The 113,761-nt window shown below is 60.1% G+C and carries 101 protein-coding genes, 3 tRNA genes and 5 pseudogenes (2 of these 109 running past the window's edge); 63 read left to right on the top strand and 46 right to left on the bottom strand.

Annotation, left to right across the window (positions count from 1 at the left end; translation table 11 throughout):
• From uvrC to queF, 7 genes are all read left to right on the top strand, one after another.
• Positions 1–1,333, top strand: the 3' portion of a protein-coding gene (gene uvrC, locus BN1079_RS06125) for an excinuclease ABC subunit UvrC (RefSeq protein WP_074436828.1). It extends 488 nt beyond the left edge of the window; the window shows 1,333 of its 1,821 coding nt (coding positions 489–1,821); the start codon falls outside the window, past its left edge; it ends in the stop codon at positions 1,331–1,333.
• Between the two features lie 33 nt (positions 1,334–1,366).
• The gene (pgsA, locus tag BN1079_RS06120) at positions 1,367–1,924 is read left to right on the top strand and encodes a CDP-diacylglycerol--glycerol-3-phosphate 3-phosphatidyltransferase (protein WP_037023052.1); all 558 of its coding nucleotides are present in this window, start codon (positions 1,367–1,369) and stop codon (positions 1,922–1,924) included.
• 68 nt (positions 1,925–1,992) lie between these two features.
• Positions 1,993–2,068 (top strand) — tRNA-Gly (locus tag BN1079_RS06115).
• 246 nt (positions 2,069–2,314) lie between these two features.
• On the top strand, positions 2,315–2,722 hold the full coding sequence (locus tag BN1079_RS06110; protein WP_037023050.1) for a PA2817 family protein: 408 nt from the start codon (positions 2,315–2,317) through the stop codon (positions 2,720–2,722).
• 301 nt (positions 2,723–3,023) lie between these two features.
• Positions 3,024–3,953: an ABC transporter ATP-binding protein gene (locus BN1079_RS06105; RefSeq protein ID WP_037023048.1), complete on the top strand. Its 930-nt coding sequence runs from the start codon at positions 3,024–3,026 to the stop codon at positions 3,951–3,953.
• Entirely contained in the window at positions 3,950–4,729 is a 780-nt protein-coding gene (locus BN1079_RS06100) for an ABC transporter permease (protein WP_037023046.1), read from the top strand. Before BN1079_RS06105 ends, BN1079_RS06100 begins: the two co-directional genes overlap by 4 nt.
• Positions 4,730–4,854: 125 nt before the next feature.
• A complete protein-coding gene (queF, locus tag BN1079_RS06095) occupies positions 4,855–5,685 on the top strand; it encodes an NADPH-dependent 7-cyano-7-deazaguanine reductase QueF (protein WP_037023045.1) in 831 nt (276 codons plus the stop codon).
• A gap of 59 nt (positions 5,686–5,744) precedes the next feature.
• On the opposite strand, the gene BN1079_RS06090 is transcribed toward queF, so the two are convergent.
• Complete coding sequence (locus BN1079_RS06090) at positions 5,745–6,011, bottom strand: DUF4404 family protein (RefSeq protein ID WP_037023044.1); 267 nt, start codon at positions 6,009–6,011, stop codon at positions 5,745–5,747.
• A 177-nt stretch (positions 6,012–6,188) separates the two neighbouring features.
• Here BN1079_RS06090 and BN1079_RS06085 point away from each other — a divergent pair, with 177 nt between their 5' ends.
• Complete coding sequence (locus tag BN1079_RS06085) at positions 6,189–6,890, top strand: MlaA family lipoprotein (protein ID WP_037023043.1); 702 nt, start codon at positions 6,189–6,191, stop codon at positions 6,888–6,890.
• A gap of 18 nt (positions 6,891–6,908) precedes the next feature.
• Here the strand turns inward: BN1079_RS06085 and BN1079_RS06080 are convergent, their stop codons facing one another.
• Positions 6,909–7,208 (bottom strand): PilZ domain-containing protein, encoded by a 300-nt coding sequence (locus tag BN1079_RS06080; protein ID WP_037023042.1) that lies wholly within the window; start codon positions 7,206–7,208, stop codon positions 6,909–6,911.
• A gap of 206 nt (positions 7,209–7,414) precedes the next feature.
• Between BN1079_RS06080 and rssB the strand changes: the two genes are divergently transcribed.
• Both rssB and rssC read left to right on the top strand, forming a co-directional pair.
• The gene (gene rssB, locus BN1079_RS06075) at positions 7,415–8,599 is read left to right on the top strand and encodes a two-component system response regulator RssB (RefSeq protein WP_037023041.1); all 1,185 of its coding nucleotides are present in this window, start codon (positions 7,415–7,417) and stop codon (positions 8,597–8,599) included.
• Entirely contained in the window at positions 8,596–9,078 is a 483-nt protein-coding gene (gene rssC / locus BN1079_RS06070) for an anti-sigma factor antagonist RssC (RefSeq protein ID WP_037023039.1), read from the top strand. Before rssB ends, rssC begins: the two co-directional genes overlap by 4 nt.
• Before the next feature lie 70 nt (positions 9,079–9,148).
• Here rssC and tal read toward each other — a convergent pair whose 3' ends face one another.
• Together tal and dusA are read right to left on the bottom strand one after the other, a co-directional pair.
• Positions 9,149–10,075, bottom strand: coding sequence for a transaldolase (gene tal, locus BN1079_RS06065; RefSeq protein ID WP_037023037.1), 927 nt, complete (start codon positions 10,073–10,075; stop codon positions 9,149–9,151).
• Positions 10,076–10,219: 144 nt separating this feature from the next.
• Positions 10,220–11,230: a tRNA dihydrouridine(20/20a) synthase DusA gene (dusA, locus tag BN1079_RS06060; RefSeq protein ID WP_074436827.1), complete on the bottom strand. Its 1,011-nt coding sequence runs from the start codon at positions 11,228–11,230 to the stop codon at positions 10,220–10,222.
• A 603-nt stretch (positions 11,231–11,833) separates the two neighbouring features.
• Between dusA and nhaA the strand changes: the two genes are divergently transcribed.
• From nhaA to rpsA, 8 genes are all read left to right on the top strand, one after another.
• The gene (gene nhaA, locus BN1079_RS06055; RefSeq protein WP_037023035.1) at positions 11,834–13,204 is read left to right on the top strand and encodes a Na+/H+ antiporter NhaA; all 1,371 of its coding nucleotides are present in this window, start codon (positions 11,834–11,836) and stop codon (positions 13,202–13,204) included.
• Between the two features lie 457 nt (positions 13,205–13,661).
• The gene (gyrA, locus tag BN1079_RS06050; RefSeq protein ID WP_037023034.1) at positions 13,662–16,466 is read left to right on the top strand and encodes a DNA gyrase subunit A; all 2,805 of its coding nucleotides are present in this window, start codon (positions 13,662–13,664) and stop codon (positions 16,464–16,466) included.
• Positions 16,467–16,592: 126 nt separating this feature from the next.
• Positions 16,593–17,678 (top strand): 3-phosphoserine/phosphohydroxythreonine transaminase, encoded by a 1,086-nt coding sequence (gene serC, locus BN1079_RS06045; protein ID WP_037023032.1) that lies wholly within the window; start codon positions 16,593–16,595, stop codon positions 17,676–17,678.
• On the top strand, positions 17,678–18,775 hold the full coding sequence (pheA, locus tag BN1079_RS06040; RefSeq protein WP_037023031.1) for a prephenate dehydratase: 1,098 nt from the start codon (positions 17,678–17,680) through the stop codon (positions 18,773–18,775). The genes serC and pheA overlap by 1 nt, the downstream gene beginning before the upstream one ends.
• A 72-nt stretch (positions 18,776–18,847) precedes the next feature.
• Positions 18,848–19,957, top strand: a complete 1,110-nt coding sequence (gene hisC, locus BN1079_RS06035; protein WP_037023028.1) for a histidinol-phosphate transaminase — start codon at positions 18,848–18,850, stop codon at positions 19,955–19,957.
• 14 nt (positions 19,958–19,971) lie between these two features.
• Entirely contained in the window at positions 19,972–22,194 is a 2,223-nt protein-coding gene (locus BN1079_RS06030) for a bifunctional prephenate dehydrogenase/3-phosphoshikimate 1-carboxyvinyltransferase (protein ID WP_037023027.1), read from the top strand.
• Positions 22,191–22,877 carry a (d)CMP kinase gene (gene cmk / locus BN1079_RS06025; RefSeq protein ID WP_037023026.1) on the top strand — a complete coding sequence of 229 codons (687 nt, stop codon included), beginning with the start codon at positions 22,191–22,193 and terminating at the stop codon, positions 22,875–22,877. Before BN1079_RS06030 ends, cmk begins: the two co-directional genes overlap by 4 nt.
• 165 nt (positions 22,878–23,042) lie before the next feature.
• Complete coding sequence (gene rpsA / locus BN1079_RS06020; RefSeq protein WP_037023025.1) at positions 23,043–24,728, top strand: 30S ribosomal protein S1; 1,686 nt, start codon at positions 23,043–23,045, stop codon at positions 24,726–24,728.
• Positions 24,729–24,797: 69 nt separating this feature from the next.
• Here rpsA and BN1079_RS06015 read toward each other — a convergent pair whose 3' ends face one another.
• Positions 24,798–25,259: a MarR family winged helix-turn-helix transcriptional regulator gene (locus BN1079_RS06015; RefSeq protein WP_037023023.1), complete on the bottom strand. Its 462-nt coding sequence runs from the start codon at positions 25,257–25,259 to the stop codon at positions 24,798–24,800.
• Positions 25,260–25,391: 132 nt separating this feature from the next.
• Between BN1079_RS06015 and BN1079_RS06010 the strand changes: the two genes are divergently transcribed.
• Complete coding sequence (locus BN1079_RS06010; RefSeq protein ID WP_037023021.1) at positions 25,392–25,994, top strand: glutathione S-transferase family protein; 603 nt, start codon at positions 25,392–25,394, stop codon at positions 25,992–25,994.
• 99 nt (positions 25,995–26,093) lie between these two features.
• Here the strand turns inward: BN1079_RS06010 and folE are convergent, their stop codons facing one another.
• The 4 genes from folE to BN1079_RS05990 form a co-directional block, all read right to left on the bottom strand.
• Positions 26,094–26,639 (bottom strand): GTP cyclohydrolase I FolE, encoded by a 546-nt coding sequence (gene folE / locus BN1079_RS06005; protein WP_037023019.1) that lies wholly within the window; start codon positions 26,637–26,639, stop codon positions 26,094–26,096.
• 120 nt (positions 26,640–26,759) lie between these two features.
• Positions 26,760–27,317 (bottom strand): Smr/MutS family protein, encoded by a 558-nt coding sequence (locus BN1079_RS06000; protein ID WP_037023017.1) that lies wholly within the window; start codon positions 27,315–27,317, stop codon positions 26,760–26,762.
• A gap of 103 nt (positions 27,318–27,420) precedes the next feature.
• Positions 27,421–27,735: a hypothetical protein gene (locus BN1079_RS05995; protein WP_037023016.1), complete on the bottom strand. Its 315-nt coding sequence runs from the start codon at positions 27,733–27,735 to the stop codon at positions 27,421–27,423.
• An 84-nt stretch (positions 27,736–27,819) separates the two neighbouring features.
• Entirely contained in the window at positions 27,820–28,413 is a 594-nt protein-coding gene (locus BN1079_RS05990) for a cysteine hydrolase family protein (RefSeq protein ID WP_037023015.1), read from the bottom strand.
• A gap of 189 nt (positions 28,414–28,602) precedes the next feature.
• Here BN1079_RS05990 and prmB point away from each other — a divergent pair, with 189 nt between their 5' ends.
• A complete protein-coding gene (gene prmB, locus BN1079_RS05985; protein ID WP_037023013.1) occupies positions 28,603–29,541 on the top strand; it encodes a 50S ribosomal protein L3 N(5)-glutamine methyltransferase in 939 nt (312 codons plus the stop codon).
• Between the two features lie 6 nt (positions 29,542–29,547).
• Here the strand turns inward: prmB and BN1079_RS05980 are convergent, their stop codons facing one another.
• Positions 29,548–30,336, bottom strand: a complete 789-nt coding sequence (locus tag BN1079_RS05980) for a hypothetical protein (protein WP_037023012.1) — start codon at positions 30,334–30,336, stop codon at positions 29,548–29,550.
• A gap of 178 nt (positions 30,337–30,514) precedes the next feature.
• Here BN1079_RS05980 and aroC point away from each other — a divergent pair, with 178 nt between their 5' ends.
• From aroC to BN1079_RS05945, 7 genes are all read left to right on the top strand, one after another.
• Positions 30,515–31,606: a chorismate synthase gene (aroC, locus tag BN1079_RS05975; protein ID WP_037023011.1), complete on the top strand. Its 1,092-nt coding sequence runs from the start codon at positions 30,515–30,517 to the stop codon at positions 31,604–31,606.
• A gap of 73 nt (positions 31,607–31,679) precedes the next feature.
• Entirely contained in the window at positions 31,680–32,831 is a 1,152-nt protein-coding gene (locus tag BN1079_RS05970; protein WP_037023010.1) for an MFS transporter, read from the top strand.
• A gap of 75 nt (positions 32,832–32,906) precedes the next feature.
• Positions 32,907–33,452, top strand: coding sequence for a 1,2-dihydroxy-3-keto-5-methylthiopentene dioxygenase (locus tag BN1079_RS05965; RefSeq protein WP_037023009.1), 546 nt, complete (start codon positions 32,907–32,909; stop codon positions 33,450–33,452).
• Between the two features lie 121 nt (positions 33,453–33,573).
• Complete coding sequence (locus BN1079_RS05960; protein ID WP_037023008.1) at positions 33,574–33,783, top strand: PLDc N-terminal domain-containing protein; 210 nt, start codon at positions 33,574–33,576, stop codon at positions 33,781–33,783.
• Between the two features lie 3 nt (positions 33,784–33,786).
• The gene (locus BN1079_RS05955) at positions 33,787–33,978 is read left to right on the top strand and encodes a PLDc N-terminal domain-containing protein (RefSeq protein ID WP_037023007.1); all 192 of its coding nucleotides are present in this window, start codon (positions 33,787–33,789) and stop codon (positions 33,976–33,978) included.
• Between the two features lie 120 nt (positions 33,979–34,098).
• Positions 34,099–34,953 carry a polyamine aminopropyltransferase gene (gene speE, locus BN1079_RS05950; protein WP_037023006.1) on the top strand — a complete coding sequence of 285 codons (855 nt, stop codon included), beginning with the start codon at positions 34,099–34,101 and terminating at the stop codon, positions 34,951–34,953.
• A gap of 342 nt (positions 34,954–35,295) precedes the next feature.
• Entirely contained in the window at positions 35,296–35,637 is a 342-nt protein-coding gene (locus BN1079_RS05945) for a ribonuclease E inhibitor RraB (RefSeq protein ID WP_037023005.1), read from the top strand.
• Between the two features lie 30 nt (positions 35,638–35,667).
• On the opposite strand, the gene BN1079_RS05940 is transcribed toward BN1079_RS05945, so the two are convergent.
• On the bottom strand, positions 35,668–36,624 hold the full coding sequence (locus BN1079_RS05940; RefSeq protein WP_037023004.1) for a LysR family transcriptional regulator: 957 nt from the start codon (positions 36,622–36,624) through the stop codon (positions 35,668–35,670).
• Positions 36,625–36,730: 106 nt separating this feature from the next.
• Here BN1079_RS05940 and BN1079_RS05935 point away from each other — a divergent pair, with 106 nt between their 5' ends.
• Positions 36,731–37,486: a sulfite exporter TauE/SafE family protein gene (locus BN1079_RS05935; protein WP_037023003.1), complete on the top strand. Its 756-nt coding sequence runs from the start codon at positions 36,731–36,733 to the stop codon at positions 37,484–37,486.
• On the opposite strand, the gene BN1079_RS05930 is transcribed toward BN1079_RS05935, so the two are convergent.
• Positions 37,437–38,855 carry an MATE family efflux transporter gene (locus BN1079_RS05930; RefSeq protein ID WP_052114435.1) on the bottom strand — a complete coding sequence of 473 codons (1,419 nt, stop codon included), beginning with the start codon at positions 38,853–38,855 and terminating at the stop codon, positions 37,437–37,439. The genes BN1079_RS05935 and BN1079_RS05930 overlap by 50 nt on opposite strands.
• 110 nt (positions 38,856–38,965) lie before the next feature.
• Here BN1079_RS05930 and pdxB point away from each other — a divergent pair, with 110 nt between their 5' ends.
• From pdxB to BN1079_RS05890, 8 genes are all read left to right on the top strand, one after another.
• Positions 38,966–40,108, top strand: a complete 1,143-nt coding sequence (gene pdxB / locus BN1079_RS05925; RefSeq protein WP_037023002.1) for a 4-phosphoerythronate dehydrogenase PdxB — start codon at positions 38,966–38,968, stop codon at positions 40,106–40,108.
• Positions 40,109–40,191: 83 nt separating this feature from the next.
• On the top strand, positions 40,192–42,198 hold the full coding sequence (gene dnaX / locus BN1079_RS05920; RefSeq protein ID WP_037023001.1) for a DNA polymerase III subunit gamma/tau: 2,007 nt from the start codon (positions 40,192–40,194) through the stop codon (positions 42,196–42,198).
• 19 nt (positions 42,199–42,217) lie between these two features.
• The gene (locus BN1079_RS05915) at positions 42,218–42,544 is read left to right on the top strand and encodes a YbaB/EbfC family nucleoid-associated protein (protein ID WP_014853116.1); all 327 of its coding nucleotides are present in this window, start codon (positions 42,218–42,220) and stop codon (positions 42,542–42,544) included.
• Between the two features lie 289 nt (positions 42,545–42,833).
• A complete protein-coding gene (gene recR, locus BN1079_RS05910; RefSeq protein WP_037022999.1) occupies positions 42,834–43,433 on the top strand; it encodes a recombination mediator RecR in 600 nt (199 codons plus the stop codon).
• A 169-nt stretch (positions 43,434–43,602) separates the two neighbouring features.
• Positions 43,603–44,592: an ABC transporter substrate-binding protein gene (locus tag BN1079_RS05905; RefSeq protein ID WP_037022998.1), complete on the top strand. Its 990-nt coding sequence runs from the start codon at positions 43,603–43,605 to the stop codon at positions 44,590–44,592.
• A 203-nt stretch (positions 44,593–44,795) separates the two neighbouring features.
• Complete coding sequence (locus tag BN1079_RS05900) at positions 44,796–45,542, top strand: ABC transporter ATP-binding protein (RefSeq protein WP_037022997.1); 747 nt, start codon at positions 44,796–44,798, stop codon at positions 45,540–45,542.
• Positions 45,539–46,312, top strand: coding sequence for an ABC transporter permease (locus BN1079_RS05895; protein WP_037022996.1), 774 nt, complete (start codon positions 45,539–45,541; stop codon positions 46,310–46,312). The genes BN1079_RS05900 and BN1079_RS05895 overlap by 4 nt, the downstream gene beginning before the upstream one ends.
• A 10-nt stretch (positions 46,313–46,322) precedes the next feature.
• On the top strand, positions 46,323–47,015 hold the full coding sequence (locus tag BN1079_RS05890; protein ID WP_037022995.1) for a type 2 periplasmic-binding domain-containing protein: 693 nt from the start codon (positions 46,323–46,325) through the stop codon (positions 47,013–47,015).
• Between the two features lie 53 nt (positions 47,016–47,068).
• Here the strand turns inward: BN1079_RS05890 and BN1079_RS05885 are convergent, their stop codons facing one another.
• The 4 genes from BN1079_RS05885 to BN1079_RS05870 form a co-directional block, all read right to left on the bottom strand.
• Positions 47,069–47,584: an acyloxyacyl hydrolase gene (locus tag BN1079_RS05885; protein ID WP_037022993.1), complete on the bottom strand. Its 516-nt coding sequence runs from the start codon at positions 47,582–47,584 to the stop codon at positions 47,069–47,071.
• Between the two features lie 69 nt (positions 47,585–47,653).
• Complete coding sequence (adeC, locus tag BN1079_RS05880; protein WP_037022992.1) at positions 47,654–49,084, bottom strand: AdeC/AdeK/OprM family multidrug efflux complex outer membrane factor; 1,431 nt, start codon at positions 49,082–49,084, stop codon at positions 47,654–47,656.
• A complete protein-coding gene (locus BN1079_RS05875) occupies positions 49,081–52,221 on the bottom strand; it encodes an efflux RND transporter permease subunit (protein WP_037022991.1) in 3,141 nt (1,046 codons plus the stop codon). Before BN1079_RS05875 ends, adeC begins: the two co-directional genes overlap by 4 nt.
• 14 nt (positions 52,222–52,235) lie before the next feature.
• Entirely contained in the window at positions 52,236–53,372 is a 1,137-nt protein-coding gene (locus tag BN1079_RS05870; RefSeq protein ID WP_037026647.1) for an efflux RND transporter periplasmic adaptor subunit, read from the bottom strand.
• A gap of 239 nt (positions 53,373–53,611) precedes the next feature.
• Between BN1079_RS05870 and BN1079_RS05865 the strand changes: the two genes are divergently transcribed.
• Positions 53,612–54,394, top strand: a complete 783-nt coding sequence (locus tag BN1079_RS05865) for an IclR family transcriptional regulator (protein ID WP_037026646.1) — start codon at positions 53,612–53,614, stop codon at positions 54,392–54,394.
• A 2-nt stretch (positions 54,395–54,396) separates the two neighbouring features.
• Here BN1079_RS05865 and BN1079_RS05860 read toward each other — a convergent pair whose 3' ends face one another.
• The 4 genes from BN1079_RS05860 to hemN form a co-directional block, all read right to left on the bottom strand.
• Positions 54,397–55,011, bottom strand: a complete 615-nt coding sequence (locus tag BN1079_RS05860) for an SCO family protein (protein ID WP_037026645.1) — start codon at positions 55,009–55,011, stop codon at positions 54,397–54,399.
• A gap of 78 nt (positions 55,012–55,089) precedes the next feature.
• Complete coding sequence (locus BN1079_RS05855) at positions 55,090–55,638, bottom strand: adenine phosphoribosyltransferase (protein ID WP_037022989.1); 549 nt, start codon at positions 55,636–55,638, stop codon at positions 55,090–55,092.
• A gap of 10 nt (positions 55,639–55,648) precedes the next feature.
• Positions 55,649–56,383 (bottom strand): fumarate/nitrate reduction transcriptional regulator Fnr, encoded by a 735-nt coding sequence (fnr, locus tag BN1079_RS05850; RefSeq protein ID WP_037022987.1) that lies wholly within the window; start codon positions 56,381–56,383, stop codon positions 55,649–55,651.
• Positions 56,384–56,478: 95 nt separating this feature from the next.
• Positions 56,479–57,864 (bottom strand): oxygen-independent coproporphyrinogen III oxidase, encoded by a 1,386-nt coding sequence (gene hemN / locus BN1079_RS05845; RefSeq protein WP_037022986.1) that lies wholly within the window; start codon positions 57,862–57,864, stop codon positions 56,479–56,481.
• 200 nt (positions 57,865–58,064) lie between these two features.
• On the opposite strand from hemN, the gene nadE reads away from it, so the two are divergent.
• On the top strand, positions 58,065–58,898 hold the full coding sequence (gene nadE, locus BN1079_RS05840; RefSeq protein ID WP_037022985.1) for an ammonia-dependent NAD(+) synthetase: 834 nt from the start codon (positions 58,065–58,067) through the stop codon (positions 58,896–58,898).
• A 42-nt stretch (positions 58,899–58,940) separates the two neighbouring features.
• On the opposite strand, the gene BN1079_RS05835 is transcribed toward nadE, so the two are convergent.
• The 12 genes from BN1079_RS05835 to ccoN (BN1079_RS05780) form a co-directional block, all read right to left on the bottom strand.
• Positions 58,941–59,624 carry a sulfite exporter TauE/SafE family protein gene (locus BN1079_RS05835; protein ID WP_037022984.1) on the bottom strand — a complete coding sequence of 228 codons (684 nt, stop codon included), beginning with the start codon at positions 59,622–59,624 and terminating at the stop codon, positions 58,941–58,943.
• Positions 59,617–59,823, bottom strand: coding sequence for a cbb3-type cytochrome oxidase assembly protein CcoS (gene ccoS / locus BN1079_RS05830; protein WP_037022983.1), 207 nt, complete (start codon positions 59,821–59,823; stop codon positions 59,617–59,619). Before ccoS ends, BN1079_RS05835 begins: the two co-directional genes overlap by 8 nt.
• Positions 59,824–59,880: 57 nt before the next feature.
• Complete coding sequence (locus BN1079_RS05825) at positions 59,881–62,316, bottom strand: heavy metal translocating P-type ATPase (RefSeq protein ID WP_037022982.1); 2,436 nt, start codon at positions 62,314–62,316, stop codon at positions 59,881–59,883.
• 8 nt (positions 62,317–62,324) lie between these two features.
• Positions 62,325–62,828, bottom strand: coding sequence for a FixH family protein (locus tag BN1079_RS05820; RefSeq protein ID WP_037022981.1), 504 nt, complete (start codon positions 62,826–62,828; stop codon positions 62,325–62,327).
• Between the two features lie 11 nt (positions 62,829–62,839).
• Positions 62,840–64,252, bottom strand: coding sequence for a cytochrome c oxidase accessory protein CcoG (ccoG, locus tag BN1079_RS05815; protein ID WP_037022979.1), 1,413 nt, complete (start codon positions 64,250–64,252; stop codon positions 62,840–62,842).
• A gap of 137 nt (positions 64,253–64,389) precedes the next feature.
• Positions 64,390–65,307 (bottom strand): cytochrome-c oxidase, cbb3-type subunit III, encoded by a 918-nt coding sequence (gene ccoP / locus BN1079_RS05810; RefSeq protein WP_037022977.1) that lies wholly within the window; start codon positions 65,305–65,307, stop codon positions 64,390–64,392.
• On the bottom strand, positions 65,308–65,490 hold the full coding sequence (locus BN1079_RS05805) for a CcoQ/FixQ family Cbb3-type cytochrome c oxidase assembly chaperone (protein WP_037022976.1): 183 nt from the start codon (positions 65,488–65,490) through the stop codon (positions 65,308–65,310).
• A 6-nt stretch (positions 65,491–65,496) separates the two neighbouring features.
• Positions 65,497–66,108, bottom strand: coding sequence for a cytochrome-c oxidase, cbb3-type subunit II (gene ccoO / locus BN1079_RS05800; protein ID WP_037022975.1), 612 nt, complete (start codon positions 66,106–66,108; stop codon positions 65,497–65,499).
• A gap of 11 nt (positions 66,109–66,119) precedes the next feature.
• Positions 66,120–67,547, bottom strand: a complete 1,428-nt coding sequence (gene ccoN, locus BN1079_RS05795; protein WP_037022974.1) for a cytochrome-c oxidase, cbb3-type subunit I — start codon at positions 67,545–67,547, stop codon at positions 66,120–66,122.
• A 388-nt stretch (positions 67,548–67,935) separates the two neighbouring features.
• Positions 67,936–68,871, bottom strand: a complete 936-nt coding sequence (gene ccoP, locus BN1079_RS05790) for a cytochrome-c oxidase, cbb3-type subunit III (protein WP_037022973.1) — start codon at positions 68,869–68,871, stop codon at positions 67,936–67,938.
• A gap of 100 nt (positions 68,872–68,971) precedes the next feature.
• On the bottom strand, positions 68,972–69,583 hold the full coding sequence (ccoO, locus tag BN1079_RS05785; RefSeq protein WP_037022972.1) for a cytochrome-c oxidase, cbb3-type subunit II: 612 nt from the start codon (positions 69,581–69,583) through the stop codon (positions 68,972–68,974).
• A gap of 11 nt (positions 69,584–69,594) precedes the next feature.
• Positions 69,595–71,019: a cytochrome-c oxidase, cbb3-type subunit I gene (ccoN, locus tag BN1079_RS05780; RefSeq protein ID WP_037022971.1), complete on the bottom strand. Its 1,425-nt coding sequence runs from the start codon at positions 71,017–71,019 to the stop codon at positions 69,595–69,597.
• A gap of 80 nt (positions 71,020–71,099) precedes the next feature.
• Between ccoN (BN1079_RS05780) and BN1079_RS05775 the strand changes: the two genes are divergently transcribed.
• A complete protein-coding gene (locus BN1079_RS05775; protein WP_037022970.1) occupies positions 71,100–71,783 on the top strand; it encodes an alpha/beta family hydrolase in 684 nt (227 codons plus the stop codon).
• Between the two features lies 1 nt (position 71,784).
• Here BN1079_RS05775 and BN1079_RS05770 read toward each other — a convergent pair whose 3' ends face one another.
• From BN1079_RS05770 to acnA, 3 genes and pseudogenes are all read right to left on the bottom strand, one after another.
• Positions 71,785–73,011 (bottom strand): methyl-accepting chemotaxis protein, encoded by a 1,227-nt coding sequence (locus BN1079_RS05770; RefSeq protein WP_414860257.1) that lies wholly within the window; start codon positions 73,009–73,011, stop codon positions 71,785–71,787.
• A gap of 9 nt (positions 73,012–73,020) precedes the next feature.
• A pseudogene (locus BN1079_RS17950) lies at positions 73,021–73,353 on the bottom strand (PAS domain-containing protein); the annotation flags it as partial.
• 178 nt (positions 73,354–73,531) lie between these two features.
• Positions 73,532–76,207 carry an aconitate hydratase AcnA gene (gene acnA / locus BN1079_RS05765; RefSeq protein WP_037022966.1) on the bottom strand — a complete coding sequence of 892 codons (2,676 nt, stop codon included), beginning with the start codon at positions 76,205–76,207 and terminating at the stop codon, positions 73,532–73,534.
• A 223-nt stretch (positions 76,208–76,430) separates the two neighbouring features.
• Here acnA and tusA point away from each other — a divergent pair, with 223 nt between their 5' ends.
• Entirely contained in the window at positions 76,431–76,682 is a 252-nt protein-coding gene (gene tusA, locus BN1079_RS05760; RefSeq protein ID WP_037022965.1) for a sulfurtransferase TusA, read from the top strand.
• A gap of 92 nt (positions 76,683–76,774) precedes the next feature.
• Here tusA and BN1079_RS05755 read toward each other — a convergent pair whose 3' ends face one another.
• From BN1079_RS05755 to coxB, 4 genes are read right to left on the bottom strand one after another with little or no spacing between them, the layout of a single operon-like run.
• The gene (locus BN1079_RS05755) at positions 76,775–77,611 is read right to left on the bottom strand and encodes a cytochrome c oxidase assembly protein (protein ID WP_231850800.1); all 837 of its coding nucleotides are present in this window, start codon (positions 77,609–77,611) and stop codon (positions 76,775–76,777) included.
• A complete protein-coding gene (locus tag BN1079_RS05750; RefSeq protein WP_037022963.1) occupies positions 77,608–77,970 on the bottom strand; it encodes a hypothetical protein in 363 nt (120 codons plus the stop codon). The genes BN1079_RS05755 and BN1079_RS05750 overlap by 4 nt, the downstream gene beginning before the upstream one ends.
• The gene (ctaD, locus tag BN1079_RS05745; protein WP_037022962.1) at positions 77,970–80,501 is read right to left on the bottom strand and encodes a cytochrome c oxidase subunit I; all 2,532 of its coding nucleotides are present in this window, start codon (positions 80,499–80,501) and stop codon (positions 77,970–77,972) included. Before ctaD ends, BN1079_RS05750 begins: the two co-directional genes overlap by 1 nt.
• Positions 80,498–81,391: a cytochrome c oxidase subunit II gene (gene coxB, locus BN1079_RS05740; RefSeq protein ID WP_037022961.1), complete on the bottom strand. Its 894-nt coding sequence runs from the start codon at positions 81,389–81,391 to the stop codon at positions 80,498–80,500. The genes ctaD and coxB overlap by 4 nt, the downstream gene beginning before the upstream one ends.
• 192 nt (positions 81,392–81,583) lie before the next feature.
• Here coxB and BN1079_RS05735 point away from each other — a divergent pair, with 192 nt between their 5' ends.
• The gene (locus tag BN1079_RS05735; protein WP_037022960.1) at positions 81,584–82,048 is read left to right on the top strand and encodes a DUF2231 domain-containing protein; all 465 of its coding nucleotides are present in this window, start codon (positions 81,584–81,586) and stop codon (positions 82,046–82,048) included.
• Between the two features lie 40 nt (positions 82,049–82,088).
• On the opposite strand, the gene BN1079_RS05730 is transcribed toward BN1079_RS05735, so the two are convergent.
• The gene (locus tag BN1079_RS05730; RefSeq protein ID WP_037022958.1) at positions 82,089–82,502 is read right to left on the bottom strand and encodes a CopD family protein; all 414 of its coding nucleotides are present in this window, start codon (positions 82,500–82,502) and stop codon (positions 82,089–82,091) included.
• A gap of 221 nt (positions 82,503–82,723) precedes the next feature.
• On the opposite strand from BN1079_RS05730, the gene moaA reads away from it, so the two are divergent.
• The 4 genes from moaA to ligA all read left to right on the top strand — a co-directional run bounded on the left by moaA (position 82,724) and on the right by ligA (position 92,065).
• Positions 82,724–83,719: a GTP 3',8-cyclase MoaA gene (moaA, locus tag BN1079_RS05725; RefSeq protein WP_037026643.1), complete on the top strand. Its 996-nt coding sequence runs from the start codon at positions 82,724–82,726 to the stop codon at positions 83,717–83,719.
• A 297-nt stretch (positions 83,720–84,016) separates the two neighbouring features.
• On the top strand, positions 84,017–87,502 hold the full coding sequence (gene smc, locus BN1079_RS05720) for a chromosome segregation protein SMC (protein WP_037022956.1): 3,486 nt from the start codon (positions 84,017–84,019) through the stop codon (positions 87,500–87,502).
• A 181-nt stretch (positions 87,503–87,683) separates the two neighbouring features.
• Positions 87,684–88,502, top strand: a complete 819-nt coding sequence (gene zipA, locus BN1079_RS05715) for a cell division protein ZipA (protein ID WP_037022955.1) — start codon at positions 87,684–87,686, stop codon at positions 88,500–88,502.
• A 1,184-nt stretch (positions 88,503–89,686) separates the two neighbouring features.
• A complete protein-coding gene (ligA, locus tag BN1079_RS05710; protein WP_037022954.1) occupies positions 89,687–92,065 on the top strand; it encodes an NAD-dependent DNA ligase LigA in 2,379 nt (792 codons plus the stop codon).
• 399 nt (positions 92,066–92,464) lie between these two features.
• On the opposite strand, the gene BN1079_RS17570 is transcribed toward ligA, so the two are convergent.
• Positions 92,465–92,632, bottom strand: a complete 168-nt coding sequence (locus BN1079_RS17570; protein ID WP_139053052.1) for a YhfG family protein — start codon at positions 92,630–92,632, stop codon at positions 92,465–92,467.
• A 136-nt stretch (positions 92,633–92,768) separates the two neighbouring features.
• Between BN1079_RS17570 and BN1079_RS05705 the strand changes: the two are divergent.
• The 16 genes and pseudogenes from BN1079_RS05705 to BN1079_RS05630 form a co-directional block, all read left to right on the top strand.
• Positions 92,769–93,262 (top strand): annotated as a pseudogene (locus tag BN1079_RS05705) (helix-hairpin-helix domain-containing protein); the annotation flags it as partial.
• A 358-nt stretch (positions 93,263–93,620) separates the two neighbouring features.
• Positions 93,621–93,926: pseudogene (locus BN1079_RS05700) on the top strand (flagellar hook-associated protein FlgL); the annotation flags it as partial.
• 231 nt (positions 93,927–94,157) lie between these two features.
• On the top strand, positions 94,158–95,273 hold the full coding sequence (locus BN1079_RS05695) for a DegT/DnrJ/EryC1/StrS family aminotransferase (protein WP_037022950.1): 1,116 nt from the start codon (positions 94,158–94,160) through the stop codon (positions 95,271–95,273).
• Entirely contained in the window at positions 95,266–96,270 is a 1,005-nt protein-coding gene (locus BN1079_RS05690) for an ATP-grasp domain-containing protein (protein WP_052114434.1), read from the top strand. The genes BN1079_RS05695 and BN1079_RS05690 overlap by 8 nt, the downstream gene beginning before the upstream one ends.
• A gap of 1 nt (position 96,271) precedes the next feature.
• Positions 96,272–96,982: a class I SAM-dependent methyltransferase gene (locus BN1079_RS05685; protein ID WP_037022949.1), complete on the top strand. Its 711-nt coding sequence runs from the start codon at positions 96,272–96,274 to the stop codon at positions 96,980–96,982.
• Positions 96,983–97,004: 22 nt separating this feature from the next.
• Positions 97,005–98,375 carry an oleate hydratase gene (locus BN1079_RS05680; protein WP_037022948.1) on the top strand — a complete coding sequence of 457 codons (1,371 nt, stop codon included), beginning with the start codon at positions 97,005–97,007 and terminating at the stop codon, positions 98,373–98,375.
• 107 nt (positions 98,376–98,482) lie between these two features.
• Complete coding sequence (locus BN1079_RS05675) at positions 98,483–102,850, top strand: glycosyltransferase (protein ID WP_081950811.1); 4,368 nt, start codon at positions 98,483–98,485, stop codon at positions 102,848–102,850.
• Positions 102,851–103,097: 247 nt separating this feature from the next.
• On the top strand, positions 103,098–104,585 hold the full coding sequence (locus BN1079_RS05670) for a flagellin (RefSeq protein WP_037022947.1): 1,488 nt from the start codon (positions 103,098–103,100) through the stop codon (positions 104,583–104,585).
• 72 nt (positions 104,586–104,657) lie between these two features.
• On the top strand, positions 104,658–105,032 hold the full coding sequence (locus BN1079_RS05665; protein ID WP_037022945.1) for a flagellar protein FlaG: 375 nt from the start codon (positions 104,658–104,660) through the stop codon (positions 105,030–105,032).
• 80 nt (positions 105,033–105,112) lie between these two features.
• A complete protein-coding gene (gene fliD, locus BN1079_RS05660; protein ID WP_037022944.1) occupies positions 105,113–106,579 on the top strand; it encodes a flagellar filament capping protein FliD in 1,467 nt (488 codons plus the stop codon).
• A gap of 3 nt (positions 106,580–106,582) precedes the next feature.
• A complete protein-coding gene (fliS, locus tag BN1079_RS05655) occupies positions 106,583–106,978 on the top strand; it encodes a flagellar export chaperone FliS (RefSeq protein ID WP_037022943.1) in 396 nt (131 codons plus the stop codon).
• A 114-nt stretch (positions 106,979–107,092) separates the two neighbouring features.
• The gene (fliS, locus tag BN1079_RS05650) at positions 107,093–107,476 is read left to right on the top strand and encodes a flagellar export chaperone FliS (RefSeq protein ID WP_037022942.1); all 384 of its coding nucleotides are present in this window, start codon (positions 107,093–107,095) and stop codon (positions 107,474–107,476) included.
• Between the two features lie 116 nt (positions 107,477–107,592).
• Positions 107,593–107,880 carry a flagellar protein FliT gene (locus BN1079_RS05645; RefSeq protein ID WP_052114433.1) on the top strand — a complete coding sequence of 96 codons (288 nt, stop codon included), beginning with the start codon at positions 107,593–107,595 and terminating at the stop codon, positions 107,878–107,880.
• A gap of 212 nt (positions 107,881–108,092) precedes the next feature.
• Complete coding sequence (locus tag BN1079_RS17875; protein WP_269450516.1) at positions 108,093–108,221, top strand: hypothetical protein; 129 nt, start codon at positions 108,093–108,095, stop codon at positions 108,219–108,221.
• Between the two features lie 94 nt (positions 108,222–108,315).
• Positions 108,316–108,594 carry a type II toxin-antitoxin system RelE/ParE family toxin gene (locus BN1079_RS05635; protein ID WP_037022941.1) on the top strand — a complete coding sequence of 93 codons (279 nt, stop codon included), beginning with the start codon at positions 108,316–108,318 and terminating at the stop codon, positions 108,592–108,594.
• Positions 108,595–108,610: 16 nt separating this feature from the next.
• Positions 108,611–108,898 carry a HigA family addiction module antitoxin gene (locus tag BN1079_RS05630; RefSeq protein ID WP_037022939.1) on the top strand — a complete coding sequence of 96 codons (288 nt, stop codon included), beginning with the start codon at positions 108,611–108,613 and terminating at the stop codon, positions 108,896–108,898.
• Between the two features lie 283 nt (positions 108,899–109,181).
• On the opposite strand, the pseudogene BN1079_RS05625 reads toward BN1079_RS05630, so the two are convergent.
• The 3 genes and pseudogenes from BN1079_RS05625 to BN1079_RS05615 all read right to left on the bottom strand — a co-directional run bounded on the left by BN1079_RS05625 (position 109,182) and on the right by BN1079_RS05615 (position 110,561).
• Positions 109,182–110,134: pseudogene (locus BN1079_RS05625) on the bottom strand (IS1595 family transposase).
• Between the two features lie 111 nt (positions 110,135–110,245).
• Positions 110,246–110,322 (bottom strand) — tRNA-Met (locus tag BN1079_RS05620).
• A gap of 162 nt (positions 110,323–110,484) precedes the next feature.
• Positions 110,485–110,561: transfer RNA gene (locus BN1079_RS05615), tRNA-Met, on the bottom strand.
• 206 nt (positions 110,562–110,767) lie between these two features.
• Between BN1079_RS05615 and BN1079_RS05610 the strand changes: the two genes are divergently transcribed.
• Both BN1079_RS05610 and BN1079_RS05605 read left to right on the top strand, forming a co-directional pair.
• Positions 110,768–111,058 carry a hypothetical protein gene (locus BN1079_RS05610; protein ID WP_052114432.1) on the top strand — a complete coding sequence of 97 codons (291 nt, stop codon included), beginning with the start codon at positions 110,768–110,770 and terminating at the stop codon, positions 111,056–111,058.
• Positions 111,059–111,136: 78 nt separating this feature from the next.
• A pseudogene (locus BN1079_RS05605) lies at positions 111,137–112,069 on the top strand (tRNA dihydrouridine synthase); the annotation flags it as partial.
• 98 nt (positions 112,070–112,167) lie between these two features.
• Here the strand turns inward: BN1079_RS05605 and BN1079_RS05600 are convergent.
• Together BN1079_RS05600 and BN1079_RS05595 are read right to left on the bottom strand one after the other, a co-directional pair.
• Complete coding sequence (locus BN1079_RS05600) at positions 112,168–112,914, bottom strand: SDR family oxidoreductase (RefSeq protein ID WP_037022938.1); 747 nt, start codon at positions 112,912–112,914, stop codon at positions 112,168–112,170.
• A gap of 75 nt (positions 112,915–112,989) precedes the next feature.
• Positions 112,990–113,761, bottom strand: the end of a protein-coding gene (locus BN1079_RS05595; protein WP_081950810.1) for a sensor domain-containing protein. The gene runs 2,117 nt beyond the window's last position; 772 of the gene's 2,889 nt are visible here — the last part of the coding sequence; its start codon lies beyond the right edge, outside the window; it ends in the stop codon at positions 112,990–112,992.

Below are 113,761 nucleotides of genomic sequence, written 5' to 3'. Positions count from 1 at the left end.
GCCCTGCCTGCAGTATCAGATCAAGCGCTGCAAGGCGCCATGTGTGGGGCTGGTGGATGCGGAGGAATATGCCCAGGACGTACGCCATTCGGTGATGTTTCTCGAAGGCCGCAGCAATGCACTGGCTGAAGAGCTTTCCAGCAGCATGGAAGCCGCCGCGATGGCGCTGGATTTCGAGCGCGCCGCCGAAATTCGTGACCAGATCGCGCTGCTGCGCCGTGTTCAGGATCAACAGAGCATGGAAGGAGGCAGCGGCAATGTGGATATTGTTGCGGCGGTGGTCAGCCCCGGTGGCGCCTGCGTCCATCTGATCAGCGTGCGTGGTGGCCGGGTGCTGGGGAGCAAGAACTTCTTTCCTCAGGTAGCCATCGAGGAAAGTGTCAGCGATGTACTGCAGGCCTTCCTTGAACAGTATTACCTGGGCTCCATGGAGCGGGAACTGCCGGCCGAGCTGATCGTCAATAGCAGCCATGAAGGCTTCGCCACGCTGATCAGCGCCCTTATCGAGCTGCGTGGCGAAGAGCTTGTCATCAGCCATCGTGTGCGCGGCACGCGTGCGCGCTGGCAGCAGTTGGCACTGACCAACGCAGAACAGGCGCTAGGTGCTCGACTGGCGAGCCGGCAGCATCTGGCCGCACGCTTTCAGGCGCTGGCCGAATCGCTGCAGCTGGATGAGCCGCCAACGCGCTTGGAGTGTTTCGATATCAGTCATTCCAGCGGCGAGGCCACTGTCGCGTCTTGCGTGGTATTCGGACCGGAAGGGCCGCTGAAGTCGGATTACCGCCGCTACAACATTGAGGGCGTTACGGCTGGCGATGACTACGCTGCAATGCACCAGGCCTTGTCGCGGCGTTTCAAGAAAGCGGCTGAAGGGGTAGGTAAGCTGCCTGATGTCTTGCTTGTCGATGGCGGCAAAGGGCAGCTCAACATGGCGCGTGAGGTGTTGCAGGAGCTTGCCGTGCCCGATTTGATCCTGCTGGGCGTGGCCAAGGGCGTTACCCGTAAGCCAGGGTTGGAAACGCTCTACCTCAACGATGCCGAACACGAATTTACTCTGCCGGGAGACTCGCCGGCGCTGCATCTGATTCAGCAGGTGCGTGATGAAGCGCACCGCTTTGCGATTACCGGCCACCGCGCCCGACGGGGCAAGGCACGCACCACCTCAACGCTGGAGGATGTGCCGGGTATCGGGCCGAAGCGGCGGCGTGAGTTGCTCAAGCATTTTGGCGGGCTGCAGGAATTGAACCGCGCTAGCTTGCCGGAGATCGCCAAAGCGCCCGGTATCAGTAAAAAGCTTGCCGAGTTGATTTATGCCACGTTGCACAGTGAGTAGAATCCCCTTCAAATTTGCGGACTATTGGTATCAATGAACATTCCAAACATTCTCACCGTGTTGCGTGTGCTGCTGATACCGATCATCATCCTGCTCTTCTATCTTCCCTTCAAGTGGAGCTATCTGGCCGCCAGCGCAGTGTTCACGATTGCCGCGGTAACTGATTGGCTGGATGGATACCTGGCGCGACGCTTGAAACAGAGCACCCCCTTCGGTGCATTTCTCGATCCGGTCGCCGACAAGCTGATGGTTGCGGTGGCGCTGGTACTGCTTGTCGAAGAGCATGCCAACCTCTGGCTGACGTTGCCCGCAGCGATCATCATCGGTCGCGAGATCGTCATCTCCGCCTTGCGCGAGTGGATGGCCGAGTTGGGCGCGAGGGCACATGTCGCGGTGTCCAACCTGGGCAAATGGAAAACTACCGCACAAATGGTGGCGTTGATCATTCTGTTGGCCAACCCGCCGTTAATGACAGTGTGGGTCAGCATCGGTTATGCCTTGCTGATCATTGCTGCTGCCTTGACGCTATGGTCGATGGTCCATTATCTGATGGCGGCGTGGCCCCACCTCAGCCCGGCAGAAAAAAAATAAAACTTTCTTAATCAAAGGCTTGACGGGAGATACGGAAACTATAGAATGGCGCCCGTCACCAAGACAACGCGGGAATAGCTCAGTTGGTAGAGCACGACCTTGCCAAGGTCGGGGTCGCGAGTTCGAGTCTCGTTTCCCGCTCCAAATGCAGATTCTGAAGATGCCAATTCTTTTGAATCATTGAAAAAAGGGACCTTCGGGTCCCTTTTTTCGTTTCCCTGTTTCAGGCGCCAGACGTCTGATATCCACGCTTTTAATGCTGATCGGCGATTTCTCGTGGATCAGGGCGCGCGTCGGCGAACCCAGGCCATGTCCATGAGTCAACCAGACAAGTCCCACTCGCCGGCACGCGCATCTATAATCGCGTGCCCACATCAAGACAGGTGAAGCATGGCCAACGCATATCACGATCATAACCTGGCACTCCTGGCCCATCTGCGCGGCATTCTGCTCGCTATGGGGGAGACCGGGCAGGTTTCTGAAGAGAGTCACGCGCTATTCCTCGAACGTTTTGATGAACTGGTGGTGAATCTTCGGAACATTCCGGAAGAGCGGCATCTGGGGCAGGACCTGATCTGCCAGGTCTTCCATCGTTATCCTCAGATCGCACACCTGGTTCCGCGCGACCTTCTGTGGTTCTTTGGCGGCGACTGCCTGCATTTCATGCCGGATGAAGAGATCGAGATCTTCCAGCAGCTGGAGGAGCGCCGCTACGAGGCTGAAAGCAACGGTGAGCCGTTTGACTGGAATATGGAGCGACAGCTTCTTACCATGCCTGATCAGGGTGCGAGGCACTGACAGGCTGTTCTAAAGGGCGGTGACGGGCAGTAGGTGAGTCAGGCCCCGCCGGGGCATTGATGTAGGGTGTAGGCGCAATCTCTGGGGGCTTGGCCGTCAGTAACCTGCGTCCTGTTTCGCCAGGGTGATTTAACGGGCCAGTTCCGGCTGACGCGGCCCGCTTCCGGCTGGTCAAGACCGGCGCGGGCGCCCTGGTTGAAAAAGCTTGGGCGCGCCCTTATCTATTTCTTCCCCCGATTCGCCTAGATGGCGAACAAATCGGCCGCTTCAGGCCTTCATATTCCGCGTTGTGTGCATCTCTATGAGTAATGCTCTGTCCATTCGGCAGCTGACCAAAACCTACGGCAACGGCTTTCAGGCCCTCAAGGGCATCGACCTGGATGTGGCCGAGGGAGATTTCTATGCGCTGCTGGGACCTAACGGTGCCGGTAAATCCACCACCATCGGCATCCTGTCGACACTGGTAAACAAGACTGGCGGCACGGTGAGTGTCTTCGGTCACGATCTGGATCGAGATCCTGCGGGGCTCAAGCGCTGCCTCGGCGTAGTGCCGCAGGAATTCAACTTCAACCAGTTCGAGAAAGCCTTCGATATCCTCGTTACCCAGGCCGGTTACTACGGCATCCCGGCGAAGATCGCCAAGGAGCGGGCCGAGCGTTATCTCAATCAGCTCGGGCTCTGGGACAAGCGTGACGTCTCCTCGCGGATGCTCTCGGGCGGCATGAAGCGACGCCTGATGATCGCTCGAGCGCTGATCCATCAGCCGCGTCTGCTGATTCTCGATGAGCCCACTGCTGGCGTCGATATCGAGTTGCGCCGCTCCATGTGGTCTTTTCTGACCGAGCTGAATCGTGAGGGAATCACCATCATTCTCACCACGCACTATCTGGAAGAGGCCGAGCAGCTGTGCCGCAATATCGGCATCATCGACCACGGCCAGATCGTCAAGAACACCAGCATGCGTGAGCTGCTCAAGCAGCTGCATGTGGAAACCTTCCTGCTCGACCTGAAGGAATCGCTGCTGGTGCCGCCGGAGCTTGGCGGGTATCCGGCCAAGCTGGTGGATCACCATACTCTCGAGGTGCAGGTGGACAAGAGTCAGGGCGTCACTGACCTGTTTCGCCTGTTGTCGGCGCAGGGCATCGAGGTGGTAAGCCTGCGCAACAAAACCAACCGGCTGGAGGAACTGTTCGTTTCGATGGTTGAGAGCAATCTGAAGGAGGCCAAATGAGTACGGAATTTCGGGCCAACCTGGTTGCGCTGCAGACCATCGTGCGCCGGGAGGTCCGCCGCTACATGCGGATCTGGCCGCAGACCCTGCTGCCGCCGGCGATCACCATGGTTCTGTACTTCGTCATCTTCGGCAATCTGATCGGCACACGAATAGGCGAGATGGATGGTTTCAGCTACATCGACTACATCGTGCCGGGTTTGATCATGATGTCGGTGATTACCAACTCCTACAGCAACGTGGTTTCCAGCTTCTTCAGCAGCAAGTTCCAGCGATCTATCGAGGAGCTGCTGGTGTCGCCGGTTTCGCCCCATGTGATCCTGATTGGCTTCGCGTTGGGCGGCATCACCCGTGGCTTGGCGGTGGCGTTGATCGTCACCTTGTTGTCGTTGTTCTTCACCAATCTGCAGGTGCATCACCTGGGGGTCACGCTGCTGGTGATAACTCTGACGTCGGCGATCTTCGCTTTCGGCGGTTTTTTGAATGCGATCTTTGCACGCAACTTCGACGATATTTCCATCATTCCGACCTTCGTGCTCACGCCTCTGACATATCTGGGAGGGGTGTTCTATTCGATCAACCTGCTGTCGCCGTTCTGGCAGACGTTGTCGCTGGCCAACCCGGTGTTGCATATGGTCAACGCGTTCCGTTACGGCATCCTCGGGGTTTCGGATATCAGCATCGGCATTGCAATCGCGTTTATGGCGGCTGCAGCAGTAGTGCTGTACCTGTGGTGCATTCGCCTGTTGATAAGCGGTCGCGGCATGCGTCAGTAAGCCAGGTGCGCTCCGGCCGCCTCGGCAATCGAGGCGGCGAGGCTCCCGGCTGGCTGGCGCAGATAGTTTTTCAGTGCGCTGTTAGACTGCGCAGCGTTTCACTTTCAAGCTCTTTAGGTTTTTCCATGCAGCATCCTGCCGAACTTTCACCGCTGGGCAAGTCCAGCGCCTATGTCGCGACGTACAGTCCCGAGCAGCTGTTTCCGATACCGCGCGCACCCAAATGGGCCGAGCTGGGTTTGACGGCCGAAACGTTGCCCTATCAGGGCGTCGATATCTGGAATTGCTACGAGTTGTCCTGGCTGCTGCCATCAGGCAAGCCGGTGGTGGCCATCGGAGAGTTCAGAATTCCTGCCGACTCGCCGAACATCATCGAGTCCAAGTCCTTCAAGCTCTATCTCAACTCGCTGAACCAATCGGTCTTCGACAGTCATGAGGCGCTGCAGGCTGTGATGGTGAAGGACCTGTCGGCAGCAGCCGGCAAGGAGGTCGAGGTACGGCTGCGTACGCTGGATGAGGTGGCAGCAGAAGGCGTGGCGCCCTTGCCGGGTCGCTGCATCGATGATCTTGAGGTAACCATCAAGGACTACGATGCGCCCCAGACCGATCTGTTGCGGTGCGATGCCGGGCGCCAGGTAGAGGACTGTGTTCACAGTCATTTGCTCAGGTCCAACTGTCCGGTGACTGGGCAGCCGGATTGGGGTTCGCTGGTGGTCGACTACCGCGGGGCTGCGCTGGACTCGGCTAGCCTGCTGGCGTATCTGGTGAGCTTTCGTCAGCATGCCGACTTCCACGAGCAGTGCGTGGAACGAATCTTTCTGGATCTTCAGCGCCTTCTCAAGCCGGAGCGGCTGACTGTCTATGCGCGCTATTTGCGTCGTGGCGGATTGGATATCAATCCTTATCGCAGCACCGAGCCCTTGGTGGCAGACAACCGGCGCCTCGTCAGGCAGTGAGTGCAATAAGCAGGCTGGAGGCGCGTTTCGGCCTCCAGCTGCTTCTGGCAACTTTGCTTTCAAATACCCATGTTGGCCAGCGTCTGCATGATGTTTCGCAGCGTCATGGCGGTGTTCGGATGGCTGACCTCAAAGCGTTCCACCGCCAAATGGACCCCATCAACCAGCGAGTCGTTCTGATCGACTATGCCCTGGTTGGCCAGGCGCAATTCGATATCCTGCGCGATGGTATGCAGTGCGGCGCGTTCTTCTTCACTCAGCGGTGCGTCCTGGGCCAGTTGGCTACGCAGCTCCGCAAGCTGTGACTGCAAGTCATGTTCCGGCATGATGCTTCCTCGTGTGGCCTGGTGGATATCGACAGGATATGCCTGTGATATGGGCTTGTCTGTCCCTTTGACATCGAGAGCCCGCGTCATATCCGCTGGCTGCTGTAAGCGGCGGAAAGGATTTATACTGCTTGTCTCTAACTGGCGGTTACGTCATCGGAAGCGAGGAAGCTCAGCATGCAAGTGATTGGCAAGGACTGGTTCGGACACTGCAAGGTTGCGCTGCTTGCTGCGCTTACCGTTCTTGGCGCCTCATCTGTGCAGGCCGCCGAAGAAGACCCCTGGGAAGGTGTCAATCGCGTGGTGTTTCGTTTCAACGACACCCTTGATGCTTACACCCTCAAGCCACTTGCCAAGGGCTACCAGAAAGTCACCCCGGACTTCCTCGAAGATGGCATCGGCAATATGTTCAGCAACCTGGGCGACTTTGTCGTGCTGACCAACGACCTGCTGCAGGGCAAGGTTCGCGATGCCGGCATCGATACCAGCCGTATTCTGTTCAACAGCACCTTTGGGTTGCTGGGTTTCTTCGATGTGGCCACGCGCATGGGGTTGCACAAGAACGACGAAGATTTCGGCCAGACACTGGGTGCTTGGGGCCTAGGCAGCGGCCCTTACGTCGTGTTGCCGCTGCTTGGGCCGAGTACGGTGCGTGACGCCGCTGGGCGTGTGCCGGATGCCTTTCTACAGCCCTATCCTTATATGGATCACGTGCCGACCCGTAACGTGACGCGGGGCGCCAGCCTGGTCGATATGCGTGCCGGCCTGCTTTCGGCTGAGCGGATGATCACCGGCGACAAGTACATCTTCGTGCGCAACGCCTATCTGCAGAATCGCGAATTCCGCACCATGGACGGGCAGGTCGAAGACGACTTCTAGTCGGCAGTAAATTTCTGATTAGCTCATGGCCAGGATGGCCAGTCCGAGTGTCTGGCGGCCATCCTCGTGCGTACCGACCCGCACGACTTCGGTCGTAGCATCCAGCCCCTGCAGTTCGCTGTGTGAAGACGGGATATGGATCTGAACCTTGTCACCCAGTTGTAGGGAAGTATCCGCCAGGACCTGCATGCCGGTGCTGGAAAGGTCCAGGCAGACGCCGCTGCAAGTCTGTCCACCATGGGTGAGGCTCACAACCGTTTCAACCTGCATGCGGATGAAGTCGCGTTTTTCGCTGTAGTAGCGGTCACTCTGGGTCATATATCCATCCTTTGAAATGAGGTGTGCTAGGCCGTTATAGCCCCCGTCATTCGGGCCTGTAAAGCCTAAGCGGGGGTGTTGCGCCCTGCTTGAAACGCATGTCGTATGGGAGTACCGTCTGCGCCTTGATAAAAGATCCCTTTTGCCTAGCGTTTGAGCTGGGCCGATGCGGTCGCCGGAAGTCGGCGATATAGCCTGGTAGGAACATGCAAAACCCAAGCACGACGCTACTGATCATAGATGACGACGACGTAGTACGGGCCAGCCTGGCTGCCTACCTGGATGACAGCGGTTTCAAGGTCTTGCAGGCGCAGAACGGACCGCAAGGATTGGAGCTGTTTGACGCCGAGCAGCCCGACCTGGTGATTTGCGACCTGCGTATGCCGCAAATGGACGGCCTGGAGCTGATCCGGCTGATCAGCGAGCGTCAGGCCGATCTTCCGGTTATCGTCGTGTCAGGCGCCGGTGTCATGAGTGATGCGGTTGAGGCGCTGCGCCTGGGTGCTGCTGATTACCTGATAAAACCCCTTGAAGATCTGGCAATGCTCGAACATGCGGTTCGACGAGCGCTGGACCGTTCCCGATTGCGTCTGGAAAACCGTCGCTATCGAGAGCAGCTGGAAACCGCCAATCGTGACCTTCAGGCCAGCTTGCATCTGCTGCAGGAAGATCAGGATGCTGGCCGCCAGGTGCAGATGAACATGCTGCCGGCCACGCCTTGCACACTGGACGAATATCATTTCGACCATCAGATCATTCCTTCCCTGTACCTCTCCGGGGACTTTGTCGACTACTTTCGAATCGACGATCACCGCATCGGCTTTTACCTGGCCGACGTCTCCGGCCATGGTGCCTCGTCGGCTTTCGTCACGGTGCTGCTGAAGTTCATGACCACACGGCTGCTGTACGAATCGCGCCGTGGCGGCATGTTGCGCGAGTTTAAACCCTCGGAAGTGCTCGACCACATCAATCGCGGGCTGATCAACTGCAAGCTGGGCAAGCACGTCACCATGCTCGGTGGGATCATCGATCAGAAGCGCAACCAGCTGCACTACAGCATTGGCGGGCACCTGCCGTTGCCGGTGCTCTATACAGGCGGTTCGGCTCGATACCTTGAGGGGCGAGGGCTGCCAGTGGGGCTCTTTGTCGAGGCCACCTACGATAACCATGAAATTGACCTGCCTGAGTCCTTCAGTCTGACGCTCCTGTCGGATGGCATTCTGGACCTTTTGCCAGGGGATACCCTCAAAGATAAAGAGACGCGGTTGCCCCAGCTGGTTTCTGAGGCGGGCGGTACTCTTGATGGCCTCCGTCGGGCATTCGGTCTGGCCGAGCTGGGCGATATGCCTGATGACATCGCATTACTGGTATTGAGCAGGAATCTGGCATGAGCACCGGTAAAATCCAGTTCGCCGAGCAGGACGGCACCTTCGTCCTCAAGTTCGTCGGCGAAATTCGTCTGACGCTGTGTTCAGCACTGGATGCGACCATCGATCAGATCTTCTCATCGCTGAATTTCTCCTCGATCGTCATCGACCTGACGGAGAGCTGCAGCATCGACAGCACCACCCTTGGTCTGCTGGCCAAGCTTTCAATCCTCTCCAGGCAGAAGGTCGGCCTGCTGCCAACCCTGGTCACCACGCATCCGGATATCACCCGTCTGCTGCATTCGATGGGCTTCGATCAGGTATTCAATATTGTCGACCAGCCACTGCAAACACCCGAGCAGCTGGCAGATTTGCCGAACCAGGATCAATCCGAGGAAGTGGTAAAGGCCAAGGTACTTGAGGCTCACCGCATTCTGATGAGCCTCAATGATTCCAACCGCGAAGCCTTTCGGGATCTGGTGATGGCATTGGAGCGTTCCTGACCTACCAGGCCGCCAAACAATCCTCTATGTTGGCAATGGATTGCAGTAACGGCCTCGTCTTGCCTTTTTGTCAGCGCTTGGCATGAAGCAGGGCCTCAAGCTTTTCCTGATCCCGGGCGAACTGACGAATGCCCTCGGCCAGTTTTTCGGTCGCCATGGCATCTTCATTCAGACCCCAGCGGAACGTTTTTTCGTCCATTGACTGACGTGGCTCGGATGCACGGCCCGGCTGCAGCTGGCGCGGTAGCGCGCCTTCAGCCTGGGCCAGTTGACCGAGGAGTTCGGGGCTGATGGTCAGGCGGTCGCAGCCGGCCAGCGCTTCGATTTGCCCGATATTGCGGAAGCTCGCCCCCATTACCACCGTTTTGTAGTCATGGGCCTTGTAGTAGTCATAGATGCGGCTGGCCGACTGCACGCCAGGGTCTTCAGCGCCGGTGTAATCGCGGCCTTCGTGTTTCTTGTACCAGTCGTAGATGCGCCCTACGAACGGCGAGATCAGGAACACGCCGGCCTCGGCGCAGGCGACGGCCTGGGTGAAGGAGAACAGCAGGGTGAGGTTGGTCTGGATCCCGGCCTTTTCCAGTTGTTCGGCTGCGCGAATGCCTTCCCAGGTAGACGCCAGCTTGATCAGCACGCGCTCGCGGGCAATGCCAGCCTGTTCGTAGAGTTCGATCAGGCGTTCGCCGCGCTGCACCATCGCCTGGCTATCAAAGGAAAGCCGGGCATCGACTTCCGTCGAGATGCGTCCAGGGATCAGCTTGAGTATCTCGCCGCCGACCGCGACCGCGAACAGGTCACAGCCCAGCCCGATATCCCCGCCGCAGCGTGACATGGCTGTCTGCAGATGGTCGGCGTAGCGAGGCAAGGCGGCCGCCTTGAGCAGCAGCGACGGGTTGGTGGTAGCGTCGACCGGTTGCAGGTTGGCGATTGCGTCGATGTCGCCAGTATCGGCGACGACTGTGGTGAACTGCTTGAGTTGTTCCAGCTTGGATGTCATGTGGGCGCTCTGTCTTCTGAGTGGCATAACCTGGTCGAGGCGCAAACGGCGGGCCAGGAGGGCTTCAATTGGATCGGAAAGGGTCCCGCGTGTTCCTTTTTACAACGGTGCATGTTTCAGCGGTACAACTTTATAGGCGCCAGTTCAGCGGCCTTCCAGCAGGCTGCCTGCCTGATCCAACAGCGCCAGTGGGTCTTCGCACTTGTGGATATCCACCGAGAGCAGCTGGCGAAAGCGTCGGGCACCCGGAAAGCCCTGGCCCAATCCGAGCATATGTCTGGTGATATGGTGCATCGCACCGCCTTCCTGCAGGTGTCGCTGAATGTACGGCCGCATCCGTGCCAGTGCGTCGGCGCGGCTGATGGCTGGCTCGGTTTCGCCGAACAGGCGGGCGTCCACCTGCGCCAGCAGATAGGGGTTGTGGTAGGCCTCACGTCCGAGCATCACACCATCGAAGCGTTGCAGATGAGCTTCGCATTCGTCCAGAGTCTTGATGCCTCCGTTGAGGACGATTTCCAGTTCGGGGAAGTCCGTCTTCAACTGCTCCGCGACGTCGTAGCGCAGTGGTGGGATCTCACGATTCTCTTTAGGCGAGAGGCCTTCGAGAATGGCGATTCGCGCGTGTACGGTAAAGCTGCGGCAGCCGGCGTCAGCTACCTGGCCGACAAAATCACGCAGCTCGGCATAGCTGTCGCGACCGTTGATGCCGATTCGATGCTTTACCGTCACATCGATTTCAACTGCATCACGCATGGCTTTTACGCAATCGGCTACCAGCGTCGGATGAGCCATCAGGCAGGCGCCGATCATGTTGTTCTGCACTCGGTCGCTGGGGCAACCAACGTTCAGGTTGACCTCGTCGTAACCATGGTGCTCGGCCATCTTGGCGCAGGTTGCGAGATCACCCGGCACGCTGCCGCCGAGCTGCAGCGCCAGCGGATGCTCCACTTCGTCATGGCCCAGATAGCGTGTGGCATCGCCATGAATCAACGCGCCGGTGGTGACCATCTCGGTGTAAAGCAGGGCATTGCGGGAAAGTTGACGCAGGAAGTACCGGCAATGCCTATCAGTCCAATCCATCATAGGCGCCACGCTGAAGAGGCGAGACGGGCTGGTGCGGCTGGCTTCTGGCTTTGAGGCTGTGTTCTCTAGCATTGGGTCTGGACTTGCTCAATTTCGCGCGTTTCATCCCGGCTCCGCGGGCGTGCTGCCGGGAGGCCCTGAACGGCCCATGTAGCACAAAGTGAGGGGATAACGGCGTGGCTGCGTAACGAGGCGAATTTTATCCGCGCAGATCTGCATCAGGCGCGAAGGTGGCAGTTTATCAGGAAGCTCGGTGATCCGATCGCTATCTGTTAAACGGTACAGCTAGAGGGACTCGCGGCGAGTTCGTTCGTCGTCCCAGTAGGGCTCGACAAACATACTTTGTATTTGCAACGCTTTTCGTACTGCATTTGGATGAAGAAATACAAGTTTGTTGAGACTTTGGAGACGCACGAGCCAGAGCGGCTATTGATCAACTTGGATGGGCTGGTTCGCACTTTCTGAGTTGGTTTCGCCTTAATTTTTTCTACCAAGATCTCAGCTGAATTGTTAAGGCAACGCAGAACATACTTTCTGTCTTTTAATACTTAAGTCCAGCATGGCTGGCCTCCTATATGTTATCTGGCTATATTCGATGCCAAGGTGTGTCGCCGTGATGTTACGGGAGAGGACAGGTTTTGCGTGGGTCGGGCCGCCCACGCGGGAGATGCCATTATGACCCGCCCGTCTTCTGTACAAGACTTGCCTCGAGTCCAGCTTCTTACCCAGCGCGCTCTCGCCACCGTCGAGCGTTTTATGCACATTCAGGCCGCCAGCGGCATTGTTCTGCTGGTAGCTGCATGTATCGCCATGATCTGGGCCAATACGGCGTTCGCGCCTTCCTACCACGCGCTGTGGCATATGCCGCTGTCCATTGGCTTGGGTGAGCTGAGCTTTACGCAGCCGCTGCATTTCTGGATCAACGATGTGCTGATGACGGTGTTCTTTCTTGTCGTCGGCATGGAGGTGAGGCGCGAAATCCATGAGGGCTCGCTGAGCAACCCGCGTCAGGCCATGCTGCCGATCGCCGCCGCGGCAGGCGGTGTGATGGCGCCAGCCATCATCTATATGGCAATGAATCTGGGAAGTCCGGGGCAGAACGGCTGGGCTATTCCCACCGCAACGGATATTGCTTTCGCAGTAGGTCTCCTGGCCCTTCTGGGGCGCTCGGTGCCCAGCAATGTGCGGATTTTCCTGCTCGCCTTGGCGATCATTGACGATGTTGTCGCCATTCTGATTATTGCCCTGTTCTATTCCGATGGGCTGAACATGGGTGGCTTTCTGGTTGCAGGCGTCGGGGTTCTCATGGTGCTGGCGCTACAGCAAATGGGGATCGGGACCGCTTTTGCATATGTCATTCCCGGCGTGGTGCTCTGGCTGGGGCTGTTGATGACAGGGGCTCACCCAACCCTGGCTGGAGTGGTGCTGGGAATGATGACGCCTGTGGTGCCGGTGCGCCTGCGCGAACGGCCCATGGATATGCTGTTGCGTATTGTCGCTGATCTCACCGGGCGCGGTTCGAGCGTTTGCAGTGATACGGATCAGATGTGCGCGCGGTTGCGCGAGCTGCGTCTTGCCCAGCGCGAGCTGATGCCGCCCGTGGTTCGCGTGCAGACGGCTCTTCATCCCTGGGTTGCGTTCGGCATCATGCCGATCTTCGCATTGGCTAACGCAGGGATCACGCTGGATGGCATTGAACTCGATGTGGATGGTGCCCAGTGGGTCGCCATCGGCGTGATCGCCGGCCTGGTAATGGGTAAGCCGCTAGGCATTGTGGGCGCAACCTGGCTAATGGTGCGACTGGGGCTGTGTACTATGCCGGCTGGCGTTAGCTGGGCGGGCATCTGGCTGCTTGGCCTGTTTGCGGGCGTGGGTTTCACTATGTCGATCTTTATCGGAATGCTCGCTTTCAATGACCCCAATCTTCTAGGCGCTGCCAAACTGGGTGTGCTACTGGGCTCTGTCGCTGCGGCTGTACTGGGGCTGATATTCGGGATGATTCTGGTGCGCAGAAATAAGCAAATTATACAACCCACCCCGGTTTGACCGGGGTGCTAAGGCATCAGGCCTAATATTTCCCATTAGTTGCGAGCAACTAACTTTTTAAGTTCTTAGGAGCTGTGTGGCGGGGCTTCTCACAACTTAAAAAGCACCACCGCTTTTTACAGTGGGCTTTTATCCTTCAGGATGTTTAAAAAAGGTCTTGGTTTTAACTGCGTGTAAAAGAGTTGGTGGGCTCACCCTTTGCGTAGATTCGGCCCGCACTAGCCTGTTCGGCCCAGTAAAGAAGGGCGGGGCTGATTTATAAGCCGATGTCCGGTCGAGGAGGGGGGGAGGCGCACTGGTTTCGCAGGTAAAGAAGCTAATTTCGACTAGCGCCTGACGTCATGCCGTTGCTGCCTGGTGCCTGTAACGCAGTCGCTACCTCCAGCGAGCGGCCGCCTTGTGGTACCATCTCGCTCTTAATCGCAGGACCCTGCTGACTACAAGGAACCAGGCTTCCATGGGCGAACTGGCCAAAGAAATCCTCCCGGTCAATATCGAAGACGAACTCAAGCAGTCCTACCTCGATTACGCCATGAGCGTAATCGTCGGGCGGGCGCTGCCGGATGCACGAGACGGCTTGAAGCCGGTGCACCGTCGTGTGCTTTTTGCCATGAGTGAGCTCGGCAACGACTGGAACAAGCCGTACAAGAAATCGGCCCGTGTGGTCGGTGATGTGATCGGTAAATACCACCCTCACGGCGATTCGGCGGTGTACGACACCATCGTCCGGATGGCGCAGCCGTTCTCGTTGCGCTATCTGCTGGTCGATGGCCAGGGCAACTTCGGTTCGGTAGACGGCGACAGTGCCGCGGCCATGCGATATACCGAAGTGCGCATGGCCAAGCTGGCCCATGAGCTGCTGGCTGACCTGCACAAGGAAACCGTGGACTGGGTGCCCAACTACGATGGCACCGAGCAGATTCCGGCGGTCATGCCGACCAAGGTCCCGAACCTGCTGGTCAACGGTTCCAGCGGTATTGCAGTGGGCATGGCCACCAACATTCCGCCGCACAACCTGGGCGAAGTCATCGACGGCTGCCTGGCGCTGATTGCCAACCCGGATATCACCGTCGACGAGCTGATGACCTATATCCCGGGTCCGGATTTCCCCACTGCAGGCATCATCAATGGTCGTGCCGGTATCGTTGAGGCCTACCGCACCGGGCGTGGCCGCATTTATATGCGCGCTCGTTCAACCATTGAGGACATCGACAAGGTCGGTGGCCGCCAGCAGATTGTTATCACCGAGCTGCCGTACCAGCTGAACAAGGCGCGGCTGATCGAGAAGATCGCCGAGTTGGTTAAAGAGAAGAAGCTCGAAGGCATTACCGAGCTGCGTGACGAGTCCGACAAGGACGGCATGCGTGTCGTCATCGAGCTGCGCCGTGGCGAAGTGCCGGAGGTCATCCTCAATAATCTGTATGCCCAAACCCAGCTGCAGAGCGTGTTCGGCATCAACGTCGTGGCACTGGTCGATGGCCAGCCACGCACGCTGAACCTCAAGGAGCTGCTGGAAGCCTTCGTGCGCCACCGCCGTGAAGTGGTTACCCGGCGCACTGTGTTTGAGCTGCGCAAGGCGCGCGAGCGTGGTCATATCCTCGAAGGTCAGGCGGTTGCGCTGTCCAATATCGATCCGGTCATCGCGCTGATCAAGGCTTCGCCGACGCCGGCGGAAGCCAAGGAGGCCCTGATCTCCACCGCTTGGGAATCCAGCGCGGTAGAGGGAATGGTCGAGCGTGCCGGCGCCGATGCGTGCCGCCCGGAAGACCTTGACCCGCAATACGGATTGCGTGATGGGCGTTACTACCTGTCGCCGGAACAGGCACAGGCCATCCTTGATCTGCGTCTGCACCGCCTGACCGGTCTTGAGCATGAAAAGCTGCTGGCCGAGTATCAGGAAATCCTGACCCAGATTGGTGAGCTGATCCGCATCCTGACCAGCCCCGAGCGCCTGATGGAAGTCATTTGCGAGGAGCTGGAAGGCGTCAAGGCCGAATTCGGCGATGCCCGTCGCACCGAGATTCTTGAAGCACGTCTGGACCTGACCCTGGCCGACTTGATCACCGAAGAAGAGCGCGTGGTAACCATCTCCCATGGTGGCTATGCCAAGTCGCAGCCGCTGGCGGCCTATCAGGCGCAGCGTCGGGGTGGTCGCGGCAAAGCCGCCACTGGCGTCAAGGAAGAGGATTACGTCGAACACCTGCTGGTTGCCAATAGCCACGCCACGCTGCTGTTGTTCTCCAGCAAGGGCAAGGTGTACTGGCTTAAAACCTACGAAATTCCCGAGGCATCGCGTACCTCGCGTGGACGCCCGCTGGTGAACCTGCTGCCGCTGGATGACGGTGAGCACATCACCGCGATGCTGCAGATCGACCTCGAGGCTGCGCGTCAGCAGTCGCATGAGGAGGATGACGTCGAAGACGCGGAAATCGTCAGCGAAAACGATGAGGCGGAAGAGTCCCTTGATGGCGAAGAGGCCGACGAGTCGGCAGACGAGCCGACCGGCACCTACATCTTTATGGCAACTGCCAAGGGCACAGTGAAGAAAACCCCGTTGTCGCAGTTCAGCCGTCCACGTAGCGTCGGTCTGATTGCGCTTAGCCTGGAAGAAGGGGACACCCTGATCGCCGCTGCGATTACCGACGGTGCTCGCGAAGTCATGCTGTTCTCCGATGGCGGCAAGGTTATCCGCTTCAAGGAAAAGCACGTGCGTACCATGGGTCGTACTGCCCGTGGCGTGCGCGGCATGCGTCTGCCGGAAGGCCAGCGCCTGATTTCCATGTTGATTCCCGAGCCCAACGCGCAGATCCTCACCGCCAGCCTCAACGGCTATGGCAAGCGCACCGTGATCGACGAGTTCCCACGCCGTGGACGTGGTGGCCAGGGCGTGATCGCCATGGTCACCAACGAGCGCAACGGGCCGCTGGTCGGTGCGGTTCAGGTGCAGTCTGGCGAGGAGATCATGCTGATCTCCGATCAGGGTACGCTGGTGCGTACTCGCGTCGACGAGGTGTCGTCACTGGGCCGTAATACCCAGGGCGTGACCTTGATCAAGTTGGCCAAGAATGAGCATCTGGTCAGTCTCGAACGTGTCCAGGAGCCTTCCGAAGAGGATGTGCTGGAAGACATTGAGGCCAGCCTGGATGGCGAGGCGCTGGAGAAGGAAATGCCCGTGATAAGCACCGAGCCTTCTGAAGACGAGCTGCTTGGCGGGGCTGGTGACGTGTCACCGGATGTCGTGCCAACTGACGACGAGAACTGATCCAACCAGTATGCGAGGCCCTTATGGGCCTCGCTTTGCGCTCTACACCGAAAACTGAAAACGCAGGCCTCGAGTAGCGGATGAGGGCCGGCGAACATGGTATCGACCGTTTTTGAGAGAACGAAGATGAGCAAACGCGCCTTTAACTTCTGCGCCGGCCCGGCCGCGCTGCCCGAAGCGGTGCTGCAACGCGCCCAGGCTGAGCTGCTGGACTGGCAGGGTCGTGGCCTTTCAGTAATGGAAATGAGTCATCGCAGTGATGCCTACGTGGCGATAGCCGAGAAGGCCGAACAGGACCTGCGCGATCTGCTGGCGATTCCATCGAACTACAAGGTGCTGTTCCTGCAGGGTGGGGCCAGCCAGCAATTTGCCCAGATTCCGCTGAATCTGCTGCCCGAGGATGGCGTCGCCGATTACGTCGATACCGGCATCTGGTCGCGCAAGAGCATTGAAGAGGCCCGTCGCTTCGGCAATATCAATGTCGCCGCAAGCGCCAAATCTTACGATTACTTTGCCATTCCCGGGCAGAACGAGTGGCAGCTGAGCGATAACGCCGCCTATCTGCATTACGCCAGTAACGAAACCATTGGCGGACTGGAATTTGACTGGGTGCCAAGCCTGGGCGAAACCCCCTTGGTGGTGGACATGTCGTCAGACATTCTCTCGCGGCCCATTGATGTCTCGCAGTTCGGCCTGATCTACGCCGGTGCTCAGAAGAACATCGGTCCGTCCGGCCTGGTGGTGGTGATTGTGCGCGAAGACCTGATTGGCAATGCGCGTTCAAGCTGCCCGACCATGCTCGATTACAAGATCGCGGCGGATAACGGCTCCATGTACAACACGCCAGCGACCTTCTCCTGGTACCTCTCGGGGCTGGTCTTCGAGTGGCTGAAGGAGCAGGGCGGCGTCGAGGCCATGGAGCAGCGTAACCGGGCGAAGAAGGAGCTGCTCTACGGCTTTATCGATGCCAGCGATTTCTACTCCAACCCGGTTTCGGAGAATGCGCGTTCCTGGATGAATGTGCCTTTCCGTCTGGCCGACGAGCGTCTGGATAAGGCCTTCCTGGCCGGCGCCGATGCCCGAGGTCTGCTCAACCTGAAAGGGCATCGCTCGGTCGGCGGCATGCGTGCCTCCATCTACAACGCGGTGGGCCTGGATGCTGTCGAGGCGCTCGTGGCCTACATGGGCGAGTTCGAGAAGGAGCACGGTTGATGAGTGACGCCGACCAGCTCAAGGCCCTGCGGCTGCGCATCGACAGCCTGGATGAGCGAATCCTCGAAATGATCAGCGAGCGCGCCCGCTGTGCCCAGGATGTGGCGCGGGTCAAGATGGCTTCGCTGGCCGAGGGTGAAGAGGCGATTTTCTATCGCCCCGAGCGCGAGGCGCAGGTGCTCAAGCGCATCATGGAGCTGAACAAAGGGCCGCTGGACAACGAGGAAATGGCGCGTTTGTTCCGCGAAATCATGTCCTCCTGCCTGGCTCTTGAGCAGCCGCTACGGGTCGCCTATCTCGGCCCTGAGGGCACCTTCTCGCAAGCTGCTGCGCTCAAGCATTTTGGTCATTCGGTGATCAGTAAGCCCATGGCGGCAATTGATGAGGTGTTCCGTGAAGTGGTCGCCGGTGCGGTGAACTTTGGCGTAGTACCGGTGGAGAACTCCACCGAAGGTGCGGTCAACCACACACTGGACAGCTTCCTCGAGCATGACATCGTCATCTGCGGTGAGGTCGAATTGCGTATTCACCATCACCTGCTGGTAGGCGAGACGACCAAGACCGACCGCATCACCCGCATCTATTCCCATGCCCAGTCCCTGGCCCAGTGCCGCAAGTGGCTGGACGCTCACTACCCGAACGTAGAGCGCGTGGCCGTATCAAGCAACGCCGACGCCGCCAAGCGTGTGAAGAGCGAGTGGAATTCGGCTGCCATCGCCGGCGACATGGCGGCGCAGCTGTATGGGTTGAGCAAGCTGGCAGAGAAGATCGAGGACCGCCCTGACAACTCTACGCGCTTTCTCATCATCGGCAGCCAGGAAGTGCCGCCGACTGGCGATGACAAGACCTCGATCATCGTTTCCATGCGCAACAAGCCGGGCGCCCTGCATGAGCTGCTGATGCCGTTCCATGCCAACGGCATCGACCTGACCCGCATCGAAACGCGGCCGTCGCGCAGTGGCAAGTGGACCTATGTGTTCTTCATCGACTGCATCGGCCACCACCAGGATCCGCTGATCAAGGACGTGCTGGAAAAGATCGGCAACGAAGCCGTGGCGCTGAAAGTGCTGGGCTCGTATCCCAAGGCGGTACTTTAAAAGCAGCCGCAAGCTGCGAGCCTCAAGTGGTGAGGTTTTTTGCTTGCGGCTTGAAGCTTGAGGCTTGTAGCTATGTCCTGTGATTTCCTCGCCCTGGCTGTACCAGGCGTGCAGAAACTGTCTCCCTACGTCACCGGAAAACCGATTGATGAATTGGCCCGCGAGTTGGGTATCGACCCGGCGCGGATCGTCAAGCTTGCCAGCAACGAGAATCCGCTGGGCCCCAATCCCCGCGTGCTTGAAGCGATTGCTGCCGAGCTGCCCGAGTTGAGCCGCTACCCCGATGGCAGCGGTTTTCAGCTCAAGGCCAAGCTGGCCGAGCGTTTCGGTCTCCGGCCGGAGCAGATCACTTTGGGTAACGGCTCCAACGACATCATCGATCTGGTTGCACGGTGCTGGCTGGCGCCGGGCCGCAATGCGGTCTTCAGCGCCCATGCCTTCGCGGCCTATCCGATTTGTACCCAGGCGGTAGGTGCGGAAAGCCGCGTGGTGCCCGCCATCGATTACGGTTACGACCTCAACGGCATGCTCGAAGCCATCGACGAGCAGACTGGCGTGGTCTTTATCGCCAACCCGAACAACCCGACCGGTACCTGGATTGGCCCCCAGGCGTTGGAGAACTTCCTCGAGCGTGTCCCGGCGCACGTGCTGGTGGTACTGGACGAGGCTTATATCGAATTTGCCGAAGACGGCGAGCTGCCCAATGGCCTCGACTATCTGGACCGCTACCCGAACCTGCTGGTCTCGCGCACGCTGTGCAAGGCGTATGGGCTGGCCGGCCTGCGGGTTGGTTATGCCGCTTCGTCGCCGCGTATCGCCGATGTATTGAACCGCGTGCGGCAGCCCTTCAACGTCAACAGCCTGGCGTTGACGGCTGCATGTGTAGCGCTGGATGACGAGGCCTACCTGGCTGAAGGGCGTCGGGTAAACCGCGCCGGGATGGCGCAGCTGGAGAAGGGCCTGAGCGAGCTAGGGCTCAAGTGGATCCCGTCGCGGGGCAACTTCCTTGCCGTGGATCTGGGCCGTGATGCGACCGAGATCAATGCCGGACTGCTGCGTGAGGGGGTTATCGTTCGACCCATCGCCGGCTATGACATGCCGACATTCCTGCGGGTCTCCATCGGTACTGAAGCGGAAAACGCCCGGTTTCTCGATGCTCTGCGCGTAGTGCTCGACCAGTGACGCAAGGCGAGCGCGTGCAGCAGAAACCCGTCATTGACCGGCTTGTGGTTGTCGGCCTTGGCCTGATCGGTGGTTCTTTTGCCAAGGGGCTGCGTGGGCTGGGGCTGTGCAATGAGGTGGTCGGCTACGATCCGAATCCCGAAAGCCGACGTTTGGCCGTCGAGCTGGGCGTGGTTGATCGCTGCGCCGAGACCTTGGAAGAGGCCTGTCGGGGCGCCAACGTGATTCAGCTCGCCGCGCCGATCCTGGCGATGGAGAGGCTGCTGGAACAGTTGTCGCAACTGGAGCTGGGCGATGCGGTTTTGACCGATGTCGGCAGCGCCAAGGGCAATCTGGTGCGCTGCGCTACACGGGTATTTGGAGCCATGCCGGCGCGCTTTGTGCCTGGCCATCCCATTGCCGGCTCCGAGCGCAGCGGCGTGACGGCAGCTGACGGCACTCTGTTCCAGCGCCACAAGGTGATCCTGACACCTGTGGCGGGAACCGACACACAGGCATTGGCACTGGTCAACCGCTTGTGGACGGCCCTTGGCGCCGACGTAGAACATATGGATGTCGCCCATCACGATGAAGTATTGGCGGCGACGAGCCATCTGCCGCACCTGCTCGCGTTCGGGCTGGTGGATTCGTTGGCCAAACGTCATGAGAATCTGGAGATCTTTCGTTATGCTGCTGGCGGTTTTCGCGACTTCACCCGCATAGCAGGCAGTGATCCGGTGATGTGGCACGACATCTTCCTGGCCAATCGCGAAGCAGTGCTGGCCACCCTGGACGATTTTCGCAGCGACCTAGACGCCTTGCGCACTGCGGTCGATGAAGGAGACGGGCACACCCTGCTGGGCGTATTCACGCGCGCCAGAGCTGCCCGGGAACATTTCAGCAAAATACTGGCTCGCAGAGCCTATGTGGACGTTATGCATTCCAATGACCTGATCTTCCTCGCCAACCCCGGCGGCAGCCTGACTGGCCAGTTGCGTGTGCCAGGCGACAAATCCATTTCCCACCGTTCGATCATGCTCGGCTCGCTGGCCGAGGGAACCACAGAGGTCGAAGGCTTTCTCGAGGGCGAAGACGCGCTGGCTACCATCCAGGCGTTCCGTGATATGGGCGTGGTCATCGAAGGCCCGAATCAGGGGCGCGTGACCGTACATGGTGTGGGGCTGCATGGTCTGCAAGCGCCGCCCGGCCCGATCTACCTAGGCAACTCGGGTACCTCGATGCGGCTGCTGGCCGGCCTGTTGGCGGCCCAGCCTTTCGATAGCACGCTGAGTGGCGACGCCTCGCTCACCAAGCGCCCGATGAATCGTGTTGCCAACCCGCTGCGGGAAATGGGCGCGGTGATCGAGACCGCTGCCGAGGGGCGTCCGCCAATGACCATTCGTGGCGGCCAGAAACTGACCGGCATGCACTACGACATGCCGATGGCCAGCGCTCAGGTCAAATCCTGCCTGCTGCTCGCCGGCCTCTATGCCGAAGGCAAGACCTCGGTAACCGAGCCGGCGCCCACGCGTGACCATACCGAGCGCATGCTGCAGGGCTTCGGCTATCCGGTTCAGGTGCAGGGCAGCACGGCAGCGGTCGAGTCGGGGCATAAGCTGAGCGCCGCTCACATCGAAGTCCCGGCCGATATTTCATCGGCAGCCTTCTTCATGGTTGCTGCCAGCATCGCGGAAGGCTCGGATGTCACCCTGGAACACGTTGGCATCAACCCGACGCGTACAGGTGTGATCGATATTCTCAGGCTGATGGGCGCAGATATCGAGCTGTTCAACCAGCGTGAAGTCGGCGGCGAGCCGGTGGCCGACATTCGTGTGCGTGCCGCGCAGCTCAAGGGCATCGAGATTCCCGAAGCGCTGGTGCCGTTGGCCATCGATGAGTTTCCGGTGCTGTTCATCGCTGCCGCTTGCGCCGAAGGACGCACTGTCCTGCGCGGTGCCGAGGAGTTGCGGGTCAAGGAATCGGATCGGATCCAGGTCATGGCTGACGGGCTGCAGACCCTGGGCGTCAAGGCTGAGCCGACGCCGGATGGCATCGTTATTGAAGGCGGCCCCATGGGTGGCGGTGAGGTCTGGGCGCATGGCGACCATCGCATTGCCATGTCCTTCAGTGTGGCGGCGCTGCGTGCCACCGCGCCGATCCGCATCCACGATTGCGCCAACGTCGCGACCTCGTTCCCCAATTTCCTCGCGCTGGCCGAGCGTGCTGGTATGCGGGTCGCGGTAGAGGAGGCTTCATGATTAATCCGATTCCGGTCATTACCATCGACGGCCCGAGCGGCTCGGGCAAGGGCACGGTCGCGGCTCTGCTTGCCGGCAAGCTGGGTTGGAATTTTCTCGATTCCGGCGCGCTATATCGTTTGCTGGCCTTCGCTGCTCGCAACCATGGTGTGGACCTGACCAACGAGGAAGGCCTCAAGGCGCTGGCCGCTCATCTGGATGTGCAGTTCGGCGCGGCTGAGGCTGGGCACGGCATGCGCATCGTGCTGGAAGGCGAAGAAGTCACCGAGGCCATTCGCAATGAGGTTGTCGGTGCCGGTGCTTCTCAGGTTGCAGCCTTGCCAGCAGTGCGTGAAGCCCTGCTGCAAAGGCAGAAGGCCTTCCGCGAGGCACCCGGATTGGTTGCCGATGGTCGGGACATGGGAACAGTGGTTTTCCCCGATGCTACGCTAAAGATATTCCTCACCGCCAGCGCCGAGGAAAGGGCGCGTCGGCGCTTCCTGCAGTTGAAGGCCAAGGGCGATGATGTTAACCTCGCGAGTCTTCTCGACGAGATACGGGCGCGCGATGAGCGTGATACCCAACGTGCGGTGGCGCCACTGAAGCCGGCAGACGATGCCATCCAGCTGGACTCCACTGCATTGACCATCGAGCAGGTGTTGGGACAGATTCTGAGCGAAGTCGACAAACGCGATTTCGCCTGATGAGTGGGTGCCGAAAGGTGCCCAGCAGCCGTTAAAGGCTGTCTACAAGGAGGCATGTGGGAGACCAGATCCAGTCCCACACGCCTTTTTTTATATGAATGAACCCACATCTATCTGGGGTGTGGAGATTGGGCGGATCCTCGCCCAAAAACAGCAGGAATAAACATGAGCGAAAGCTTTGCAGAACTTTTTGAAGAAAGCCTGAAATCCCTCGACATGCAGCCGGGTGCCATCATTACCGGCATCGTGGTCGACATCGACGGTGACTGGGTCACTGTCCATGCGGGGCTGAAGTCCGAGGGCGTCATCCCGGTCGAGCAGTTCTACAACGAGCAGGGCGAGCTGACCATCAGCGTGGGTGACGAAGTTCACGTTGCGCTGGACGCGGTTGAAGATGGCTTCGGTGAGACCAAGCTGTCCCGCGAAAAAGCCAAGCGTGCTGAGTGCTGGATTGTTCTGGAAGCGGCTTTCGCAGCAGAGGAAGTGGTCAAGGGCGTTATCAACGGTAAGGTTAAGGGCGGCTTCACTGTCGACGTTAACGGCATCCGTGCGTTCCTGCCAGGTTCCCTGGTCGATGTCCGTCCGGTGCGTGATACCACTCACCTGGAAGGCAAAGAACTGGAATTCAAGGTCATCAAGCTCGACCAGAAGCGCAACAACGTTGTCGTTTCCCGTCGTAGCGTCCTGGAAGCCGAGAACAGTGCCGAGCGTGAAGCTCTGCTGGAATCGCTGCAGGAAGGCCAGCAGGTCAAGGGTATCGTCAAGAACCTCACCGACTACGGCGCGTTTGTCGACCTGGGCGGCGTAGACGGCCTGCTGCACATCACCGACATGGCTTGGAAGCGCATCAAGCATCCTTCCGAAATCGTCAATGTCGGCGACGAGATCGACGTCAAGGTGCTGAAGTTCGACCGCGAGCGCAACCGCGTTTCCCTGGGTCTGAAGCAGCTGGGCGAAGATCCGTGGGTTGCCATCAAGGCTCGTTACCCGGAAAACACCCGCGTAATGGCCAAGGTTACCAACCTCACCGACTACGGCTGCTTCGCCGAGCTGGAAGAGGGCGTGGAAGGCCTGGTACACGTTTCCGAAATGGACTGGACCAACAAGAACATCCACCCGTCGAAGGTCGTACAGGTCGGCGACGAAGTGGAAGTCATGGTTTTGGACATCGACGAAGAGCGTCGTCGTATCTCCTTGGGCATCAAGCAGTGCAAGTCCAACCCATGGGAAGACTTCTCTGGCCAGTTCAACAAGGGCGACCGCATCTCCGGCACCATCAAGTCGATCACCGATTTCGGTATCTTCATTGGTCTGGACGGCGGCATCGACGGTCTGGTTCACCTGTCCGACATTTCTTGGAACGAAGCCGGTGAAGAAGCCGTACGTCGCTTCAAGAAGGGCGACGAGCTGGATACCGTCATCCTGTCGGTCGATCCGGAGCGCGAGCGCATCTCCCTGGGCATCAAGCAGCTGGAAGACGATCCGTTCTCCAACTACGCGTCCATCAATGACAAGGGCAGCATCGTTCGTGGCACCGTGAAAGAAGTTGACGCCAAAGGCGCCATCATCGATCTGGGCAACGACATCGAAGCCACTCTGAAGGCGTCGGAAATCAGCCGTGACCGCGTTGAAGACGCGCGCAACGTGCTGAAGGAAGGCGACGAAGTCGAAGCCAAGATCATCAGCATCGACCGTAAGAGCCGCGTCATCAGCCTGTCCATCAAGTCGAAAGACGTTGAGGACGAGAAAGACGCTATGAAGGAACTGCGTACCAAGCAGGACGTAGAACCTTCCGCCGGTCCGACCACCATTGGTGATCTGATCCGTGCACAGATGGAAAACCAGAACTAAGTTCTGACTCCATCTAAAAAAGGGCGACTTCGGTCGCCCTTTTTTGTGCCTGCGGTTTGGTGTTACACGCTACGCCTGTTCCGTTTGTGGCGTGCGGTGGGCTGTTGCCGCCAACGCTTGGTTGACCTTCAGCCAGCCTCGCACGGCATCCTCGCCGACCTCATCGAAAACCCGTTCGATCAAGCGAATCTGCTCCCGGCGCAAGGCCTGCTCCAGCTTCGCGCCTTCACTGGTGAAACGCAGCAGGCGCTTGCGCTTGTCGTCCTCGGCAGGTTGGCTTTCCACCAGATGCATCTCGATCAATTGGCGCAGCGGCGTGTTCAGGGCCTGCTTGCTGACGCCCAGGTAGCCAAGCAGCTGTTTGACGCTAAGCTCGGGGTAGGCCGCTATAAAGAACAGGATGCGGTGATGGACGCGGGAAAGACCGCGACGCGCGAGCATCTCGTCAGGCTTTGCGGTGAATGCCTGATAGCCGAGAAAAAAGCGCTCCATGATCAGGCGCTGGTTAGTGCTGTTTTTTAGGTCAGGCATATTGACGTATTTATCTGTGGAGGCGTAGTTTAGGTCAAGCAGTTTGACTTGTTTTACGGGCTTCCGCATCTGCTGCGTTTATGGAACGAGAGTGCCGGAAGGGCGAGCGTGTCATCAGAGAGGGCGAGCGGGATGTACAAGGTTTACGGGGATTATCGTTCCGGCAATTGCTACAAGGTCAAGCTCATGCTGCATCTGCTTGAGCTGCCTTACGAGTGGGTGCCGGTGAATATCTTGCGTGGTGAAACACGAGAAGAGTGGTTTCTCAAGCTCAACCCTAACGGCAAGATTCCGGTTTTGCAGCTGGACGACGGCTCCTGTCTTTGGGAGTCGAACGCCATCCTCAATCTGCTCGCAGAGGGTAGCGAGTTCCTGCCCAGTGATCCGCGGTTACGGACCCAGGTTCTGCAGTGGCAATTTTTTGAGCAATACAGCCATGAGCCGTTTTTGGCCGTTGCCCGATATATCAAGGTGCACCTCGGGATGCCGGAAGAGCGCCGCGAGGAGTACGAAGCAAAGCGCTACGATGGCTATCACGCCCTGAACGTGATGGAGCAACAACTGGTGCGCACCCCCTATCTGGTGGGAGAGCACTATTCCATCGCGGACGTGGCGCTGTATGCCTATACCCATGTTGCCGAGGAGGGTGGTTTCGATCTGGAAGGCTACCCGGCGATCCGGGCTTGGCTACAACGGGTATCGAGCCATCCGCGGCATGTCGGGATGTTCGATTGAGATTCAGGAAGCTTGGAGGCGTCTTGAGGCTTGAGGAGTCGGGCGCAACTCGTAAACAAATTGAAGGCTGGAAGGTGCGATCTTCCAGCCTTCTTTGTGCTATTTGACCAAGCCGAGAAACTCGCTGCGAGTGGCAGGATTCTCGCGGAACTGGCCAAGCATCACCGAGGTGACCATCGAGGAGTTCTGCTTCTCAACTCCGCGCATCATCATGCACATGTGTTGTGCTTCGATTACCACTGCGACACCCCAGGCGCCGGTCACCTGCTGGATGGCTTCGGCTATTTCGCGGGTGAGATTTTCCTGGATCTGCAGGCGACGAGCATACATGTCGACGATCCGCGCCACCTTGGACAGGCCAAGTACCTTGCCGTTGGGCAGGTAGGCGACATGGGCTTTGCCAATGAACGGCAGCATGTGGTGTTCACATAGCGAATACAGCTCGATGTTCTTGACCAGCACCATCTCGCTGTTGTCGGAGCTGAACAGCGCGTTATTGGTGACTTCCTCCAGCGTCTGCTGGTAGCCCTTGCATAGATACTGCATGGCTTTGGCGGCGCGCTTGGGCGTATCGAGCAGTCCCTCGCGGTTGACGTCCTCGCCGAGCTGGCCAAGGATCGCGGTGTAATGTTGTTCCAGTGACATTGAGCTACCTGTGGGCTTCTTGTGAGCGCAAGCGCGAAGGGTAGGGCGCACCCGTCGCTCTGGCAAGGGCAAGCTACAAGTTTCAGTCCGCGAGGGGAGTGAGGTGACGGCCTTTTGCCGCTACTCGTCCCGTCCTTCGAGCATGGTCCGTTTGAGCAGAAGGTAAATTGCCCCTGTTCCACCATGGCGGGGCAGGCACGAGGTGAATCCGAGTACCTGAGGGTGCTGACGCAGCCAGGTGTTCACGTGGCTTTTGATCAGAGGCTTTCGGCCATCGGTGCGTGCAGCTTTGCCATGTGTGACGCGCACGCAGCGAATTTCGAGCTTGCAGGCTTCGGCAAGGAAATCCCAGAGTAGCTCGCGAGCTTTTTCCACGCTCAGCCCATGCAGGTCGAGACTGCCCTCGAACGGGATCTGTCCGGCCTTGAGCTTGCGCATCTGCCCTTCCTGCACGCCGTCGTGGACCCAGTAGAGCTGATCCTCTGCAGCCACATCAATGATGAACTGATCCGATAGGCCATCGATGCGGATTTCATCGTTGCTGATACTGGCGTTGGCTCGGCGAGTGGCGATTTGCGCCTTGTTGCTACGCGGTTTGCCGGTGTCGGCTCGATCGTGTGCGATGGGCTTGACGCCGCAGACCGCTGACCGAAAAAGGGAAAAATCGTCGTCTTGCATGCTGCCTCCGCATTTACCGGCAATTTTATCCCAGTGGCTGGCTCTATAGTGCTTGCGATTCGGGTTGTTATGAGCGTTTATCAGGCTTCTGAAAAGCTGCCTGCTAGCGTTTTTTGCCGAGGCGGGGCGACAGGCTGATACCGGAGGGTCCGTAGAGGCGCCGGCGTATCCCGCGCCTAATAAACAGGCCGATCCAGAGCAGAAAAAGGCCCAGTAGCAGTGAGGCGATGGCCATTTCTGCCTCAAGCATCATGCCGTCAAACTGCTTGATGCCAAGCAGGGATGCAGCACCGGCGAGCGTCAGCAGGGCGCCAAAAATGATCAGCAGCAGAGCGAGGAGCATGCCGAAGCGTGAGCGCCATCTTCTTGGTTCACGAGGCCGGAGGCGGCGTGCATCGAAGTTGTCGGTCAGTTTCATTCCGCTCGCCTCTCAGGGTCAGGGCTGTGACCGAGCAAGCTCGGCCAGGTTCATTTGCCTGCAAGGTACGTTCAGCGATTCGGCTCAGGCCAGCGCCTCGGCATTGTCCACGCAGACGGCGAAGTTGTCGGCAAGAATGGTCATCTCCATGCGGTGCACCTGTTCTGCATCGATTGAGCCGTCGCCCATAGGCAGATCGCGAGTGGCACAGGCCTTGTCGACCAGTGTGCAGCGGTAGCCGTAATCCTTAGCGGCCCGGACAGTGGTGCTCACGCTGGAGTGGGTCATGAAACCGCACACCACCAGATCGAGGCGGCCATGCTGTTGCAGCAGGTCATGCAGCTGCGTGCCGGCAAAGGCGTTGGGCAGCGTTTTGCCTATTACTGTCTCGCCGGGCAGGGGGGTCGCTTCCGGCATGATCTGGCCACGCAGGCCCTGGGGGTCGAACAAGCCGCCCATGATGCCCAGATGGTGGACGTGCACGATAGGTGAGCCGGCTGCACGTGCAAGCGCCAGCAGGCGAGTAATCTCCTCAAGTGCCGGGGCCAGGTTCGGCAGCGCCATCGCACCGCTGCGATATTCTTCCTGGACGTCGATGACCAGGAGCGTCGCGTTGGCCAGAGTCGCCGGTGCATAACTGCGGCCACTGAGCTGAAGCAAGGTCTGTGGCTTGGACATGACTGACTCCTTGTTGTGTGAGGGGGCCTGATTGTGGCCTCAGATGACGGATATGTGAACCGTCGAAGCCCATGATTCGCTCGCCGAACAAGTAAAATCTGGCATTAAGCCATCATTGATCGTCGCAGAAGCTGAGAAACCTTGCCTACTATCGGCTAAACTTTCGCCTTTTTTACCGGAGATGCCGACGTGACCGCTTCGCCTTCCCGATTGCGTACGCTGCGCGATTATATTCGCTGGGCTGTCAGCCAGTTTCATGCCGGGCAGCTGTTTCACGGCCATGGTACCGACAACGCCTGGGACGAGGCGCGGCAGCTGGTGCTGGGTGCATTGCACCTGCCTTGGGAAATCGCCGATAGCTACCTCGATTGCCGCCTGGAGGACGATGAGCGCGAACATCTTCAGGAGCTGCTGCGTCGTCGTATTGTGGACCGCGTACCCACCGCTTACCTGCTTGGGCAAACCTGGTTCTGCGGTCTGCCATTCATCGTCGATGAGCGTGTACTGATTCCCCGTTCTCCCATCGGTGAGCTTATCGAGCGGCGCTTCGAGCCCTGGCTGGCGAAGAAGCCGGCGCGGATTCTGGATATGTGTACCGGCTCGGGTTGCATCGGTATTGCCTGCGCCTATGAGTTTCTGGACGCCGAGGTGGTGCTGGCGGATATCTCCTTCGATGCGCTCGAAGTGGCCAATTGCAATATCGAGCATCATGGTCTCGATGACCGTGTCTATACCGTACAAAGCGATGGTTTCGATGAGCTGCCCGGTCAGCGTTTCGATCTGATCGTCTCGAATCCGCCCTATGTGGATGCCGAGGACTTCGCCGATATGCCCGATGAATATCACCATGAGCCGGCGTTAGGGTTGGCTTGCGGTAATGACGGCCTGGATCTGGTGCGGCGGTTGCTGGCCGAGGCGGCGGATCACCTGACCGACAGTGGCAGCCTGATCGTCGAGGTTGGTAACAGCCAGGAGCATGTCAAGGCGCTTTATCCCGAAGTGGATTTCACCTGGCTGGAATTCGTCGAGGGCGGCCACGGGGTGTTTTTGCTGGCGGCCAGCCAGTGCCGTGAGTACCAGGCGTTGTTCCGTGAGCGCCTCAAGGCTGGCGGTGCCGAATCCGTCTAGCAGGCTTCAGCGGGTCGCGATCCAGATCAGTAGGCCCGCTTGGAACAGTGAAAAGGCGATCAGACAGGCGATGGTGAAACGCAGGGTGCCGTCTTCTCGACGAAGCCGGTTGAGCCGGTCCTGAATGTCGCGAATCTTGATTTCCTGCTCGAGCAAGTTGCGGTCGGCCTGTTCGAGCATGGCCGCCGCATCGCGCAGTTCGATGATCTGGACTTTCTCGGCATTCCAGTCTGGGCGTAGCGTACTGACGCGCGGCACGTTGTACAGTGCCTTGAGCTGCTGGGAGTCAGGGTAGATGACCTCGAACCCCTGGCTTTGCAAGCAGCGATCACGCCGTAGGCGCACGTCCTCGCTGGTTATATCGCCGGCCGGTAGTACTCCTTCCTTTACCAGGTAGTGCGGCCAGCGCTTCTGTGCCCAAAGAGCCGCTTGCGCCAGCAGAAAGCGGCCGAGGCCCCGATTGACCGGTTCCAGATGCAACCCCGTCTCCGGGCCGAATTGCAGTTCCTTGGCTTCGTGGTCTACCCAGATTTCCAGCATGTTGTACTTGGCCGTCAACACCTGCCCGGGAAGCCGAATGCTGAGTTTCAGCAAGCTCTGCTGATGCGAATGTCGTTCAACCTGGCCCAGTTCGACGAAGCGCAGTGGCCGGGCACCGCTCTCGCTGTCGGTCGTCAGCGGTGCCAGGCGCAGCAGCCGAAAGCGCTCCGGTGCCAGCTCTGCCCAGGGATGCGGGGAGGGCGAATCGGACACTTGTGCGTCGCTGTCGGTCGGTGCGGGTGTCTTGTCGGTCATGTGGTGTCCGTGGGCCTTGCGGTGATTCAGTTATATCGGCAGCTGCTCGTCGATCTGGAGGGTGGCCTTATGCTATGTGCTGATACAGGCAAGCGTCGCAGTAGTGGATGCGGCGAAACCGGCAGCGGCTCGGGTATACTTTGCGCCCTTTGTTCAGGTCGATTGCGGAGCACCCTGCATGTCCGGCAACACATACGGCAAGCTGTTCACCGTCACCACTGCTGGTGAGAGCCATGGACCGGCGCTGGTCGCCATCGTTGACGGCTGCCCTCCAGGGCTGCCGCTGTCACTGGAAGACCTGCAGCGTGACCTCGATCGGCGCAAGCCCGGTACCAGTCGCCACACTACCCAGCGCCAGGAAGCCGACGAGGTGGAAATCCTCTCTGGAGTTTTCGAAGGGCGTACCACGGGCTGCCCGATTGGCCTGCTGATTCGCAATACCGATCAGAAGTCAAAGGATTACTCTGCGATCAAGGATCAGTTCCGACCGGCCCACGCCGACTACAGCTATCACCACAAGTACGGTGTTCGCGATTACCGTGGCGGTGGCCGCAGCTCTGCGCGCGAGACCGCCATGCGTGTGGCTGCCGGTGCCATTGCCAAGAAATACCTGGCCACGCTGGGCATTCAGGTGCGTGGCTATATGAGCCAGTTGGGTCCCATCGAAATCCCCTTCAAAACCTGGGATTCGGTAGAACAGAACGCCTTCTTCAGTCCTGATCCCGACAAGGTTCCCGAGCTTGAGGCCTATATGGACCAGCTGCGCCGCGATCAGGATTCGGTCGGCGCGAAGATCACCGTGGTGGCCGAGGGTGTGCCGCCGGGGCTGGGCGAGCCGATATTCGACCGTCTGGACGCCGAGCTGGCCCATGCGTTGATGAGCATCAATGCAGTCAAAGGCGTGGAGATCGGCGCCGGTTTCGCCAGCGTCGCCCAGCGTGGCACCGAGCATCGTGATGAACTGACCGTGGATGGTTTTCTCTCCAATCACTCCGGCGGCATCCTGGGTGGCATTTCGTCCGGTCAGCCGATCGTTGCCCACCTGGCGCTCAAGCCCACCTCAAGCATCACTACGCCGGGTCGGTCCATCGACATCCATGGCAATCCGGTAGAGGTCATCACCAAAGGGCGCCATGACCCCTGTGTCGGGATCCGCGCCACTCCCATTGCCGAGGCGATGATGGCCATCGTGCTGCTGGATCATCTCCTGCGTCATCGCGGCCAGAATGCGGATGTGCAGGTAACGACGCCGGTACTGGGTCAGCTTTGATCTGCAAGCCTCGGGCTTCAAGCTGCATGTGGACGGCACTTTGTCTCTGCTCGTGGCTTGAAGCTTGCTGCTTATGAGTGTTTCTCTTCCCTACTGGCGCCTTTCCGGCTTCTATTTCTTTTACTTCGCGCTGCTTGGTGCGACGGCGCCGTTTTTCGGCTTGTATTTCGCCCACCTGGGCTTTTCCGCAGAGCGCATCGGCGAGCTGGTGGCGATTCCCATGCTGATGCGCTGCCTGGCTCCGAATCTGTGGGGCTGGTTGGGCGACGCGACCGGACAGCGTCTGGCCATCGTACGTATCGGCGCGCTTTGCACACTGCTGTCGTTCGGCCTGATCTTCTTCGATAAAAGTTACGCCTGGCTGGTATTGGTGATGGCTCTGCATGCGTTCTTCTGGCATGCGGTACTGCCGCAATTCGAGGTGATCACTCTGGCGCATCTGCGCGAAGAGGCCGCGCACTATAGCCAGATTCGTCTGTGGGGCAGCATTGGCTTTATCGTAACGGTGGTGGGGCTGGGCGCGCTGTTCGAACGAGTCAGTCTGGATGTTTATCCTGTAGCGATCATGATGGTTATGGCGGGTATCGTCCTCAGCAGCATCTGGGTGCCCAATGCCCAGCCTGAGCAGCGCCCTGAAACGGCCGGGCAGGGTGGTTTCCTGCGACAGCTGTGCCGCCCTGGGGTACTGGCCTTTTATGTCTGTGTCGGCCTGATGCAGGTGAGTCACGGTCCTTACTACACCTTTTTCAGCATCCATCTGGAAGCGCTCGGTTACGAGCGGGGCATCATCGGCCTGCTCTGGGCGCTGGGGGTCGTTGCCGAGGTGCTGCTGTTTCTGGTGATGGCGGCGCTGCTCAAGCGTTTCTCCTTGCGCCTGGTGCTGGTAACAAGCTTTCTGTTGGCGGCGCTGCGCTGGATATTGCTGGGAACGCTGGCCGATCATCTTCTGGTGCTGCTGCTTGCACAGCTGATGCATGCGGCCACCTTCGGCAGCTTCCATGCCGCTGCCGTGCATTTCGTACAGCGAAGCTTCGGCCATCGACAGCAAGGGCAGGGGCAGGCCCTGTATGCGACGCTGGCCGGTATCGGTGGCGCGTTGGGGGCGCTGTACTCAGGGTACGGCTGGACCAGCCTTGGGCCTACCTGGGTGTTTGCTATCGCCAGTCTAGCAGCACTGGCTGCTGCCGCTATCATGGTCATCCCTTTGCACAAGCGTCGGACATGACCGCAAGCGCCTGCTCTGCCGACGAATCATTGATCAGTGCCGGGAAGTCAACGCCCGGCCTCGGAGACTGTGACCATGAGCATTCTCAGCGTCTATCACCATGAGACCCCCGAACAACCCTTCAAGGTGCTCACGCATCACGATGACGTGGCCGCCACTCTGGCCGAGGTCGGGGTGCATCTGGAGCGCTGGCAGGCCGGCACGGCTATCGCTGCGAATGCCGACGACGGTGACTTGCTTGCTGCTCACCGGGCGCAGATCGACCGCCTGAAGAGTGAGCGCGGCTATGCCGAGGTGGAGGTGCTCAGGCTGACCGGGGATCAGTCAAAACAGGCTGCAAGCCGGGTTCAGGAACTTGAGGAGTATGTTCAGGCCGAGGACGAGGCGCGCTTCTTTGTCGCCGGCCGTGGGCTGTTCAATCTGCATATCGAAGACCGGATTTTTGCCCTGCTGTGCGAAAAAGGTGACCTGCTCGTGATACCGGCGGGTGTCCGTCACTGGTTCGACAAGGGGGAAAACCCTTATCTGATTGCCATCTGTCTATTCAAAACCACCGAGGGGCGCATCCCGCAATTCACCGGCGAAGATATCGCCAGCCGCTTTCCACGCCTGGATGATTGAGTCGAGGCGCTGTCCTTCTGGTGCTCATCCGGGCTGAAGCCGTCAACTCCGCCTGACGCCCATGAACCCTCAGGCTTGTCAGGCATCCAAACTGCGAACCCATCGCAATGAGGAGCTACCCATGACCGATGCCTTTGGCGGTATTTTCGGCCTGATCATCCTGCTGCTGGATATCTGGGCCATTGTCAGTGTGGTGCGAAGCGATGCCGCCACAGGGAAGAAGGTGCTCTGGGTTCTGTTGATCCTGATCCTGCCGGTGCTGGGCCTCATTCTCTGGGGCATCATGGGGCCGCGTGGTAATCGTCCCGATGACATGAACCTGAGGCGCTGATCGATGGATGACCTGGCGCCGCTGCTGGCCGTTCTGGTGCTGATCGCGGACCTGCTGGCGATCCTGCATGTCTGGTCCAGACGCATCGAGTTCGGCCGCAAGATCATCTGGAGCCTGGTAATCGCGTTGTTGCCGGTGGTTGGCTTGATCATGTGGGGCATCGCTGCCGGGCGCTTCGCCAAGGTCAGGCTGTAACGGCGGCGCGTTTCGGGTTTCAGCTGTATTGGACTAAAGTCGCATGCGATGCTTTCCTGAAGGCGAAGGCACGTGCAGCTATGCGCCTTGCCTCAAAGCTATCCAATACGGGGGACACCCATGACTGATTATCAGGAAGCCCTCTACGAGGGATACGGCCAGCGCTTCACCATAGATCGGATGCTGCATGAAGATCATGCCGGTTCACGGCGTCTGGCGATCTTCGAGAATGCCCGTATGGGCCGGGTGATGACGCTTGATGGTGTGGTACAGAACACCGAGGCGGATGAATTCATTCAGCATGAAATGCTCAGCCATATTCCGATCCTGGCTCATGGGCTGGCACGTCGTGTACTGATCATTGGCGGTGCCGATGGGGCAATTCTGCGCGAGGTTGCCCGCCACCGTGATGTCGAGCAGATCACCCTGGTCGAGGCCGATGCCGCCATGCTGGAGGCGTGCAAGACCTTCCTGCCGGAGCGCTCACGGGGCGCTTTCAATGACGCACGCCTGAATCTGCGGATCGATGACGCCCAGCACTTTCTCAACACCTGCGGCGAAATGTTCGATGTGATCATCTGTGCCCATATCGGCCGTGTTGCTGCGCACGAGGAGGAAGGAAGTTTGTTCCAGGCTTGCCGCCGCTGCCTGAACGATGGCGGCATTCTGGTTGCCCGTATCGGAACGCCCTTTATGCAGCTGGTGCAGGTGCAGACTGCCGCCAAACAGATGAACGGCCTGTTTGCCGATTGGCATTTCTATCAGGCCTCCGTGCCTACTTCTTGCGGCGGTGCGATGTCCTTCGCTTGGGGCGCCTGTGATCCGGCCAGTCGCCGGTTATCGCTGGAGACCCTTTCTCAGCGTTTCGCCGGCAGCGGAGTGGTGACGCGCTATTACAATCCGCATGTCCATTTGGCTGCCTTTGCGCTGCCTCAGTACGTTTTGCAAGCCATTGGCAAGGCCAGCAATAGCTGATTTCACGGCGCAGACAGGGACGTTTGCTCGATAAGCCAAGCGGCGTGCCCATTGCGGCCCAGATCCAGATGCCCTATGTTCGAGGCCATCAGTGCCGCCAACGGGCAGTGCTGATAGATATTCATGACACCCGATTCATCTCTTCCCCATCTGCAACGAGGCTCGACAATAGGCTTTTTTGATCTCGAAAGCCGTTCATCCAGAGAGGGTCACAAACAAGATCAGGCAGGTCCAAGTCATTGGAAAGGCGGAGCCAGTACATCAGCGCTTCGTGGTCGATTCGCCTCTGTATGGTCCAGTGCGACAGTTTGTAAGCACCCACTAATGAGAGGAGGTTGAAAGATGAGTACCACCTTCCATGAGGATGTCAGCAGCAACGTGCTCCTAAGAATGAAAGAGGGCGGTTTCGATTTCGCCCGTGTTCATCCGATCGATTTCTATGCAGTGTTTCCCGAGCGTGAGCAAGCTCGCGCAGCCGCCAGTAATTTCCGTGGCGAATGCGTCAATACGCAGATATTTCCCCGCGCCGACGGTGCCTGGAACCTTCAGGTGAGCAAGGTCATGTATGCCACCTTCGATGGCATCGGTGACTTTGAGCAGGATCTGGAGAATCTTGTCGAGCCTTTGGGCGGTGTGACTGACGGCTGGGGCGTGACCCAGGAAGTGTCCAACTGCAGTGCCTGACAGTCAGGGTCGCTGACGACCCAGACTCATTCAACCGAAACCCGATTCGCTTAGTAGTGCCTGGTCCCAAGGAGGGACCGGGCCAAAGCGGTTTTTCAGAAACTCCAGCAGCAAACGACTGCGTGAATCAGCTTCGCGGGTCAGCCGCAGGGCATAGATGCCACTGGGTTCGGGTTGCGGCAATCCGTTTTCGCAGAACAATGGCAGCAAGTCGCCGCGTAACAGATGGTCGCCGACCAGCCAGGTTGGCAAATGGGCGATGCCCAACCCTGCGAGCGTGCCGCTGAGCAAGGCTTCGGCATTATTCGCGACCATCCGCATGCGGCGGGGCCGCAGCAATTGCACTTTCCCATGGTGCTCGAAACGCCAGGCGTAGGGGGGCGCCAGCGCGTCCCAGTCCAGCCCGTCGTGCGCCGGCAATTCACCGACGTCCAGAGGCGCGCCACGTCGGGCCAGATACTCAGGACTTGCGCAGAGAATGCGCACCATTGGTGCCAGAGGCGTGGCTACCAGGCGAGTATCCGCCAGTGGACCGATGCGCAGCACCAGATCGACCTCACCCAAATGTTCGCCACGTAGATCGACAAAGCTGTCGATCAGGCGCAGTTGGATGTCCACGTCAGGGTAGATGGAAAGAAATTCCGCAAGGGCCGGAGCCAGGTGCCGGCGGCCAAAGGGGGCCGGTGCGTCTATGCGGATGCGGCCGCGGGGTGCGTTTTGCAGTGACGTGACCTCGGCACGGGCCAGCTGCAGTTCCTGCACGATACGTCTGGCCCGCTCGGCGAACACCAGGCCGGCAGTGGTGGGCTTGATGGCATGGGTGCTGCGGCTGAACACCTGACAGCCCAGCGTGCTTTCCAAGGCATCGATACGCCGGGCCACGGTGGAGGGTGTCAGGTCGTGCAGGCGTCCGGCTGCAGAGAAACTGCCTGTATCGAGGATGTCGAGAAACAGCCTGAACTGTTCTGAAAGTGGGTCGTCGGCCATTGATTAAGTCGGCTTTGCAAAAGTTGCACAGCTATTGTGCATGGCTATGCGTAGCGGAGAAAGTCTGTGGGCGATAGCATCACGCTTTTGTGCCGGAACAGAATTGATGGATTTGCTCGACGCTGCATTCAACATCGTACTGGGCCTGATACTGGGAACCCTGGGCGGGCTGTTCGGCATTGGCGGCGGGCTGATCGCGATTCCGGTACTGGGCGTACTGTTCGGCCTGGATCAGCAGCTGGCACAGGGCACGGCGCTGGTCATGGTGGTACCCAACGTGCTGCTGGCGATCCGGCGCTATCACCAGCGCAACCGCATCAATTTCCATCATGCAGCGGCGCTCGGGATTTCCAGTTTCTGCTTCGCAATTGCCGGTGCGGCAGTGGCGGTTTCCTTGGACGCAGGGCGCATGCGCATCGCTTTCGTCGGATTTCTGCTGGCTCTGGCGGCTTACACTTTGTTGCGTGTTCTTCTTCGGCCGCAGGTGGGCTCCACCGAGCTGCGCTATCCCTGGCCCTGGCTGGGCGCGCTGGGCGCCGGTGCGGGTGCTCTGGGCGGGTTATTCGGAGTGGGCGGCGCGGTGCTGGCCACGCCGGTTCTTACTTCGGTATTCGGCACCTCGCAAGTCATCGCGCAGGGCTTGTCATTGTCGCTGGCCGCACCCAGCACCGGCGTGACGCTGGTGACTTATGCACTTCACGACCAGGTTGACTGGGCACTGGGAGTGCCATTGGCCATCGGCGGGCTGCTCAGTATCAGCCTCGGCGTGAAGTTGGCGCACGCGCTGCCGGAGCGCTTGCTGCGCCTGATGTTCAGCGGCTTTCTGGTTCTGAGCGCGGCATTGTTGGCGTTTGAGGTTTAGCCTGGCGGCGTATTTCCTTGCGAGCGCTTCGCGCCAGGCGAATGCTCAGCAGCAGCGCCGCGCAGCTCAGGCCGGCGATCAGACCCTGCCACAGCCCGACTGGGCCGCTGGCGGCGCCGAACATATCGGTCAGCCCCAGCACATAACCCAGTGGCAGGCCGATGCCCCAGTACGCAAACAGGGTAAAGACCATCGTCATGCGGGTGTCCTGATAACCCCGCAAAGCGCCGGCTGCCGTGACTTGGACGACATCGGAGAACTGGAATATCGCTGCATAGAAGAACAGACCCGCTGCGACCTGGATAACCGCCGGGTCGGTGGTGTAGATGCGCGCGATCTGTTCGCTGAAAAGCAGCATGGCCATGGCTGAGAAACAGGCGAAGCACAGCCCGGTGACGATCCCCAGTCCCGCAACGAAACGCGCATCACGCGGCGCGTTGCGACCCAGTGCCTGGCCGATGCGGACGGTGATTGCCATGCCCAGCGACAGCGGGATCATGAAGACCAGTGAGGTGAAGTTGAGGGCGATCTGGTGCCCGGCGACCACGGTCGCACCGAGCGCGCCAATCAGTAGGGCGATCACCGAAAAGATGCTGGCCTCGGCAAATACCGCGATGCCGATCGGAACGCCGACTGCCAACAGGTGGCTAAGCTCCGGCCAGGACGGTCTGTCGAAGCGCTCGAAGAGTCGACTTGGCTGGTAACACTCGGCGCGACGAACCCAGAACAGCATGGCCAATGCCATAAACAGCATCACCACGGCGGTCGCCCAGCCGCAGCCGACACCGCCCATCGCCGGCACGCCCAGCTTGCCGAAGATAAAGATGTAGTTAAGCGGAATATTCAGCGTCAGACCGAGCAGGCCAATCACCATGCTGGGCCGGCTATGACCGAGGCCATCGCTATAGCTGCGCAGTACGAGATACACCGCCATGGCCGGGAAGCCGCAGGCTACCGCGCGCAGATAGCCCATGCTGGGTTCGATCAGGTTGGTTTCAACCTTCAGCAGATGCAGCAGCGGCTCGGCATTCCACATGAGGATGGCGGACAGAGTGCCAATACCCAGACCCATCCATAACGCTTGGCGCACCACTGGTCCGATCCGTTCGTGCTCGCCGGCGCCGAAGCGTTTGGCGACGCTTGGTGTGGTTGCGAGAATCACGCCGCTGGTCAGCAGCAACATCGGTACCCACACCGAGTTGCCCAGGGCAACGGCTGCCAGATCTCGAGGGCCGACGCGTCCGGCCATCATGGTGTCGACAAATCCCATGGCGGTATTGGCCAGTTGCCCGATCATCATCGGCAAGGCAATGGCAAAGAGGGCGCGCAGCTCTCCGCGCACCCGTCTAAGTCTTGGCTCAGCAGGCATTTCCAGGGCAGTCCGGGTTGTATACAAGAAGCGGCATAGTCTACGCCCAGGGAAGCACCCCCGGAAGGCTGGCGCGGTCTAGAATAGGCGGGTCACTGATGGAGCACTGTATGCGCATTCTTGCCGACGAAAACATTCCACTGGTCGAAGCGTTTTTTGCCGAACACGCGGAGATCCGACGTATGCCCGGGCGGAAGATCAACAGGGCAGCACTTGAGGGAGTAGATGTGTTGCTGGTGCGCTCGGTCACGCGGGTTGATCGTGAGCTTTTGCAGGACAGCAAGGTACGTTTCGTTGGCACCTGCACCATCGGTACCGACCATCTGGATCTGGATTATTTCTCGGAAGCAGGTATCGCCTGGGCCAGCGCGCCTGGCTGCAATGCGCGTGGCGTGGTTGATTATGTGCTGGGCTGTTTGTTGGCCCTGGCTGACGGCGAGGGCGTCGAGCTGGCTGGCCGACGTTATGGCGTGGTTGGCGCCGGCGAAGTTGGCGGGCGGCTGGTGGATGTTCTGCGTGGCCTGGGTTGGGAGGTGCGGGTCTGTGATCCGCTGCGTCAGGCGCGCGAGGTTGGCGACTTCGTGAGCCTAGACGAAATCGTGGAAACCTGCGATGTGATCAGCCTGCACACGCCGCTGACACTGGATGGCGAACATGCCACCTTCCATCTCTTCGACCAGACCCGCCTGGAGCAACTGCGCCCAGGCAGTTGGCTGATCAACGCCAGTCGCGGTGCTGTGGTGGACAACGCCGCGCTGCGTGAACAGCTGGCGCGACGTCCCGATATCCAGGCTGTGCTGGACGTGTGGGAAGGCGAGCCGCAGGTCGATGTCGCGCTGGCCGAACTGTGCTGGGTTGCAACACCGCATATCGCCGGTTACAGCCTGGACGGCAAGCTGCGTGGTACTGCGCAGATCTATCAGGCGTTCTGTGCAGGTCAGGGGCTGGAGCCGACGGTGGAGCTGGCCGACCTGATGCCGGTTGCGCCCTTGCGCAGTCTTTCGTTCGCGGACACCGCTACCCCGGAGGACGTGCTCACCACCCTCTGCCGAGCGGTATACGACCCCCGGCGTGACGATGCAGCCTTCCGTCGGAGCTTGGGCGGAGACGAAGAGCAGCGCCGTTCCGGTTTCGATCAGCTGCGTAAACACTATCCGCCGCGCCGGGAAGTCGACGGGCTGGAAGTGGATGTGGCCGGGCAGGCATCGCTGGAGCAGGTCGCGCGCGCGCTGGGTTGCCAGCTCAAGAGCTGATGCGCCGGATGTGACAGGCCGGATGCAATTTGCGGCCTGCTCCGCTAGCATTACCCGTCCTCTGCTTTCCCCGCGATGGTGTTATGAGTTATCAGGTTCTGGCCCGTAAATGGCGTCCCCGCTCGTTCGGCGAAATGGTCGGGCAGACGCATGTGCTCAAGGCCCTGATCAATGCGCTGGATAGCCAGCGCCTGCATCACGCCTATTTATTTACCGGCACGCGTGGGGTGGGCAAGACCACCATTGCGCGGATTATCGCCAAGTGTCTGAACTGCGAAACCGGCGTCAGCTCCACACCCTGCGGGCAATGTTCGGTGTGCCGCGAGATCGACGAAGGGCGCTTCGTCGACCTGATCGAAGTTGATGCCGCGAGCCGGACCAAGGTCGAAGACACGCGCGAGCTGCTGGATAACGTGCAGTACGCACCCAGCCGGGGTCGCTTCAAGGTCTACCTGATCGACGAAGTGCACATGCTCTCGTCGCATTCCTTCAACGCGCTGCTTAAGACCCTTGAAGAGCCGCCGCCGCACGTCAAATTCCTGCTGGCCACCACTGATCCGCAGAAACTGCCTGTCACCATTCTCTCGCGCTGCCTGCAGTTCTCGCTGAAGAACATGCCGCCGGAGCGGGTGGTCGAGCACCTGACCCATGTGCTGAGTGTGGAAAACGTCCCCTTCGAGGAGGATGCCCTCTGGCTGCTGGGTCGCGCTGCCGACGGCTCGATGCGCGATGCCATGAGCCTGACCGACCAGGCGATCGCCTTCGGCGAAGGCAAGGTGCTGGCCGAAGATGTGCGCAGCATGCTCGGCACGCTGGACCATGGTCAGGTGTATGGCGTGCTGCAGGCGCTATTGGAAGGCGATGCCCGAGCACTGCTGGAGGCGGTTCGTCATCTTGCCGAGCAAGGCCCTGACTGGGGTGGCGTGCTCGCTGAAATACTCAATGTGCTGCACCGGGTAGCCATTGCCCAGGCATTGCCCGAGGCGGTGGACAATGGCCAGGGTGACCGCGACCGGGTGCTGGCCCTGGCCCAGGCGTTGCCCGCCGAGGACGTGCAGTTCTATTACCAGGTGGGTCTGATCGGCCGTCGCGATCTGCCCCTGGCGCCGGACCCGCGTAGCGGTTTCGAGATGGTTCTGCTGCGTATGCTGGCGTTTCGCCCGGCCGGTAGTGAAAACACGCCGCGAACACCCTTAAAGATTGAGGGGATCAGCCCGGCCACGACTGATCCCCAGGCGGCGCCGGTGGCCGCCACGAAGGTTGCGGCTGCGCCTGTAGCACCCGCCGCTGTTGCCGAGCCAGCCAGTATCGCCGCCGAGCCTGAGGTTTCGCCGCAGCCTGTTGTCGAGGCGATCAGTGAGCCTGCTCCTATTGAGCCTGCAGCACCTGCACAGGCGCCCGTCGTCGAGAAGCCTGCGGACCAGCCCGCGTCTGCAGCGGTGCCAGTTGATCTGCCTTGGGAAGAGCGACCGGACCCACCTGTCAGTGAGCCGCTCGCCGAGTCCGCGCCGACTGAAGTCGCTAGCGAGCCGGTCGCCGTAGTGGCTCCGGTCGAGGACGTGGATGACGACGAGCCGCCGTTGAGCGATGAAGATTACTTCGAGGTGGAAACCCAGGCAGAAGCCTATCTGCATACGCTCGATGCGCTGGAGCCCGCTCCGGCAGAAGTCGAGCCGGCACTTGCCATGGCGCCGGCCACGGGGCTGGCAGCCGAGTGGCAGAGCATTTACTTAAAGCTTGGCCTGTCCGGACTGACCGGAAGCATCGCATCCAACTGCACGCTGGTTTCGGTTGAAGATGACTGCTGGGTAATGCACCTGGACCCGGCGCAGAGTGCGCTGTTTAACGCCACCCAGCAGCGACGGCTGAACGAGGCGCTCGATCAGTATCACGGTCGTCCCCTGAAGCTGGTGATCGAGCTGCAGAAACCCGAGCAGGAAACCCCGGCTCAGGCGGCTGCTCGGTATCGTGCGCAACGTCAGCAGGCAGCCGAACAATCGATCCAGTCCGATCCGCTGGTTCAGCAATTGATGCAGCAATTCGCGGCAGTGATCCGAGAAGGCACCATCGAACCCCTGGAACAACCCTGACCGACCCGAGGACACAGACATGATGAAAGGTGGCATGGCCGGCCTGATGAAGCAGGCGCAGCAGATGCAGGAAAAAATGCAGAAGATGCAGGAAGAGTTGGCGAACGCCGAAGTAACCGGTCAGTCCGGTGCCGGGCTGGTCAGCGTGGTTATGAATGGTCGTCATGACGTCAAGCGTGTCAGCCTGGATGACAGCCTGATGCAGGAAGACAAGGACATTCTCGAAGACCTGATCGCTGCCGCGGTGAACGATGCGGTACGCAAGATCGAGGCGAACAGCCAGGAAAAGATGGCCGGCATGACCGCCGGAATGCAGTTGCCGCCAGGCTTCAAGATGCCGTTCTAAAACGGCTTTACCAAATCGCTGTTGCAAACATTGAGGTGTGAGGAGGCTTCTGCGGGCCTCTGCCATATTCGTAGCGATGGCGCGCCTCCCACGGTGCGGTGCTTGCCATGACTTTGTGGGGGCGCCACCCCCGTAGTCGTCCTTACAGATGAAGCCTCGCACCTCAGGTGGCCAACAGAAGCCCGCAAGCTGCAGATAAATCGCTCCACATAGCACCTGCGGGTGCGATGAAAAAGCTCATCCTGATCGCTTGCGGCTTGGTTCTTCCCGTTTTTTTGTCGAGATCTCCATGAGTTTCAGCCCCCTGATCCGTCAACTCATCGATGCGTTGCGTGTTCTCCCCGGTGTCGGGCAGAAGACCGCACAACGCATGGCCCTGCAGATGCTCGAGCGTGATCGCAGTGGTGGTCTGCGCCTGGCCCAGGCACTGACCCAGGCGATGGAAAATGTCGCCTACTGTCGGCAGTGCCGCACCCTCAGCGAGGAAGAGTTGTGCGCACAATGCGCCGACCCGCGGCGCGACGATAGCCTGCTGTGCATCGTGCAGAGCCCAGTCGATGTCTTCGCGGTCGAGCAGACCGGTTTTCGCGGACGCTATTTTGTGCTCAAGGGCCACCTGTCACCCCTCGATGGCCTGGGGCCGGAGGCTATCGGCATTCCCGAGTTGCTGGCGCGCGTTGCGGCGGGCAGTTTCAGTGAAGTGATCCTGGCCACCAACCCGACCGTGGAAGGCGAGGCGACTGCCCATTACATTGCCCAGCTGTTGATTCCCAAAGGTCTGACATTAAGCCGCATCGCCCATGGCGTGCCCCTGGGGGGCGAGCTGGATCTGGTGGACGGCGGCACCCTTGCCCATGCCTTGGCCGGACGCAAGACCATCAGTCTATAGCGATCTGTCAGTCTCCTTATAACCCTTGGATGGATGCATATGGCCATCTAGAGGGTGCGAGGTGCCCAGTAATTCGTGTAAAGTTCTAAGCCAAGAACGGTAAATAACCAAAAGGAATAAACCCCTTTCTTTTGGTTATATATCTCACATGCACTGCGTGAGGTTGAAGATGAAGGCAAGGTACTGGCTAATTCCCGCCCTGTTGCTGGTGAGCGCGTTTGCGCAGGCCCAGGAAAAATTCAAGGTTGGCTACATTCGCGTTATGGACGATGCCCAGGCGATGGTTGCCTACGAGGCCAAACTCTATGAAAAGCATGGGCTGGACGTTGAGCTGATCGAATTCAGCTCCGGTACCGACCTGATCAAGGCTATCGTCGGCGGGCAGCTGGACACCGGTGTGCTGGGCTTTACCAACGCCGTGGCATGGGCTTCCAAAGGCGCTGACCTTAAGGTAGTAGGCGGTGCGCAACAGGGTTATCACTCGATTCTGGTCCGCAACGAAACCGGTATTGAAGACGTTGCCGGCCTCAAGGGCCACAGCCTGGCTTCCCAGCGCGAGGGCAGTACCGCCGATTCGGTGCTGCGCGGCGTAACGCTGAAGGCGGCGGGACTCACTCCCAATGACCTGAACATCATGGGCGTCAGCCCGGCGGTTGCCGTGCAGTCGCTGGTATCCGGACGTGTCGATGCAGCCTTCCTCTTCGAGCCTTATGACCGCATCGCCCAACTGGTAGCGCCGGTCAAGCAGATCTATGAGATCGGTGAAGTATGGCCGTTCCCCTGCATGGTGGTAATCACTTCCGGCGAGACTCTGGCCAAGCGCAAGGATGCTGTCTGGAAGTCCCTTGACGCCCAGCGTGACGCCATCGAGCTGCTGGAAAATCAGCCGGCCGAAGCGGCCAAGCTGATCGCCGACTACTTCATCGCCGAGCCGACGCTCAAGACGCTGGAGCGTGGCGAACTGCCCCGTGAAGTGGTGATCGAAGAAGCCATCGCAACCCAAGACTTCACCGCCAAGCTGGACGAGGGCGATCTGGCGCGCATCCAGGAGCTGGCCGATATCCTGCAGGAACTGGGTTCGCTAAAAACCCGTGACGGCAAGCCGTTCGATACCAGCGCGATCCTGGATCTGAGCTGGCAGGAAGCACGCGAGCTTTAAGCTAAAACTGGTCGCGTCGGCGGATAGCCTGCTGGGCAGCCACCGGCTTTACCTCGCTGCGTTTCTCGCCTGAGGCGCCTTTTCTCGGGGCGCCGCCAAGCTTTCAGCGATCTGCCAAAAAACAAAGTTGTTCATTGCCCGGCTTGGTGCCGGGCAGTTTTCATTCCGCCGGCTGATGCCGGCGAAGTATTTTCAGGTTTTTCATGCAGCTCAGATTTGAAGAAGTAGACAAACAGTTCGGGCAACTTGAGGTCATCAAGGGCTTCAATGCCGAGTTTTCCCAAGGCGAATTGGTGGCATTGGTCGGGCCCTCGGGCTGCGGAAAATCGACCTTGCTGCATCTGGTGGCTGGATTGGAAAACCCTACCGCCGGCCGTGTGCTTGCAGATGGCGAGAAGATTCCAGGGCCGAGTCCAAGGCGCACGCTGGTGTTCCAGGAGCACGCGCTTTATCCCTGGTTGAGCCTGCAGGCCAACGTCGCCATGGCGCTGGAGCTTCAAGGCGTGGCCAAGGCCAGCGCGTTCGAACAGGCTAAGACCTGGCTGGCTCGGGTCAGTCTGGATGGTTTCGAGCATTACTATCCGCACCAGGTGTCCGGTGGCATGCGCCAGCGTACGGCCCTTGCCCGTGCGTTCATCGCCAGCCCCGAAGTCCTTCTGCTCGACGAGCCTTTCGGCGCCTTGGACGCCTTGACTCGCATGGCGCTGCAGGATGTGCTTTTGGATCTGATCAAGGAACATCAGCCCACTGTGCTGCTGGTAACCCATGACGTGGATGAGGCGCTGTATCTGGCCGATCATGTATTGGTATTCAGCGCGCGTCCGGCTCGGGTACTAAAAACCTTCAACTTCACCCATTGTGAGAAAAGCCACGACCTCACCGCGTTCGCTGCAGAGCGCACCGAGATCCTGCGCTTGCTGGGAATCAAGACGGAGGTCGGCCAGCCATGAGTCAGCCACGTCGTTTGACCGGTCCGAAAAAATACCTCGCCGTGTTCCTGGCGGTCCTGTTTATCCTGCTGATCTGGCAAGTCGCGGCCTGGAGCCTGCCGTCGTTTCTGATGCCGGGTATTCCCACCGTGGTCGAGCGGTTGTTCGCCACAGTTCAGGAGCCGGCTTTCCTTGATGGCCTGTCCGGTAGCATGAGTCGTCTGGGTACTGCCTACAGTTTCGCCTTGCTGTTCGGCATCGGTTTCGGCCTGGTCGGCGGGGTGCTGTTCTTCTTCCGCGAGATCCTGCGTTCGGCCATCGTCATTCTGCAATCGATTCCCTCGATTGCCTGGGTGCCGCTGTTTCTGATCGTTATGGGTTTCGGCAACCTGCCGATCATCGTGGTAGTGGCGCTGTCCGCATTCTTCCCCATGGCGCTGTCGGTGATGAATGCCACCGAAAGTGTGCAGCCTGTGCATGTCTCGGCGGCGCGGGTCATGGGTGCGTCACGCTGGCAGCTGCTGCGACGGGTATACCTGCCGGCCGTCATGCCAGAGCTGATTACTGGCGCCCAGCTGGCGTTTGGCAACGCCTGGCGTGCTTTGATCTCTGCGGAAATGCTGATCGGCTTCGGTCAGGGTCTCGGTCGCTCGCTGGCTTACTCCGGTGAGATCGCCGACATGACCGGCGTGATGATGAATATCCTGGTGATTGCCATCCTTGCCACCCTGATCGATCAGGTGATTCTGGAAAAATTCAAGCAACGGATGCTGCGTTACCAATACGTCTGAGGTCGCTGCCGTGCGTGCATTGTCGCTTCTGGTCTTGTTGCCGGCCCTGTTGGGGCCGGGCCTGGTAGCCGCTCAATCGCTCCAGGCGGCGCTGCCCGACTACCGCTTGCTGTCGAGCACTGAAACGGCAAGTTTCGAGCGTGCATTGCTGGAGGCCTTGGCCGAGGCGCTGGAGCAGCCGGTTGCCGTTACGCAGCAGCCTGGCAGCGCCGACCTGCGCCTGGGGCCGGCAGAAGTAGGTGCGCTCTACTACCAGGCCATACCGGCAGCACTGACGGCGAACGAGGGTGGTGTCTCTGAATGGCGGCATCTGCGTAATCAGCCGGTCTGTCTTGCAGCTGCCAGTCCTTATGCACCGCTGATGCAGCGCTTCGGCGCGCAACCGCGCGAGTATCCCAGTACCGCCCATGCCCTGATCGGCCTCAAACTGGGCGAGTGCCGCGCGGTTGTTGATGACCAGCGCCTGCTGACCGAAATGGCGGAGTTGCCCGAGTGGCGCCGGTACAACAGCTTGCTTGAAGCCTTGCCGGAAGGTGAGCAAAGGCTGCGCATCAGCACGTCGGATGCCGCGTTACAGGCAAAGCTCGACGAGCTACTGGCGCAGTGGCATGAAACGGGGAAGCTGGAGGAGTTGATCGCTTACTGGATCAACGAGGTGGCCTTTGAGGCCTATGTGCTGGCCGACACTCTGGATTGCCACTGAAACAGGCCTTGAGTTGTTGGCGAGCCTTGCGCATCGCCAACAACTGGCGACACTCAGAACTGGCGGCTGTAGAACAGTGAGTAGGACTCGATGCCGTCATTAGGCTGCTTGATGCCGGCATTGGAGTAATGCATGGCGCGGATGCCGACTTTCTGTTCGTGCGGCAGCTTCAGACCGGCGCCGATGCGGTTCTCGAAGTTGAACGAGGAGCCAAGCTGCTGCTCACCGACATCGGTTTTGGAGAAGAAGGCCACACCGACACCCCCTTCAACGAAGGGCGTGTATTTGAAGCCGTTGAACTCGTAGACGAAGACCGGAGCGAAGGACAATGAGTGCGCACCGGCATAGTCGTCACCTTCCCAATAGGTATAGGCGGCATCCCAATAGCCGCTCAGGTGGCCGTTGTCGCTGTTGAGCCAGGTCTTGTCCCAGTCGAACGCCAAACCGGCGCGGTAGTTCATGTCGCCCTGGCCCGTCACGCCCAGCGCACCGGAGAACTCGGCGGCTGTAGCAGAGGCGGTGCCGGCCAGAAGGGCAATTGCCAATGGCAGTGCAAAGCGATTTTTCATGATTCTCTCCTTTTTCTAGAACAATCTGAACGGCTGTTGCAGGGCCGGCTGAAAAGCCGGCCCGCCGTTTTATTGCGACGTTTCGTTACCCAGCGCGACGTTCTCCGACCAGCCACCGCCTAGCGCCTTGAACAGCTGCACCTCGCTCTGGAGTTGCAGCAGCCGATCACTTAGCAGCTGCTGCTGGGCAGAGAACAGCTCGCGTTGCGCATCGAGAACGGCCAGGTAGTTGTCCACGCCTTCCTGGTAGCGTTGCTGCGCCAGTTCCAGGTATTCCTGGGTGGTCTTGGTCAGGTCGGCCTGAGCCTGCAGCTGCTCTTCGAAGGTGCCGCGTGCGGCCAGGCCATCGGCGACTTCGCGGAATGCGGTTTGAATGGACTGTTCGTACTGCGCGATGTTGATGTCCTTTTGCACCTCGGCGTAGTCGAGGTTGGCCTTGAGTCGGCCGGCAGTGAAGATGGGGATGTTGATCTGCGGCATAAAGCTCCAAGTCCCCGAACCACCTTCGAACAGCCCATCGAGCTCACTGCTCAGAGTGCCAGCCGCAGCCGTCAGGCGAATGCTCGGGAAGAACGCTGCACGTGCCGCACCGATGTTGGCATTGGCCGCCTGCAGCCGGTATTCGGCGGCGCGGATGTCCGGCCGGCGCAGCAGCAGATCTGCCGGCATGCCTACCGGCAGCTCGGCAAACACACTGTTGAAGCCAAAGCCTTCGGACAGATCGGCAGGCAGTTCGGTACCGAGCAACAGGCGCAGCAGGTTGGCATCCTGGGCGACCAGGCGCGAATAGCGGGCGAACTGCACACGCGCCTGTTCCACCAGGCTGCGTGCCTGGCGCACGTCCAGTGCCGATGCGGTGCCCACATCGTGGGCGGCCTGCACCAGGCTCAGGCTCTTGCCGTAGCTGTAGAGCGTGCCGCGGGTCAGCTCCAGCAAGCCCTGATCGGTGCGCCAGGTCAGGTAGGCCATGGCGACGTCACTGACCAACCCGATCTGCACGCTGCGTTGTGCTTCCTCGGTGGCCAGATAGCGCGCCAGTGCACCTTCCTCCAGGCTGCGCAGGCGGCCGAAGAGGTCCAGCTCGTAGGCGCTGACGCCAAGGGTTACGCCGTACTGGCTGGCGATTCCGGCTTCACCGGTGTTTGACAGATCCGCCGGCAGACGCTGGCGCTGGCCGCTGCCCTCCACGCCGATGCTGGGGAATAGATCAGAACGGCTGATTCGGTACTGCGCTCGGTAGGCCTCGACGTTAAGCGCCGCCTGGCGCAGGTCGCGGTTATTTTCCAGTGAAAGGCTGATCAGACGCTGCAGAGTCGGGTCGACGAAGAACTGTCGCCAACCCAGTTCCGTGGCGTTGGTACTCGCCGACACGCCTTGATCATAGGCAGCGCCTTCCGGCCACTGTGCCTGTATCGGCATGTCCGGGCGCTGGTAGTCGGGAATCAGGCTACAGCCGGACAGCGCCAGCGTTACCGCGACGGTCAGATGCTTGAGTCTCATACGGATTCTCCTTGACCATCGGCCTGGGCCTTCTTGCGTCCTTCAAACAGCTTGACCACGACCACGTAGAACAGCGGCACGAAGAACACGGCGAGCATGGTGGCGGTGATCATCCCGCCGACTACGCCGGTTGCGACCGAGTGCTGGCTGCCAGCACCGGCGCCACTGGCCAGCGCCATCGGCATGACGCCGAAGGTGAACGCCAGGGACGTCATGACGATTGGCCGCAGCCGGAGCCTGGCCGCATGTACGGCGGCGTCGATCAGGGGCATGCCTTCCTTCTCGTACAGATCCTTGGCGAACTCGACGATAAGGATGGCGTTCTTCGCCGACAGGCCAACCGTGGTCATCAGGCCGATCTGGAAGTAAACGTCGGCGGTGAGGTCGCGGAACAGCGTGGCGAGCACCGCACCGAGGATGCCCAGCGGTACTACCAGCATCACCGAGGCCGGCACCGACCAGCTCTCATAGAGAGCGGCCAGACAGAGGAACACGATCAGCACGGTCAGCGCATAGAGCATGGGCGCCTGGTCACCGGTCTGGATTTCCTCATAGGACAGGCCGGTATAGCTCAGACCGATGCCCGGTGGCAGTTCCTGCATGATCGCTGCGATGGCGACCATGGCGTCGCCGGTGCTGTAGCCGGGCGCCGGCTCGCCGAGGATTTCCACCGCGGAGATGCCGCCGTAGCGCTCCAGCTTGGGCGAGCCGAAGGTCCACTCGCCGGTGGCGAAGGCCGAGAACGGCACCATCTCGCCCAGGGCGTTACGCACGTACCACTGGTCAAAGTCTTCGGGCGAGATGCGCGAATCGTCCTGACCCTGAATATAGACGCGCTTGACCCGACCGCGATCGATGAAGTCGTTGACGTACATCGAGCCCCAGGCGGCGCTCATGGTTTCGTTGATCGAGGCGATGCTGACCTGCAGCGCGCGAGCCTTCTCATCGTCAATGATGACCTGATATTGCGGCTCGTCATCCTTGCCGTTGGGGCGTACCGCACGCAGTTTCGGGTGCTCGTTGGCCAGTTGCAGGAACTCGTCCCGCGCCTCCATCAGTGCTTCATGACCCAGCCCCGCATTGTCCTGCAGGAAGAGGTTGAAGCCCATGGCGTTACCCATTTCCAGAATTGCCGGGGGCACGAACGCCATCACCGAGGCATCTTTGATCGTTGCGAAGTGGGCGTTGGCGCGTTCGGCAATGCTAAACACGTCCTGGCCGTCCTCGGAGCGATGCTCCCAGCCCTTGAGCATGACCAGGCCAAGGCCGGAGTTCTGTCCGCGACCGGCAAAGTTGAAGCCGTTGACCGTCAGCACGTGCTCGATCAGCTCGCCTTCCTGGCTCCTCAGGTAGTCCTGCACTTGGGTAAGAACTGCTTCGGTGCGTTCGGAGGAGGAGTTCACCGGCATGCGTACTTCCACCATCATCAGCCCCTGGTCCTCGTTTGGCAGGAATGCCTTGGGAATCTGGGTGAACAGATAGCCGGTACCCGCGGTGATCAGCACAAACGCCAGCAGATAGCGCCCACGGCGCTTGATCATTCCGGCGACGCCGCGCTCGAAGCGAGCGGTACCGCGGTCAAAGATGCGGTTGAACCAACCGAAGAAACCTTTTTTCTCCTGGTGGGCGCCGCCCTTGGGCTTCTTCAGGATGGTGGCGCATAGCGCCGGGGTGAAGATCATCGCTACCAGAACCGAGAGGCTCATGCAGAGCACGATGGTTACCGCGAACTGCTTGTAGATGATGCCGGCCGAGCCGCCGAAGAAAGCCATGGGCACGAATACGGCTGACAGCACCAGGCCAATGCCGACCAGCGCGCCCTGGATCTGCCCCATGGATTTGCGCGTGGCTTCCAGTGGCGTCAGCCCTTCCTCGTGCATCAGGCGCTCGACGTTTTCCACCACCACGATGGCGTCGTCCACCAGCAGGCCGATGGCCAGAACCATCGCATACATGGTCAGCACGTTGATGCTGAGTCCGAAGTAGGGCAGCAGTGCAAAGGCGCCAAGAAGTACGACCGGCACCGCCAGAGTTGGAATCAAGGTAGCGCGGAAGTTCTGCAGGAACAGGTACATCACCAGAAACACCAGCACCACAGCCTCGATGATGGTGTGAATGACCGAGCTGATGGAGGCTTCCACCACCGGCGTGGTGTCATAGGGGTAGAGCACCTCGACGCCTTCAGGCAGGTAGGCTTTCTGCTTTTCCATCTCGGCCTTCACTGCCTTCACGGTTTCCAGCAGGTTGCCGCCGGATGCCAGGCGCAGCGCCAGGCCTGCTGATGGCTGACCGTTGCGCTTACTGAAGATGGAGAAGTTGTCTGCGCCCAGCTCAACCTTGGCAATGTCCTTGACGCGTACCTGTGAGCCATCGGCATTGACCTTGACCAGAATCTCTTCGAATTCAGCCGGCGTGGTCATACGGGTCTTGCCCAATACGGTGGCGTTGAGCTGCACGCCGGCGCGGGTTGGCAAGCCGCCGAGCTGGCCGGAGGAGACCTGCACGTTCTGTTCGCGGATGGCGTTGGCGACGTCGCCGGGCATCAGCTGGTAGCTGTTGAGCTTGGCCGGATCGAGCCAGATGCGCATGGCATAGGGTGAGCCGAACAGCAGGTAGTCACCCACGCCATCGACGCGCGAGATGGGGTCCTGCAGCTGGGAGGCGATCAGGTTGCCGAGGTCAAAGTTGGTCATCTTGCCGGTGGTGTCCGCCAGGCCGATGATCAGGAAGAAGTTCTTCTGATACTTCACTACTCGCAGCCCTTGGCGCTGCACTTCCTCGGGCAGCCGGGGGGTAGCCAGTTGCAGTTTGTTCTGCACCTGGACCTGGGCGATGTCGGGGTCGGTGCCCTGCTCGAAGGTCACGATGATGGTCATGCTGCCGTCGGAGCGGCTTTCAGCCGACATGTAGCGGAAGCCGTCGAGCCCGCTGAGCTGCTGTTCGATGACCTGCACCACCGTGTCCTGCACGGTCTGTGCGGAGGCGCCGGGGTAGGACACGGCAATGGCAACAGCCGGGGCGGCGATGTTGGGGTACTGGCTGATGGGCATTTTTACCAGCGATAACGCGCCGGCGAGCATGGCGACGATCGCCAGCACCCAGGCGAATATCGGCCGGTCGATAAAGAAACGAGACATTAACCTTCAGCTCCTCAATTGGCCGCGGCGGTGGTTGTCGCCGGGGCGAACTCGGAGACCAATCTGACGTTCGTGGCTTCCACGGGCTTGACCTTGATGCCACTGCGGGCGCGCTGGGTGCCTTCGGTGATTACGCGTTCGCCATCGCTTACGCCTTTGCCGATAAGCCAGGCGTTTCCGACCGTGCGCAGGGTCTCGACTTCGCGCTGTTCCACGCTGTCGTCCGGCTTGACCACCCAAACGCTGGGTACGCCGCGGGCATCGCGGCTGACCGCCTGCTGCGGTACGAGAATGGCGTTTTCCTGGGTGCCTTCCTTGAGCAATGCATGCACGAACATGCCGGGCAGCAGCTTGCGATCAGGGTTGGGGAATTCGGCGCGCAGGGTTACCGAGCCGGTGGTCGGGTCCACGCTGACCTCGGAGAACTGCAGCGTGCCGGGCAACGGATAGACGCTGCCATCGTCCAGCGTCAGGCTGACTTGCGCCTTGTCCTCACCGGCGTTCTGCAGACGGCCGGATTCCAGCGCACGACGCAGACTCAGAAGCTTGGTGATCGGCTGGTTGACGTCCACATAGATCGGGTCGAGCTGGGTCACGGTGGCCAGAGGCTGAGCCTGCCCGTTGGTCACCAGTGCGCCTTCGGTGACAGCCGAACGACCGATACGCCCGGAGATGGGCGACAGCACTTTGGTGTACTGCACATCGATACGGGCCACTTGTACCTCCGCCTGAGCCTGTTTCCAGGCAGCCAGTGCGTCATCGTATTGCTGGCGGCTCACCGCATTGGTCTTGAGCAGCCGCTCATAGCGTTTGGCGAGGTTTTCAGCAGTGACCAGGTTGGCCTCGGCGCGAGCCAGCACGGCTTCATAGGTGCGCGGGTCGATCTGGTAGAGCTGCTGGCCCTTTTTGGCCTCGGTGCCTTCGGTGAACAGGCGTTGCTGAAGAATTCCGGAAACCTGCGGGCGAACCTCAGCTACCCGATAGGCTCTGGTGCGGCCTGGCAGGTCGGTGGTCAGCGTCAGTGGCTGCGCCTGGATCTGATAAACCCCAACTTCAGGGACGGGCGGCGCTTCTTCTTTTTTTTGAGCTTCTGAGCAGCCGACCAGCAACAAAAGTGCGGTCAGGGGCGCTAGCTGCTTGCTGGCACGCAGTGATTTTTCTGGCTTGTTCAATTGTTGGCTCCTTGGGACGCACGAAAGCTGTGTATCGCATGTCGGTCAAGTGTACCATTGTGCGGTTCAGCGGATCCAAGGAGAAATAGGGTAAAAAATGTTTCATGCAGAGCTGTTCCCGGTCACTCATTGCGGACGTGATGTTCTGGCGCTCGGCAGCAGTGCTGCAGGACAATGCAGCCCTTGAACATGGATCAGAGATGCTGACGGAGAAAAAAATGACTCAGACAGACCCGGTGGGCGAAGCCGGCAAGCATGCCGGTATTCAGGTAATCGCTCGTGCAGCGGCTGTCATGCGCGCCCTGGGCAATAATCCGCAGGGTCTGAGCCTGGCGGCTATTGCGCAGATCGTTGATCTACCGCGCTCGACGGTGCAGCGCATCATCAATGCGCTGGAAAGCGAATATCTGGTCGAAACCTTGGGGCCAAGCGGTGGTTTCCGGCTGGGGCCGGCACTCGGTCAATTGATCAGTCAGACCCAGACCGACATCATTTCGCTGCTCAGGCCGCACATGCTGGACCTGTCCGAGCAGCTGCAGGAGTCGGTCTGCCTGAGCGCGCTTGTGAATGACAAGGTGTATGTGGTTAACCGCACGATTGCCGAGCGCGAGTTGCGTGTGGTGTTTCCCATCGGCATCAAGGCGCCGGCCTATGCCACGGCTGGCGGCAAGGCGCATCTGGCGACGCTGACGGAGGAGGGGCTGCGTCAGTTGCTGCCTGACCCACTACCGAGCCTTACCCCGCAGACACTCGATTTCGCCGGCCTGCAGGAGCAACTGGCGCTTATCCGTGACGGCGCTGTGGCCGAGGATCATGGCGAGCTGATCGATGGGTTGAGTTCGTTCTCGGTCCTGCTGGATACCTACCTGGGCCGCTATAGCATCTCGGTGGTCGTGCCCAGCTGCCGTGCCGTCACCCACAAGGAAACGATCAGGCAGGCCCTCTTGTCATGCAGGCAGAACGTCGAGCGCGCCATTGGGCGAAATTCACGCGAAGCCTGAGCTCAGTCCGAGGAGGCTGTCAGTATCTGCTTCAGTGCGTCCGGCAAGGCGTCCAGTTTGAACGGTGCGCGTATGTGCCCGCGAAGGGTGCCATCGGGGCCGATCAGCGCCAGGTTGCCGCTGTGGGCGACGTTGTAGCTGCCGTCGGTCTGGCTGGCGGGCACGAATGGCAGGCCGAGGGCCTTTGACAGGCGTTGCAGCTGCGCCATCTCGCCGGTCAGGCCGGTAAAGCCTGCACGGTAATAGCTGAGATAGGTCTTTAGCTGTTCGGGCGTGTCGCGTGCCGGGTCGGCGGTGACCATCACCAGTTGCAGCTGATCGCGCAGCTGCGCAGGCAACTGGGCAAACACGCGGCGCATGTCGCTGAGTGTGGTCGGACAGATGTCAGGGCAGGCCGTGAAACCGAAGAAGAGAATGTGCCAGCGCCCCCGCAGGGCATCGGTCACGAAGGCCTGACCGTCCTGGTCGATCAGCTCTATGCTGGGCACGGCGCGTTCCCGAGGGAGTAGCAGCAGATTGGCATCGTCCAGCAGAGCGTTGCGATCCAGCGCGAACGCCGGGGCTGTGAAAGCGAGCGCGCTGATCAACAGGCACCGCAAAAGCAGGGAATCAAGCATGGCGATCATGTTCGTCTGGGGTGGCTCCATTGTAGCCCGCCATTCAGGCGGGACATCAGCAGCCAAATGAGCGCGCTATCAGCGCTCCTTGAGTTCGAAAGCAGTCAGGGTGTAGGTGGGGATGCCCATGTCCTGAAGCTTCTGCGAGCCGCCAAGTTCGGGCAGGTCAATAATGGCTGCGGCTTCGTATATCTGTGCGCCCATGCGCCGGACCAGTTGAGCGGCGGCGATGAAGGTGCCTCCGGTCGCAATCAGATCATCGAGCAGCAATACCGAATCCCCTTCGCAGAGGCTGTCGGCATGGACCTCGAGAAAGGCCTCGCCATACTCGCTCTGGTAGGACTCGACCAGTACATCGGCCGGCAATTTGCCTTTCTTGCGGAACAGAATCAGTGGCTTGTTCAACTCATAGGCGATGATCGAGCCAATGATGAAGCCGCGGGCGTCGAGGGCGCCGATATGGGTGAAATCGCTTTCGACGTAACGCTGGATCAGGCTGTCGGCCACCATGCGCAATGCTTTGGGCGATTGCAGCAGCGGTGTGATGTCCCGAAACACCACGCCTGGCGTGGGGAAGTCAGGAACTGGGCGGATCAGTGTCTTGATGGTGAATTCATCGAAGATCATAGGGGTTCCTTCAGGCGTCCATGTTTCCGCCCGCCAGGGCGCACAGGCGGATGGAATCAAGGATGCGTACTTCCTTGCCTTCGGCTTCCAACAGGCCGTTTGCCTGGCAGCGGGTGAAAACCCTGGAAACGGTTTCCACTGCCAGCCCCAGGTAGTTGCCGATTTCGTTACGCGACATGGGCAGACGGAAGTGATTCGCGGAAAACCCTCGAGCACTGAAACGGGCCGAGAGATTGACTAGGAAAGTGGCAATGCGCTCGTCGGCGGTTTTCTTCGAGAGCAACAGCATCATCTGCTGATCGTCACGAATCTCCCGGCTCATGATGCGCATCAGCTGGCGACGCAGTTGCGGTAGCAGCACGCTGAGCTCATCGAGGCGTTCGAAGGGGATTTCACAAACCGAGGTAGTTTCCAGCGCCTGAGCCGAGACCGGGTAGGTCTCGGTGTCCATGCCGGACAGCCCGACCATTTCGCTAGGCAGGTGAAAGCCGGTGATCTGCTCCTCGCCGTTGTCGGTGACACTGAAGGTACGCAGCGCACCGGAGCGGATCGCGAACACGGAGCTGAACGTATCCCCTTGTCGAAACAGCATTTCACCCTTTTTGAGCGGGCGACCGCGTTTGACGATTTCGTCGAGAGCATCCATGTCCTGCATGTTCAGCGACAGCGGCAGACACAGGCCGGATAGGCTGCAATCCTTACAATGAGCTTGCCGCTGTGTGCGGGCCTTGAGCGACTCGGGCATGGGGAATCCTGAAAACCTAAGGAATGGCGCAAGATTAACCCAGGGGACGGGTTTAGGCCAATTGGCACAAGGACCGCAGGGTTAAATGACTTGATTCAAAAAGCGCGCGACTGGCGCTCGGGGCGATGTTCGGGAAACAGGTAGTGGTCGAATTGCATGCACAACGCGCGGACCAGCAGGCGGCCCGCCGGCAGCACGACAATGGAATCGTCGCTCAGTTGAATAAGGCCGTCGTCGGCCATCCGTTCCAAGTCCGGCCAGGCTGACGTGAAGTAGTCCTTGAAATCGATGCCGAAAGTGCTCTCGATGGATTCGAAGCGCAGTTCGAAGTAACAGGTGAGGTCCTGAATGACCTGGCGTCGGATGCGGTCGTCTTTGTTGCAGCGAAGGCCTCGCGTCGTGGCGAGTTGCCCCTGATCCAGGGATTGCTGATAAACGCTGATGTCGCTGCTGTTCTGGCAATACAGGTCACCGATCTGGCTGATGGCCGAGACGCCCAGTCCAATCAGGTCGCAATGACCATGGGTGGTGTAGCCCTGGAAATTGCGCATTAACGTGCCGTCCTCCTGAGCGATCGCCAGTTCGTCATCGGGTAGGGCGAAATGCTCCATGCCGATATAGCGATAACCGGATTGGGTCAGCGCTTCCACGCCGAGTTGCAGCATCGCCTGCTTGACGGTCTCGCTGGGCAGGTCGGCAGCGCTGATGCGACGTTGTATCTGGAACCGCTCGGGGTCGTGGTTATAGCTGAACAGCGAGACGCGGTCCGGTTGCAGCGCGATGACAGTCTTCAGGGTTTGTGCAAAACGTTCGGGCGTTTGCAGCGGCAGGCCGTAGAGCAGGTCGATGTTGATCGAGCGGTACTGCAGGGTTCGGGCGGCTTCGATGATCGTCTGGGTTTGTTCCAGAGTCTGCATGCGGTTGATGGCGCGCTGGACCTCCGGGTCCAGTGCCTGAACGCCGACGCTGATGCGGTTGAATCCCAGCTCACGGAGCAAGCCCATGGTTGACCAGTCGGCTTCACGCGGGTCGATTTCGATGCTGAAGTCGCCGTGGTCGTCGTCCTGCAAATGAAAATGCGTACCTAGAGTAGCCATCAAATGCCGTAGTTCGTCATGGCTGAGGAAGGTCGGGGTGCCGCCGCCGAAATGCAGCTGCTCGACCACCTGGTCTGGGCCGAGGTGGCGGGCGACCAGCGCAATTTCCTTTTCCAGACGCTCAAGGTAGGACCGCGCGCAGCCGCGGTCCTTGGTGATGACTCTGTTGCGTGCACAGTAATGGCAGGCGTTGGCGCAAAACGGCAGGTGAATGTACAGCGAGAGCGGGCGGTTGGCATGGCGGCTGCTACGCAATGCGTGCAGGGAGTCGAAGAAGCCGACCTTGTCGTTGAATTGAAGAGCAGTCGGATACGAGGTATAGCGCGGCCCGGCCTGATCGTAGCGACGGATCAGATCGGTATCCCAGCGAATGACGTCGAGCATCGTGCGTTCTCGGTTGACTGCAATGGGCCGGATTCTAGGAGGGGGACACGGTTACGGACTTGACCTGTATCAAGCCGGCAAGGACCCCGGCTGGCGCCTTTTGACGGGCGGCATGAAGAAGAGAGATTTATTGGCGCCCATGTGGTCGGATTGTCAAACTGTGGTCCATCACCGAATTGTTCGTTTTTGAGGAGTAAACCATGCAAGGTCGTCAGCAGCAGATCGCTGCCGCACTCAATGTATGTCCGCCCTTTGACGGGCCGGAAGCCGTCCAGGCCGAAATTGATCGACGGGTCGCGTTCATCCAGAAATGCCTGCGCGACTCGGGGATGAAAAGCCTGGTGCTGGGGATCAGTGGTGGAGTCGATTCGACCACCGCTGGGCTGCTGGCACAGCGGGCGGTAGAGGCCATGCGCGCGGCGGGCGAGGGGGATGACTATCGCTTTATCGCGGTACGCCTGCCTTATCAGGTCCAGCACGATGAGGATGAAGCGCAACTGGCGGTGGATACCATCAAGCCGGACGAATGCCATACGGTGAATATTGGTGCGGCGGTACTGGGGCTTTCCCGCGCGACCGAGGCGCTTGAATCGCTGGCCGACAGTTCACGTGACTTCGTCCTGGGCAACACCAAGGCACGTATGCGCATGGTGGCGCAGTACACCATCGCCAATGCGCGCCAGGGGCTGGTGATCGGCACCGACCACGCGGCCGAAGCGGTGATGGGCTTTTTCACCAAGTTCGGTGACGGCGCCTGTGACCTGACGCCCCTGGCCGGCTTGGTAAAAGGTCAGGTTCGGCAGATCGCCGCTGCACTGGGTGCTCCCTCGCAATTGGTGCTCAAGGTACCTACCGCCGATCTGGAAGAGCTCACGCCCGGCAAGCCGGACGAAGATGCCTACGGGGTGACCTACGAGCAGATCGATGCCTTTCTACAAGGCCGTGAAGTGCCTGACGAGGTGGCGCAAATCATCATCGAGACCTATGACAAATCGCAGCACAAGAGAGAGATGCCGAAGGAGCCGCAGCGCTAAAGGCTGCGGTTAGGATGCGACTAGCGGGTCTGTAACATGCTGTCAGTGCCCCATCAGCCAGTGCTGATGCGGGCCGGGCAGGGTCCAGAGACCGAACAGGATGACCATGATGCCGCCAAGCATCCTGACTCCACGTTTGCGCAACATGGAAGTAATGCGTTCTGCCGCAAGACCAGTGGCCAAGAGGACCGGCCAGGTTCCGATGCCGAAGGCCAGCATCAACAGCGCGCTATCGAATGCATCGCCCTGGCTTGCCGCCCAGAGCAGGGTGCTGTAGACCAGGCCGCAAGGCAACCAGCCCCAGAGTGCACCAAGAAACAGCGCCTGTGGCAGGTTGCGCACCGGCATAAGGCGGCTGGCGATGGGTTGCAGGTGACGCCACAGGCCGCGGCCGATGGCTTCGATGCGAGTCAGGCCACTCCACCAGCCGGCCAGGTACAGCCCCATGGCGATCAGCAGCAGCGCCGCCACCACCCGTAGCGCCATCGCCGCCGGGCTCTGGGCGACTGCCCAGCCTGCCAGGCCGACAAGCAGGCCGGCAGTGGCATAGCTCAGTACCCGACCAAGGTTATAGGCAATCAGCAAGCGCAGGCGTTTGTTGCGCTGCTCGGCCGGGATCGCCATGGTCAGAGCGCCCATTAAACCGCCGCACATGCCAAGGCAGTGTCCGCCGCCAAGCAGGCCGAGGACGAATGCGGAAAGCAGCAGGGGTAGCAGCTCAATCACGCTTGTCGGTCTCGTCGTCGCTTTGTGTTGCCTGCTCGACCCCGGCCTGATGATTGGGGTCTTCGTCATCGAACAGAATGCTGTGCGCCGGGCCGTCCAGGTCATCGTACTGGCCGCTGTCCACGGCCCAGAAGAATACCCAGATCGCCAAGGCAACCAGCACGACAGCGACGGGGATCAGAATGTAGAGCGCGGCCATAGGGCCTCCGGAAAATGCTGGGACAAGACGACGTGTCAGGCAGCGATGTCGTTCATCCTACTGCAGGACGCTAGCTTGTGGCTCAGGCGTTTTCGGCAGTCGGGTCAGTCGCAGCGCATTGAGTACTACCAGCAACGAACTGGCCGACATGCCCAGCGCAGCCCACAGCGGGGTCACCCAGCCAATGGCGGCAAACGGCAGAATCAGGCCGTTGTAGAGCGTTGCCCAGGCCAGATTTTCGACAATGATGCGTCGGCTGCGGCGTGCCAGGCTGAAGGCCTGAACCAGGCTGTCGAGGCGGTTGGAGAGCAGCACGGCATCGGCGCTGGTCTTGGCCAGATCGGTGGCCGAACCCATTGCCACGCTGATATCGGCGGCGGCAAGAACCGGGACGTCGTTGACTCCGTCACCAAGCATCAATACGCGATGTCCCTCGGCCTGCAGGCGTTGCAGGTGGGTGAGCTTGTCGGCAGGTGTCAGCCCGCTGCGGGCCTCGTCGATGCCCAGCTGGTGCGCGATGTTGGCGACCATTGGGGAACTGTCGCCGGACAGCAGCAAAGTGCGCCAGCCGCGTTGATGACAGGCCTGCACCAGTGCTGGAGCGTCATCGCGCAGGCGGTCATCAAGTACCAGCCAGGCCAGCGGACCCTGAGCATCACCCAGCAGCAGCCATTGGCCCTGGTCACCCGGGATCGCCGGCGCCGTGCCGCCGTAGCCGTCAGCGACAAAGCCGGGCTGGCCGATGCGCAGTTGCCGGCCGCCCACCGAGCCCTGCAGGCCGAGACCGGGCACACTGTCTACAGCATCTGCCGCTTGCGGGGCACGACCGAACGCCTTGGATATCGGGTGTTCGGAGCGATTTTCCAGCGCGGCAGCCAGGGCCAGGCAGGCATCGGCATCCAGGTGGCCCAAAGGGCGAATTTCACTCAGCGTCAGCCGCCCTTCAGTGAGGGTGCCGGTCTTGTCGAAGATCACCGTATCGATGTGGTTGAGACCTTCGAGTACATGCCCGCGAGTCAGCAGTAGCCCGAGCTTGTGCAGCGTGCCGGTGGCGGCGGTGAGGGCCGTTGGCGTTGCCAGCGAAAGAGCGCAAGGGCAGGTGGCAACCAGCAGGGCGAGAACCACCCAGAAGGCGCGTTGCGGATCGACCTGCCACCAGATGACGCCGACTACGGCAGCGGTCAGCAGCACTGCAAGCAGGAACCACTGTGCCACCCGATCGGCCAGTTCGGCGAGGCGCGGCTTATCCGATTGGGCACGCTCCAGCAGGCGAACGATGGCTGAGAGGCGGGTGTCATCACCGAGCGCCTGCACACCAATCGTCAGCGGCCCTTCGACGTTCAGTGTGCCGGCGGTCACCGGATCGCCGACGCCGCGCGCCTGAGGCAGGTACTCACCGGTCAGGAGTGATTCATCGATACTGGATTGCCCGTCGAGGATGCGTCCATCGGCGGGGATGAGACCGCCCGGTTGTACCAGTACCCGATCCCCGACACGTAGCTCTCTGAGCAGGATCCGATCGGTCTGCTCGTCATCATTGAGTTTCAGGCAGGACGCCGGCAGCAGATTGACCAGCTGTGAAGTCGCAGCCGCTGTGCGCTCCCGTGCGCGGCGTTCCAGATAGCGACCAGTGAGCAGGAACAGGGCAAACATGCCCACGGCATCGAAATACAACTCGCCCTGACCGGTCAGAGTTGACCAGATTCCGGCGAGGTAGGCGCCACCGATGGCCAGCGAGACTGAAACGTCCATGGTCAGGTGGCGCGTGCGCAGATCGCGCAGAGCGCCCTTGAAGAAGTCGGTGGAGCAATAGAACACGATGGGCGTGGTTAGCAGCAGAGCGGTCCAGCGCAGGGTGACGAAGAAACTCTCCGAAAGGTCCAGGTTGAATTCGGGCCAGGTGGCCATGGTGGCCATCATCACCTGCATCCAGAGCAGGCCCGTAACGCCGATCTGGCGCAGGCTGCGGCGGTTCTCGCTGGCCAGCCGTTCGGTTACCTGGTCCGCCTGGTAGGGGTGAGCGGCATAACCGATGCGACGCAGCTCGGCGAGCAATTCGCTCAGAGGCAGGCGACTATCGCTCCAGCGCACCTGTAAGCGGTGATTTGACAGATTCAGGCTGGCTTCCGCGACTCCTTCCAAGCCGAGCAGATGCCGTTCGATCAGCCATCCACAGGCGGCGCAGCTGATGCCTTCGATCATCAGTGAGGTGCTGGATAGATCGCCTTCATGCCGGACGAAGGGCTGTTGCACATCCTCACGGTCGTACAACGCCAGCTCGTCGGAAAGTGCCTGGGGCAGGGCCGCGGGATTGATGGAGCTTTCGCTGCGGTGCTGGTAATAGCTTTCCAGCCCGCCGTTGACGATGGCCTCCGCTACCGCCTGGCAGCCGGGGCAGCACATGGCCCGCGTCTCGTTGAGCACACGGGCGTGCCAGGAACTGCCGGGGGGCACCGGCAGGCCGCAGTGATAGCAGGGGAGTGGGCTGGCCATTGAGTCGGTCAGTAACTCAGCTCATAGGTCTGACCGCTGCGGATTTCCTTCTCCTCGAACAGGCGCCAGTCCTGCTCGCCTTCGCGACCAATGAGTTCGACGAAGCGCCGACCCGTGACCGTATCCTGCATCTGCCCCTGATACAGGCCTTCGCCCTGGGGTTGCAGGATGATGCGTCGATCACGCTCGGGCTGTGTCGGCGAGATCAGGTTGAGTATCAGCTGCTGCGGACGACTGTTGCCGCTGAGCTGCAGCTCGGCCAGGCCAAGCTCTTCGTTGAAGCTCAGCTGCCCCTGCATCTGCAGGCTCTCGGCCAGTTTCTCGCGCTCCAGCGACTGGTTGATGCCCTTGCCGGCATCGTAATAGTTGTCCGCCACCAGGGTGTCGGCAGTGCGAATGGAAATGACCAGCAGAGTGGTGCCGAGGAACACTGCAAATGCCAGGATGGCGATGACGAACCAAGCCCAGAACTGCGTATACCAACGGGTTTTTTCGTTATTGGAAGCGCTCATGTACTACCTGTTCAGCGGATGCTTGGGCCAATGAAACGGCTTTCAGCATCGTCTTTGATGGAAGAATCGTTAGCCGACCGGATATGGAAGACGATGTCGTTGGTGCTGGAAGGCAGTTTTTCAGGGGCGATGGAGAGTTCTACCGGGATGGTGATCAGCTCGCCGGCTGCCGCATGGATCTCGTTGCGACCTTCATATTGCAGGCCATCAAGGCCGCTGGCTTCGATAATGAAGGTCTGCTCGCTTTGCGCCTTGTTCATCACCTTCAGGGTGTAAACGTTTTCCACCCGGCCCAGCTCGTTCTCGCGGTACAGCACGCGATCCTTGAGAACATCGAGCTTGACCAGCGAGCGGTCGGCGACGGCGTAGGCAAACAGTCCCATCATCGCCACCAGCGCCAGGGCATAGCCGATCAGGCGCGGGCGCATGACCTGGGTTTTCTGCCCGGACAGGTTGTGCTCGGTGGTGTAGCTGATGAGCCCCCGGGGGTAGTTCATCTTGTCCATGATGGTGTCGCAGGCGTCGATACAGGCCGCGCAGCCGATACATTCGATCTGCAGGCCGTCGCGGATGTCGATGCCCGTCGGGCAAACCTGTACGCACATGGTGCAGTCGATGCAATCGCCCAGGCCCATGGCCTTGTAATCGGCGTCCTTCTTGCGTGGCCCGCGTTTCTCTCCGCGACGCGGGTCGTAGGAGACGATCAGGGTGTCCTTGTCGAACATCACGCTCTGGAAGCGGGCATAGGGGCACATATAGATGCACACCTGCTCGCGCAGGAAACCGGCGTTGCCATAGGTGGCGAGGGTGAAGAAGCCGACCCAGAACAGTGCCCAGCCACCGACCTGAAGGGTAAACAGGTCCGGCACAAGTTCGCGGATCGGTGTGAAGTAACCGACAAAGGTGATGCCGATGGCCAGGGATACGCCGAGCCAGATGCTGTGCTTGGCGAACTTGCGGAGGAACTTGTTGGCGCTCATCGGCGCCTTGTCGAGCTTCATGCGCTGGTTGCGATCACCTTCGGTGACCTTTTCAGCCCACATGAAGACCCAGGTGAAAACGCTCTGTGGGCAGGTATAGCCGCACCAGACACGTCCTGCGAATACGGTGATAAAGAACAGGCCGAAGGCGCAGATGATCAGCAATGCTGAAAGCAGGATGAAATCCTGTGGCCAGAAGGTGGCGCCAAAAATATAGAACTTGCGCTCGGGTAGATCCCACCAGACCGCTTGGCGACCATTCCAATTCAGCCAGGCCGTGCCGAAATAGAGGATGAACAGCAGGCCGCCGCCTACCAGACGAAGGTTGCGAAACAGGCCAGTGAACGAGCGGGTGTAGATTTTTTCGCGAGAGGCGTAGAGGTCAGTCGAAGACTGGACCTTGGAAGGAGGGGTTACATCATGAACGGGGATTTGCTCAGTCATCGAGTGCGTACCACGGCGGAGGGTGAGTGACCCGGTCGATACGTGCCGACCGGGTTCAATTGCTGACCTGCTGCCAATGTTACGCCTCGATAGTTCGAGTCAGGTGCGGCGGTAGGTCGCGCCCCAGGCTCGCTGGATCAGTTCTCCGGCTGCTGCGAGAGGCTGTACACATAAGCTGCCAGCAGGTGCACCTTATCATTGCCCAGGATATCTTTCTGGGCGGGCATACGGCCGTTACGACCATAGCGCAGGGTTTGCTGGACCTGGCCAAAGCTCGAACCGTAAAGCCAGACATTGTCTGTCAGATCGGGTGCGCCCATGGCCTGGGTGCCCTTACCTTCAGCGCCGTGACAGGCTACACAGGTCGAGGCGAAGATCTTTTGACCCTGCTCAATGTCGACGTTGATGCCTTCTGGCGCTTCGCGGCCTGAGAGGCTGAGAACGTAGCCGGCAACATGGCGGATACCGTCTTCGCCAATCACATTGACCCAACCTGGCATGGTCGCCTGGCGGCCTTCCATGATGGTGGTCTTGATGGTTTCAGGCTCGCCGCCCCACAGCCAGTCGTGGTCGGTGAGGTTGGGGAAACCGTAGGCACCCTTGGCATCGGAGCCATGGCAGACCGAGCAGTTGGAGGCGAACAGGCGACCACCCATCTTCAGGGCTTGCGGATCCTGGGCCACTTCCTCTACCGGCATGGAAGCGAACTTGGCGAAGAGCGGGCCGTATTGCTCGTCGGCACGGTTCATTTCACGTTCCCATTCCTTCACCTGGGTCCAGCCATCTTCGTAGCCGGGCAGGACGCCCTTCCAGTTGCCCAGGCCCGGATAAAGGACCAGGTAACCGAGGGCGAATACCACGGTGCCGACGAACAGCATGAACCACCAGCGCGGCAGCGGGTTGTCGTATTCCTCGATGCCGTCATAGGAATGGCCGACGGTTTCTTCAGTGCTTTCGTTGCGCTGGCCCTTGCGAGTCGCCAACAGCAGCCAGACCAGGGCTGCAATGGTCCCCAGACTCAGCAGGGTAATGTACCAACTCCAAAACGAGGTCATTTATTTCTTACTCCTGGACACTTCTTCATCACGCTTCTTGGCATCGGGCTCGTCTGCGAAGGGCAGGTTGGCGGCTTCATCGAAGCTTTTCTTGCGTTTGCTGCTATAGGCCCAGAGCACGACGCCAATAAAGGCGACGATGACCAAAATAGTGCCCAGACCGCGGAGAGTCCCGATATCCATGGTGCGTTACCGTTTGTTGGTGAGTGCAGTGCCAAGGACCTGCAGGTAGGCCACCATGGCATCCATTTCGGTCTTGCCCTTTACCGCGTCCCTCGCACCGGCGATGTCTTCGTCGGTGTAAGGCACGCCCAGGGCGCGCAAGGCATTCATTTTCTTGGCAGTGTCCCGACCGTCGAGGGCGTTTTCCACCAGCCACGGGTACGAAGGCATCTTCGATTCCGGCACTACGTTACGCGGGTTGTACAGGTGCGCACGGTGCCAGTCATCGGAGTAGCGTCCACCGACACGGGCCAGGTCCGGACCGGTACGCTTGGAACCCCACAGGAACGGGTGGTCGTAAACGCTTTCACCGGCAACCGAGTAATGGCCGTAGCGCTCGGTTTCGGCGCGGAACGGCCGGATCATCTGCGAGTGGCAACCTACACAGCCTTCACGGATGTAGAGGTCGCGACCTTCCAGCTGCAGCGCGGTGTAGGGCTTCATGCCCTCGACCGGCTCGTTGACCACATCCTGGAAGAACAGCGGGACGATCTGAGTCAGGCCACCGATGCTCACCGCGAGGATCATGAACAGGGTCAGCAGACCGATGTTCTTTTCCACTATTTCGTGATTCTTCATTACTCGGCTCCTCAGGCGATCTGTGCGGCGGCGTTATATTCGGCAGCCTTGGCGTGACGCACGGTGCGCCAGGTGTTGTAAGCCATCAGGAACATGCCGAAGAGGAAGAAAGCACCACCGATCATGCGAATCACGAAGCCGGGGTGACTGGCTTCAAGTGCTTCGACGAAGGAGTAGGTGAGGGTGCCGTCTTCGTTGATTGCGCGCCACATAAGGCCCTGGGCGATGCCGTTGACCCACATCGAGGCGATGTAGAGCACGGTGCCGATGGTGGCCAACCAGAAGTGTGCGTTGATCAGGCCGATGCTGTGCATCTGCTCGCGACCGAACACTTTCGGGATCAGGTGGTACATGGAACCGATGGTGATCATCGCTACCCAGCCGAGGGCGCCGGCGTGTACGTGGCCGATGGTCCAGTCGGTGTAGTGGGACAGGGCGTTGACGGTCTTGATGGCCATCATCGGGCCTTCGAAGGTGGACATGCCGTAGAAGGCCAGGGAAACCACCAGGAAGCGCAGGATCGGATCGGTGCGCAGCTTATGCCAGGCGCCGGAGAGGGTCATCATGCCGTTGATCATGCCGCCCCAGCTTGGCGCCAGGAGGATGATCGACATCACCATGCCGAGGGACTGAGCCCAGTCCGGCAGGGCGGTGTAGTGCAGGTGGTGCGGGCCGGCCCAGATGTAGAGGGTGATCAGCGCCCAGAAGTGGACGATGGACAGGCGATAGGAGTACACCGGACGCTCGGCCTGCTTGGGCACGAAGTAGTACATCATGCCGAGGAAGCCAGTGGTCAGGAAGAAGCCCACGGCGTTGTGCCCGTACCACCACTGAACCATGGCATCGGTCGCGCCGGCATAAATGGAGTAGGACTTGAACCAGGTGACCGGGATTTCCAGGTTGTTGACGATGTGCAACATCGCCGTGACCAGGATGAAGGCACCGAAGAACCAGTTACCTACATAAATGTGCTTGGCCTTGCGCTTCATGATGGTGCCGAAGAACACCGTCGCGTAACTGATCCAGACGATCGCCAGGAGGATGTCGATCGGCCACTCCAGCTCGGCGTATTCCTTGGAGCTGGTGAAGCCTTGCGGCAGGGTGATCACTGCCAGCACGATTACTGCCTGCCAACCCCAGAAGGTAAAGGAGGCCAGGCTGTCAGAGAACAGGCGAGCCTGTGAAGTCCGCTGGACCACGTAGAAGGACGTCGCCATCAGGGCACAGCCACCGAAGGCGAAGATCACCGCGTTGGTGTGCAGCGGTCGCAGACGACCGAAGCTGGTCCAGGGGAGGTCGAAGTTGAGTCCCGGCCACACCAGCTGCGCGGCGATAAAGACTCCCAGACCCATTCCAATGATTCCCCACACCACCGTCATGATGGCGAATTGGCGAACCACCTTATAGTTATATGCAGTCTCACTTATTGCTGTGCTCATGCAAGGCTTCCACGCTAAAAGGGCATATCAAGGGGGCAAAAACGGCGGCAAGTATGGAGAAACGAGGGGGGTAATGCAAACGAACCCAGCTCTCTCCGGTGCCGCTTCGGCCCAGATTTCAAGCGTCTTTCCTGCAGGTCGCAGGCGCGCTTGCGGCGCCAGATTGGCGCGCTGAATCGAGGGTTTCGCCTTGTAGTTCTGTGCATTCATGGCGAATGACAGGAAGTATGGGGGCGGCCCGGCCTTTCGGCAAAGGAGGGAAGGATCAGGCGGTCTGCGACAGAGAGTCGCATGGGGGCGATTTGCTGCTGGGCTTGATCTGAAACAGGGCGGTTTTAGCCGCCCTGTCCTAGACCGTTGAACCTTGTTAAAGGTTCAACGGTAGATTTCACTTCTTCGCCAGTTGCTCTGGCGCTTGCGACAGGCTGTAGACGTAAGCTGCCAGCACATGCACCTTGTCGTTGCCCAGATACTGTTCTTGCGCCGGCATCTGGCCGTTGCGGCCGTGGCGAATGGTCTGCTGCAGCTGTGGCAGGCTCGAACCGTAGATCCAGGCGCCAGGGTTGGTCAGCTGTGGTGCACCGAGTGCGGCCATGCCTTCACCGTTGGCACCGTGGCAGACGGAACAGGTTTGCGTGTAGATCTCGGAGCCTTTGCCCAGATCGGCCTCGTTGCCTTCCGGCAGTGGCAGGCCGGCCAGCCCGTTACGCACGTAAGCGGCAACGTTCTTCACGCCCTCATCGCCAATCACCTGGCCCCAGGCCGGCATCGCTGCAATACGACCGTGGAGGATGCTCGCCTTGATCGTTTCCGGCTCGCCGCCCCAGCGCCAATCGTTATCGGCCAGGTTCGGGAAGCCATTGGACCCCTTGGCGTCCGAGCCGTGGCAGATGGCGCAATAGTTGGCGTACAGGCGGGCGCCAATCTTCAGTGCACGCTCGTCCTGAGCAACTTCGGCAACGCTCATGGCCGAATACTTGGCAAAGATCGGACCGAATTTGGCTTCCGCCTGGTCCACTTCGCGCTGCCATTCCTTCTCCTGGGTCCAGCCGCCTTCATAGCCCGGCAGGACACCTTTCCAGTTGCCCAGGCCGGGATACAGGATCAGGTAAGCGATGCCGAACAGCAGCGTGCCGATAAACAGCATGAACCACCATTTGGGCAGCGGGTTGTCGTACTCCTCAATGCCGTCGAAGGAATGACCCATGGTCTTGTCGGTAGTACTGGCCGATTCGCCCTTGCGGGTTGCGAAGATCAGCCAGAACAGAGCGACGATGGTGCCCAGCGTCAGCAGGGCGATGTATCCACTCCAGAAAGTGCTCATGTGCTACTCCTGGACAGCCCGAGCCACTCTGGCTGTCCGCGATTTAAGTCCCTGACGGCCGCCGTCACGGCAAACCGTCGTCTTTCTATGGCGTATCGGATCAACGCTTGTTGGTCAGAGCCGTTCCAAGGACCTGCAGGTAGGCCACCATGGCATCCATTTCGGTCTTGCCCTTTACCGCGTCCCTCGCACCGGCGATGTCTTCGTCGGTGTAAGGCACGCCTAGAGTGCGCAGGGCCTGCATCTTCTTGGCGGTATCGCGACCGTCGAGGGTGTTTTCCACCAGCCACGGATAGGAGGGCATCTTCGACTCCGGCACTACGTTGCGCGGGTTGTACAGGTGCGCACGGTGCCAGTCATCGGAGTAGCGTCCACCGACACGGGCCAGGTCCGGACCGGTACGCTTGGAACCCCACAGGAACGGGTGGTCGTAAACGCTTTCACCGGCAACCGAGTAATGGCCGTAGCGCTCGGTTTCGGCGCGGAACGGACGGATCATCTGCGAGTGGCAACCGACGCAACCTTCCTTGATATAGATGTCGCGGCCTTCCAGCTGCAGTGCGGTGTAGGGCTTCATGCCCTCGACCGGCTCGTTGACCACATCCTGGAAGAACAGCGGGACGATCTGCGTCAGGCCACCGATGCTTACCGCGAGGATCATGAACAGGGTCAGCAGACCGATGTTCTTTTCCAGTTTTTCGTGATTCTTCATTGCTCGGCTCCTCAGGCGATCTGTGCGGCGGCGTCGTATTCGGCCGGCTTGACTGCGCGCACGGTGCGCCAGGTGTTCCAGGCCATCAGCAGCATGCCGGCGAAGAAGATCGCTCCACCGATCATGCGAATCACGAAGCCGGGGTGACTGGCTTCAAGTGCTTCGACGAAGGAGTAGGTGAGGGTGCCGTCTTCGTTGATTGCGCGCCACATGAGGCCCTGGGCGATGCCGTTGACCCACATTGAGGCGATGTAGAGCACGGTGCCGATGGTGGCCAGCCAGAAGTGTGCGTTGATCAGAGCGATGCTGTGCATCTGCTCGCGACCGAACACTTTCGGGATCAGGTGGTAGAGCGAGCCGATGGTGATCATCGCTACCCAGCCGAGGGCGCCGGCGTGTACGTGGCCGATGGTCCAGTCGGTGTAGTGGGACAGGGCGTTGACGGTCTTGATGGCCATCATCGGGCCTTCAAAGGTGGACATGCCGTAGAAGGCCAAGGAGACCACCAGGAAGCGCAGGATCGGGTCGGTACGCAGCTTATGCCAGGCGCCGGAGAGGGTCATCATGCCGTTGATCATGCCGCCCCAGCTTGGTGCCAGGAGGATGATCGACATCACCATGCCGAGGGACTGAGCCCAGTCCGGCAGAGCGGTGTAGTGCAGGTGATGCGGGCCGGCCCAGATGTAGAGGGTGATCAGCGCCCAGAAGTGGACGATGGACAGGCGATAGGAATACACCGGACGCTCGGCCTGCTTGGGCACGAAGTAGTACATCATGCCGAGGAAGGCGGTGGTCAGGAAGAAGCCCACGGCGTTGTGCCCGTACCACCACTGAACCATGGCGTCGGTCGCGCCGGAGTACAGCGAGTAGGACTTGGTCAGGGTGACCGGAATTTCCAGGTTGTTGACGATGTGCAGCATCGCCACGACGAGGATGAAGGCACCGAAGAACCAGTTGCCGACATACAGGTGCTTGACCTTGCGCTTGATCAGCGTGCCGAAGAAGACGACCCCGTAGGCCACCCAGACGACGGCGATCAGGATGTCGATCGGCCACTCCAGCTCGGCGTACTCCTTGGAGGTGGTGAGGCCTAGCGGCAGGGTGATGGCCGCCAGAAGAATGACCAGTTGCCAACCCCAAAAGGTGAAGGCGGCCAGTTTCGGCGCGAACAGCGGGGTTTGGCAGGTACGCTGGACGGCGTAGTAGGAGGTCGCGAACAATGCACAACCACCGAAGGCGAAGATCACCGCGTTGGTGTGCAAGGGGCGCAAGCGCCCGAAACTGGTCCAGGGCAGATCAAAGTTGAGTCCGGGCCAAGCAAGCTGTGCTGCGATGAAAACGCCGAGCCCCATCCCGACGATTCCCCACACCACCGTCATGATGGCGAATTGGCGGACCACCTTGTAATGGTAGGCGGTACTGGTTGCTGTGTTCATGTATGGGCTTCCATCCACGGTAATGAGCGTTTCTGTTGCGTGTAAGCAGTTGTTTCTTTCAAGAGAAAACGGGGGCAAGCATGGGGAAAGGGCAAATGCCTGGTATTGACGCCGATCAATACAGGCAGGGGGGTGAAACTCCGCTGGTCGAGGTCGATCGCCCGCACGGCGATGCGTCGGTGAGCTTGATACTGGCGCACGGGGCCGGTGCGCCGATGGACAGTCCATTTATGCAGGCAATCACCGAGCGCCTTGTGGCACGTGGCGTGGCGGTATTTCGCTTCGAGTTCGCGTATATGGCCGAGCGGCGTAAAGACGGTCGCAGGCGACCACCAAATCCGCAGGCGCGTCTGCTTGAGCAATGGCGTGACGTGTATGCACTGGTGCGACAGCAAACCGCAGGGCGGCTGGCAATCGGCGGCAAGTCGATGGGCGGGAGAATGGCCGGTCTGCTGGCTGACGAGTTACAGGCCGATGCTCTGATCTGTTTGGGCTATCCCTTCCACCCGGCGGGCAAGCCAGAGAAACCACGGGTGGCCCACCTTGCCGACCTGCGGACACCCACCCTGATCATTCAGGGCGAGCGTGATGCATTGGGTGATCGAGAGACCGTTGCCGGCTACGCGTTGTCGACCGCTGTAGCGGTGCACTGGCTGACGGCCGCCGACCATGACCTCAAGCCCCTCAAACGCTCAGGGCTGACCCATGAGCAGCACCTGGACAGTGCTGCCGACAGGATTGCCGAGCTTCTGCAGCGGCTCTGATCTAGCGGTTGAAGCGCTCCACCAGTGCCGACTGGGCTCGCGCAGTTGCCTCCAGCTCTTCGGACAGCAGAGCCGTGCTCTGAGCATCGCCGGAGGTCTGGTTGGCAAGGTCCGCGATATTGCTCACGTTGCGGCTGATCTCGTCAGCCACTGCGCTTTGTTGCTCGGTGGCCGAGGCAATCTGAGTCGTCATCTCGATAATGCTCTCCACGGCAACACCTATGCCGGCCAGTGCCTTGTCTGCATCTATTACCCGCTCGACACCGATGCCTGCCTGGGCTTTGCCTTGCTCGGTGGCTTTTACCGCCTGCTGAGCCTGTTGCTGGAGTTTTTCGATCAGCTGGTGGATATCTCCCGTAGCCGTGGCGGTGCGCTGGGACAGCTGGCGCACCTCGTCGGCGACCACGGCAAAGCCGCGACCCGAGTCGCCCGCACGGGCTGCCTCAATGGCCGCGTTTAGGGCGAGCAGGTTGGTCTGGTCGGCAATGCTTTTGATCACATCGACGACGCTGCCAATCTCGTCGCTGTTGCGGGCCAGTTCGGTAACGGTGTCACCAGTTTCGCTCACGGTTGCAGCCAGCAACTCGATGGCCTGACGGGTTTGTGCACTGATCTCACGGCCTTGGCTGGTCAGACGGCTGGCTTGTCCGGTTGCGTCGGCAGCCAGCGCCACATTACTTGCTACCTCTTGTGTGGTCGCCGCCATCTGGTTGATGGCCGTGGCTACCTGCGAGGTTTCATGGTGCTGCTTGGCCAGGCCACCGGAACTGCTGCTGGCCAACTCTTCGGCGCGTTTGGCTTGTTGCTCCAGCTGCACAGCGCTGTCGAGCAGGCGTGTCAGGCAGGTTTTCAAACGCGCCTGCTCGCTGAGCATGGCCATCTCCAGTCGCGCCTCACTGCCTTGGCTGTCGGTGTACATCTTCGCGATCAGCGGATCGCTCAGTGAGTGTTCGGCCAACCGCACCAGCCGCCGGGTGCTGCGCGATTGCCAATGCAAGCCGGCGAGACCAAGGGGAATGGTGAGGGCGGCGGCCAACAAAAGGCCCCCTACATTATTGAGCCAGGTGCCGACGGCGAATCCGATCAGGCTGGTGAGGATAAACGGCAGCCAGTTGGCGATCTGCGGAATCCAGCTGTCACGCAAGGGTACGCCGCGTTTGCCGCTGTTCAGGCGTGCATAGAGTGCTTCGGCGCGCTTTATCTGCTCGCGGGTAGGCTTGGTGCGCACCGATTCGTAGCCAATCACCTGGCGCTGCAGGTCCAGCACTGGGGTTACATAGGCGTTGACCCAGTAGTGATCGCCGTCCTTGCGGCGATTCTTGACGATCCCCATCCAGGGCTGGCCAGCCTTGAGGGTGCTCCACAGGTGCTCGAATACGGCGGAGGGGACATCAGGATGACGGATCAGATTGTGCGGCGCGCCGATCAGATCCTGGCGCTCGAAGCCGCTGACCGAGGCAAAGATATCGTTGCAATAGGTGATTCGACCTTTAAGGTCCGTGGTGGAAATCAGTCGTTCCTGGTCAGAGAAGGCAAATTCGCGATGAGTAATTGGCAGGTTCTTTCGCATGCAGGTACGCCTGGCAATGTGATTGTTATTTTTATTGTCTGGGAGTGTGCAGGTGTTTTGACGTCAAAACAACCGGTTTGCGCAGATAGCGACTGCACTGGCCGAAACTTGAAGGGTTTACGACGAAAAAACAAAAAAACGCCCGCAGGAGACGGGCGTTGTATGGATGCCATCAGAGTTATCCGTTGATCAGTTGCCGCAGTACGAAATGCAGAATCCCGCCGGCCTTGAAGTACTGGACTTCATTCAAGGTGTCGATACGACACAGAACCTGGAATGAACTTCGCGATCCATCGTTGCGCTCCACTTCGACGGTCAGCATCTGATGCGGTTTGATATTTTCGTCCAGGCCGCGAATTGAAAGCTTCTCGGTTCCGTCCAGTCCCAGGGACTGCCGGTTCTGGCCATCGACGAACTGCAGCGCCAATACACCCATGCCGATCAGATTGGAGCGGTGGATACGCTCGAAGCTTTCGGCTATCACCGCCTTGATCCCCAGCAGGTTGGTGCCCTTGGCCGCCCAGTCGCGGCTCGAGCCTGTGCCGTATTCCTGACCGGCAATCACCACCAGCGGTACGCCTTCGCTCTGGTAACGCATGGCCGCATCGTAGATCGAAAGCTTTTCACCGCCGGGCTGGTAGAGAGTATTGCCGCCTTCTTCGCCACCGAGCATTTCGTTCTTGATACGAATATTGGCGAAGGTGCCGCGCATCATCACTTCATGGTTGCCCCGACGCGAACCGTAGGAGTTGAAGTCATCCGGCTGCACGCCCAAGGATTGCAGGTATAGACCGGCCGGTGAGCTGGCCTTGATGTTGCCTGCCGGGGAGATGTGGTCAGTGGTGATGGAATCGCCGAACAGGGCCAGGATCCGCGCATTCTCGATATCGGCAGGCGGCGCGGGTGGCTGGCCGATATCCTCGAAGAACGGCGGGTTCTGCACATAGCTGGAAGCGGCGTTCCAATGATAGGTATTGCCGGCAGTAACCGGAATCTTCTGCCAGTGCTGGTCGCCGCTGAATACGTCGGCATAGCGGCTGCGGAACATTTCGCCGTCGATCTTGGCAACGGCTTCGGCAATCTCCGCGCTGCTTGGCCAGATGTCCTTCAGGTACACCGGCTGGCCTTGAGGGTCATGGCCCAAGGGTTCCTTGCTCATATCGATGCGCGTGGTGCCAGCCAGGGCGAAGGCCACCACCAGCGGAGGTGAGGCCAGCCAGTTGGCCTTGACCAGCGGGTGTACGCGCCCTTCGAAGTTGCGGTTGCCGGACAATACCGAGGATACGATCAGATCGTTGTCGGTAATGCTCTGGCCAATGGCATCCGGCAGCGGCCCGGAGTTGCCAATGCAGGTGGTGCAGCCGTAGCCCACCAGGTTGAAACCGAGCCGGTCCAGGTATTGAGTGAGTCCGGCGCGCTCCAGGTAATCGGTGACCACCTGGGATCCGGGCGCCAGCGAGGACTTCACCCACGGCTTGCGCTGGAGCCCGCGTTCCAGTGCTTTCTTGGCCACCAGGCCGGCTGCCATCAGCACGTTCGGGTTGGACGTATTGGTGCAGGAGGTGATCGCGGCGATCACCACTGCGCCGTGCTTGAGCGCGAAATCTTCACCGCTGACGGCGAAGTCCGTATCGGCTTGCTGCTTGCGACCGCTGGTTTCCATCAGCAGGTCGAAGCTGGCGCCGATGTCGCTCAGGGTGACGCGGTCTTGCGGGCGCTTGGGGCCGGCGACAGAAGGCTGCACCCGGCTCAGGTCCAGCTCCAGGGTGGCGGTAAACAGCGGGTCCGGCGAACTGCTGTCGCGCCACATGCCCTGGGCCTTGCTGTAGGCCTCGACCAGGGCGATACGTTCTTCGCTGCGGCCGGTCAGGCGCAGGTAATCGAGAGTGATCTGGTCCACCGGGAAGAAGCCACAGGTGGCGCCATACTCGGGTGCCATGTTGCCGATGGTGGCACGATCAGCCAAGGGCAGGTAATCCAGCCCCGGCCCATAGAACTCGACGAACTTGCCCACCACGCCGTGTTTACGCAGCATCTGCGTCACGGTCAGCACCAGGTCGGTGGCGGTGATGCCTTCATTGAGCCTGCCGGTAAGGCGAAAGCCCACCACTTCAGGGATCAGCATGGACACCGGCTGCCCGAGCATGGCCGCTTCGGCCTCGATACCGCCTACACCCCAGCCCAGTACACCCAGGCCATTGATCATGGTGGTGTGTGAGTCAGTACCGACCAGGGTGTCGGGGTAGGCATAGGTTTCGTCGTTGTCATCGCGGGTCCAGACCACCTGGCCGAGGTATTCGAGGTTGACCTGGTGGCAGATTCCGGTACCCGGCGGTACTACCCGGAAATTGTCGAAGGCCTGCTGGCCCCAACGCAGGAACTCGTAGCGTTCGCCGTTGCGCTGCATCTCGATCTCGACGTTCTGCTCGAACGCCTGGCCGCTGCCGAAACGGTCCACCATTACCGAGTGGTCGATCACCAGATCCACCGGTGAAAGCGGATTGATCTGCTGCGGGTCTGCACCGGCGCGGGCAACCGCGTCGCGCATGGCGGTCAGGTCCACCACTGCAGGCACGCCGGTGAAATCCTGCATCAGCACGCGGGCAGGGCGGTACTGGATTTCGCGATCCGAGGTGCGCGCCTGCAGCCAGCTTGCCAGTGAATTGAAGTCATCGGCGCGCACGGTGATGTCGTCTTCCCAGCGCAGCAGGTTTTCCAGCAGCACCTTCAGCGAGGTTGGCAGGCGACTGATGTCGCCCAAGGTTTTCGCTGCTTCGGGCAGGCTGTAATAAAGGTAGGTTTTGCCGCCCACATCCAGGCTTCGGCGACAGTTGAGGCTGTCCAAGGATCGCATTCGTCTCTCCTTTATGCCCGCACGGTCGGGCTGAGTGAGGTCGTGGCTTTGTCTGAATCTAGTCCCGCTGGGGGTGTTTAGCCATGTTCTCTGGACAGGAATGGCCGCCCGGGGGTTCCCTCTTGAGCGCCAAGCCTGTCCTTTATGCCGGTTACGGATGCCCGGACGATGACGCTGCGTCGCATCTGGGCGACAATGCCGGCTTGTTTTCTGGAGTCCTGTGATGTCCCGACCAGCCGAACTGCCCGCCGATGCGGTACTCGATGCCAGTGGCCTCAATTGCCCGGAGCCGGTGATGATGCTGCACAACAAGGTGCGTGGCCTGGGCGGTGGCGAGCTGCTCAAGGTGATCGCCACCGACCCGTCTACCCAGCGCGATATTCCTAAATTCTGCGTCTTCCTTGGCCACGAGCTGGTCGAGCAGCAGGCCGAGGAAGGCACCTACCTTTATTGGATTCGCAAGAAAAGCGAGTGAGGCTCGGAGACGAGCATGCCCCGTAGGAGCGGGCCATGCCCGCGAACCGATCCGTCCAACGGGGCGGCCTCCTTCGCGGCCATGGGCCGCTCCTACAAACCTCTCTGCGACAAGGCGCTGGCCTCCTGCCGCCGCCACATCCTTTTAAGCCAGCGCCAGGTGATCCAGCCGGCGCCCAGCAGGTAGATCAAACCTCCCGGCACCCACATGATCAGGCCGGCCAGCTGTTGATCCGCGACATCCCGCGATTCGCCATAGAAGGGCGTGCTGGCAAAGGTCAGCAGGGCACCCAGCAGGCCGGTGTGCATCAGCGTCAACAGGTTGGCCATCAGCGCCTGGGGGACTTGCTTCGGATTCGCGCGTAGGGTTGACCACCAGAACAGCCAGCCGGTGAACAGGAAGCAGGCGTGCTCGAAGGCATGCCACCAAAGGTTGTCCAGCGCGAGTTGATAAAGACTGGGGGTGTGCCAGATCCAGATGATCGCCCCATGCAGCATGGCCAGCGCCACCGGATAACGCCCCCAGCGCAAAACTGCACTCCACAGCGGCTGGGCCACCCGTCCGGTGACTGCACGCCATTGCGGCAGCGGGCGAGCCAGGGCCCACATGGGTGCTATCACCACGATAAACAGCATGTGCTGGGTCATGTGCCAGCTGGTGCTGGTTTCCGCCCAGTCGTCGATGGGCCCGAATACCGAGAACACCACCAACAGCATGGCGCCGTGAAACCATGCGGCGTCGCTGCGCCGAGTCCGGATGCGCAGGGAGCCAAGGATATACAGCCCCCAGGCCACGGCCACAATGACTGCGGTGATGAACAGCGGCGCGCGCTCGGTGAAATGCCCGTCGAACAGGCCGTGGGCCAGTGCCGGTTGCGGCAGCCAGCCCAGCAGAACAACCAGCAGGGGCCAGCGGATCAGCGAAGTCATACGCATGGTGGAAAAAACGCCAGTTGCAGGCCGATGAACAGGGTGGAAAGGGCCGCGATCAGATGTATCCCGGCGGCCACGCGGGTGACGAATAGCTGCCGCTCGTCCAGCTCATGTGGAGGCTGACCCAGTTTCCAGGCGCGATGGGCGAGCCAAAGCAGTACCGCGGCCACCATCAATGTGCCAACCGCAAAGCTCAGGTTCAGCCAGTTGAAGATGCCTTGGGCCGGATCCGGTGGGCTGACCGCACAGGCGACGCCATGCGCGCCGTAGATCGTGGCAAACCAGAGGCTCCAGATGATCAGCCCTAGCACGATTTGCATGGGATGCAGGCGCGAGGTCCAGCGAGGTTTGTTCATCAGGCGGCCCCCCAGGTGCTGGGGAACAGCACGATGGCCGCGTAGGCACTCCACAGCACGCCGGCGTTGTAGTACCAGAGTTGCGCCACCACCACGGTTTCGTACGGGGCATGCAGTCCGACATAGCCTTTAATCACGCGCCATGCCTGCAGGATCGTCAGTGTCGCCGCCAGGGCACAGTGGATCAGGCTGTAGCTCAGCATCACGAAGATCACCGCATCATGAGCCGTTTCGGTGATGGCGAGGTTGGCATCCAGCAGCAGCCACAGCAGCACCGCGCATTGCAACAAGCCCAGGCCTGCGGTGATGCAAAGGTTGCGCAGCAAATGTTCGGATTTCCCCTGACGCAATCGCGCCGGCACCGAGCGCATGCACAGCGCGCCCAGGGTCAGCAGCGCGGCGCTGCCTAGCATTACCCAACCATTAAGACCGGACTCTTCCGGCACCTGCCAGTCAGGAGAAACCGTCCATAGATAGAACCAGCCGAACAGCAGGCACAGATACAGCGCGCCGTTGGCCAGCAGCGTTACGCCCATGCCCCATACGCCGGGGCCGTCGAAGGTGCGCGAATGCAGGGGTGGCTCGCCCGGTTGAGTGCGCGCGTCCGGTGCGGCGGCGGGGTGTGTGCCGTTCTCCCATGACCAGCGAAACAGCACCACCAATGTCGCCAGGGTGGCGATAAGGGCGATCCAATAGGCCTTGCTCAACAGGCTCAAGCAGAGCGCGGTCAGGAACAGCGAGGCGATAAAGGGCAGCCAGCTGTTACCCGGCAGGTGAACGATCTCCCGCGCCTTGCCGGTCAGCGGATCGACGCCCCAGGTCTCCCGCCGGCCATGGTCGATCACCGTCAGGGCGTGTTCGCCGCGGGCGATGCTGTCGGGCAGATCGGGGTCCTTCCACAGTGGATGGCGGCTATCGATATCCGGCAGGCTGACGAAGTTGTAAGGGCTCGGCGGCAGGCTGGTGGCCCACTCCAGAGTATCGGCGTTCCAGGGGTTCTTTTTCGCCGGCTGACCGAAGCGAAAATGCAACAGGATATCCAGCAGGATGGTGCCGATGCCGATGGCCATGATGAAGCTGCCGATAGACGACACCAGGTTTGGAATGTCCCATCCCAGGCCCGTGTCGTAGGTATAGACCCGCCGCGGCATGCCGATCAGCCCGGTCCAGTGCATGATCAGAAAGGTGACGTTGAAGCCGATAAATACCAGCCAGAAGCCCCAGCGCCCGAGCCTCTCCGAAGGCATGCGCCCGGAGAAGTGCGGCAGCCAGTAATAAAGCCCGGCCATCAACGGAAAGAACATGCCACCCACCAGCACGTAGTGCATGTGCGCCACCACGAAATGGGTGTCGTGCACCTGCCAGTCGAAGGGCACCAGCGCCACCATCACCCCGGTCAGGCCGCCGGCGACGAAGACGATGAGAAAGCCCACCAGCCAGAGCATCGGCACGTGATAGGTCGGCCTGCCCAGCCACAGCGTGGCGATCCAGGCGAAGATCTGCACGCCGGTGGGAATCGCCACCAGCATGCTCGCGGCCGAGAAAAAGCCCAGCGCCAACGCGGGAATGCCCACCGTGAACATGTGGTGGACCCACAATCCGAAGCTGAGAAAACCCGTGCTCAGTACGCCCAGCACTACCCAGCGGTAGCCCACCAGCGGCCGCTGGCAGAACACCGGCAACAGCGTGGAGACGATGCCCGCGCCGGGCAGGAAGATGATGTACACCTCCGGATGACCGAACAGCCAGAACAGGTGCTGCCACAGCAGCGGATCGCCGCCGCGTGCGGTATCGAAGAAGGGCATGCCCGCGGCGCGTTCCAATTCCAGCAGGATGCTGCCCAGGATCAGCGGCGGGAAGCCGATGACGATCATCATCGCCATGACCAGGATGTACCAGGCGTAAATCGGCATCTTGTGCAGCGCCATGCCGTTGGCACGGGTGCGCAGGATCGACACCACCAGTTCGACGCCGGCGCTCACCGCCGAAATCTCCACAAAGGTGATGCCCAGCAGCCAGAAATCCGAGTTGATCCCCGGCATGTGCGCCGAGCTGGACAGCGGCGTGTACATAAACCAGCCGGCCTTGGGCGCCACTTCGAAGAATACGCTGGACAGCAGGATGATCCCGCCGAACAGATAACAGTAGTAACCCAGCGCCGACAGCCGCGGGAAGGCCAGGTCCCGCGCGCCGAGCATCTTCGGTATCAGGTAGACCGCCAGAGCTTCCATGATCGGCACGGCAAAGAGAAACATCATCACCGTGCCGTGCATGGTGAAGACCTGGTTGTAGATGTCCGGCTCCATCAGCACATAGCCGGGCAGCGCCAGCTGGGTGCGGATCAGCATTGCCATCAGGCCGCCGATGAGGAAGAACACCCCGCCGGTGATCATGAAGCGCAGGCCGATACTGGTGTGGTTGACGACGGTCAGCGCACGCCAGCCGCGGGGGTTGCCCCAGACTTCGTTGAACTGGTCGTGCAGTTGATCCGGGTCCGTGGAAGGCGCTTTGCTCAGATCGGTATAACTCATGGCGCAAGCGTCTCCAGCCAGGCGGCAATATCGTCGAGGGTTTCGGGGGGAACATCGTCATGAGCCGGCATGGCGTTGCCGAACTTGATCGTCTTGTGCTCGCGCAGCCAGCGCCGCAGGCCTTCCTCATCATTGGCGATGATGCCGGCACCGAGGCTCGGGCGCGTTGCGAGGTCGGTCAGGTCCGGTGCGCGATTGCCGTCGCTGATGCCGGCAACGCGATGGCATTGGCCGCAGCGTTCCTCGAACACTTCGCCCGCGGCGCCGGGAGCGGGCTGGCTTACCTGGAAACCCTGTCTCGCGGCGGTCCAGTTATCGAACCCGTCGGCGGTCATCGCCTCCACGTGCAGCTTCATATGGGTGTGCTGCAGACCGCAAAACTCGGAGCACTGGCCGTGAAAGACCCCCGGATGGCTGGCCTCGATGCGAATGACGTTGGTCCGCCCCGGCAGCATGTCCATCTTGCCGCCCAGGCGTGGCACCCAGAACGAATGCACCACATCGGCGCTGGTGACGTGCACGTCGATCAGGCGTTCGGCGGGAATGATCAACTGGTTGGCAGTGGTGATGCCGCTGTCGGGGTAGTGCACCTGCCACCACCACTGATGGCCGGTGATTTCCACCTTCAGCGGCTGCTCGCCTGCGACCGGCAGCGGCATCATCCCGCGCCCGGTGGGAATGCCGAAGATCAACAACAGCAGGATGCTGACCCCCGGCAGCACCAGCCCGCCGCCGACGATCCAGCGCCGGTTGATCCGGTCTGCCTGTTCCTCGCTGACCGTGCGCGGCTTGCGCAGCATTGCGTAGATCCACAGCGTGCTGACCACCAGCAGCACCAAGGTGGCAAAGGCAAACATGCCCCACCAGACGTTTGCCACCTGCTGCGCCATGGGGCTGGCCGGGTCGAGCGTTGAAAGTGGACCGCCGCAGGCGGTGAGGCAAGGAACTGATAGCGCCAGCGTGGTCCATTTAACAGGCCGTTGAAAAACTACCTGCGTTGCCTCGCCTACGTTCCTCAACTGCGTGTTACAGAGGCCATCGTTTCGTATGGGCCGATTTTTCGTTAGCCACTGGAGGGCCGAATGGCCAACTACCGAGACTCCATTCACAGCCGCGCCGCGATCGCCGGGCATCCATTGCATCCGATGCTGATTCACTTCCCCGTAGCCGCATTGACCGCCTTGCTGCCGGTCGATCTGGCGCATCTGTGGACCCTGGATGACTTCTGGTGGCGTGCCGGTGTCTGGTTGGCCGGCGTGGGCGCTGTAGGTGGCTGGGTGGCAAGTCTCTTCGGTCTGATCGACTTGCTTACGGTGCGTGAGATCCGCCAGAAGATCACCGCCTGGTGCCATGCCATCCTCGCCGTGATGATGCTCTCGCTGGCCTCGCTCAACTGGTTGCTGCGTTTGCAGGACGACGGGCAGAACATCCATCTCTGGGCCTTGTACCTGTCGGCCATCACCGCGTTGCTGATCGCCCTGGCGGCCTATCTCGGCGGGCGCCTGGTCTACGAACACGCGGTGGGGGTCGATCTGGACAAGGTGTGAGAATGGTTCGGTCATGAGCGCTTGCCGAGTCATTTATGAGTTAGAAAGGTTTGGCCAGGACCAGCCAGAGCGTCGCCGTAATAAAGGCTGCGATAAAGACGCCAAGGATTCGGCACTGGATGCTGGCGCTTCGTTCCGGCGAGCGCTCGATGCGCAACACCAACACGCCGCACAAGGCATGGCACATGACCATCCCGGCAACCATGGTGAGCTTGACGATCAGCCAGCCGGCGACGAGCCCGTCGCGCAGAAATATTGCGCTGCCCGAGCCAATGGCAATCAGCGCCGCTGGAGTCGCAATCAGGTTGAATACCGTGCGCGTCAGATGCGCATGATCTCGATAGAAAAGCGGTTCGCTGCGCTGAGTGCCGGCAGCGATCAGTGCCGGCAGATACAGCAGGGCACCGCACCAGCACAACAGGCTCGCGAAGTGCAGCAGTTTGAGCAGGGGCATTCACGTCTCCATCCGGCCCGCGGCAGGTCAGAGGTTGTGACACCCCCGGGTCTTGGCGGTTCGGCTGGAAGCTCGGTACTCCGGAATAGCCAGAGCCCGAACGGTAGGTGGTCGTAGGAGCGAAACCCTGCCATTCAGCTTCAGACTTTGCCCTGGACGGCTTTTAGGCATAGCCTTGCACTATTGGAAAACACATGCGCATCAAGCTGTTGGAGAACGATATGCCTGATTCACGGTTGGTCGATCCATTCGGCCGACGTATTACCTACCTCAGGTTGTCGGTAACCGATCGCTGCGACTTTCGCTGTACCTACTGCATGAGCGAAGACATGGTCTTCGCGCCGCGTGCGCAAATCCTGTCTCTGGAAGAACTCTATGCAGTGGCCGATGCCTTTATCAGTCTGGGTGTCAAACGCATTCGCGTGACCGGCGGCGAGCCGCTTGTACGTAAAGGCCTGCCTGATCTGTTGGCGCGCCTCGGCGCCCGTGAAGAGCTGGAAGATCTGGCAATCACCACCAACGGTTCGCAATTGCCCACGCTCGCGCCTGTATTGAAGGCCGCCGGAGTCAAGCGTCTGAATATCAGCCTTGATTCGCTCAAACGGGAACGTTTTGCCGAACTGACCCGCCGCGACAAGCTCGATCAGGTGCTCGAAGGTATCGATGCCGCTCGCCAGGCGGGCTTTCGTCGAATCAAGATCAACAGCGTGATTCAGAAGGGCCGCAATGACGACGAAGTGCTGGATCTGGTGAACTTCGCCGTTGAGCGCGGCCTGGATATCAGCTTTATCGAGGAGATGCCGCTGGGCAGCATTTCCAGCCATCAGCGCGAAATTACCTTCTGTTCCAGTGACGAAGTGCGTGAGCGTATCGAGGTAGGCCACACCCTTGTACGCAGCAGTCACACCACGGGCGGCCCCTCGCGTTACTGGCAGGTGGCAGGCAGCGAAACCCAGGTGGGCTTTATCTCGCCGCACAGCAACAACTTCTGCGGCAGTTGCAACCGCGTGCGCGTGACTGCCGAAGGCAAGCTGGTGCTCTGCCTCGGACACGAAGGCGCGCTGGATCTAAAGAGCCTGATGCGCCGCCATCCCGGCGACAGTGAGCGCCTGCGCCAGGCGCTGGTGGACGCCCTGCAGCTCAAGCCGGAAAAACATGAATTTCGCACCGACGAGCAAGTGCAGGTGGTGCGCTTTATGAGCATGACCGGCGGCTAATCAATCAAGGGCGCGGCTGTCTCCAAGGGAGCAGCCTGCGGCTTTTCGTGGGAACGGGCCATGCCCGAGGGTTCAGCACCGGAGCACTGATCTCGCCTTGTTCGCCGGCATGGCCTGCCCCTACAGGCGTGCGCAGCCTGCCGCCAAACTCTGAGAACCCCTCCTGCAAGGTGGATTGGCCAGCGTGATAAACTCCTGCGTTTTCGCGCCCGTGCCTCACTTGCTGCCAGGAATCCCGATGTTCACGGCAAACCTGCTTGTTCATCTCACCGCTGATCGCCACGGATAAGGCTTCGCATGCGTCTGAAAAGCATCAAACTTGCCGGCTTCAAATCCTTTGTCGATCCCACCACGGTCAGCTTCCCGAGCAACATGTCGGCAGTTGTGGGGCCGAATGGCTGCGGAAAATCCAACATCATCGACGCCGTGCGTTGGGTGATGGGCGAGAGCTCAGCGAAGAACCTCCGGGGCGAGTCGATGACGGACGTCATCTTCAATGGCTCCAACACACGCAAGCCGGTAACCCAGGCCAGCATCGAGCTTGTTTTCGACAACTCCGACGGCACCCTGACCGGCGAATACGCGGCCTTTGCGGAAATCTCCATCCGCCGCCGCGTTACCCGTGACTCCCAGAACACCTATTTCCTCAACGGCGTGAAGTGTCGCCGCCGCGACATCACCGATATCTTCCTCGGCACCGGCCTCGGACCGCGCAGCTACTCGATCATCGAGCAGGGCATGATCTCCAAGCTGATCGAAGCCAGGCCCGAGGATCTGCGCAATTTCATCGAGGAAGCCGCCGGCATTTCCAAATACAAGGAGCGCCGTCGCGAAACCGAGAATCGCATTCGCCGTACCCACGAAAACCTGGAGCGCCTGACCGACCTGCGCGAAGAGCTGGAGCGCCAGCTCGAACGTCTGCATCGCCAGGCGCAGTCGGCGGAGAAGTATCAGCAATACAAGGCCGAGGAGCGGCAGCTCAAGGCGCAATTGTCGGCATTGCGCTGGCAGACGCTGAACGAACAGGTCGGCCGGCGCGAGCAGTTGATCGGCGACCAGGACGTGGCCTTCGAGGCGCTGGTGGCCGAGCAGCGCAACGCCGATGCCAGTATCGAGCGCCTGCGTGACGGTCACCATGAGCTGTCCGAACGCTTCAATCAGGTTCAGGGGCGTTTCTATTCCGTGGGCGGCGATATCGCGCGGGTCGAGCAGAGCATTCAGCATGGTCAGCAACGCTTGCGCCAATTGCAGGACGATTTGCGTGAGGCCGAGCAGGCACGCCTGGAAACCGAGTCTCACCTGGGCCACGATCGCACCCTGCTGGCGACGCTTGGCGAAGAACTGGCGATGCTCGAACCCGAGCAGGAACTTGCAGGCGCGGCAGCGGAAGAAACCGCTGCGCAACTGGAAGAGGCCGAAACCGCCATGCAGCTCTGGCAGGAGCAATGGGAGCGGTTCAATCAGCAAAGCGCCGAGCCGCGTCGCGCCTCCGAGGTGCAACAGTCGCGCATTCAGCAGCTCGAACAGAGCCTGGAACGTCTGGCTGAGCGGCAGCGGCGTCTGGAGGATGAACGCGCCTCGCTGGCCAGCGACCCGGAAGATGCCGCGATGCTGGAAGTGGGCGAGCAGCTGGCCATTAGCGAGCTGAATCTGGAAGAGCTGGCCGCGGCGCAGGAAGACACCGAACAACAGCTGGAACAATTGCGTGAGCAGTTGCAGGGCGCGTCCCAGGCGCAGCAGCAGGCACAGGGCGAACTGCAACGCCTGAACGGTCGAATCGCCTCGCTGGAAGCCTTGCAACAGGCAGCATTGGACCCGGGCAAGGGCGTGTCCGAATGGCTGCGCGAGCATAACCTGGAGCAGCGTCCGCGCCTGGCTGAAGGGCTGCGTGTCGAGCCGGGCTGGGAGCTGGCGGTGGAGACCGTACTGGGTGCGGATCTTCAAGCTGTATTGCTGGACACCTTTGACGGCCTCGATATGAGCGGTTTCGAGCAGGGCGATCTGCGTCTGGTAAGCGCGGGGCAGGGCGGGCGTATCGCCGGCAGCTTGCTGGAAATGGTCGAGTCCGCCACGGATCTTTCACCCTGGCTGGGCCGGGTGCGACCCGTGGAAACCCTCGAACAGGCGCTGGCCGGGCGTGCTGTGCTAGAAGAAGGCGAAAGCCTGATCAGCCGTGACGGCTATTGGGTCGGTCGGCATTTCCTGAGGGTGCGACGTGCGGCGGAGGCCGAGTCCGGGCTGCTGGCGCGCGGGCAGGAACTGGAGCGCCTGCAGGCTGAGCGCGAACAGCGTGAAGCGGACCTTGAGCAGTTGGACGGCCGCCTAGACCAGCTTCGCGATGCACAACGCCAGCAGGAAGATGAACGCGAACAGCAACGTCGTCGGCAGCAGGACGAAGCCCGTCAGCAAGCCGAACTCAAGGCGCGTCTGTCGGCTAGCCAGGCCCGGCTGGAACAGTTGAGTCTGCGCCGTCGTCGCCTCGATGAAGAGCTGATCGAGCTGACCGCCCAGCGCGCTCTGGAAACCGAGCAGCTGGCCGAGGCGCGGCTGCAGTTGCAGGACGCCCTCGATGCCATGGCGCTGGACACCGAACAGCGCGAAACGCTGCTGGCCAGTCGCGACGGCTTGCGCGAACGGCTCGACCGGGTGCGTCAGGAAGCTCGTCAGCAGAAGGATCAGGCACATCAGCTGGCGGTCCGGGTGGGCTCGCTCAAGGCGCAGCACGATTCGACCCGCCAGGCTCTCGAGCGCCTCGAGCAACAGTTCGAACGCGCCATCGAACGCCGCGAGCAACTTAGCCTGAATCTGGAAGAGGGCGAGGCGCCGCTGGAAGCGTTGCGGATGAAGCTGGAAGAACTGCTCGAACGGCGCATGGGCGTGGAGGACGAGCTAAAGCTGGCCCGTCTGGCGCTGGAAGACGCCGACCGGGAGTTGCGCGATGCAGAGAAGCGCCGCACCCAGGCCGAACAGCAGGCGCACCTGCTACGCGGCCAGCTTGAGCAGCAGCGTATGGAATGGCAGGCGCTGGATGTGCGTCGCAAGGCGCTGCAGGATCAGCTCCACGAAGAAGGTTTCGATCTGCACGGCGTACTCGCGACACTGCCGGATGGCGCCAGTGAGGAGGAATCGGCAGCCGAACTGGAGCGGCTCGACGCGCGTATCCAGCGCCTGGGGCCGATCAATCTGGCAGCCATTGACGAATACCAGCAACAGTCCGAACGCAAGCGCTATCTGGATGCCCAGGACGCCGACCTCAGCGAAGCGCTGGAGACGCTGGAAAATGTCATCCGCAAGATCGACAAGGAAACCCGCAACCGCTTCAAGGAAACCTTCGATCAGATCAACGCCGGCCTCCAGGCGCTTTTCCCCAAGGTTTTCGGTGGCGGTAGCGCTTATCTGGAACTTACCGGGGAAGATCTACTCGATACCGGGGTGGCGATCATGGCGCGTCCGCCGGGCAAGAAGAACAGCACCATTCATTTGTTGTCGGGTGGCGAGAAGGCGTTGACGGCATTGGCGCTGGTGTTTGCGATCTTCCAGCTCAACCCGGCGCCGTTCTGCATGCTCGATGAGGTGGATGCGCCGCTGGATGACGCCAACGTCGGTCGCTACGCGCGTCTGGTCAAGGAAATGTCGCAAACCGTGCAGTTCATCTACATCACGCACAACAAGATCGCGATGGAAATGGCAGATCAGCTGATGGGTGTGACCATGCACGAGCCAGGTTGTTCGCGTTTGGTTGCGGTCGACGTGGAGCAGGCGGTGGCGCTTGTGGAGGCATGAGGAAAGCGCTGCTTTCGCCAGAAGGTGTTTGTAACGCCGGCTTATAAAAGAGAGGCGGTAGCGGTGCACATCTACCGTTCGTCGTGCTAGTTTAGAGCGCAATTTTTACGATGCGCAGATTGGTTTGTTCAACGGCCGGTAATCTGCGTCTTTACCATCGATTTCAGGGGTTTACGCATTAATGGATATCGGTCTGCGCGAGTGGCTGATCGTCATCGGCATCATTGTCATTGCCGGCATTCTCTTCGATGGCTGGCGGCGGATGCGCGGCAGTAAGGGCAAGTTGCGCTTCAAGCTGGATCGCAATATTGCCAGCAGCTTCCCCGACGATGACAGCAACAACGAGCTGCTCGGCCCGCCGCGAGTTGTCAGTCGCAACAACGAGCCGGCCCTGGACGAAGACGACCTGCCATCGATCAGTGCACGGGATGCCGGCAACCGTCGTGTCAGCGAACCCCAGCAGGGCGACCTGCATTTCCCCAGTGACGAACCGGTGCCGACGCTGCTCAACCCCGTTGCCGATGAGGACGATGAGTCGCTGAGTGAGGAATCGGGCGAATTGCCGCCTGTTGAAGAAGTGCTGGTGATCAATGTCATCTCCCGCGATCCTTCCGGTTTCCGCGGCCCGGCGTTGCTACAGAACATTCTGGAAAGCGGCCTGCGCTTTGGCGAAATGGACATCTTCCATCGCCACGAAAGCATGGCTGGTAACGGCGAAGTGCTGTTCTCCATGGCCAATGCGGTCAAGCCCGGCACCTTCGACCTGGACGATATCGACCACTTCACTACGCCTGCGGTGAGCTTCTTCCTCGGTCTGCCCGGCCCGCGCCATCCCAAGCAGGCCTTCGACGTGATGGTCGCCGCCGCCCGTAAGCTGTCTGCCGAACTGAACGGCGAGCTGAAGGACGACCAACGCAGCGTCCTTACCGCACAAACCATCGAGCATTACCGCCAGCGTATCGTCGAATACGAACGCCGCAAGATGACGGTCAAGCGTTAAAGCCGATAAGAGCGCTGGAGACTTCACGGCCCTTGGGTGGATGTCGTTTTTTACATCCACCGTGATTCCGCCCGGTGGATGCCCACCCCGTGGATCGATGAAGCGTGATCCACCCTGCGAACAACGCTATAAGGGCTGGCTACGCCCGCGAAAGAACCGTGATCTGAGGTGAAATCATTCGCGGGCATGGCCCGCTCCTACCGGTGAGGTGCGGCGGTACGCCCACAGCGGGGCCGATCGCCTTTTGTGGGAACGGGCCATGCCCGTGAAGCTGCCAGCCCTGATCCAAGCCGCCCACACGCTGTAACCGCGTAGGGTGGATGTCGCTTTTTACATCCACCGTGGCTGCGCTCGGTGGTTGGCCACCCCGTGGATCGGTGAAGCGTGATCCACCCTGCGAACAACGAGCTATAAGGGCTGGCTACGCCCGCGAACAAACCGTGATCTGAGGCGAAATCATTCGCGGGCATGGCCCGCTCCTACCGGTGAGGTGCGGCGGTACGCCCACGCCGGGGCTGATCGCCTTTTGTGGGAACGGGCCATGCCCGTGAAGCTTCCAGCCTTGGTCCAAGCCGCCCACACGCTGTAACCGCGTAGGGTGGATGTCGCTTTTTACATCCACCGTGGCTGCGCTCGGTGGTTGGCCACCCCGTGGATCGGTGAAGCGTGATCCACCCCGTGAACAACGAGTTGTAAGGGCGGGCTACGCCCGCTGGCTTGAAAGCGGATTAGGCGGCTTCTGTGGGAGCGGCCCACGCCCACGCCCGCGAATCGAACCCACACTTTGACGCGAAATCAATTCGCGGGCATGGCCCGCTCCTACCGGTGAGGTGCGGCGGTACGCCGACGGTTGGGGCCGATCGCCTTTTGTGGGAACGGGCCATGCCCGTGAAGCTGCTGATCCAGCCGCGTAGGGTGGATGTCGTTTTTTACATCCACCGTGACTCCGCTCGGTGGTTGGCCACCCGCGAACAAACCGTGATCTGGGCCGAAATCATTCGCGGGCATGGCCCGCTCCTACCGGTGAGGTGCGGCGGTACGCCCGCGGTGGGCGGATCGCCTTTTGTGGGAACGGGCCATGCCCGTGAAGCTGCCCGCCCTGATCCAAGCCGCCCACACGCTGTAGCCAGCCTTGCAATCGGCTAGAATCCACACCCCTCATCACTTCGCTACGGCTCCGTCATATGCCTTCTGCCCAAACTGCTGCTGAGCGCATCGCCGAACTGCGCAGCGAAATCGACGCCCATAACTACCGCTACTACGTCCTCGACGAGCCCAGCGTTCCGGACGCCGAGTACGACCGCCTGTTCAAAGAGCTGAAGGCGCTGGAAGCCGAACATCCCGAATTGGTGACCCCCGAGTCCCCAACCCAGCGTGTCGGTGGCGAGGCGCTGGCAACGTTCGGTCAGGTGCGCCATGAAGTGCCCATGCTCAGCCTTGGCAATGCTTTCGAAGAAAAGCATTTGGTCGACTTCGACCGTCGCGTACGCGAAGGGTTGGACTTGCCGGCGGGAGATCTGTTCGGCGCTGGCGCGGAGGTTGAATACAGCTGCGAACCCAAGCTCGACGGTCTGGCTGTAAGCCTGCTCTACGAGAACGGCCACCTGGTGCGTGGCGCGACCCGTGGCGACGGCAGCACCGGTGAAGACATCAGCGCCAACGTGCGCACCGTGCGCAATATTCCGCTCAAGCTGCACGGCACAGGCTGGCCGGCAGTGCTTGAGGTGCGCGGCGAAATCTATATGCCCAAGGCCGGCTTCGAGGCGCTTAACGCACGCCAGCTGGAAAGCGGCGCCAAACCCTTCGCCAACCCACGCAACGCCGCCGCCGGCAGCCTGCGCCAACTGGACTCGAAGATCACCGCCAGCCGTCCGCTGGAGCTCTGCGCCTATGGCGTGGGCCGTAGCGATGGAGAACTGCCGGATACCCATATCGGCATTCTTAACGCCCTCAAAAGCTGGGGCCTGCCCATCAGCCGCGAGCTGAAGCTGGCCAAGGGCATTGCCGACTGCTGGGCCTATTACGATGCCATCGGCGAAAAGCGCGATGCGCTGCCGTATGAGATCGACGGCGTGGTGTTCAAGGTCAACTCCGTGGCGCAGCAGCGCGAACTGGGCTTTCGCGCCCGCGAGCCGCGCTGGGCCATCGCCCACAAATTCCCGGCGCGTGAGGAAGTTACCGAGCTGCTGGATGTGGAGTTCCAGGTCGGACGCACCGGCGCCATTACCCCAGTGGCGCGGCTCAAACCGGTACAGGTGGCGGGCGTTACCGTCTCCAATGCCACCCTGCACAACATGGATGAAGTCGCGCGCCTCGGCGTGATGATCGGCGACACCGTGATCGTGCGTCGCGCTGGCGACGTGATTCCCCAGATCCTCGGCCTTATCCCGGAGCGCCGCCCGGCTGACGCTCGTGCCGTGCAGGTACCCGAACAGTGCCCGGTATGTGGCTCGGCGGTGGAGCGCACCCAGCTGATCAAACGCAGCAAGGGTCGCGAGTCGGTCAGCGAGGGCTCCATCTACCGCTGCGTCGGCCGCCTGGCCTGCCAGGCGCAGCTCAAGCAGGCGATCATCCATTTCGTCTCGCGCCGTGCCATGGATATCGATGGCCTGGGCGACAAGATTGTCGAGCAGCTGGTGGACAGGGGGCTGGTCAATTCCCCGGCGGATCTTTACTGCCTGACCCGTGAACAGGTCATCGAGCTGGAAGGTTTCGCCGAAATTTCCACCCGCAACCTGCTCAACGCCATCGATGCCAGCCGCAAACCGACGCTGGCCCGCTTTATTTATGCGCTGGGCATTCCCGATGTCGGCGAAGAAACCGCCAAGTTGCTGGCCCGTGCGTTGGGCTCCCTGGAGCGCATTGGTAGGGCGCTGCCGGATGTGCTGGTCTACCTGCCGGAAATCGGCCTTGAGGTGGCCCACGAAATCCACAGCTTCTTCGAGGACGAGCACAACCGCACGGTCATCACTCAGCTGCGCGCACGCGGGGTAGAGCTGCAGGAGGAGGGCGAGCTACATCCCGAATTCGCCGCCTGCGCCACCCTGGCCGGCCTGATCGACAAACTGAATATCCCCTTTATCGCCAGCACCGGCGCGCAGCGCCTGGCCGATCGCTTCGGCAGCCTGGACGCCATCATCAGCGCTGACTGGCTCGACCTGCGCCAGGTCGAACGCCTCACCGAAAAAGCCGCCCGCTCGCTGCGCGACTACTTCGACCACCCCGAAAACGCCCGCCGCGCCCGTCAGATCGAAGCGCAACTGCGCGAATTCGGCATGCACTGGCAAAGCGAGCGCAAGCAAGCCGCCGGCCTACCATTGGCCGGCCAGACCTGGGTCCTCACCGGCACCCTCGAAACCATGAGCCGCGACGAAGGCAAAGCCCGCCTCGAAGCCCTCGGCGCCAAGGTCGCCGGCTCCGTATCGGCCAAAACCACCTGCGTGGTGGCAGGGCCGGGTGCAGGGTCAAAGCTGGCCAAGGCTAATGAGCTGGGGCTGGAGGTGCTGGATGAAGAGGTGTTTCTGGAGCGGTTGGCGGGGTTGAAGGGAATAGGTCGGGATTAGCAGATAGGTTCGCAGATCGCCAAAGAACTCCGCCACCGCTGTAAAAGTTCCAAGCGGTTCAATTCCTCAAACCGGTTAGCCTTGGCTAAAGTGCGAAACAGCTTATTCGCCTCGGGTTCGATACGCAGGACGTTACAAAGTGGGTCGTCCCCTGGATATATCCACAGTACGGAATTCACCGGCCCAATCGAGTTTGCCCCGAAGAGCTGACGGTGAATGCGACACAGATAGGGAAGATCGTAGGGTGGCGACTCGAAGTTGATTTCGTTGGCGGCGATTGTGGAAAGGACGCGCTCGGCTTCATTGAGCTCTTCGTCAGTGGTCAGCCCCTAACGATTATTGAGAACCGACGTGCCGGGAAGGTAGTAGGGGGCTTGCCTGTGCCGTACTTGTCGAGCATCAGGTCTTGGCACGATAGGCTCGTAGCACGGCCTCACGCGAAGGCGGCTTGCGCTCCGCATCAGCGGGGACTACGTCGAAACCCTCAAGGCGCAGGCTGGCTGCGTAGTTGGACTGACGCACCTTGGCGTAGTAGGCCTTCTTGGTTTGCAGCGATAGATTCGACATAGGGACTTTCTCCATGTTCTGGCTTGTGATTATAGCCAGTTAGGGCGGGGCATGCTCTCCTGCATCTGAAGCAGCCCAGGTGCGTCATGAAGTACCAATGCTCGGTAATGCACTCGTCCACTTCGTCTCGCGCCGCGCCCTGCGCATTCCCAATGTGGGCGAAGAAACCGCCAAGTTGCTGGCGCGCGCACTGGGCTCGCTGGAATGCATCGGCCAGGCGCTGCCGGATGTGCTCGTCTACCTGCCAGAAGTGGGCCTTGAAGTCGCCCACGAAACCCATAGCTTCTTTGAAGACGAGCACAACCGCACGGTCATCGCCCAACTGCGCGAACGCGGCTCGAGCTGCAGGAGGAGGGCGAGCTGCATTCCCGAATTCGCCGCCTGCGCCACCCTGGCTGGCTTGATCGATAAACTGAAAATTCCCTTCATAGCACCGTCGCAAAATGCCTGGCGGATCGCTTCGGCAGCCTGGAAGCCATCATCGCCGCCGACTGGCTTGACCAGCGTCAGGTCGAGCGCCTTACCGAAAAAGGCGCTCGCTCCCTGCGCAATTACTTCGACAGCCCGGAAACTACCCGCGCCCGCACGATCGAAGCGCAATTGCGCGAATTCGGCATGCATTGGCAAAGCCCACCTAGAAGCCACGGTTGCGGGGTCGGGTGCCGGCTCGAAACTGATCAAGGCCAATATGCTGTGGGGCTGAGCGTGCCGGATGGAGAGGCTTCTGGAGTGGCTGCTGGGGTCTTGAGCGGTGGGCTCAGTTGTGGTTACAGAAGAAAGCGATTAGCATTTATCGAGTCTCTGATCGGTATAATTGGCTGGAATTTTGCTGCTCCCTCTCTGTGGTCTGTAAAAGTCAAATTTTCGACGTGTCTGCGTGAGTCACCTTCCGCTGTGCAAGGGACCGGGGCGGCCTGGAGAGATGTATGAAGGCGGCACGTCCAGGTGCTGGCGACGCTGGGCGAGAAGACCTATTGCAACCCGGGCTCCGTCGGCCAGCCGCGCGATGGCGATCCGCGACGAGGTGGCCATCGCCCTGAAGAACCTGGACAACGGCATCGGCCAGGTCCTCGAGGTGCAGACCGAGATCGGCGCGCGCCTGAATCTGGTGGAAACCACCGAGGTGGACAACGAGGACGTGACCCTGGTGAACAAGGCGGTCCAGGCCGATCTGCGCGAGCTGGATTACGCTGAAGCCCTGTCGAGACTGTCGTTTCAGACCATCATCCTCGAGGCGGCGCAGCAGAGCTATGTGAAGATTGCGGGGCTGAATCTGTTCAATCAGCTACGATAGTCCCCCTATCGAATTCCTGTCGCTGAGAACGGTAAGTTGAGTTGAGTTTTCCTTCCGGCGATGCCTGAGTGGGATTATTCCCTTCTCGCCTATCCCTCCATTTAGTTGACTGGCGCGTGTCTTGCACAGATGCTGCGGGACTACTAGGTAGCGCCAGTTTTTGGGCGTTCGGTACATATCCCGCGGGCCTTCTGGAGCCTGATTCGGAAGCCTCTTATCGAAGGTATGAATATGGGCGATCCCATTTTTGTTACGAGTCCGTTGCTTCCTCCGCTTGAAGAGTTTCTTCCTTATCTTGAGCAGATATGGGAGAGCAAGCGCCTGACCAATGGCGGACCTTTCCACGAACAGCTTGAGCGCGACCTGGCGGACTATCTGGGTGTGGAGCACCTATGCCTGTTTGGTAACGGCACACTGGCGCTGGTGACTGCCTTGCAGGCGCTGCGCATAAGCGGTGAGGTGATCACGACACCTTATTCCTTCGTGGCGACTTCGCATTCGCTGCTCTGGAACGGGTTGACGCCTGTCTTCGTCGATATCGAGCCTGATTCGTGCAATCTGGATCCGAGCAAGATCGAGCAAGCCATAACGCCCGCCACAACTGCGATCATGCCGGTGCACTGCTACGGCGTACCTTGTGACGTCGAGCGAATCCAGGAAATCGCAGACAACTATGGTCTGAAAGTGATTTATGACGCGGCTCACGCTTTTGCGGTGACGCTGGAGGGGAGAAGCGTTCTTCAATACGGCGATTTGTCCATTCTCAGCTTCCATGCGACCAAGGTGTTCAACACCTTCGAGGGGGGCGCGATCATTTGTCCGGATGCCAAAACCAAGCAGCGAATCAATTATCTGAAGAACTTTGGTTTCGCCAATGAAACGACTGTCGTGGCGCCGGGGATCAACGGCAAGATGAACGAGGTTCAAGCTGCATTCGGGCTATTGCAACTCAAGCATATCGATCAGGCCCTGGCGCGACGCGAGTATCTGTTTGCGCGTTATCGTGCGGCCTTGTCCGAAGTGCCTGGAATACGGTTGCCAGAAATTCCCGGAAACGTGGGTTGGAACCACGCGTATTGTCCTGTTTTTGTGGATAGCATCTACCCGATCGCCAGGGATGAGCTTTACGAGTTGCTGCGCCGAGAGGGTATTTTGGCGCGGCGCTACTTCTATCCGTTGCTCAGCGACTTCCCCATGTACAGAGGGCTGAAGGGCTCCAGTCACGCCGAGTTGCCGGAGGCGCAGAAGATAGCCAGTCAGGTGATCTGCCTGCCAATGTTCCCCGATATGCAGGAACAGCAGCAGGACAGGATCATCTCGTTGGTCTGCGATCCGCTGCATGTCTGAAACTGGCTCGAAGGGGGCTGGCACGGCGGTGACCGTGCTGGTAACGGCGATTGGATCCATGTCGGCGGAATGCGTTCTGCGCAGTCTGTCTTCCTGTGAGGGCGTTCGGTTACTGGGCAGCGATCTGCATCCGGCCGATTGGCTGGTTACTTCAACCTTGGTGCAGGGCTTCCATCAACTGCCATCCGCGCGTTATGAGCAGGAGTATCTCGACACTATTCTCGAAGTCTGTCGGCAGGAGTCCGTCACCCACTTGATTCCGCTGACTGACCCAGAAGTGGATGTCATATCGTCCGTGCGCGAGCGCTTCTTCGATCTCGGCGTCACCGTATGTTTGCCTCCCTCATCCTGTGTCGAGACTTGCCGGGACAAGTTGCTACTCCATGACCGCTTTGTCGACGACCACATCGTCCAGCCGATCCCGAGCCGAGCTCTGGCCCAGTGGGAAGAGCTCAGGAGTGGTTTTCCCCTGTTGGCCAAGCCACGTAACGGCAGAAGCAGTGAGGGGCTGGTGAAACTGGAGAATGAGCAGGACGTGGAACATTTGCTCCGGCGTGATCACGACCGGCGCTACATCGTTCAGCCTTTTTACCCAGGGGCGGTGCATGTGGTCGATGTGCTCAGGAATGCTGGTACCGGAACGGTAAGCGTTGTGTGCCGTAAAGAGCTCATTCGTACCACCAACGGTGCGGGGCTTTCGGTGGCTATTCACGGCTGCACTGTTCTGCGTAGACAGGCGGAATGGCTAGCTGATCAGTTGGATGTGCACGGCTGTATTTGCATGGAGTTTCTGGAGTATTCCGGCACTTATTTCCTGATGGATATCAATCCCCGGTTCTCTGCTGGGGTGGCGTTCTCGAGCATTGCCGGATATGACATGGTGTTTAACGCCCTGCGTTGTTTCTTGGGCGCAGAGATTGATCAGCCGGTGGCGTATCCAGATCTGATTGTCGCCCGGGGTCATTACGAACAGATCATGAGCTGCGAGACGCGATGAAATGACCGATTCAGTACCTAAATTATCTAGCCCGCGTGACTGGGATCTGAAGTGGGCCGAGGTGTTCGACAAATATCAGGCAGACCTGCGACACGCGTATTACATACGCGCTCTGAAATGCCGTAACGAGCAGAGCTTGTTGGAAATTGCTGCTGGCAGCTTCCGTGATATGGCGGCCCTGAATCGCATGGGTGTTCATTGTAGCGGGGCGGATTTTTCCCCCGAGGCGGTGAGCTTGGCGAAAGAGCGTTTCCCCGCGCTCGCAAGCCAGATGTTTGAAATGAACGCTTTCCGTTTCGATATTTCAGATCAGGCATTTGACCTGACCTACCACAACGGCTTCTGGGGGTTGTTCAGTGACGAAGAGATCGAGCAATTGGCGCGGGAACAGGCGCGGGTAACGCGCAGGCGCATGATCGCAACGGTTCACAACGCCCACAATACCGGGTTCAAGGAATACTTTGACCGGGTTGTGGAAACGGACCCCCTGTTCAATATCCGTTTTTTTCATAAAGACGAAATCGCCAGCATCATGAGCCGACATTGCAAGCGGGTGAGGGTGATCCCGGTGGGTAAGGCCAAGAAAGGGTACGAAGACACGCTCATACGCCTGGGGTTAGGCCAGAGAATACCCCTGCGAGCCTGTTTCGCTCTGTCTGGCCAGCGTCTGCTGGAGCGTAGCGAGCGCTTATTGTGTATCGGTGAGCTATGACTCCGCAGGGTGGGGAGAAACCATGAAACAGGTCATTGTCGGTGGTGGGTTAGCGGGGCTCGTAGCCGCGGCTACTTTACTGCGTCAGGTGCCTGGCAAGGACATTCTAATCCTTGAGCGGGAGGTGACGCTGGGTGGCTTGCTGGCAGGTGCTCACTACCCTGAGCAGGGGTTGTATTTCGACAGGGGAACCCACCTATTCAGAGAAACGGGTGTAACTGAGATCGATGCACTGCTGCAGAAGATGGCTGGCGAAGAGAACATTCGGATGTTTTCTTCCAGTCAGGGCGGCCATGCTGGCGCTATCTACCAGGGAAGGCTTCAGCATAACTCGCATTTTCCCGATGTTCGCCAGCACCCTGGCAGGCAGGCCATGCTGGATGAAGTATGGGGGGTCGTAGCAGGGACGCAGCCGATTCGCCCGATCACAACATTTGAAGCCATCATGGATGTGGCGCTTGAGCGGTTTGGTGAGGCATACGTTAATGCGGTGCTGTCACCGATTCTGAGCCAGTTGTTCAAACGTCCCGTATCCGAACTGGCAGGATTTGCCGCATTGCTCTGTGGGTTGACCCGTCTGGTGGGTTGTGACCGGCAGGAGTGGCTGGCGAAGTGCGGTGATGGGCGGTTTCGAGAGCTGGTCGCGGTACCTGATCAACGCGAGATGCCTGTTTCGTTCGCCAATACCTTGCGGCGGTACTACTTCAGCGGTGGTACTGCTGGCTTCGTCGAGTCCGCGGCGCGTTATCTGACCGCGCAAGGGGTGCGGATCATTCGTCAGGCCCGCGAGTTGAGCTGTGATATCGAGGCAAGGAACGTCGCTTGGCTGGATGAGCGAGGGGATGCTTTTGAGGAAGAATTTGCTCAGTTGATCCTGACCAATGGTGTTGTTGGCGCAGCGCGACAGTTGAATATCGACCTGTCCTCCTTCGGCTTCGAGAGGCCTATACTCCATCGTCTGGTTCATATGCAGTTGGCGTGCCCGGTCGAAAGTGACCTTTGCTATTTCTATGCCTTTGATCCAGGCTTCGACTTTTTTCGAATCACCAATTATCGGGCATTCTCCGGAGATCCGGACGACCGGCGTATCACGATCGAGATTCTGGCCAGCGAACATTTGGCCGACGCCGAGTTGGCTTCCGTGATGGAAGAGCAGTTGGGACGTATCGGACTCTGTCGGCCTGGTTCCGTGTTGTGGTTCGATGTCCAACGTCTGCACACGGGCTTTCCTGTCCCGACAGTAAATAACATGAAGGCCATGCGGGTTCTGGATGAGCATCTGCAGCAGAGTTTGCCTGCGTACGTCAGGCTCTGTGGCGTCGGTGTGGGTGGCGGTGTGTTTTTCCAGAATGAGGTGATCCAGAACGTGTTCCAGACACTGTCGAATGAATAGCGTTGTGTGCTGTACATCCTTGCCGGATGTGATCCGTGAGGGTTCATGTCACAGTTTCGGTAAGGCACGAGGCAGATCTGCTTCGTTAAAGGGTTTCAGTTTGTCTGATGTTGGGTAAGGGGACGATGATGAGTGGTGTGCCTGTAGTGAGCGTCTTCATGCTCACTTACAACCATGGCCGGTTTATTGCCGAAGCCATTGAAAGTGTCCTGGCCCAAGAGATGGACTACGCCTTCGAGCTGGTGATTGGCGACGATGCTTCAACGGATGACACTCGCCTCATATGCGAGCGGTATGCGCGGGAGTATCCGGACACGATTCGCTACATTCGCAATGCGCAGAATCTAGGGGGGAGTGAGAATGGTCGCCAGGTACTAGCCGCGTGCAGAGGGCGATATCTGGCCAGGCTTGAGGGGGACGACTACATGGTCGGGCGCCGACGCCTGAACGACCAGGTAGCCTGGCTGGAACAGCACCCCGATTGCATGCTGGTGTATGGGCGTGCCAGGGTCATCGATGCATCAAAAACCGTATTGAGCGAAATTCCTCATCTGGATCGCTGTTTTTCGGGGGATCTTCTAGAGGGCATGTTGGAGGGAAACCTGATTCCCGCCTGTACTGCCGTGTATCGAGCGGAGATTCTCACACAACTCCCTGAGTGGCGTTCGCATGTCCGCTATGGTGATTACCTGGCTAACACCATTGCGGCTGACAAAGGAAAAATTCACTGCTTCCCGGAAGTACTGGCGGTCTATCGGCGCCATGCCGATAGCATGACGGCCAGGGATCAATACCACACCAACCTGATTGAACTGATCGACATCCATTGCCGGTTCATTACTCATAACGATCTGTCTTTACGTGGGATAGCTCTAAGTCGTCAGGCAATTATCCAGAAGCTGCACAAACTCAAGCGATACAGTCTGGAAACGGGGCAGGTGATTAATTGGACCGAGTTGAAGGACATGGTCACTCCATGTCTTGAGCCCGGAACCTCTGAGGCCGCAGATGCGAGTCTGCTATTCGGCGAGCAGGATGATTCAGTTGACTCTGGCTATGTCTTCAGCGTAATCCTGACGACCTATAACCGGCCAGATCTCTTGAGGGACGCCCTGGCCAGTGTTGGAAATCAATCTTTCCGCGATTTCGAAGTCATCCTGATCAATGACAACGGCGAGCCGGTGGAGCACCTGCTGGGGGCCTACGACTTCCCCATCACCTACATTCGCCAGGGTCGCAACCGCGGCCTGTCCGCCGCGCGCAACGCGGGGCTGGCGCTGGCGCGTGGGCGCTATGTGGTCTATCTCGACGATGACGACATCTACCTGCCCGACCACCTGGCGGTACTGGCCGAGGCCTTCGAGCGGCATCCGCGGAGTGTGGTGTATACCGGCGTGGAGTACGTCAACGAGCGACTGGAGGACGGGCGGCGCATCGAGCTCGGGCGTAGCCAGCCGTTCAAGCACGAGACCTTCGACCGCGACCGCCTGTTCGTGCAGAACTACATCCCGGTGAACACCTGGGCCCATCCGCGGGAGATGCTGGCCGAGGTAGGCGAGTTCGACGTCGGGCTGGCGGCGTTCGAGGACTGGGACATGCTGCTGCGCCTGGCCACGCGCTATCCCTTCGTGCATGTGCCGGCGGTGACCAGCGAGGTGCACGCGCGCGCCCCCGGGGCGGGTGGTGATCACATGCTGGGGCGTGAGCGGAAGAACTTCCCGGCGCTGTATCGCGAGCTGTACCAGCGCTATGCGGGCTCCGCCAGCGAGACGCTGCAGTCCGGGCGCCAGCAGATGCTGGAGCGCCTCGGCGTGCCCGTCGACAAGGGCGACGAGGCTCCCGATCTCGACGAGTGGCTGGCGGCCCGCCTGCCGACCGAGGTGCAGAGCCGGCTCATCAGCGAGCGTCTGGAGCAGGCCCAGGGCGGGGTGGTGCTGGGCGTTGTGGTGGTCGACGCCGACGGCGATCAGGATGCATTGATCGCCACGGTCAGGAGCCTGGGCAACGACCGGCACCTGTACGCCTCGGTGAAGATCGTGGCGCTGACCACCCTGGACGCGCCCGCCACCGGCTGGGAGGAGAAGCTGCACTATGTGCGGCTCGACCAGCGGGGGCTGGTCGAGCAGGTCAACGACGTGGTCGGTTCGCTGCAGGCCGACTGGTTCATGCTGGTCCAGGCCGGCAGCGTCTTCACCCAGAGCGGTCTGATGGTCGCTGCGCTCGACCTGCTGGCCGCTCCCGACTGCCGCGCCGTGTATGGCGACGAGCTGCTCCTGCAGGACAACGGCACGCTGGGCGTCGCGCTGCGTCCGGGGCTGAATCTGGACATGCTGCTGAGTCTGCCGGGCGTGATGGCACGGCACTGGCTGTTCAACCGCCCGCTGTGGCAGCAGTCCGGCGGCTTCGATCTCGCCGCCGGCCAGGCCTTCGAGCTGGACTATATCCTCAGGCTGATCCTCGACCGCGGCCTGGAGGGCATGGGGCATATCAGCGAGCCTCTGCTCAAGGGCCAGGCGCCGTTGCTGACCAACTGTCTGGATGAGCGGGATGTGATCATCCGCCACCTTAATGCTCGTGGCTACGAGCAGGCCGATGTCAGCGCAACGATCCCCGGCCACTATGAAATCAGTTACGGTCATCCACAGCTGGCCAAGGTCAGTATTCTGGTATCAGCCAACGATGGCCTGGCCAAGATCCGCCGCTGCGTCGAGTCGGTGCTGGAAAAGACCAGCTATCCGGCCTACGAAGTGCTGATTCTGGACCACGCCGTTGATGACTCGGCCATGGCCAACTGGCTGCTGGGTGTGGAGCAGTTGGGTACTTCGGCAGTCAAGGTCGTGCGGTTGCCGCAGGGCCTGTCGATAGCGCAAGGGCAGAACCTGGCGGCACAACAGGCGACCGGTGACTATCTGCTCTGGCTCGACAGTGGCGTGGGTGTACTTTCCGAAAGCTGGCTACATGCCCTGATGAACCATGGCCTGCGCCCGGAGGTGGGGGCGGTAGGCGCAAAACTCATCACCGGCGACTCGAAGGTCGCCAGCGGCGGTATCGTCCTCGGCTTCAACGGCCCGATTGGGCATGTGGGTTGTGGGCAGCCGCTGGACGCTCCGGGTTATTTGCAGCGTCTACTGATCGACCAGAACCACACCGCGTTGAGTGGCAAGTGCCTGCTGCTGCGGCGCGCCCTGTTTGTCGAACTGGGCGGCTTTGACGAGACGCCGGAAATGGCACCCTGGACGGATGTGGATCTGTGCCTGCGGCTTTACTCCGCTGGCTACTTCAATGTCTGGACGCCGCGCTCCCCCCTGCTGATCACCGCTGGCGCTCCGCTGGCTGCCACACCCGAGCAGGAAGAGGCCCTATATGCACGCTGGCTGCCCCTGTTGGCCCGTGATCCGGTATACAACCCCAACTTCAAGCTCGATGATGAGGAAGAGTTCGTTCTGGCTCCTTCTCTGCTGAGCTGGAATCCGCTGGCATCCTGGAAGCCGCTGCCGCGAGTACTGGCGCACCCGGCCGACAGGTTCGGCTGCGGTCATTATCGCGTCATCAAGCCGCTGAATGCCTTGAACAGGGAAGGGGGAGTCGACGGCACCTTCGCCTGGGGCCACCTGTCGCTCACCGAGCTTGAGCGTTTTGCGCCGGACACCATCGTGTTGCAGCGCCAGATTGATGCAGTGCAGATCGAGGGGATGCGGCAGGTGAAGGCATTCTCAAATGCCTTCAAGGTGTACGAACTGGACGACTACCTGCCCAACCTGCCTTTGAAGAGCGTACATCGCGATCAGATGCCGAAGGATATCCTGAGGTCGTTGCGCAAGGGGTTGGGCTTCGTGGATCGCTTCGTGGTCTCGACCGAGCCGCTAGCTGAGGCGTTTGCCGGATTGCATGACGACATCCGGGTGGTCGAGAACCGTCTGCCGACCGAATGGTGGAAGGGACTTTCCAGCCGGCGACGTCGGGGCAGCAAGCCGCGGGTCGGCTGGGCCGGTGGGGTGAGTCATACCGGCGACCTGGAATTGATTGCCGATGTGGTGAAGGAGCTGGCGGGCGAAGTCGAATGGGTATTCTTCGGCATGTGCCCTGATAAGATCCGCCCCTACATCCATGAGATGCACGTCGGTGTCCCGATCGATCAGTACCCATCCATGCTGGCGAGCTTGGACCTGGACCTCGCCCTGGCACCGCTTGAGCAAAACCTGTTCAACGAGTGCAAGAGTAATCTGCGTCTCCTTGAATACGGTGCCTGTGGCTTTCCGGTGATTTGCAGCGATCTGGTGTGCTACCGCGGTGATCTGCCGGTGATGCGGGTGAAGAACCGCTTCCGTGATTGGGTCGATGCAATCCGCATGCACATCAGTGATCTGGATGCTGCCGCGCAGGCGGGGGATCGTCTGAGAGAAGCGGTTCATCGTGACTGGATGCTTGAAGGGGAGAGCTTGGAGCGCTGGCGCAAGGCGTGGATGCCTCATTGATGCGCCATCGGATCCGTCGAGTGCTGAAACGGCGCTCGACGGATTTCAGTAAAAGTCGCCTGTGGGGCGTCCGTGGCTGGCTAAGTGGTTGACTGTAAAGAATAAAAAAAGAAGAAGATTTACTTCTAAAGCTCTTTGGGAATGCGCCGATAAACAGATTGAATGCGAACTCTCTGGGTGTCTGAGCATGCAGGCCCGAGCTCGCAAGCTCAGACAAACGGTTCTTAGGTCATCTGGAGGCAATACCATGTCCCTTACAGTCAACACTAACGTAGCTTCCCTCAATACACAGCGTAACTTGGGCGCTTCGTCTAAAGGCCTGGATACTTCCCTCCAGCGCCTGTCCACCGGCTTCCGCATCAATAGCGCCAAAGACGACGCTGCTGGTCTGCAGATCTCCAACCGCCTGACCAACCAGATCAACGGCCTGGGTGTCGCCACCCGCAACGCCAACGACGGTATCTCCCTGGCGCAGACCGCTGAAGGTGCCCTGCAGCAGTCCACCGGCATCCTGCAGCGCATGCGGGACCTGGCCCTGCAGTCGGCCAACGGTTCCAACGGCGCTACCGAACGTGCAGCTCTCCAGTCGGAAGTATCGCAGCTGCAGCAAGAGCTCAACCGTATTTCTGAAACCACCAGTTTTGGTGGTCGTAAGATTCTGGACGGCTCCTTTGGCTCCCAGAGCTTCCAGGTTGGGGCCAACGCCTATGAGACCATTAACGTCTCCATTGGATCTGCAGCTACCGATCGCATTGGTATCAACCGTGTGACTTCTGAGGCTAGCGGTGCTACTGCCATTACAGCAGGCGGTGCCTCTGGCGTTTCGGCATATGGGAATGCTGCCTCGGGCTTTAGCATTACGTCGGAGTTCACCACCAATGCGCCCAATGGCTCGGTGACGGTGAATTACGGTGCGAACTCCTCTGCTCGTGATATCGCTGCGGCGATCAATGCCAAAAGCGACGAGACTGGTGTGACGGCAAATGCGCGTACCGTTGCCTCTCTTAGCGATCTGGCAGCCTCCGGCACTGTATCTTTCAAGCTGGCAGGTGCGAGCAGCGAAGCATCGGTGGTTTCCGCCGTTGTGGCTGATACGGGCAATCTTTCCGCCCTTGCCGATGCGATCAATAAGGAAACCGGCAAGACTGGCATCTCTGCTGTATCGAAAGGCGACAGCATTGAACTGACCAGCAACACCGGCGAGAAGATAGAGATCACGGAGTTCGCTATTGGTAGTGGCACTGGCAACCTCGCCAAACTGACCAATCAGAGCTTCGATGGTAGCGAAGATGTGGGTGATACCGTGGATATCGTAGCTACCGGTGGCGCTCGTGCGGATGGGCAAATTCAGTTCGAGGCAGCCAGTGCCTTCCAAATCACCGATGGTGGTGATGGGATTACCAATGGCTTCAGCGCTTTGGACAGCGTGAAGGACATTGATATCAGTACCGCGATAGGAGCACAGGACGCCCTGGGTATCATCAACGGCGCGATCTCCAACATCGACAGCCAGCGCGCCCAGCTCGGTGCCGTGCAGAACCGCTTCGAGAACACCATCTCGAACCTGCAGAACATCGCTGAGAACTCCTCGGCCGCTCGTAGCCGGATTCGCGACACCGACTTCGCTGCCGAAACCTCGGAACTGACCAAGAACCAGATCCTGCAGCAAGCCGGCACCGCCATCCTGGCCCAGGCCAACCAGCTGCCGCAGGCTGTGCTGAGCCTGCTCGGCTAAGGTCAAAGGCGCTAGACTGCGGGGGGAAGGGCGTAGCTCTTCTCCCCGCTACCTCATTGTGAGGAGAGAATTATGGACATCGGCTCGATCAAGAATTCGCTTCATCCGATGCTTGGCAACGCCCAATCCACTGCCGCGGACACAGTTCGAGGAGAGGCTGCTGGTGCTAGGAAGGGTGGTGAAGAGCAGGCGGCCAAGGTCGCCGGAGAGGCGAGGAATGTATCTCGCGAGCAGGTGGAGTCTGCGGTATCGACCATTCAGGAATTTGTCCAGTCTGTTCGTCGCAGTATCAATTTTGCGGTGGACGACGGTTCCGGGCGGGTTGTGGTCAAGGTGACGGATGCCGGTTCAGGCGACGTGATCCGACAGATTCCATCAGAGGAGGCGCTCAAGCTGGCAGAGAATCTGTCGGAAGTGCGCAGTCTGTTGTTCAAGGCCGAGGCATAGCTCCATTGTCTTGGCATGAGTTTTGACTGTTATCCTGCTATCTACAGGGTGCAGTCGAATTTTTGACGAGGTACGAGATAATGGCGGGTATCACGGGAATCGGTTCGGGCATCAAGATCGACGAGATCGTCACGGCGTTGGTCAATGCTGAGCGAGCACCCAAGACCAACCAGCTCGACCGCCTGGAAAAGCAGACCACCACTCGTATTTCCGCGATCGGTACGCTCACCGGGGCGATGAACTCGTTCAAAACCGCCCTCGATGCGCTTAACAAGCCCGCGCTGTTCGAGTCTCGCACCGCGAGCACTTCCAACAGCAGTGTGCTCAAGGCTACCGCCAGCAGCACTGCGCCTGCCGGCAGCTACAGCGTTCAGGTTCAGCAGTTGGCCGCCAGCAGCAAGGTGGCCCTGCAATCCGTCTCGGGTGGTACCGCCGCCACGTTCAACAGCGGTACGCTGGAAATTTCCGTCGGCAGCACCAATATCAGTGTCGATGTCACCGCAGCCAACAACACGCTTGCCGGTATGCGCGACGCAATCAATGAATCCGGGAAGGACAGTGGTATAAGCGCCACCATCATTACCGATGACTCCGGTTCCCGCTTGGTGCTGAGCTCGACCAAGACGGGTGAAGGCAATGATATTCGGGTAGCGGTCACCGAAGATGGTGAAACGACGGGAGACACTTCCCTGATGACTCAGGCGTTCTCGCCTGAGGCTGATCCTGACAATGCTGGCGCTTTCCTCAAGCCAAGCTCGGACAGTGGCGCGGGTGGGGTAATCAACCAGGCCAAGTCTGCGAAATTGACCATCGAGGGGCTCCAACTGGTGCGCGACACTAACACGATTGAGGATGCGCTCGAGGGTGTTACGCTCGACCTGGTCGCGGCGCAGAGCGCCACCGATCTGACTGATGGCAAGACCATCAGCCTTACTGTCGGTGTCGACAAGTCCAGCGTGAAGAGTAACCTGCAGAAGTTTGTCGACGCCTACAACGCCTTGAACGCTTCAGCGGCCCAGCTCACTGCGGTCGTCGAGGTGGAGGGCTCTAAGCCAGTAGCGGGCCCTCTGGTTGGCGACTCCACGGTGCGCAGCGTTCTAGCAGGTCTGCGCAATGAAATCGTCAAGTTGACCAGCAATAGCGATACTGGTGTGCGTGCCCTGGCCGATCTGGGTATTACCACAGGCAAGGATGGCAAGCTGGTGCTTGATGACACCCAACTGACCAAGACCCTCGATAGCAATTTCGATCAGGTGGGCAGCTATCTCACCGGCACGGACGGGCTGATGGGGCGTCTTTCCGGTTTCGTCTCGGATTATGTGGGCACCGACGGCGTGTTGAAACAGCGTGACAGCGCCTTGCGTGGCACGCTGAAGGATATCGACAAGCAGCGTGAGGCGCTCGACAAGCGTATCACCAGCCTACAAGACCGCCTTTATGCTCAGTACAACGCAATGGATTCCCTGGTAGGGCAGCTTACTCGCACCAGTGAGAGCTTGACTGGCATGCTTGCCAACCTGCCGGGCTTCGTCAGAAAGGACAAGTAGTTTATGAGCAAGAGTCCCATCGATGCCTACAAGCAGGTCAAGACCAGCCAGGAGGTATCCCCGTATCGTACGGTGCAAATGCTACTCGAGGGTGCGTTGCAGCGAGTAATGCTGGCCAAGCAGGCCCAGGCCGAAGGCGATACCGAGACTCGTGGCATGGCGGTAGGCAGCACCATTACCATTCTTGGCGTACTGCAGGCGGCCCTGGACAAAGAGCTGGGCGGCGAGATCGCCGAAAATCTGGATGCGCTCTACGACTATATGACCCGCCGTCTGGCTGGTGTTGCTCTGGACGATACGCCGCGTACTCTGGAAGAGGTTCAGGTACTGTTGGGCGACATCAAGAATGCCTGGGATGCCATTGGTCCCGAGGTGGAGCCCGCGCCGCTGGCTGAGTGATTTACCTTGCCCCTCCAGGTTTCGCCCAGCGTTTTCGAACGATAAATCTCTAAAGCTTTAATCGCCAAAGCCGATACAGGAAGTATCAGCCCATCGGTAGAGTGAGAGCGATTTATGAACGCAATGGCAGCCCTCAAACAGTATCAGACTGTCAACAACCAGTCGCAGGCTGCAGAGGCCAGCCCTCATCGTCTGATCCAGATGTTGATGGAGGGCGGTCTGTCTCGCATCGCTCAGGCACGCGGCGCCATGGAGCGTGGACAGACGGCGTTGAAAGGTGAATTGATCGGCAAGAGTATTGCCATCGTCGCGGGACTGCGCGAGAGTCTTGATCACCAGCAAGGTGGTGAGTTGGCCGGTAACCTCGATAGCCTGTACGAATACATGATCGCCCGTTTGACCGAGGCCAATGTCAGCAACGAGCCGGAGCTTCTCGAGGAAGTGTCTGTGCTGCTGCGTAACGTCAAACAGGGTTGGGATGCCATCGCTCAGTCATGAGCAGGCATCGGAGGAGAGGCGAGTGAGTTTCTCCGTCCAGCATTTGCAAGCGGCTGGTTCTGCTCTGCGCGATGCACTGGCCCAGCGTCATCCAGTCGTAATCCCGGAAGGCATCTATGCAACCTATCCTGCAATCACTCGAAGCGCTCCAGGGCGATCTGCGCGAGGCCCTGGCCCAGCAGGACTGGGAAGCAATCGGCGCGCTGGATTTGCGCTGCCGTGAACTGGTTGGCGAGGTGGGCAAGAGTGGCGACTCTGCACTGCGTGAGCCTGTCGAAGCCTTGTCGCAACTCTATGCCGAGTTGCAACTGACAGCCCGGCAAGAGCGCGAACGAATCGCCAGCGAGCTGACGCGGCTCAATCAGTCGAAGCAGGTCAGTCGGGCCTACGAGAGCCTTGGCTGAGGGCTGCCGAAGCTATGGCCCCTGTAGGTCGGATTAGCCGTAGGCGTAATCCGACGGCTGTGCGAGCTTCAGAGAGATGAAGGTCTAAAGGGCCAGCGTCGTGACTTGATTGACGCTGACGATCTGACCTATGCGGAGGGCGAGCAACTAGCGGTCGACCAGGCCGACGTCATCGCACGCTATCCCACCCTGACCCCCTGGCTGATCCCGCGGTGTTCGCCACCGCTACGCCGGGCGACTGGGGCGGCAGCGTAGTCTGGAACAACGACGGCTCCCTTGAGTTGGCCGCCGACAACCTGCGTGCCCGTGCCGTCGAGCAGGCCGGCGGCTACCCGAACTGACCTACTCGCTGGTGGGTGTCATGTGCATGTAGGCGAGTGCAATATCTTGCCGTCATATATTGCGTAGCGTGATGCAATACATCACACTCTTGCCATGATCATCAGCTTCCAGCACAAAGGCCTGCGCCTGTACTACGAAACCGGGTCCAGCAAAGGCATCCGCGCCGACCATGCCAAACGTCTGGCCCGCATGCTGGCCTTTATGGACAGGGCCTCCAGCCCCGCCGACTTGGATCTATCGGGCTGGCGCCTCCATCCGCTCAAGGGCGAGCTAACCGGTTACTGGTCGTTGACCGTCAGTGGCAACTGGCGGGTGATCTTTCGCTTCACCGGCAGCGATATAGAGCTGGTCGACTATCTGGACTACCACTGAACAGGAGGGCATTCCCATGGTCATGTTCAACCCACCGCACCCCGGTGAAACCCTGCTCGAAGACGTGCTGCCTGAACTGGGTATCAGCATTGCCGAATTGGCTCGCCGCTTGGGCTTTGCTCGCGAAACCCTGTCCCGAGTTCTGCACGGTCACGCCCCTATCAGCCCGGACTTGGCCGTCCGCCTGGAGCTGGCCGGTATCGGTACCGCTCGCACCTGGCTGGGCGTGCAGGCCGACTACGACCTCTGGCAGGCGCAGCATCGCGCACAGCCACCTATCGAGCGTTTTGCCGCCTACGCCTGACGCCCCAAGAAAGCCCCCGGCATCGCCGGGGGCAACCCTCACGCTCTGGGCAACGCCGCAAACGCTTCAAGGAAGCGCAGAATGTCCCTCTGCTACTCTGCGCTGATAGGCCGAAACAACGTCGGCACCAAGCGCTCCTGATCGGTCAGGGGACCAAGTGCATGGTCTACGGCGGGAAGAGGCGCGGTTTTCCAGCTCAGGCGGCTGCCGAACTGGGCGATCAGGGCGACGTGCCGATGTGCATGTGAGGTTTGACCTGCTTGAAGCCACTTAAATAAAAAGGCTATGTCTGAGTTAGCTGTTGCACGGTCATATAGCCCAGCGACTCCTCCAGGCAAATCAATGAGTTGAGCTGCGCTTTGTAGCGCTCAAGCAGACGTCGCCAGCCCAGATAATTCGTCAGGTACTTCGTCGCCACACCATGAAAAGGAATCATCCAGGTCTTTAGCCGACTGTCGTAGGCATTCACGTTCTGGATGTGGAAAGCGCCATCAACCCGGCGCTTCTGACTCGGGTTGATCCGCCGATGAGTAAGGCCTTCTGCCTTGGCAAAATGGGTATAAACCCCCGCACTGTCGGTGCAAAGAATCGCGTCCGCATCAATCAGCGGGCGTAGCCGTTCCCCGACGTGAAGTGCATCGAGTTTCTCCAGTTTGAAGTCGGCCTGCTGGCCACTGCGATCTCTCACTACCAGCACGGGGATCTGCTCGGCAGACAACCCGCGTTTCTTGGCACTGCCACCTCGCCTGCGAGGTGGGCGGGGCAACGTTCGCTGGCCTTTGAAAGACTCCAAGAAGAAGGTCTCATCGGCTTCGACAATGCCAGATACATGCTGGGCCTGATGATCAGCAATCCGGCTAAGGAAGCGATGTCGCCACAGAAAGGCCGTGTTCTTGCTAACGCCGCACTGTATTGCGGCCTTGCGTACGCTCAGGCTCTCGATCAGCGCCTGAGCGTAGTCTTGCCAAAGATGGCGTTTCCTCAATCGTGCCATCGGGGTGCCTGTCAGCGCATTGCTGGTTTTACCGCAGGCCTTGCAGCGATACCGAGGCAGGCCACCGCTGGAACCCCATGGGCGTAGCTCACTGGACTGGCAATGTATGCAGCGTCTGGGGCTCTGACTACGGACTGGGGCAACCCGCCAGCCTCAGAAAGGCGGGATAGCAACTGATTACGTTGCCCGGAGTTGAGAGTGGTGAGTTGTGCCATCCACCGTGAGAACTGAACCGTATTCATGATCAACCCCTCATATTTGGAGATGTCACGGTTCAGTCTAGACCTTTACAACAGCTAACTCAGACAGAGCCAATAAAAAAGGCCACTCATTTCTGAGTGGCCTTTCGTATTTGGTTGCGGGAGCCGGATTTGAACCGACGACCTTCGGGTTATGAGCCCGACGAGCTACCAGACTGCTCCATCCCGCGTCTGTGGGGCGGCATTCTACAGCTTGCGGGGTTTCTGTCAAGTTGCTTTCGCGGGAAAGCCTTTCTTTTCAGAAGGTTAAGCGCAGTGTGAATGCAGATGCCAAGGTTTTTAAAGCGCTTATAAAACAAAAGGCCACTCATTTCTGAGTGGCCTTTTGAATTTGGTTGCGGGAGCCGGATTTGAACCGACGACCTTCGGGTTATGAGCCCGACGAGCTACCAGACTGCTCCATCCCGCGTCTGTGGGGCGCATTCTACAGCTTTGCTGGCGGTTGTCACGGTTTATGTTGGGAAAAGTATTTATCCATCAATTGCTTGCCTGGTTATTCGTGCCTTTGGGTGATTCGGGGTCTGATGCCATTGGTCATAGAGAGTGTTGCTCGCCAGCACTTGCCGGTCTTTTTCGGGCCTAACCGGCTAGGGAAATGATTCAGGAGGTTGGCGTATGCGACGCTTTTTCGTTAGTGCTCTGGGATGCATGGTGATGCTTACGGCTACCGGCATTCATGCGTTGGGTCCGGTGCAGGCCCCTGTGGATCGCGCGGCCGGGAATGGCTCCATGGGAATGGGTGACGGTATCGGCTACCCACCGGAGTCGAGGGATGACGCGCGCACCGAAACGCAGGATCGGAAAGAGGCTATTGATCGCAGGGTCGGACCCGGAGCCGAGCCTGGTCACGGCGGCAATGAGACCAACATGGAGCATCGACGCCGTCCAACCCTGGGTGACGATTGACTGCTGAGTGGCGTGGGTTGATTCAACCGCTCAGGCAGAACTCGTACAATGCCGCTCTTTTTGGCGAGCATTGTGACCATGCAGATTGCGCTGGCCCCCATGGAGGGCCTGGTTGACGACATCCTGCGCGACGTCCTGACCCGGGTTGGCGGTGTGGACTGGTGCGTCACCGAGTTCATTCGCGTGTCGGATCGGCTTTTGCCCAGGGCCAGCTTTCACAAATTGGCTTCGGAGCTTGATAACGGCGCTCGAACACGCGCCGGTACACCGGTACGCGTGCAATTGCTGGGATCAGATCCGGCCTGTCTTGCTGATAACGCAGCGCGGGCATGCAGCCTTGGTGCTCCGGCCATCGACCTCAATTTCGGCTGCCCGGCGAAAACGGTGAACAAGTCCCGTGGCGGTGCCGTGTTGCTCAATGAACCCGAATTGCTCCATGCCATCCTGCGCGAAGTGCGGCGGGCGGTGCCGGCGGACATTCCGGTTACGGCAAAGATGCGCCTGGGGTTCAATAGCCCGGACGGTGCCCTCGATTGCGCACGTGCTCTGGCTGAGGGTGGGGCAGAGCAACTGGTGGTGCATGCACGTACCAAAGCCGATGGCTACAAGCCGCCGGCGCACTGGGAATGGGTTGCGAAGGTGCAGGATGTGGTTGCTGTGCCTGTATTCGCCAATGGCGATATCTGGTCGGTGGAAGACTGGCAGCGTTGCCGTGAAGTGAGCGGTGTTGAGGATGTCATGCTGGGGCGTGGGCTGGTCAGCCGTCCCGACCTGGCTAGGCAGATCAGCGCTGCCAGAAGTGGCGGGGAAGTCGAGCCTTTGAACTGGGCCTGTCTCCAGCCGTTGCTGGTCGACTTTTGGCTGCAGGCGCGGCGCAAGATGTCCCCGCGTTATGCGCCGGGACGGCTCAAACAATGGGTTTCCCTGCTGACGCGTAATTATCCAGAGGCCGTTACGCTGTTCGATCAATTACGTCGCGAAAGTGATTGCGAGCGAATCGACCGGCTATTGGGCCTGGACGAGCGTTCCCTGGGGCTTTGTTCCCAGGGTCGAATTTCTTCGACCACAGAAACTGAACGGCCGAATAAATTAGGCCTTTTGGCCAGGGCCTAGCGGCCACCGCTGATATCCAGCAGCGCGCCGCTGGCATAACTGGCTTTGTCGCTGGCCAACCACAGAATGGCTTCGGCTACTTCTTCTGCGCTGCCGCCACGTCCCATGGGTACGCTGGCCGCGACTCGCTCAACTCGGTCTGGCTCGCCGCCGCTGGCGTGGATCTCGGTATCGATCACGCCCGGTCGCACGGCATTGACGCGAATACCCTCGGCGGCAACCTCCTTGGCCAAGCCCAGTGTCATGCTGTCGATGGCGCCCTTGGCGGCGGCGTAATCGATGTATTCATTGGGGGCGCCGAGTTTGGCGGCGATGGACGACACATTGACGATCACGCCACCCTGGCCGCCGTAGCGGGTAGACATGCGCTTTACCGCCTCGCGGGCGCAGAGAAAGCTGCCGGTGACATTGACGGCAAAGACGCGCGCCAGCCGTGCGGCATCCATTTCATCCAGGCGCATCTGCTGCTCCAGCATGCCGGCGTTGTTTACCAGTGCGTCGAGTCTGCCGAACTCATCGTCCAGCGTGGCGAAGAGCCGGGCCACCTGCTCTTCGTCGGCCACGTCAGCAGCCACCGCTATGGCTTTGGTACCCGTGGCATGGAGTTCTTCCAGCAGGCTCTGCATGGCGTCCTGGCGATGGCGATAGGTGAGGCACAGTGCATAGCCCTGTGCTGCGGCAAGGCGGGCGGTGGCGGCGCCGATGCCGCGGCTGGCACCCGTGATAAGCATGACTTGTTGCATGGGGGTTCTCCGACGAATGATCCTCACGTCATCTGATGCCGTGAGGTTAAGCGTGCTCCGCGGGTGTTCCGCCCATCACTCGCGCAGCAGCTCGATGAATTGGGAAAAGGGCAGCGGCTTGCTGAAAAGATAGCCCTGATACAAATGGCAGTCCTGCTTTTGCAGCAGATCCAGTTGCCCCTGCTGCTCGACGCCTTCGGCAATTACCTCCAGCCCCAGGCTTTTGGCCATGCTTACGATGGCGCGAATGATCTCGGCGTCGTTGCCGCCATTCAGCGCGTCATGCACGAAAGACTGGTCGATCTTGAGCAGGTCCACCGGCAGGCGCTTGAGGTAGGTGAGGGAGGAATAGCCGGTGCCAAAATCATCCATGGCAAAGCTGACCCCGTGTTTGCGCAGGCGATGCATTTTGACAATGGTGTCGTCCAGATTCTCGATGACGACGCCTTCGGTGATCTCCAGGCTGATCATCCCTTGCGGCAGCTCGGCTTCCTTGAGTGCCGCAAGAATGCATTCAACGAAGTCGTTCTCGCGGAACTGATGCGGGCTGATATTGATACTGAGGCTGAAGGTATCGGCATTCACCAGCCTGCTGGCCAGCAACTCAGCCGCCATCTGGCAGATCTGCTTGATGACCCAGCCGCCGACCTCGACGATCAGGCCGCTGTCCTCCAGCACATCGATGAAATGCGCGGGTGTGCGCAGGCCGTGAGTAGGGTGCTGCCAGCGCAGCAGTGCCTCGGCGCCAATGATGGCGCCTGAGCGTGCATCGACCTGGGGCTGCAGAAATAGCTCGAATTCGTCATGCAGCAGGGCCAGGCGCAGTTCACTTTCCAGTTGCAAGCGG

It is taken from the genome of Pseudomonas saudiphocaensis, assembly GCF_000756775.1.
Lineage (GTDB): Bacteria > Pseudomonadota > Gammaproteobacteria > Pseudomonadales > Pseudomonadaceae > Stutzerimonas > Stutzerimonas saudiphocaensis.
Note: the sequence above shows the minus strand (reverse complement) of the source record. Positions and strands in the feature narration are given on the sequence as shown.

Bases quoted from the DNA above. Each gene is read 5' to 3' on its own strand.
- BN1079_RS05600 (WP_037022938.1), bottom strand. From the start codon at position 112,914: ATGCAACAAGTCATGCTTATCACGGGTGCCAGCCGCGGCATCGGCGCC.
- BN1079_RS05695 (WP_037022950.1), top strand. From the start codon at position 94,158: ATGGGCGATCCCATTTTTGTTACGAGTCCGTTGCTTCCTCCGCTTGAA.
- BN1079_RS05875 (WP_037022991.1), bottom strand. From the start codon at position 52,221: ATGTCTCGTTTCTTTATCGACCGGCCGATATTCGCCTGGGTGCTGGCG.
- ccoG (WP_037022979.1), bottom strand. From the start codon at position 64,252: ATGACTGAGCAAATCCCCGTTCATGATGTAACCCCTCCTTCCAAGGTC.
- BN1079_RS05970 (WP_037023010.1), top strand. From the start codon at position 31,680: ATGAGTGTTTCTCTTCCCTACTGGCGCCTTTCCGGCTTCTATTTCTTT.
- BN1079_RS05635 (WP_037022941.1), top strand. From the start codon at position 108,316: ATGATCATCAGCTTCCAGCACAAAGGCCTGCGCCTGTACTACGAAACC.
- pheA (WP_037023031.1), top strand. From the start codon at position 17,678: ATGAGTGACGCCGACCAGCTCAAGGCCCTGCGGCTGCGCATCGACAGC.
- BN1079_RS05965 (WP_037023009.1), top strand. From the start codon at position 32,907: ATGAGCATTCTCAGCGTCTATCACCATGAGACCCCCGAACAACCCTTC.
- BN1079_RS05755 (WP_231850800.1), bottom strand. From the start codon at position 77,611: ATGACTTCGCTGATCCGCTGGCCCCTGCTGGTTGTTCTGCTGGGCTGG.
- BN1079_RS05895 (WP_037022996.1), top strand. From the start codon at position 45,539: ATGAGTCAGCCACGTCGTTTGACCGGTCCGAAAAAATACCTCGCCGTG.
- BN1079_RS06105 (WP_037023048.1), top strand. From the start codon at position 3,024: ATGAGTAATGCTCTGTCCATTCGGCAGCTGACCAAAACCTACGGCAAC.
- BN1079_RS05935 (WP_037023003.1), top strand. From the start codon at position 36,731: ATGGATTTGCTCGACGCTGCATTCAACATCGTACTGGGCCTGATACTG.
- ctaD (WP_037022962.1), bottom strand. From the start codon at position 80,501: ATGAGTTATACCGATCTGAGCAAAGCGCCTTCCACGGACCCGGATCAA.
- BN1079_RS05685 (WP_037022949.1), top strand. From the start codon at position 96,272: ATGACCGATTCAGTACCTAAATTATCTAGCCCGCGTGACTGGGATCTG.
- BN1079_RS05940 (WP_037023004.1), bottom strand. From the start codon at position 36,624: ATGGCCGACGACCCACTTTCAGAACAGTTCAGGCTGTTTCTCGACATC.
- BN1079_RS06080 (WP_037023042.1), bottom strand. From the start codon at position 7,208: ATGACCCAGAGTGACCGCTACTACAGCGAAAAACGCGACTTCATCCGC.
- BN1079_RS05610 (WP_052114432.1), top strand. From the start codon at position 110,768: ATGCGACGCTTTTTCGTTAGTGCTCTGGGATGCATGGTGATGCTTACG.
- BN1079_RS05645 (WP_052114433.1), top strand. From the start codon at position 107,593: ATGCAACCTATCCTGCAATCACTCGAAGCGCTCCAGGGCGATCTGCGC.
- BN1079_RS05990 (WP_037023015.1), bottom strand. From the start codon at position 28,413: ATGTCCAAGCCACAGACCTTGCTTCAGCTCAGTGGCCGCAGTTATGCA.
- tusA (WP_037022965.1), top strand. From the start codon at position 76,431: ATGTCCCGACCAGCCGAACTGCCCGCCGATGCGGTACTCGATGCCAGT.
- gyrA (WP_037023034.1), top strand. From the start codon at position 13,662: ATGGGCGAACTGGCCAAAGAAATCCTCCCGGTCAATATCGAAGACGAA.
- nhaA (WP_037023035.1), top strand. From the start codon at position 11,834: ATGACCCGCCCGTCTTCTGTACAAGACTTGCCTCGAGTCCAGCTTCTT.
- BN1079_RS06085 (WP_037023043.1), top strand. From the start codon at position 6,189: ATGCAAGTGATTGGCAAGGACTGGTTCGGACACTGCAAGGTTGCGCTG.
- folE (WP_037023019.1), bottom strand. From the start codon at position 26,639: ATGTCACTGGAACAACATTACACCGCGATCCTTGGCCAGCTCGGCGAG.
- ccoN (WP_037022974.1), bottom strand. From the start codon at position 67,547: ATGAGCACAGCAATAAGTGAGACTGCATATAACTATAAGGTGGTTCGC.
- BN1079_RS06100 (WP_037023046.1), top strand. From the start codon at position 3,950: ATGAGTACGGAATTTCGGGCCAACCTGGTTGCGCTGCAGACCATCGTG.
- fliS (WP_037022943.1), top strand. From the start codon at position 106,583: ATGAGCAAGAGTCCCATCGATGCCTACAAGCAGGTCAAGACCAGCCAG.
- rpsA (WP_037023025.1), top strand. From the start codon at position 23,043: ATGAGCGAAAGCTTTGCAGAACTTTTTGAAGAAAGCCTGAAATCCCTC.
- queF (WP_037023045.1), top strand. From the start codon at position 4,855: ATGCAGCATCCTGCCGAACTTTCACCGCTGGGCAAGTCCAGCGCCTAT.
- ccoO (WP_037022975.1), bottom strand. From the start codon at position 66,108: ATGAAGAATCACGAAATAGTGGAAAAGAACATCGGTCTGCTGACCCTG.
- ccoS (WP_037022983.1), bottom strand. From the start codon at position 59,823: ATGGCCGCGCTCTACATTCTGATCCCCGTCGCTGTCGTGCTGGTTGCC.
- BN1079_RS05775 (WP_037022970.1), top strand. From the start codon at position 71,100: ATGGGGAAAGGGCAAATGCCTGGTATTGACGCCGATCAATACAGGCAG.
- zipA (WP_037022955.1), top strand. From the start codon at position 87,684: ATGGATATCGGTCTGCGCGAGTGGCTGATCGTCATCGGCATCATTGTC.
- acnA (WP_037022966.1), bottom strand. From the start codon at position 76,207: ATGCGATCCTTGGACAGCCTCAACTGTCGCCGAAGCCTGGATGTGGGC.
- BN1079_RS05750 (WP_037022963.1), bottom strand. From the start codon at position 77,970: ATGAACAAACCTCGCTGGACCTCGCGCCTGCATCCCATGCAAATCGTG.
- BN1079_RS05860 (WP_037026645.1), bottom strand. From the start codon at position 55,011: ATGCTTGATTCCCTGCTTTTGCGGTGCCTGTTGATCAGCGCGCTCGCT.
- moaA (WP_037026643.1), top strand. From the start codon at position 82,724: ATGCCTGATTCACGGTTGGTCGATCCATTCGGCCGACGTATTACCTAC.
- BN1079_RS05930 (WP_052114435.1), bottom strand. From the start codon at position 38,855: ATGCCTGCTGAGCCAAGACTTAGACGGGTGCGCGGAGAGCTGCGCGCC.
- ligA (WP_037022954.1), top strand. From the start codon at position 89,687: ATGCCTTCTGCCCAAACTGCTGCTGAGCGCATCGCCGAACTGCGCAGC.
- dnaX (WP_037023001.1), top strand. From the start codon at position 40,192: ATGAGTTATCAGGTTCTGGCCCGTAAATGGCGTCCCCGCTCGTTCGGC.
- BN1079_RS05955 (WP_037023007.1), top strand. From the start codon at position 33,787: ATGGATGACCTGGCGCCGCTGCTGGCCGTTCTGGTGCTGATCGCGGAC.
- BN1079_RS06110 (WP_037023050.1), top strand. From the start codon at position 2,315: ATGGCCAACGCATATCACGATCATAACCTGGCACTCCTGGCCCATCTG.
- BN1079_RS05630 (WP_037022939.1), top strand. From the start codon at position 108,611: ATGGTCATGTTCAACCCACCGCACCCCGGTGAAACCCTGCTCGAAGAC.
- pdxB (WP_037023002.1), top strand. From the start codon at position 38,966: ATGCGCATTCTTGCCGACGAAAACATTCCACTGGTCGAAGCGTTTTTT.
- BN1079_RS05730 (WP_037022958.1), bottom strand. From the start codon at position 82,502: ATGCCCCTGCTCAAACTGCTGCACTTCGCGAGCCTGTTGTGCTGGTGC.
- BN1079_RS05820 (WP_037022981.1), bottom strand. From the start codon at position 62,828: ATGAGCGCTTCCAATAACGAAAAAACCCGTTGGTATACGCAGTTCTGG.
- ccoP (WP_037022973.1), bottom strand. From the start codon at position 68,871: ATGAGCACTTTCTGGAGTGGATACATCGCCCTGCTGACGCTGGGCACC.
- BN1079_RS06000 (WP_037023017.1), bottom strand. From the start codon at position 27,317: ATGCAAGACGACGATTTTTCCCTTTTTCGGTCAGCGGTCTGCGGCGTC.
- pgsA (WP_037023052.1), top strand. From the start codon at position 1,367: ATGAACATTCCAAACATTCTCACCGTGTTGCGTGTGCTGCTGATACCG.
- BN1079_RS05735 (WP_037022960.1), top strand. From the start codon at position 81,584: ATGGCCAACTACCGAGACTCCATTCACAGCCGCGCCGCGATCGCCGGG.
- coxB (WP_037022961.1), bottom strand. From the start codon at position 81,391: ATGGCGCAGCAGGTGGCAAACGTCTGGTGGGGCATGTTTGCCTTTGCC.
- BN1079_RS05805 (WP_037022976.1), bottom strand. From the start codon at position 65,490: ATGGATATCGGGACTCTCCGCGGTCTGGGCACTATTTTGGTCATCGTC.
- BN1079_RS05945 (WP_037023005.1), top strand. From the start codon at position 35,296: ATGAGTACCACCTTCCATGAGGATGTCAGCAGCAACGTGCTCCTAAGA.
- BN1079_RS05690 (WP_052114434.1), top strand. From the start codon at position 95,266: ATGTCTGAAACTGGCTCGAAGGGGGCTGGCACGGCGGTGACCGTGCTG.
- adeC (WP_037022992.1), bottom strand. From the start codon at position 49,084: ATGAGACTCAAGCATCTGACCGTCGCGGTAACGCTGGCGCTGTCCGGC.
- BN1079_RS05665 (WP_037022945.1), top strand. From the start codon at position 104,658: ATGGACATCGGCTCGATCAAGAATTCGCTTCATCCGATGCTTGGCAAC.
- BN1079_RS05905 (WP_037022998.1), top strand. From the start codon at position 43,603: ATGAAGGCAAGGTACTGGCTAATTCCCGCCCTGTTGCTGGTGAGCGCG.
- rssC (WP_037023039.1), top strand. From the start codon at position 8,596: ATGAGCACCGGTAAAATCCAGTTCGCCGAGCAGGACGGCACCTTCGTC.
- dusA (WP_074436827.1), bottom strand. From the start codon at position 11,230: ATGCTAGAGAACACAGCCTCAAAGCCAGAAGCCAGCCGCACCAGCCCG.
- nadE (WP_037022985.1), top strand. From the start codon at position 58,065: ATGCAAGGTCGTCAGCAGCAGATCGCTGCCGCACTCAATGTATGTCCG.
- hemN (WP_037022986.1), bottom strand. From the start codon at position 57,864: ATGCTCGACGTCATTCGCTGGGATACCGATCTGATCCGTCGCTACGAT.
- fliS (WP_037022942.1), top strand. From the start codon at position 107,093: ATGAACGCAATGGCAGCCCTCAAACAGTATCAGACTGTCAACAACCAG.
- fliD (WP_037022944.1), top strand. From the start codon at position 105,113: ATGGCGGGTATCACGGGAATCGGTTCGGGCATCAAGATCGACGAGATC.
- BN1079_RS05855 (WP_037022989.1), bottom strand. From the start codon at position 55,638: ATGATCTTCGATGAATTCACCATCAAGACACTGATCCGCCCAGTTCCT.
- smc (WP_037022956.1), top strand. From the start codon at position 84,017: ATGCGTCTGAAAAGCATCAAACTTGCCGGCTTCAAATCCTTTGTCGAT.
- speE (WP_037023006.1), top strand. From the start codon at position 34,099: ATGACTGATTATCAGGAAGCCCTCTACGAGGGATACGGCCAGCGCTTC.
- hisC (WP_037023028.1), top strand. From the start codon at position 18,848: ATGTCCTGTGATTTCCTCGCCCTGGCTGTACCAGGCGTGCAGAAACTG.
- BN1079_RS05675 (WP_081950811.1), top strand. From the start codon at position 98,483: ATGTTGGGTAAGGGGACGATGATGAGTGGTGTGCCTGTAGTGAGCGTC.
- aroC (WP_037023011.1), top strand. From the start codon at position 30,515: ATGTCCGGCAACACATACGGCAAGCTGTTCACCGTCACCACTGCTGGT.
- BN1079_RS06010 (WP_037023021.1), top strand. From the start codon at position 25,392: ATGTACAAGGTTTACGGGGATTATCGTTCCGGCAATTGCTACAAGGTC.
- BN1079_RS05825 (WP_037022982.1), bottom strand. From the start codon at position 62,316: ATGGCCAGCCCACTCCCCTGCTATCACTGCGGCCTGCCGGTGCCCCCC.
- ccoN (WP_037022971.1), bottom strand. From the start codon at position 71,019: ATGAACACAGCAACCAGTACCGCCTACCATTACAAGGTGGTCCGCCAA.
- BN1079_RS06090 (WP_037023044.1), bottom strand. From the start codon at position 6,011: ATGCCGGAACATGACTTGCAGTCACAGCTTGCGGAGCTGCGTAGCCAA.
- cmk (WP_037023026.1), top strand. From the start codon at position 22,191: ATGATTAATCCGATTCCGGTCATTACCATCGACGGCCCGAGCGGCTCG.
- BN1079_RS05900 (WP_037022997.1), top strand. From the start codon at position 44,796: ATGCAGCTCAGATTTGAAGAAGTAGACAAACAGTTCGGGCAACTTGAG.
- serC (WP_037023032.1), top strand. From the start codon at position 16,593: ATGAGCAAACGCGCCTTTAACTTCTGCGCCGGCCCGGCCGCGCTGCCC.
- BN1079_RS05885 (WP_037022993.1), bottom strand. From the start codon at position 47,584: ATGAAAAATCGCTTTGCACTGCCATTGGCAATTGCCCTTCTGGCCGGC.
- BN1079_RS05865 (WP_037026646.1), top strand. From the start codon at position 53,612: ATGACTCAGACAGACCCGGTGGGCGAAGCCGGCAAGCATGCCGGTATT.
- BN1079_RS05915 (WP_014853116.1), top strand. From the start codon at position 42,218: ATGATGAAAGGTGGCATGGCCGGCCTGATGAAGCAGGCGCAGCAGATG.
- recR (WP_037022999.1), top strand. From the start codon at position 42,834: ATGAGTTTCAGCCCCCTGATCCGTCAACTCATCGATGCGTTGCGTGTT.
- BN1079_RS05995 (WP_037023016.1), bottom strand. From the start codon at position 27,735: ATGAAACTGACCGACAACTTCGATGCACGCCGCCTCCGGCCTCGTGAA.
- BN1079_RS05980 (WP_037023012.1), bottom strand. From the start codon at position 30,336: ATGACCGACAAGACACCCGCACCGACCGACAGCGACGCACAAGTGTCC.
- BN1079_RS05670 (WP_037022947.1), top strand. From the start codon at position 103,098: ATGTCCCTTACAGTCAACACTAACGTAGCTTCCCTCAATACACAGCGT.
- ccoO (WP_037022972.1), bottom strand. From the start codon at position 69,583: ATGAAGAATCACGAAAAACTGGAAAAGAACATCGGTCTGCTGACCCTG.
- BN1079_RS17570 (WP_139053052.1), bottom strand. From the start codon at position 92,632: ATGTCGAATCTATCGCTGCAAACCAAGAAGGCCTACTACGCCAAGGTG.
- rssB (WP_037023041.1), top strand. From the start codon at position 7,415: ATGCAAAACCCAAGCACGACGCTACTGATCATAGATGACGACGACGTA.
- BN1079_RS05680 (WP_037022948.1), top strand. From the start codon at position 97,005: ATGAAACAGGTCATTGTCGGTGGTGGGTTAGCGGGGCTCGTAGCCGCG.
- ccoP (WP_037022977.1), bottom strand. From the start codon at position 65,307: ATGACCTCGTTTTGGAGTTGGTACATTACCCTGCTGAGTCTGGGGACC.
- BN1079_RS05960 (WP_037023008.1), top strand. From the start codon at position 33,574: ATGACCGATGCCTTTGGCGGTATTTTCGGCCTGATCATCCTGCTGCTG.
- tal (WP_037023037.1), bottom strand. From the start codon at position 10,075: ATGACATCCAAGCTGGAACAACTCAAGCAGTTCACCACAGTCGTCGCC.
- fnr (WP_037022987.1), bottom strand. From the start codon at position 56,383: ATGCCCGAGTCGCTCAAGGCCCGCACACAGCGGCAAGCTCATTGTAAG.
- BN1079_RS06015 (WP_037023023.1), bottom strand. From the start codon at position 25,259: ATGCCTGACCTAAAAAACAGCACTAACCAGCGCCTGATCATGGAGCGC.